This is a genomic window from Neolewinella persica DSM 23188 (assembly GCF_000373105.1).
GTDB classification, from domain to species: domain Bacteria; phylum Bacteroidota; class Bacteroidia; order Chitinophagales; family Saprospiraceae; genus Neolewinella; species Neolewinella persica.
Genome location: NZ_KB890437.1, coordinates 1 through 96641 on the forward strand (window position 1 = coordinate 1; position 96641 = coordinate 96641).

The following is a 96641-nucleotide window of genomic DNA, read 5'->3' on the forward strand; positions in this document are numbered from 1 at the left end:
AAAACCCAGTCGCTGAGCGTATCAACGGCATCTTGAAGACCGAGTTGTTACAGGACGGCTACCCTACTCATGAAGAAGCTCTCGAAGCCGTAGCGGAGGCTATCCGCATCTATAATGAAGAACGGCCGCATCGCTCCGTCGACATGATGACGCCGCTACAAGCTCACAAAATGATGGGGCCGATGCCGAAACGGTGGCGGAAAAATAGTCGGAGAGAAAAATCTTCTAAAAAGCGGCAGAAATCCCAACAGGATCTAAATGTTAAAAGTGTAGAGCTATTTTAGTGTATAACCCGGAATTTTGCCGTGAAATAGCTCTACACTATTGTCACGACAACGGGCTGTTTTAGCCTTGTTTCTCACTTAGAAAGGAGATGATAAGAGCGACTTTAAATCAAACAACCAATGTTATTTAAGGACGGAAAATCGTATCTTGTGCTAAATTGTTTTAGCATGGCTAAGAAAGAAGAAGAGCTGATCGTAGAAGGCCGTAAGATCAAATTTGACAATGGCTATATGTCCCTCACTGACATAGCGTTGCTAAAGGTATGCTGAAGGGTAAAACTTACCCACATCGACTGGCTGTCCTATTTTTGGCGCAAGACAAAAGTAACAGTAGCGCAGATCAACAAATTTTATCTTTAACTGGAGTACAGGGGGTGCACTTCAACCTGGCTGATCAGCGTACTGCGGGGGTGGAACATTTTAGTGACTACTGTAAACCAGGAATGCATGCTGGTATTTTGGTTTACTCAGCCCATAAAGATTTAGAGCCTATTGGCGTGTCTGCCTATCAGGAGATCCGACTCCTTAATGCACTTGATGAAAGTCTCCGCAAAGACAAAAGCTACTTGCCCCCCGAGTTACGTGGAAGGAACGATTAATGTCAATATTCATGAGGAGTACTTTGATGAAAAGTTGGCGATATTGGTTGTTGCCTTAGAAAGGTAACGCCGGGTTTTTCAAGGGGTTACCGGTAGCCGTAAGCAATTTAGCTGGGTCCTTTTAGCGGCGGACGAAGGCGAGCATACGGTTGGTAGCCAGGGGGTGATTGATCATTTTTTGGCCGGAAATAATCTGTTTAGTGCTCAGTAGCGATGAAGATTGAAGGATTTTCGTTGCCGAATCAGCGAGGGGTTCCTTCTACCCTGCTCCTTTTAACTTATCTCTGCATCCCGCGTCCGCGCCCAAACTACTCAAGTGCCAAGTGGCGATAGTGAGGATTCCCCTTACGGTTGGAAAAAGTGGACGAGATAGATGTACAATTACTAAGCCGTTAAGCTGCTCGATGGTAAGATACCGCCCTACCCTGCCGCTAATCTGCCAAGCAAACGATATCCGCCCCAAAGGCGACCTTTTGCTGCTGCTGGAAGGCGTTCAGGAAATGATAGATTCGCTGGCAAGCGATGGCAGCGGCCAGGGCGTTGTGGGTACTGGGGAGTGCTTCGCCAAAAAGCTGGGGATAGATGGTGGAGAGCTGGGTATTGGCGGACGTTGCTGGTTGGCCGAGGTAGCGGAAGTAATCGGCGGAGAGCTGCTGGGTGCAGATAGCGGCGCGGGTCCCCCCATCGAAGCCGAATTGTGGTGGGGAAAGCATGGTAACGATTTCCTGCCGGCCGGCACGCCGGGCTTCGGCGATGATGGTGGCAATGGCGAAAGCGGCGTGATGACTGACGATTAACTCTGCACGGGCCAACTGGGTGCTTAGTGTATCGAATGCCTGTCGGGTGTCAATTGCTTGGTGGGTGGCGGGAGGAAACAGGAGGTGGCAGTCTTGCCATTGGTCTGCAACGACCAGCCGCGAGCCGATCTGTACGAGGTGATCTTCTTCCGGGTTGCGACCAGTCGTCGCCACACCTAAAAATAGGAACGTACGCATATGGTGTGGATAGAGAAGGTGTGTAAATCGGTTGCTGCGTGATGGGTTTACGCAGTCAGAATACTTAAGGCGGGCAGGGCGGAGGTAGTCTTTACAGCGCGATAATAACGGATCACGTTATGGTGAAAGCCGACGATGATTACGGCAGGAATCGGTCGATTATCCAGGAGGGCGTCTTGCACAACGGAGCGAAATAGCTTAGCGGGAAGTTGGTCCAGTAGAAGTTGCCGTTCAGTGGTCATACCCGAAAGATAACGGATATGGATGACTTTTGTATATACAGAAGTAAAAAAATGGACGTTAGCAGCCCTGAAAGGGAGGAAATTCACAAAAATAGTGTCACAACAGCTAAATAACTCTTTTTGCGGCGCGAGCAGATTAGGTGATTAGCTAACACAGAAGCATCTCCTTGTTGAGGATCAGGAAGTTGGCCCATCTGGATTGTAGCGTTGCTGGAGGAGCTCAACAATGATGCTGGTGACGCTACGATCTTTTTCGGCGGCCTCTACGCGTAGTTTTTCTAGCAGCTTACTTGGTAAGCGCATGTTAACGGCGATACGATGGTCTTTGGTGGGCCGGCCAAGTTTCTTCTTGGAGCTAGTCTTATCTTCTTTAGACATTGGGTGCTGTTAGTTATAAATTGTAGTGGGGTGGCACAAAAAGGGGACTAGCCTAAAAGCAACTTATAGGCTATAGAGCTAAAAAAAGGGGTGACAAAGTGAAATTTCAGTTAGTGTTATTATACCTCAAAAGTAAGAAATTAAACGGGGGGAAGGGTGGGATTGGTGTTAAATATTCCTATACTTTGTGTAGACAAAGTATGCCATCAGTTACTCACCCTCCACGGTAAGGGTCACAAACATATCAAGACAGTCTTGTAGGTTATTCGTACAAAAAGTTGTATCTTCGGGACATCTATAAAGTTTTTCCCGCGCGGCGTTTCCTGATGGAGATGTCGCGCTTTTTGGTGGTGATAATGCTAAAATCAAAACCCGCGAATTAACTGCGCTGCTCCTTCGGGGTCGCGGGTTTTAAAACCCAGGCTCAGGGTCATCTAGCCCGCTATGGTCACGGCTTCTACCCGTGGTTTGAGCAGAAAATCTACCGCCCGCTGCGCCGACGTAGCCGCCTGAAACAGGAACTTCTTATCCTTGCGCAGGTGCCCGAGGTACCCCTCCAGATAGGCGGCGGAGTTCTCCTGCAGCGGCTGGCTGTTGATGCCGGCGATTTGGCAAAGATAGGCGGCACCGAGCTCGGCGATGAGTTCTTCCAGGGCGTGGGGAGCGGAGCCCGCTTTACGTTCCTTGCCGGGCAGGGTGATACCGGGGCGGTTGAGCCTTCCGGCGCTTCCGGTGGCGTGGATCATTTCGTGGAAGAGGGTCTTATAGTACGCTTCTGGCGAATGAAAGCGAGGAAGTGGGGGCATGTTGATGCGGTCCTTTTTGGGGACGTAGTGGGCGCTGTTAAGGTCTTCGTGTAGTACTTCGGGCATACCCTGGAAAGTGGCCACGAAGTCATCACACCGCTGAATTGGCCTGCTGGGTTTATCGCTGATCTCCGGAATTTTAAAATCGATGCCGTCAATGTCGGCGACGTTGAACAGGTAAAACGAGCGGGGCATGGGGATGGTGTGGACGTCGTCGCCGGCGGCCTGCCGATCGGCGACGCGCTCGGGCTTGATGCTCTTCCCGTCGGCGTCCTTATATAAGGTCTTGAAAAAGTAGACCGGTTCTGCCTTGGCACCTTTCCGGACCTGTCCGCCCATCGCCTGGGCTTGTTTGTAGGTCATGTATAGCGGAATGTCGAAAGCCGGCAGGAAATTGAGCAGGAAAGCGTTGATGCCGGTATAGGTGTGGCCATTGCTGTAATTGCTGGCCAGTCCGTACTGGTTCCAGGCACGTTGCCAGGGGGCGACGCCGGATTCGAGCAGGGCGATGAGTTTGTTGGTGACGACCTGATACAGGTCGGGCTTTACGCGGGTGGTACGTTGCATGATAAAGAAGTAAAGGGTGAAGGAATAAGGGGCGCGGACGCTGGTGCAGTAGGAGGATTAAGGAGCAAGTTTTTGGCTCCCCTACCCTGCTGGTCATATCAATAAAGCGGGGAAAAGGCGGGGACGGGTCATGACCTACCCGCCCCCGCGGAACACATTTGCGACCTTATGTAAAGGCAGCACGCAGAATCATTATAAGAAAATTCTGGATGAGTATTACAAGCAATCTCGCCGCTGTAAAACACCGGGTTCGCGAACGGCGGCGGAGCGGCTGAAAGTCGTGTTACGCATCAACTTTTCGGCTGTATAGGCATCTAGTTCGGTGAACCTGGTGCCGGTGATCAAGAGCGGGCCGGAAGGGCGAAGTTTCCAGCCGGGCAAGGTTGTACGGTGGGTGGCCTTCTCCCAATCCTGCGGTGTAGCGTAGACCCGGTACCCGTTGACCTCCTGGAAGGTGGTGCTTTGGATCGGGAAGACGGACTTAATGCCGGTGGCGGTGGCGCGGATGAACGCGCGCTTCATGGTACCGGCAGCGGGATCGATGACCAGGACGGCGATGGTGGGGAACGGGCGGCGGGGGTAGGCCCGGCGATTCCCCCCGGCGGCCGTCCGCCAGGGGGAAATCTCGCCAAATAGGCTTAGCTGATTGCTATGCTGCTTCACTCGTTTCTACTTGGGGCGCGTGATCGAATAAGGCGGGGTAACCATAGCCGGCCATCAGGCTGATGGTATCCGGATGGGTGATGGTATCCTCCCGGTAAATGGCGGGGAGCACGGCGCGGATTTCTTCGGACTTTTCCCGGGCGCCTTCAGGGAGTAGGTCGAAGAGGAAGTCGGCCACGTAATAGGGGCCGTGCTTGGGGTGGCTGCGGGGTAAGGGGCGGACGGTCAGTACGCAATCCCACAAACTCAGCCCCTCGTAAATGAGGTCGCGCATCATGGCCTTTTTGAGGCGGTCGACGCTGGACGAGTGGAAGGAAAGGACGCAAAGGTGGCCGGACTGGTTGAGGAAAAAGCATTCGAACCAGTCGCGGATTTCGGTGCCGAATAGCGCAGCCTTGAAGATGCGGAAGGCCAGCGGGATAAGGGAGAAGGTGCCGCCGTCTTTGGTGATGGCTTCCTGGTCTTCGTAGTTGAGGGTCCCGGATTTAGCGTTGAAACGGTAGTTGCGGGGAAGGCCCTTGTGGTAGGTGATGCGTTCAGGGAGGGCCTTAGCGAAGGATTCCGGATTGGCGAGTGGGGGAAATTTAGTTGTCATGGCAAGATTATTGTTTGGTGGATGTGCTCGCCCTATCCGCGCTGGGCAGAGGTTTAAGGGAAAGCGGTGAGGAAATGGTGAGGAGGAAGGCGGGCGAGGGCGAACCCCACCCGCTCAGTTATTGGTATTGCTTTGCGATGTCTTCGACCCACTGGATATCCTGGTCGGAAACTTCGGGCTCCCCTACGAGGTCGGAGCCATCCATGTCCTGGCGCCAGCCGTGGTACTGGGGCGGGGTGCGACCGTTGCCGTAGACAAAATCAAGGTCTTCCTTTATTTCCCGGGAGGTGGCGTGGCTTTGATCGTCGCCTCCATAAATTTCGGCCTCGAGCCATTCGGTCAGGCGCTGCTCGAAATTGGTATTACACTGCTCGTCGGGGCAGTCGAAAAAATTGGGCATGAGCTCCAGGGCCAGCACCTCGCGCAGTTGCTCGGCGGTCGTGCCTTCGGGCGTCATGATGGTGATGAAATACTCGTTGGTATGTGCAATGACCGCAAAGCCCTGGGGGAGTACTTCGGGAAAGCCCAGCGGGGACGTGGTAAGGGCGGCGAAGATGCCGTTGTCGGCATCGGCGGGTAGGACCTCGGTGGCTTTGATGAAATCCGCCAAAACGACCTCGATGAGGAAGCGGCGGGGGGCCAGGCCGCGCCAGATGTCGAACCCGGGCAGACGGGTGGCCGTCGCGAGTAGCGATGCTAAAGAAGACATGAGTAAGTTTTTGAACTTTCGACTAAAATCGGCGTGCGGTAAAACCAGATAAAAACGAAAGTTGATCTATAAAATTTAATCCAAAATAAGGAGCTAAACTATTGGCTTTCAGCCCCTTACCGCCTTACTAAGATACGCATTTTTGTATATGCACGCAAGATTTAAAACAAATAATTTAAACTATTTATTACTTTGTTTTTCAACACTCTACCGGCAAAAACCAGCTTTCGATACCGGCTTTACCTGGCGTTTACTTCGCACGGCATCGGCTTGCTAGCACCTAAGTTTTAAGCAGGGCCCAAAGCTTCGCAGCCCAGAAAGCAAATCTCCCTAGCCTCAACTTTATGGCACCTGGATTTTAAGCAACGCTCAAAGCCAAGTAAGCCGAAAGGCAAGGCCCCCGGATGCCGACGCCCTGAAGCACCCTAAAGCCCAGAACGCGGAGCCCCGGACCCCGAAGGCCCGGACGCAGGGCGCGCCGCTGCCGCCCGGGACCACGGGCAGCCGAGCAAAGAGAAAAATCCGCGCATAATAATGGTCGCCCCGTTGTTTGCGGAGGATAGACCATGTTTCAGTTCAAGACGAGGCTTTCCCGGAGTGGACTAACATAGCGCCCAAGACAAGGGGCTACGATGCCCGGGAAGGGACGGCGGCCGCGACCACGAGCCACCGGAGGGAGAAAAACCGCGCAAAAAAGCCAGCACACTTGACGGGCTTTTTTGCGCGGTTTTTTGACTGGAGGTGGTGAAGGGGGCGTGGCTGCCGGCGCGCCCGGGCCCTGCGCCCTGTGAAGGGTGCCTTCTTCGGTATCAGTAGAAGTCCTCCGCTCTGACGTTCCGAAGGAAACTTGGTTTGACCTCCCTTGCTCTTGCAACTTGGGTTGCACCTGCGGCCGCGCCCAAAAGGTACTCCTCCTTTCCCTTCTCCGACGATTGCGGAATGAAAACTTGATCTCCGTGTGTGGTGAAACAGTACCTGTCATTTAGAGTTTCAGATTTTGCAGGCAAAAGTTGACGATTAGGCCTAATAGTCGGGCTTTTTGAGGTAGATAGCCTGCCCTGGTGAAACACTTTAGCTAATAGTGTACACTCAACACTCATAGTAAGTAAGCTCTACGGGCAATCTTTTTGACTACTAAGTAAACAATCCATACCAATAATTATCAAGCTATCCCGCCACGGCTCAATCCCCTCTGTGAGATGAAGAGAATACGTTTTGCTAAGTTGTGAGACAGTGACAGTGGCGGCAGTAAGGTCCGCTCCCGAAAAATTAACTCCAGTAAGATCTGCTCCAGTGAAATCAGCAGCGGTAAGGTCTGCCCAAACAAATCTAGCACCATGAAGATTAGCCCCTCTAAAGTTCGCATAAATGAGATTCGCATGATTAAAATTAACTTCTCGAAGATCGGAATCGCGAAGATTGACAGCAACAAGGTCAGTTTTAACCAACTTAATACCTCCAAAAATACTGTCGCGTAAGCTAACACCCCCAAGTGCAGTAAAGCTAAAATTAGGGTTAGGCAATATAGGAAAGTCAACATTCATGGTAGTCAATGAAAGTAATAACTCTCCTCTTTCTCTACTAAAAAGTATTGAATCCGTAATGTAGCTCTCACCTTCCGTATAAGGTGTTAATGCATTAGAGACTGCTAGGATTCTAAAAATTAGTGGCTTTGGAATACTCCAAGTACTGTCAACATGTATACCATCTGCCTTTTTTGCTTCAAAGAGATCACCAATCAACGCGGAAACCATTTCTCCATTTGTTGCTATGATTTGTTGCTGATTTTGGTTACTAAGCAAGATGTTTTGCTTTAGCATTTCTTGGTTCTGATCGATAAACAAGTGATTTTGCTCCCTCAGCTCCAAAAGAGTTGCTATACCAATTATCACACCGATAGCCCCACCTATTGAAGCTACAATAATAGCTCCAGCACGTCTTCGCCACAATACCGTGGCCACAGCGTATAAAGCTGACAGTGTACGCTCTCGGGCGACGGGGCTTTTATCGTCATTCTTTACCGCCAGATATAAATTCCTAATTGCTGGGACAAAACGGTGCTCTTGCTGAATCAAGTCATTACGAATTTTTGCCAGCTTTTCTTCAAGCTCTTTTCTGGTAAAAGGTGCTTCTTCAGATATTTTTCTATCGACAGGCATGTTTTGTTTTAACTGTAAGATAATTACTTCTCAAAAACTCAATCCCTCGAAGGGTGGCCATCTGGCTGCCCCTTCGCTATTTCAGGAACATAATCACTCACTAAAAGTATTTTACAATTGAGGCTAGAACTACTATCTTTATGCAAAATCTGCACCCATGCCTATTACCTCTCACGCTAAACAATTCTTTCTAAGCACTTACGCAAGACGAGTCACACTTGGAAGAAAAGATTTCTATATCGAGTGGACGCTCGATCATGTCACAGGAAAAGACAAACAAGGAATTATTGCCTTCGAAGGTTTAGATGTAGTAGGTGGTCAAAAAATATCTTTCGAATCCCTCCAAGCTAGGAATAAGGATGAACTTTTTACAGACAACTTAGAACCTGATTCTGAGCTGCGAGTTAGGTTCTACTCCGTGAAGGAACAGTCGAATTTTTTCAAGTATTTAAAGACAGGATTTGTGGCTGCAATAGGTGTTGCTGCTGGTACCTACTTTACAGTTCAAACAGCCGGTGCGAGTTTGGCAATTGTTGCAGCAGGACTGAAAGAAATGATAAGTGACCTCTTGAAGAAAGAAAAATCAAAAGATGACAAAGAAGTCGAACTAGGCTATGGAGCTATATCAGGAGAAGAATTGAGCCAGCCAGGGCTTCATGTGATTAAGATTATAGCACACGAAAAGATTTTTATAAAGCAGACTCAAGAATATGATCCAGTATCGAATAAAATGAAAATCACGAATCACTACCTCAAAGGCGGAATGCCAATGGCTGCTTTACAGATCGAAACGCAATAGAAGAATCCACAGCTAAATTTGACTTTTCATAAATTGATCTATGTCAACCTACTAGAACACACTGATAGCATAGTGTTTCAACTTAAGACCGCGAAGGGGCAGCCATCTGGCCGCCCCTTCGTCATTTCCTTAATCTTGAGACGAAGACAGGTCACGCAGCCAGACTACCGCAGGCGGTCTTAGGGTGGTGGGTGGACATCGGCTTGTTTGGTCTGCCACTGTGAGTTCGCTACGCGGCTGCCTACGGCGGTGGCGGGGCGGCTTTGATTAAAGATAGCGCAAGAGCAGGAGGTTAAGACAGGCGGCAGCTGTTCGAAACAATGTCAGCGAAAAAGGAAGCCGCCCCGCCAAGTGTGGCATGCCGCTTTTTATCGAAGAACGATGTTTGAAGTTGTAGTCCAGGTAGCGCGGTTGACCGCCGCAGCTGGACGGACCAGCTGGAAGTATGGAAGCTGGGCCTGGCCAGCTGCGGTGAGCGACGGCGCGGGACATCCGGAGGAAACCGATTTCAGGGCTGAGTTCGGTAGCAACTTCGCCTTAATCGCCCGACATCGTTAGTGGGGAAATTACGTTCATTGATGGCGCCTTTATAATGGTCTGCCGCTCTTTGGCCGCCGGTTTTGCAACAGTTAGAGCCCCAGGTTTACAGTAACAAGCAATGTAAGCGGCGCGGTGGCCGGCAGGGGTGGCCGCGCTCGCGTTAGCGTAGTAGTGGTCGCGCCTGGCGTCCGCCGTGACGTGGAAGTTGGAGACTAGGTTTTCGGAAGATAAAAACCGGGGGGCAAAGTGGGGCAAGCCGCTTTGGTTCCGAAGAGCGACGATTGGGGTTGGGTCACCATGCAGCACGGTTCGACGCCGCCGGGTGGCCAGCCGGAGGGTTCCGGAGGCTGGACGGGCGGCGGTGGCGGATGGTGCGTGGGGTTCCGACTCAGAGGTTTGGGCTAGTCCCCTACCCTGCTTGTCTAACTTGCTCTGCATTACTTCGACAAGCTCAGCACATCGCCTGCGACCGCGCCTGATGTAGCTTTTGAAATAAATTGTGGTACAAATCACTTAGCGAAGTTGAATATTCCCCTCGTTTATGCTTAGTTTTGTTGCTTACTAGTGCAGGCTCCTCGCTCCGCGACCCATTCTAAACCTGCATCATGGACAAACAACTTACTTCCCAAATCACAAGCTTTCTTGAAGGCAGCAACTTTGATTTGGTCAAATTCCAAAGCCTTACCGACGTTCTCCATTCCGAGCACCTGCGTGAGCAGTTCCTCTACAAGATGTTCACCAGGCGAGAGCTAGTAGCCCCCTTACTACAGGAAGGTTTGCTGTATGCCCTTACCCGAGATACGCCAGATTGGCCAGCGGCGAGCTTCGTCAAGTTGGTGCGACGTACACAATCGTTCTTGCGAGAGGAGTTTGCAGAAGAGCTGTCGCGCCTTCCTTTGCCAGAAAAATGGCGGAATCACCAACTTGGCTGGCGGAAGATTAGACAGCATGAAAACAAGTTATGGAAGGTCGTTGAAGACGCACTGATCCCCGTTAAGCAACTTGCTACCGAGATAGTACTGGCACAATTCACTTGTTGGCTGGAGGAACAGCGTTGGGATAATCCTGAGGATAAAAATGTGCAGCACCTTGCCGGCGTGTACAGCTTTTTTGTTTCCTTGTATCTTGATCGAAAACTTAAACTAAATGCCCAAGTTTTAGAGGAGGAACTTCTGGCGGCGTTATCTAATAATTTATCTCAGGGCTGCAGCAACCTATTCGAAGCAATCTCGGCGCATCAGCGTTATTACGGAGGAAGGGCGACCATTTACGCTTACGATGATAATTTTAGTCCGAACGAAGATGGCATCGATTTTGGATACTCAGATGAAAAGGTTTTACAGAAATGGCGTGATCAGGGCTTCCGGTACGAAGCAGTAAAAAGCCTTTACCGTGATGCGGGAGAGCAGTTGGCTGTCGGCTTGCGTATTAAACACCCTGGTCCACATGTAATTAGTGCCGCTGAATGCCAAGGGAGATTGTTCCTGGAGGACTGTTGCTTGGACGATATACATTATCATGGTAAGCAGGTCCATAGTTTTGCAGCTTTTCGCGAACTTCGGGCATACGCAGAGAACGGAGAAAGTCGATACGAACTTCCTCTTGAAGAAGAGAGGAGCAAGTCAAAAACCTATAAGGAGGCGATCCTAAAGGTCGGGATGAAAGCAGCTGAACGCGGTATTTCTGTACTTCCTCTTACTTTCAGGACAAAAGACGAGCAAATTGAACTTTACTCTGGTGATGGGGGCCAGTTGTCTAAAGAAGAAGCAACCGTCATTACTGATATTTTCTCCTTTCGATCGCCCCAAAAGAAGGAATTTGATCGCTTTTTTACCAACTACGATGTCTGGTTAACGCCTTTCATAGAAATAGAGGGGGTTCAGTTGTGTCCGACTATGTTCCTCGCCAAAAACGATTGGTTCTACGCTACCGCTCAGGTAGCGATGAATGGCTACCACCAAAGAGGTAATCGCGAGGCACTAAGAAATACAGCATTGGCGATGGAGGGGGTACTGAAGAGCTGTTTTTTAGAGAACAGTTCTTTCACCGCAAGTATTCCAGATCAGCAGTGGCTAGGTAATGAAAACGGAGATGTAGACATTTTGGTAAGTGATGGGGAAACAGATTTGCTGATTCAATTAAAGCGAACAAAGTTCCGTCCTACGCTTAAAGAGGCCTACGATGAATCGATGCAATCAGACGCAAAAGCCAGCGATCAATTAACTAAGGCTCTGAGCTTCCTGCGGGAAGAAAACGAGGTCTACTCTCTTCGGGGTAATCATGCTGCGTGGGTCGTTTCTACATCCTTTGAAGGTTTAGGGCTCCTCCAAAGTGGTATTCGTAAGGTCAATTACTACGAGCTTTTATGGAGTTTGCGGGACAATCGTTTTGACACCCTTCGTGAATTAATTGCCTTCGTAGAAAATGACGGTCTATTTCAAAAATATAAGCCATAAAAATGCGATAATCTTACCGGTAAAACAGGTGGTTGGTAGCTCATGGATTGCTCCCCCTTTCTTTCACGAAAGGCTCATCAACAAGCAATCCAATGACAACGCCTTCTTTTATTCCGAGTGTAAATTTTCACCTCATCAAGCCCTGTAACATGGGCTGCAAATACTGTTTCGCACGTTTCAACGACGTAGCGAGTAAAAGCCTTACCCGTGGTGGCCTGCCGAAGGAGGATGCACTGGCCGTCGTATCCGCATTAGCTGATTTCGGTTTCGAAAAGATCACCTTTGCGGGTGGTGAGCCGACGCTGTATCCCTGGCTGACCGACGTCATCGAGTTGGCCAAAAACAAGGGTATGACCACCATGCTGGTGACCAATGGCAGTCGGCTCAATGAAGCTTTCTATCTTCGTCATGCCGGCCTCCTGGACTGGATAACGGTAAGTATCGATAGCTTATCCGTCGGGACGAACCTGGCCATAGGCCGGGCTAAGCACGGCAACCAGGTGTTTGCCAGGGAGGACTACGAAGTGATAGCGGCCATGATCCATGATTACAGCTACCGGCTGAAGATCAATACAGTGGTTAGTCGCTACAACCACGAGGAAGACATGAATGATTTCATCGCTCACGCCAAGCCAGAGCGCTGGAAAGTCTTTCAAGCACTGCCGATCGTTGGAGAGAACGATGAGTATCTGGAGGAGTTCGAGATTACGGCAGAAGAGTTTCAGCAATTCCTGGGCCGTCACGGTAGTCAGGCCAAGCTGGTCAAGGAGAACAATGATGAAATGAGAGGGTCTTACGCGATGGTGGACCCGAAGGGTTGCTTTTTCACGAACGTGAACGGCCAGCTGGAGGCGAGTAGTCCTATTCTGACCGTTGGGTGCGATGCTGCTCTGCGGGAGATGAATTATGACCTAACCAAGTTTCATGATCGTGGAGGGCGGTATGACTGGTGAGTATTTGCGGGGACACTCTCTTTGGGTGGTGGGTGGGCTTTGGTTGTACTTGGTCTGCCACTGTTAGCGGGTTGGCTTTGTTTGAGGGTGGAGGCGTTGTTTCCAGTTCGAAACGAAGTAAAGCAGCTCGGTTTTTTGTGCGTCCGCCGGGGAGTGCGCAGCCCCCGGTGGACGCGCGAAAAACTATGCTGCGGATAGTGGAGGCAAAAGCTAACGGTTAGGGAAGCCGCTCCGCCAAGTGTGGCTTGCCGCTTTTTCGAAGAACAGGGTTCAAAGTGGTAGCACGGTTGACCGCTGCGGGTGGACGGACCAACTAGAAGTATGGAAACTGGGCCTGGCCATGCTTAGCGGGCGACGGTGCGAGGCATTCGGAGAAGAGCATTGTTCAGGAGGTGCTACCTCAAGCCCCATCGCCAGACATTGCTTGAGGGGAAAGCAGATCTTTAATGGCGCTTTAATAATGGTCTGCCGCTCTTTGAACGCCGGTTTTGCTTGCAGCTCGAGACCAGGTTAATTGCAAGGAACAATGTGAGCGGCGCGGTGGACGGCAGGGGTGGCCACGCGAGCCTTAGCGAAGTGGTGGCCGCGCCTGGCGTCCGCCGTGACGCGGAAGATGGATATAAGGTTTTCGGAATAGGAGAACCGGTGGGCAAAGTGGGGCAAGCCGCTTTGGTTCCGAAGAGCGGTGTTTGGGGTGGGTCAACATGCAGCACGGTTCGCCGCCGCCGGGCGGCCAGCCGGAGGATTCCGGAGGCTGGACGGGCGGGGGCGGATGGTGGACGGGCGGGGGCGGATGGTGCGTGGGGTCTGGTCTTCAGGTTAAAGTAGTAGGACCCTACCCTGCTTTTTCAACATTCACTGCATACAGCGGCCGCGCCAAGAAAACAAGTTTACAGGTTATTCAGCTAAGAATATTTAACCTATTTTACCCTACCATTTACTCCAGATCCAGAAATTCTACATGCTTCGTATTCTATTATTCTTGCCAAGTCTGCTGATTAGTGTAGCGACTGCCGCGCAGATAACTATAACTTACCAATCTTCAGCTGAAGACTTCCCAAATCCGGAGCGCGGATTTTATCGTTATACTGAAACGCGATCAGGTAACTATAGCCCGTTAGTAGTAGGTGAACTACAAAGCTACCGAAACCCATACACCCCTGGAGGAGCGAGTTATTCGGTAGTCAGCACGTTGGCCTTTCGATACTTTTTCCTGGAAGACTTCAAGGCCGGACCGATTAGTCAAAACTATCTTAATGAGGTCGCAGCTGATTTTGCAGCAGCGCGTGCTGCCGGGGTAAAGCTGATCCCAAGATTCGCCTATACGGACGAAGTAAATGGTAGTGGATGCCTAAGCTTTATTTGCCCACCTTATGGAGATGCACCCAAGGCTATTATACTACAGCACATAAATCAGCTTGGGCCCATCCTAGCGGGTAACAAGGATGTTATCGCTGCTATCCAGATGGGATTTATAGGGGTATGGGGCGAGAATTACTATACGGACTATTTTGGCGATGCATCGCCAGAAGGAAATAGTCAACTATTTGACGCGGATTGGGAAGACAGGAACGATGTGCTGGAAGCTCTTCTTGCAGCAGTTCCCGCAGAGCGAATGGTTCAAGTGAGGTATCCTCAGTTAAAGCAACGCCTTGTCTATGGTATCAATGCCCCAACCAACTCCCTTCCCCTCACAGTAAGTGAAAGCTATTCGGGATCCGATAAGGCACGTTTGGGCTTCCATAATGACTGCTTGCTCGCTAGCGCTGATGACTTTGGCACTTATGCTAATTATGGAAACAGTAGTAGTGGCGCAAATTCCGATACCGCAAACTTAAAGCCCTATTTTGCTGAGGACAGTCGTTTCGTGGTAGTGGGTGGTGAAACGTGTTCGGATGGATACAACCCCCAGAATAACTGTAGCAGCACCAACAGCCAAGCATTTGGCGACTCCGAACTACGCAGACTTCATTACTCCTATCTAAACTCGGATTACAATCAAGCCGTCAACAACGACTGGCAATCCGGTGGCTGTATGGATGCCATAAAACGATCATTGGGCTATCGCTTTAACTTGACACAAGGAAACTATCCAGTCTCAGTTACTGCCGGATCAACGCTACCGGTCACCATAAGTTTGCAAAATGCAGGTTATGCCGCGCCCTTCAATGAACGTAAAGTGGAGTTAATTCTACGTGAAACGACAAGTGGCGAAATATGGCGAGCAGAGCTAGCAGAAGATCCTAGAAGGTGGCAACCTGAATCGGGAACGGTTGTAGTAAGCGCTAGCCCATGCCTACCGGCCTCCATACCTATTGGCAACTATGAATTGATGCTTCACCTACCTGACCCTATGCCTACACTGTACGGGCGAGCAGATTATAGCATCCGACTTGGTAGTTTACTGCCAGGAGGAATAGATGGCTGGGAACCCACGACAGGGTTTAACCGATTGGGTCAAGAAATTACCATTACAGGAGTAAGTGGCAACTGTGGGGGGGGTATTTCTTTCGTCCCCGACAATCAGTCCTTACCTTTAGAACTACTCACCTTTACGGGTCAGGCAAGAGATAAGGCTATACACCTTAAGTGGGTCACACAGTTAGAAACTGACTTAGAGTTTCACGAAATTCTTCGTAGTGAAGATGGAGTGAATTTCTCTTTACTGGCACGAAAAAACGCATCAAATTCAGGCAATAGCACGACAAGCTACAGTTTTACCGACCGCTCCGATCTAGCTAACGATTGGTACTATTACAGGCTCCGTTCAGTAGACTTCGACGGGTCTATTCATTATTCTTCCATTATTAGAGTGACGGTTGAAGATGGTGGAAAACAAGATTTGATTCTATCGCCGAATCCTTCTTCCGAGCGAATACGTTTAATGTGGGTAGGAGGAAAGCCTGAAGGCGCCTCTATCCAAGTTTTTGATATACTTGGCCAACTCTTGTTTTCAGGACCGCTCACTAACGAAATTGATCTACGCCCGACAATTCGAGGAAACTGTGTTTTAGTAGTGAATACTGCAAGTGCTCGATGGATCAAAAGGATAGTGATAAGATAGTACATGTGGTCGATTTCCGGTAGAAGGTCACACAATGTTTTTGCGTTATGAAATACATCAAAAGCATGGCGCGAACGCAGGATGCAAGGAAGGCTTAAAAAGTAATGTCTACACATTAAAATTACTCCTTCAATCTTCATTAAATTAGTTCTGCCTTACTCTTTCTTTGCTTTAGTTTCGAGAAAGTGAATTGCTATAACTGAAGTATTACACCCTCCGATTTTACACCCATGTTAAAAACACCCATACTTTTATCCTTTATATTACTCGCCTTGGTTTCTATAACTGGAATCGGCTGGACTACTAATTCGGTTACCCGTCTAAGTAAACAGCAAATGAGTTGTGATCCTATTAGAGATTCTCTGGCACTACTAGAGATTTATGACTCTACTGGAGGTAGCAACTGGGGCAGGTCTGATGGATGGCGGAATGACCCTACCATTCGTATGGAATCTTGGTTTGGGGTTAAAACCAATCCTGATGGATGTGTTTGTATACTTGACTTAGACAATGACAGTATACCGAATTTCGCTAATAATGAGTCGCCCGGTGGGAACAACCTAACGGGTTCACTCCCTAACGCTATAGGTAGATTACAGCAACTCGACTCACTTTTCCTAACGGACAACTATTATCTAAGAGGCACCTTACCTGACTCTTTTTATTTTCTCACGAACCTAAAGAGAGTATACATAGATGTGACAGCAATGGACGAGCCATTGAGCCCCGAGTTAGTCAACATGAACAATTTACGTGTGCTAATCGGCGACTTTAACGATTGGACCTTCAGCGATGTCATCCCTGCTGCGGCTGGTTTACAGGCTATTATTGATCGGGGAGGTCTTTATAATTTATGTCCCCAAGATTCTCCCATCGAGGAACAATTCGTTGAACTTACTGAAGGGGAAGATTTCTTACTTCGTCTGGGGGTAGATACATCTTCTGGAAACCGTTATGAATGGACAAAAGATAGCGTAACATGGAATACCTACTTTGACAACGACACCTTTAACTTGCCCCAGGTTACCTTTGAGGATGCCGGGGTTTACGAAGTCATAATATATAATGATGCAGTACCTGGCATGTGTATGAGGATTGCACCTATAACGGTTGAAGTTATCCTGGTTGACTGCCCCGGTGGGTCGACCACTTTTGTTACTTCTAACTCAGATTCAGGACCTGGGAGCTTACGGGAGGCAATTAATTGCGCTAATGAAGACACCTTGTTAGACACCATCATTATTTCCGTCCAAGGTACTCTTAGCGTTACTTCTGCTCTACCGCCAATTACAGACGACAACATAACTATTATTGGCTCTGATGAAGAAGGCTCGTCCTTCACAATTACGGGAGCACTACTCTCAGGAGAAGAAGATGGCATACAAATCATTGGTGCCGACGATGTTTATTTACAGAACTTACGGATTGAGAGGTTTGGCAATAGTGGTATTCTAGTTGAGAACAGTCAGCGTGTAAGCTTAACCGGAAATACGGTGACTCTTAATGGATTCACCAATAACTCCGGTGACGGTATTTTTTTAAAAAGCGGTAGTAATTCAGCCCGAATCACAAACAACATACTATCGTTCAATGCAGAAGATGGTCTTGACATAAACGATGGCTCCTCGTTTATCATCGAAGGAAATATATCATTCAACAATGGCCGTTCAGGGATCTGCCTATATAACACAACGGACGGGACCGTTGAGCAAAACACTTTGGGGAATCAATCCATGAGTAGTATGGTTCAGACTACTGGTTTACTTATCGATAGCTTTTGTACCCAACTCACGATCCGACGAAATCACATCGGGACAAATGATTTGGGAGAAGACCAGGGGAACTCAATGAACGGTATTCGCCTTCGGGGTTCCTCCAACCAACTGGAGATAAGTGAAAATGATATCGCCTTCAATCAATCCCGAGGTATTTCCATGGCCGCTACAATCAGCCGATGCTACATGTCCTCCAATAGTTTTTACTGCCAACCCGACGAGATCATTAGGCTGGCCACCGGGGCAAATGGAGGTATTCTTCCACCGATCATTGCAAGTTCCTCAACGACCACGCAAGTTGAAGGTACCGTGACCGCTGGTGCTACAGCAATAGAACTTTATGCCGTCGACCATTCCCGTTGCGGTGACGGAGGTCTTCCGTGCCAAGGAACAAATTTACTTGGAACTTCAGCAGTCCAAGCAGGAGAGACAGCCTGGAATTTTTCCGTTGCTCCGGAGTTGCCGGCGGGTACGCAGGTTATCGTACTTGCCCATATGGGTGATGCGACTAGTGCCTTTTCAAACTGTGTTCAAGTTGAGCCTCCTTGCGCAGAGGCCCGTGCTATGTCCCCTACCACACTTAGACAATGTGAAAATACTAGCACGACTATCAACCTCAGAGGTAAAGACAGTGAAGTAATAGGTAGCTTGTCAGGATACTCGGTCGTATGGTTACGGGATACAATTAATGATGTATCCATTAATAACCCCGAAACTTACGACTTCTCCGAAGGAGTCGAAGTATATGCAAGAGTGGTCAGCGATATTTGCACCTCTCAGGCAGTAGTTCTCTTAGTTCAGATATCTCCTCTTCCTACACTTAGCTGCATCTACAACGATAACCGAAGAGAACTGGATATAAGCTATTCAGGTACGCCTCCGTTGAGATTAGGCATCAACAGAGATGGTGTATCTATTACAACTATTACGAATATGGCTGGCAATCAAAGCCTGGGGGGAACTAACGTCAATGAGTTCATCATAAGCCTTGAAGATGGTAATGGATGCACGGTTATGTGCAATTTTGTTGTTCCACGTTGTGATGATCTGATCCAAAACGGAAACGAAACAGGCATAGATTGTGGAGGCTCATCTTGCAGTCCTTGTGCAGGAGATGATGAATGTGATCACCCTGATTACGCTGCCTTGATGGCTCTTTATCGGTCGACTAGAGGTTTAGGATGGAATTTTAACGGAACAAATGACATCCCCTCTTCTACGTCAGCCGGATGGGGTAAAGACTGCTTGCCTTGTGAATGGTACGGTATTACATGCGACTCTACTGAGCGTGTTACCAGATTAGACCTAGATGGTGTTGCAGATGGTAATTTTTCTTCTATGCCCGCTGATGGAAATAACCTAGTGGGGTTGATCCCCGACTCGATCGGTCTCCTTAGTGAGTTGGTTTTTCTTAATCTCAGCTACAACTTAGAACTTAGAGGGTCAGAGATCCCCCAAGGCATAGGTGATTTAGGTCAACTGACCCGGCTTTATTTAATTAACAACAACCTCACGGGTTCATTGCCACCATCTCTCGGGCAACTAAGTCGGATCGAGACCATATCGATAGTTAACAATTCATTACTTGACGGCCCGTTACCTGTCACATTGGGCAATTTGACCAGGCTACAAATCTTAAATTTAAGTAACAACAACCTTACCGATACTATACCGATTTCCTTTGGTTCACTACGCGCTCTCAGTTACCTGAACCTAAACGGCAATCAAATCGAGGGTAAAATACCCCGCCAATTGGGAGAACTTCCTTTATTAAGCATTCTGTTCATGTCGGATAATAAACTGAATGGAGAAATTCCTGAAACTCTGGCAAACCTTCCAATAGGTGAACTGAGTATGCACACTAATAACTTAAGTGGCTGTATTCCTGAATCTTTTCAAAACCGTTGTGGTGAAAACATTAGGATGTATAATAATCCTCTTTTACCGTACGAGGGGAACTTTGTTGCGTGGTGTAATAGCGGGGGAATATCTGTTGGTGCTAATTGTGATGATGGCGCTATTACAGCTGAGATGGACCGTATAAATGATGACTGTACCTGCGGTTGTTTTCGAAACTCACTGCCCGTAGAAGCATCTAGCGCCAACATCTGTAATCAGGATTCCATTCTTTTCGGCGAAGAATTCGTTTATGAAGCAGGAATATACAGTGACACCTTACAAGCCCTGGAAGGGTGTGACTCTCTGATTCGGCAATTGACGCTGTTTAATGAAGACAGGCCTGTAAGGGTTATAAACGCAGTCGTTTGTACGGGATCTTCTTATCTGTTTAACGGAGAGTTACTCACTCCACCAGACAGCTCTGAATGGATCCGGCCCGCCCCCTTTGGAGGTTGTGATAGTTTAATTATTTTACATCTTAGCGCCACGGAAGAAGGGGTCTTTTTGGTAGTAGACGACGAAAAGTCTCTTTTACGTACGGACGAAGAGGTACTAATAGATGTATTGGTTAATGACCTTTTTGATGGCCCTGTGGAGATCGAAGTAGACCAGCCGTCTTCTGGAGAAGTAGTCGTAATTGGGAACGAAATATTTTATTATCCTGACGGAAGAACGATAGGCGACTACGTATTCACCTATCGTTTATGCCCCACTGCCTGTAACGGACCTTGCCTTGAAGGGCGAGTTATTCTACAAATCACTGCTGATTGTTTCCTGGAACTTCAAGAGAATAGTGTAAACGTGTTTACGCCGAATGGAGATGGCCATAACGACTTTTTCGACCCTAAGGAGCGTTTATCGGTAGATTGTCGTAACGACATAGAGTTTAGTGAGATTCGCATTTACAACAGCTCGGGTCACCTGATTTTCAAGTCATCAACTTTTTCGAGATGGGACGGACGAAGGGGGAATGGGAATCTAGTATCTTCCGGCACCTATCAGTACCGAGTAACAACCAGCAACGGTAAGGTCCTTACCGGCGCGATAGAAGTTAGCCGCTGAGGGGTAGATCTTCTTCTGTACCAAATCACCCGTCTGGCCTTTTCTTACTAAGCCGATTTTTTCTTTTCTGATACTTTGGAGAATTATAACCACTGTCTCCTGGAATAGATTGCATTAAATTTGGGTTACCGTGACCATCATCAGAAAAGAACGGAATACCTAATGGACTAATAATAACTAGGTGATAAGTATCCCCAAACTGCAAACCGTTATCCAAATAATCTTTTTCATAAGCAAACCCGAATTGAGAAGGAGAGGAAACCGTAAAAGATTTTTTTTGATTGGCCTTAAGGAAGAATCCAGAAATTCTAAAACGAAAATACTCTTTGCCGTACCAGCCGCCGCTGATAGATGTCCCTACAGCCCCCGTATATTTCCTATCTGGCTTCAAGCTATGAACTACCCTTAAGGAAGAATTAAGCGATACTGGTACATTTGCAGAAGGAACAAAAATACCACGAGGTCTGGATACATGGGTGTAACGTGTCCAAATGCTTACGTCAATACTCAGAACATCCGAAAAGCGACGACCAATGCCTCCCAAGCCATAAAAATGGTAAGTCTCTTCACTATACCTAGTATCAGAATTAGCACTAGCTGAAGCGCCAAAATATCTGATAATATTATTTTCATTATGAAATCCAAACACCCCGGCAGACAATCCGAGGCTAGCGGAGCTACTTGATAGAAATTGATTCGGATCGTTTGGCTGTCCATATCTTAGATCACCAATCCGCGTATCGTTCCATCCTGCATGAAATGATCCACCGAAGCTTATGGCTTTGCGGTCATCCTTTTTATAGTCTTTTCCATCTACTTGTCCAATTGCAAGTGTAAGTTGGTGACGATCATGTACGTGTAATCTTTCACTTTCTAGGGTTAGAGCGTAGTGCCAAGTATCTGACCGATCCTGGTATCTGATGCCCGCGTGTCGACTGAACTGTTGACCACCTAAGTAACGTCCTTGCCAGTTAATATTCACCAGTTGGTAAAATTTGTACAATGGGAGGTCCATGTAAACCCCATTAAGACTAGCTGGATTAATAGTAACAAAATCCTCTCTAGCTAACACGTACTCGTGAGATAGTTGTCCCTGCAACATCGAAGATGCTAAAAAACCAATAATAACAGCAGTGACATATCGCATAAATATATGATTAATTTTTATTACGAGCAATTCGAAAACCGATTCTTCCTGACCTATACAAGGGGTGATTTGCTTTTTCAGCCTCTTTCTGATATAAGTGTAAATCTTGTTCGGACCAATCGCCTCCCAGATGAACACGACAATAGCCTGATTGACCAGTAACTCGTGCCCCGTAAAAATTCGGCTCTTCTTTCGAGTCGCATAAATCCGTGTCGACAACCTGATCCCAGCACCACTCACTTACATTACCTAACATATCCGCCATACCATAGCCATTAGCAAAAAAACTGCCAACCGGCGCGAGCGCAGGAAAAGTATCTTGATCAGACATTTGATTAATAAACTTATTACGACTAGTTCTATCATTCGCCCCCCCCCACATACCATTTTTTTCAGGCCCGTCCGCTAGCAGTTTCCATTCGTCTATGGTAGGTAAACGGTATCCATTAGCCTTCCGGCTCCAAATAATTTTTTTGTCGGTAATGGTGTATACAGGAGTAAGTGAATCTAATTCACTACGCCAATTACAGTAGGCAATCGCATCATACCAAGATATGTGCACAACAGGATAATCATACTGTAAAGGCTGTAGTAATTTTCCATAGGAATCATGCCGCCAATTTACATTTTCAGTCCAGACAAGTTCATCATCACCTTCACAATAGCATTGGCTACCAGAGGAACCTTCCTCCCCTGCATAAGTCTGATAACCTGATGAATCGATGAACAACTTAAACTCTTTGACAGTAACCTCAGTACTGGACATATAAAATATATTTGATTGGTTTGGCTTATCTCCTTTGCGCTCACAAGACACCATTTGCCCCGAAATGGCATATCTTCCAGTATCATCTCCGTTAAGAATCGTCAAAGCGTACTCGTAATGCAAACATTTTCCATAAAGCTCGATGTGTTCATTGGCCTTTAAGGCCGTCCTTTCCAGCTGCACTCCAGCCCAATGGGTACTATCGGCGACCTGCGAAGGGGTAGTTATTAGCTCACATGCATTTTTGTGTATAAATACGAATTTCCCTGAACTCGTATGCCCCGTAAAATCGCCGTCTATAGGGCTAGAAGACGTAACAGAATTTATATATTCCCGCAAGTCATCGTCAGTAACAACAAACTTCTTTTCCTTAGGATAGTCTTTTAAGCATTGTAACCATCGCTTGAGAAATTCGGACTGAATAGGAACCCGTTCAGTTTTGTTACCCGACGAGAAGAATAGCCTACTCACATGTCGTAGAGAGCTTCGCTTAATGTCATTACAGTCTGCGTCCTTTTCCCAAGGCGTAGCACTAGGCTTCCCCATGGTACGTTTGCCAAAGGATCCGGAGTGACAAGCATCAAAAGCAACCAGCAAGTGCCCGGCCTTGTTATCGCTAAGGTATTCTCTCAATTTAGCATAACTAAGCCAGCCGTCACCGTAGTCCCATTTGGATTGGCCGTCGGAAGGAATCAAGTACCCGTTATCACTTTCAGGTTTGTAATACCCATGACCGGTAAAGAAAAACAGCACTTGGTCTTTATCGCTAAAATTCCGGCTATTAATTTCGGCAAGATTATTTTTTAATTCCGCAAGCTTAAGGTCGTTAAAGACTTCTACTTGGAAGTTATAGTTATCGCTTAATTCAGACTTTAGATCGATGATCGCAGTTTTAGTTTCATTCAAGTCCGTCCAACCATTGCTATAATCAGCGGTACAGAATATGAAGGCGTAATCCTTACCAGATTTCGAGGTATTCATGTTCCCAGGTACTTGACTTACTCCCAGCGTAAAAACACACAAGAGCAAAAGAGTGGAGAGTACTGAGAGTCGTAGAAGCATTATATCAAAATTGGAGGAGAAAAAGAAAAAAACCTACAGCCGGAACAGGTTAACCCCCTGCGGGGCCTTAACTTATATCCGTTCTTAGTGGAACCGTTAAATACAACCTAATTATTCGAGAGGAGAGCGCGCAAGGCGAAAACTAACGGCCCTGCTGCGGTACCCTGGCCTGTTCTTACCGCGATAACCTGTGCGGCATATTACCGGAGCGTCAATCCAAGAACCGCCGCGCAAAAGGCGTTCCGATCCGCTGGAAGGACCCGTTGGGTTACTACTCCCAATTGATTCATCATAATAGTTTTCGCCGTACCAATCAAGGCACCATTCCCAAACATTACCGGAGAGCTCATGGATGCCCAGTAAATTAGGGTTATTCAAACTACCCACTTCTACTGTTTTCTCCCGATAGAGCCCGGTTTCGGAGTACCTCTTTTTATAGTTTGTGCTGGCGTTGTAGTTAAATTGCGTAGGTCGGATGGTTGAGTTACCATTACCAAAGCGGGCTTTACTATGACCATTGGTATAAGAAGCAGCAAATTCCCACTCTGCTTCTGTTGGTAAGCGAAATCCATTGGCGCTTAGGTTAACAGAAATACCTTCATTTTCCTTCAGTTCCATACCGTATTTTGACGCTACCCAAGCATTATGTCTTTGCGCATCTACCAAACGGTATACAGGGGTGAAGCCCTGTTGACTACTTAACCAGTTGCAGTAACTGATCGCATCGAACCAAGAAACAGCTACGACCGGTTGCTGGCCTCTCCCCCAACTATCATTAACTCTTTTCTTTCCAGTAGCGTTTGTGAAACGATCATACTCTGCAAATGTCACTTCATAGCGCCCCATTTGGAAAGGTGAGACCGTAACGGCGTGGACGGGTTTTTCATCATCTTTCCCTTCATCGAAAGTATCACCCATTTTGAAGGCTCCGCCGGGAACGGATACCATGCCTCGCGGTACGACTATATCAGAAGCTGGAGGCCTTGTCACCCAGCCACCCAACATTTTCAACGCGTCCTGATAATGTAGACAATTCTTATAAATCGTGATGTGCTCATTCGCTAAATTAGCTGTCATTTCCCTCTTCACCCTTGCCCAGTGGGCATTATCGGCAACCTGTGACTCGTCTACTATTGATACGCAAGCATCCTTATGAATGAATACAAAGTCCCCTCTATTCTCATGCCCAATGAACGTTCCGTCCTCCGGCGTAGAGTAAACAACTTTTTTATCAACGTATTCTTTTAAAATATCTTTATTCACCACAAAATCTCCTTTTAATGGGCTCTCCTGAAGGCACTCTAGCCACCTGCCCAAAAATTCTGATTGTGCTGCCGTTCGTTCTTCTTTGTTTCCAGAGGAAAAATACAGTCTGCTTTTATACTTTAAGGAACGCCGGCTAATGGTTTCACAGTCGGCGGTCTTTTCCCAAGGAAGCGATTCCGGCCCACCCCTGGTGCTTTTACCGAAGGAGCCGGAGTAGCATGCATCCAAGCCAACCAAGATATGTTTTGCCTTGTTTGCACTAAGATAGTCCCGTAGATCATCGTAACTGAGCCAACCCGTAGTGAAGTTCCATTTAGCGGGGCCGTCGGTCGGGATTAGATATCCTCGGTCACTACCTGCCCGGTAATTGCCATGGCTAGAAAAATAAAATAATACTTGGTCATTTGGCCCAAAAGGGCGACTATTAATTTCTTTCAGCTGAGCCTCTAGTTGAGCCAAGTCCAAGTTCCCATAGCGTTTTACCATGAAGTTATAATTATCTTCAAGCTCCTTAGCCAACGCTTTGGTTTCTGCATCAGTATCAGGAAGAGGGCTCAACCCCTCAGAGAATTTAGTATTGTAAAATATGAAAGCATAGTCCTGACTAGCTTTTTGGGCGCTAACGCAGGTGCTAAAAAAGGTTAGAAGTAGCAAAGTACGGACGCAAATTCGCATAGTGTTCATAATTTATAGCCTTCGTTAAATGGAATAGCCACAACATAGTTTCTAAAACACAATATATAACTTACATTTATCCCCATATAACCTAAACAAGCTATGCATCGCTACACCTTGCTTTTTGTGTTCCTATTATTATCTGGACTAATGATCAACGCACAGGGCACTTTGAAAAAGGACCTGCCCTTTCTCCAAAAAAAAGCACATCTTTATCAGCGTTGGCTCGACAGTAAAAATTTAGGATCACTACTCCAAGTAGATAGTATCCATCTTGCCAAAAACGACTTACAGTTAGAACTCTTTCTTAAATTAACCGAACCTGACCCCGACCGGGCTGCGGGAACCTGGAGGAGTTTACAAAATAGTTTTCAGCCTAGTCCAGGTGCTGAAACACTAGAAGCCAGTCTTTTCAACACATTTGTTCGTTTTACAGAGGTATCCCCAGACTCCGCCAACATACAAGTGTACATTCCGAAAGGCCACACTTACAACTCCTGCTTTTACGTGTGGATTTGGGAGGAAAATGGTTTGCTAAAATTGATAGATAAAATCGATAACTGTAAATCACAGACTATTAACGTCGAAGTTCCCATTCAAAACTTTAGCACCTCTTCTACGCTGACCAATACCCGGATCAATGGTAAGGCTGTTGCCACAGATATATTCCGAGCAGTGCAAGACTTCGCTCGCGAAAAATACGAAGTCAAAAAAGAAAATTGCGAGGGCCGCCACCCAAAGGTACTTGCTCCTGAAGAACAAACAGATTACTATCTAGAATTCTATGTCGAAGACCTTTGCCGAGAAGTACTCATCGATGAAAAACAATCATTATGGTGCGATATCGTCGAAAGTTGGTGGGGGCCATGCAACGATATGCGCCGTGAGCGCCTCGAGTTTAAGATCAATCTTAACCAGGGTGCGCAGAGCTTTAACCTCAATATTGTGATCACCGGAAAATTTGGCTCTGGTAACTACCGCCCACGCACCGGCTGGATGGATATGGATCCAGATTTCGAAGAAGCCTTTCTGAAGCCTTATGCTAAAGAGTTTCAGAAGCAGCTAAAACAATACTTTCTATCGATAAAACCTTAGGAGGTCCTCTTCTTTTTATAATCTTCGACTCTTCACCAGCAATCAGGATACAAAAAGCTCTTTCGGTATGAACCACACTAAAGCTGACATCCGGAAAAACCTACAAGAAGGCCGAATGCGTACCGCACTTAATCAAGCCCTCGCTTACGCCGAGTACTGTAACCTTTCAGATGTCGTCAACGGTCTTACTACCCAAGCTGCCAAATTAGCCCTGCACGAAGATAATGCTATCAGTGGTTTGTTAGATTACACCACGGTCTCTCATTCTCAAGCACAATTAACTCATAACCTACTTGCCTGGACTGACCGACTCCCCGATGTCCCTAAACGGGCAAAAGGCAAACGTAAACCGCTGCAGCTGCGCACTTTTAAAAATTTAATACTCTACCTCATTTGCTTTGCTAAAATAATTGTATTGGTCTGTCTTACCTACCTTCATTCATCTGGAAACTTCAATCAGTCAGAGTTGAAAGCAACGATTTCAGTTCTCCTACCAACTTTAGCCGTTTATGTATCCGTCATACTTTCTGACTCTCTGCGTAAGGAAAAATCGACGAGCCTTGACGCAAGTTATGTGAATGGTCCCCTTATCACTCTTTCCTTCGGGTTATTTCCCGTTTATATGCTATTTCTGATATTCTTGCTCAACGGAAAAGGACAAGAACGGTGGAACTTCAATGAAATGATAGTCTACCTAGCGTTAGTCGAAAGTGTTATTGGAGTTTACATTGCTTGGATAATTAAGGCTCATTTCAAGAATAATCAATGATTAATTTTATAGAAAGGCAGCAAGAAATAATATGGCGACAACTTTTTAATTTTTAAAGTTAAGTACTCCTTTCTTGTCTGAAAAAAATCTGTTCATCTATGACCTTATTCGCCTTCCTTGTCTCCGTATCTGACTATCCTCCAGGAATAAGCTCTTTACCTGGTTGTAGGCATGACCTTAAAAACATGCAAGACTTTCTTGGAGAATACTCTCGGATAAACAGTGTAAAAATGGCCCCTTTCGTGCTGAAGGATGAAAACGCGACCCGAAAGAAAGTCATTGAAGGGTTTAAACATTTCAAGAAAGCCAAAGCCGACGACATCTGCCTGTTTTACTACACCGGCCACGGTGCCCAAATGGTAGCTCCGCCGGAATTTTGGCGGGATGAGCCCAGCCGAATGTGCCAGACGTTGGTATTGCACGATAGTCGGTTGCCGGGAGGCAGGGACTTAGTAGATAAAGAAATCAGCTATCTGCTGGCTACCCACGCCAAGGATGCGGGGCAACTATTGATGATTGCCGACAGCTGCCATTCAGGTACTATTTCGCGGTTGGCAACGGCGACACCTAGGACGACCGCCGCAGCGGTAGGCATGCGATATGATGAACTGGAAGGATCGGAACATTACCTCAAAGATGGAGCATATCGTATTCCACTACACCGCGACCATATTACCTTATCGGCGTGCCTAGCACAGCAGGTGGCGATAGAGATGCCCATCGGCGGCGTACCTCGCGGCTTGTTTACCTATTACCTGATCGAGACGATGAATGGCAGCCGGCTATCGGAGTTGAGTTATGCGGAACTGATGGACCGAGTACGGGTACGGGTAAAAAATCACTACCAAAATCAGGATGTCCATGCGATGGCAACAGGTGATAGTGACCTTGACCAACTATTCTTGGGTGGGAAGCTAAAGCGGGACCGCGCTTATTTACTACACCGTGGTAAAGATGACAAGTGGTTTTTCAACCAAGGTGCTGTGCAAGGGATTACAGTTGGTATGAGCGGGAAAGTACTTGTTGGCAAAGAAGAAAAGGTATTTACCGTTGACCAAGTACTTGCTGGCCGGGCTACGATTAAAAAAGTCGACTGGATGTTGCCAGGCGCAACGGATTACCCGGTCGTGGAGATGGATAAAGAAGAACCTCAACTAGCGGTTTTCTTCTCACCATCCCTTGACGATTATACCCTAGGTAATTTGCTTGAAGAAATCAAAGAAGTCGGGTTTCAGTTAGAGGTCGTGACAAACAAACAGCAGGCAAAGTACCATGTCACCGTACTTAAAAATTATGGCCTCAGCCTAGTGCTCCCCGAAGAAGAACGACCGCTCTTTAGTAGCGAAACGGCTGACACCGTTGGCTGGGAGGAACGTTTTATCAATCGCCTTGCAAAGGTTGCTCGTTACGAGGCAACGCTGAGCCTGGCTCCTACGGAGCAGGTCCTCCCATTGGCTCAGGCCGTGGACGTAAGCTTTGAACAGGTTTATTTCAATAGTTCCGGAGAGGAAGTTAAGGCCGTTACGATGCAGACAGATGGATCGGCAGTCTTTGAGTACACAGAAATCATCCACGGCGAACAGCTCCCGCCTCGATTGCGGCTACGGGTAGCAATAAAAAGCGGTTACAGAGGATCGCTGTACGTTGGTGCACTCTTAATGGATGAGTCATTTGGCGTTTCAGCTAACTACATGGCTGTTAAAGAGATCACTTTTAGTGATCCATCTCATACAATTTCCTTGAGTGGTGAAAAAACCGACGGCACCAAGTACTACTATGACTACCTCCCCATTGCCATCGACCAGACCCTGCGGGAATGGGGCTTGACGGAGATTCAGAATTATTTTAAAGTAATTGTGTCGGAGACCACTTTTGATATGGCTGGACACGTACAGGAGCCATTGGATGCCCAACGCAAATTTGACCCGATGCAAGGCCGAAAGGTGGTTATGCCCGGGCCAACAGCGCAGCGACGGGACCGCTGGGCAAGCCTCAACATTCCCTTTCGTGTACGTCAGACGGTAGTAATACCTAGTCTTGGCGCTGCGGGGGATTCAGTAACCATCGTTTCCGCACCTTCAGGTTTCAGCTGTGAAATGATGCGATTACATTCCTCGCTCTCCATAACCCGAACATTGCATCCTGCGGCCGCGCCCACTTGCCCTACTGAGGGTTATGGACTCGAACCTGCCAGCATTTACCAGAGTCGGGGCACTGCGCCTCCCGTAGATGTGCTGGAGTTGGAAAACGTGACACATGCTTCCGCCGTTAGTGACATGCACCCACTAGAGATTAAGGCAGAAAAACTAGCTAATGACGGGTGCCTTGCACTGGCCTACGACAAAGCAGCTGGTCGCTACTATCCCGTTGGGTACCCCGACGCTGAACGCGGTATGATCATCATCCGGCAACTGCCCGAGCCCGAAGTTTCTCCAAGGAGTGACTCCATGATCAACGAAAAGAGTTTATCCGGGTCCGTGAAACTCTTCTTCCGTAAAGTAGTTGGAGATTACCTCCCGGGAGTCACAGCAACGGTCAACCAGCTACGCACGGTTCAGATAACGGAAGATTTGAGGGTTGTGTACGAAGACAAGGCACCCTCTGAAATAGTCGAAGATGTCACCAATTGCACAAAACCTATCGCCCTGTTCATCCACGGAATTATTGGCGACACCAGTCTTGCCCCTTCCATATTGGGTAGGGCCAAGCAGGCTAGTGACCAGCCAATACAAAATCTTTACGGCCTAGTACTGACCTATGACTACGAGAACCTGAATACAGAATTAACTAAAACCGCAGAAGACCTTCAGGAGCAACTGCAAAAGGTCGGATTAAAACCTGGTCACGGAAAAACGCTGCACGTCTATGCACATAGCATGGGCGGGTTGGTGAGTCGTTATTTCATTGAGATGCTACGCGGCCATGAGGTAGTCAGTCACCTTGTACAATTTGGTACGCCAAACGGTGGTAGTCCTTATGGCAACGTTGCCCAATGGATCACCCCATTGTTAACTTATGGTCTTGGCGCTGGTGCGGCCTACCATCCGTTGTTTAAACCGTTGCTAGGTCTACGTTGGCTAGCCCCAAAACTATTGATCACGCTCCAGCAGATGAAAACCGGCTCAATTTTTCTGAAAGATTTAACGGAAAAGGGCGATCGCAGAGACGTCCGGTACATTGTTATTAACGGTGACATCCGGTTGATCCCGGAAACGGGGGAATCAGACGCGGCATTCCTGGCCCGCGTTTTCGGAAATTTTGGCTGGCGAGAGGCGGTTGACCTGGTGTTTTTTCGGGAGCCGACCGACATAGCCGTTTCAGTGAACAGCCAACGGGAGATTCCTCTTCTAACCAGTGTAGCGCCGCCTGTAGGTTGTGATCACTTGAGCTACTTTACCAACCCCGCCTCCATTGCTGGGTTGGAAGGATATTTATCCGATATTTTTCCTGAGTAATCGACCATTCGACGGCATAGTTAATGATGAGTATTACCCTTCTTTAATTTGAGAGCAAGTGTTTTTTTAATGACGTAGTAAAAAAGTCTGCGTAGATTTCAAGGTATTCATCAAAGTCAACTTCCATATCGTGGTATCCTCCACGTTTTACTTCTTCGAAAAGACCAGAGCCATACTTTCCTTCAATCTCACAATACAAGCGAAACCCATCCTCTGTTTTCTGTTCTATGATGGTAAACGTCAGCATTTCTCGTTTGATCCAATTGCAATCATATCCAAGCCTTTTCAAGACTTTACAGGCTAATGGGTTGGCTTCATCCGTTAGCACCTCTTTGCATAGATTTTGCACCTCAAACCTGAGGACATGATCTTTTTGTAACACCTTGAATCTAGCTTCTCTTGATCCGCAGTTGCTACTACCATATTTTTGTTCTGCATATTTAATGATGTTTTCGTAAGTGGTCCCCCTAGATTTTTCCAGATTTATTTCAGCTACAGCGTTACCCCTAAGCTTGCCTAACTCTGCATTTGATACTACTACATTTCTAATTTTAGTTCTGCAGTTTATTTCTTTGGCCACGACGTCTCCTCCTTCAAAATAGACTTTCCTGACGAAACAAGGCTCCATTCCCCATTCGTAAGTATCATTCACCCACACCTTCATGTCCTCCTGTGGGATACTAAACAAATGGCAAGCACGATAAAACAGCTTCTCCTCCAAAGAGAGGGCTGATTTACTATCAAAAGCAACTTTAAGCTGTTTCCAGTTAGCAACTACTTTATCATAATTTTCCTCTCGAAAACCTAATTTTAGGTATAGCCTTTCACCATTTACCTTTATCTCTTTAACAATTAAAACCCTCCCTAACCCTACATGGTCCAGCCAGCGTTGATAAATTTCTCCTTGCGTCTCAAAGTACTCTTGATCTTCAGTTAGTTGAGCGTTCCCAATATTGAGACAAAAGAAAATAATGGCGAGCAAAAGCGGATAGGGCCTACTTCCAGGGCTCATAATTATTGATTTATTGTAGTAATTGAAATGCCGACCAGTGATAAGGGGAACTATACTCTTCACTATCCATGAGTTCTAATTGAGTGTCGCGAAAAGCGATCTCAATTGAAACACCTTTAAGCCAGCGCTTATAAAACGTAGTCATAAAGTACTTTGCGGCATCATCCCTGACCGGCCATAAGGCGACAATCAAATTTTTAACTCCTGCAAGCTTTAGTCCCCTTTGAATACCAAAGATGCCTTCCCTAAGCGCAGATGCTCCCTTACCTGAGTTACAAGCTGATAAAACAACTAACTTAGTTTCAGTTAGGTCTTGTTGTGCAATCTCAACAGACGTCCATTGACCATCATGATCCATTCTATTTCGAAAGTACATATATCCATACCCAGACAGGATTACGCCAGAATTCTTCAAGGTAATATCTGGCAAGTCCTGCCCTTGCTCATCCTTAATTATTTCACTATATCCATGGGTAGCTACGTGGATAACAGGAGGCGAGGCCTCCGTATGGCCAAGTAAACGAAAGTAATCTTCCGATGCCTCGTCCTCAGTGATTGAAGCATGTGAAATATTAAGTACTTCGAGCAGGCCTGCAACAGCATTTATCTCATTAAGTGTTTCTGGTAATGAAGCATAGCTTTCTACCTCTTCTCTTACTGTTGTTTTTGGTGTATCCATGACTAAGTCGCAGGGCGAAGCGAGGGGATCTTCAGGAACCTTTGCTGGCAACTCATAATCAATACCACCCGCCAACAGCCAGCATCCCTCTTGAGGCGCCATTGTTGGGAGGTACTTTTCGGGAACATCTCTGGTAGAACCAACCTGCACGATATTATATTTCTTCACCAACGGGGTGTTGTTCTCGTCTACCAATGCGGCAAAAGCAACACGCCCCATTACACCGGTAGGCGAAAGGTATAGCTTGTTATGACTACTTCCCAATACCTGACTAACTGGTGCCCAACAGAAGTCATACAATCTAGCAGCCCAGGATTGGTCTCCCAATGGGCCACCTCGTAGGTAAAATTTTGCTGCATTTTGATCATCAAGTTTGCGGACTAATGACTCCAGCTCAAGAGCTTTTCCTAAGTAAATCTTTTTAGGCTCACTAGCTTCTCTTGTTAGCAGTACCGCGTAGTAGTGATAAACGCTATCCCATACACCATCCTTCAACCGCACTTTAAGGTATTCAATAGCGGCTTCCCTCGGGCCTAGTCTTCCTTGCACATCCTCCCATGATATGTTTTTTACAGCTGCCTGCTTTTGGATACTACTACCTATCATAAATTGAAAGTGCTCAACTGCTTCATTCGCTGTATTTTGAAAAGCCTCAATCTGATCTAAAGCATCACCTGTAGGAATTTCTACTGGTGATTTTTCCGGCGTTCCATCGAACGAGTTCAGTTCAACATTATATATAGAGAGGTCTTCCATCCGGGCCAAACGCCGTTTTCTTACATCCATCTCATCTGTAGTTACACGATCAATTTCCAACTCACTCAATTTCTCACGTAGCGCATAGTTATAAAAACTACTAGCACTAGATTTAAGGTTAGTGGAAGTTGCGGTTAGAATACTTGTAGCCCCAGACAAGAAGCTATTTCCTACTGGCCTCAGTTCCTTTTCATCGCGTAGAACCTCTCTTTCTGCCTTTTCATGAGCTCTCACGCGCATTACACTATCGGCAACTTCCTGTCCGTATGCCTCAGCAAGCGTTTGCGGATACATTCTAGTCGCTATGACCTTTATTCCACCCATAGTTTCCATAATTGACGTCCCCTTATTTTCGGACAACTTAACCTTAGTTCCCACTTTAAAAAACTCCATTTTCTTTGTTACTTTCCACATTTCGTTACTTTCCAGCATGATCATGCCTGCGGAAGCTGGCCCTACAAACATCTTTACACTGGTTTCATAAGGTAAATCTCTCGGCGCTTGAGCTAGTAGCGAAGTATTTAGGCCACTAACGATGAACAGCATGAAAATTGTTACGTAGTGAAAATTATGCATCGATAGAAGTTTTAGTTACTGAGGCTAAAGCTAATCAATTCATGAAAATTTTCATGCATACTTGACAAAAACAGCATGAGACTTTCAACACTAAATTAAAATAGTTTTCTTGCAAAACATCTTACTTGTCATATGACTAGCTTCCACTCTGATTCATCAATTGAACATGCTCCCTAATTATAGATCTCTTACGGATCTCCTGGCAGAAGGACATCCAAACGTAATCGTACACGCACTAGGTCTTCATTCTACAGCTCAAACTGACGATCGTTTCCAGCGGCTATTGGCCGCGCTAAAGATCAGTACTGCTGAACACGTGAAGCGGCTGAATCGGCCTCACCAAAACAGCCAGGAACTGGAACGCGAGCGCTACGCGTTACTGGACCGCTTAAAGATGTTCGTAGAATTGTTCAACCTGGATGGCTTTGCGGTGGAGGAAAAAGCACTCCCCCACCCCACTGTGCAGATGAAGGAAAAGCCTGTGAGGGTACCATTGGTTCTTTTCCTTGGTTCTAACCCCGAAGCAATGGGCCGTTTACAACTTGATTCAGAATACGTGAAGGTAACCCAACAACTACAAAACAAACAGGAGGTGTTTCAGCTGCGAATAAGTCCGGCGGTTACCAGAGAGACTTTTGAAGGTAGCTTGGCTGAGCAACAGCCAGCCATCATTCATTTTTCCGGACATGGGCTTGGTGAAGCAACAGGCTTTCGTAAAGCAGGTCTCGTTTTTGAGCATCCGGTTAATCGAAACAAAGGAGACATTATTTCTGCCAAAGCCCTCGCCAAAATAATCAAGACGTATAAAGAAGCTTTTACCATCCGACTAGTAGTGCTAAATGCCTGTGAGAGTACAGACCACGCGCGAGAAATCTCCTGTTCTGGACTTTATGCTATCGGCATGACCCAGGAAGTACTAGATCGGCGAGCCATCGTTTTTGCGGCGGGGTTTTATCGGGGGCTGTCGGTCATGCCGGATAATATCCCCTTTGCTTTTCGGGCCGCGTTGGATTCCTTTGGTATTGCGGATGTACAGGGTGGAGAAGCTGTTCCTAAGTTATTCTTGAATGGGGCCGAGGTGACCGTTTAATTAGCCCAACCCTTTCAGTTGTTCTTTTAGGTCACCAATTTCCTTGTCCAGGCTGAATTGTACGTTTGGATCGACAGCCTTTACTCGGGCTTCTTGTAGAAAGCTTAATTTTTCTCTGATTATTTGCCGAAGAGGGTCGTCCATATCCGCCTTTTCAGAAATTGACGGCGAATCCTGTGTTGGTGGTGCGGCGACCTCCAAGTCGGCGGGGGTGATCTGGTCCACCAGGGCGAACGCCCGGTCGACGACTTCCTTACTACGGGCAGAATTTGTATTTCCCTGAATATAGGCTTCGGCATAACGATTCCAGTCTGCCTGAAGCGTACGGAAGGAACGGTTGAGCGAGGATGTGGGGTGCACTGTTTCTGACCACTCCGTGAAGAAAGCAGGGAGACGGTTTTGTGTAAGAAGATCGGAAAGTTTCTTGAGGGGCACCGTAGATGATTTTTATTACAAAAAAACTGGAGGTAAGTAGACTGATAAGATATTTGTATCTAATTCGGCACAATGTTAGTTCATTTTAGACAAGTGGACGTAAGTGCAACGTAAAGTTGACGAAGTCAAAATATATTACTTATTAAAGGATATTTGACTCCACATCGGAGGTGATTTTTACTCTGGTTAATAATTTCACCCACCTTATCTATATCGAACGACAGATTAGGTAAAAGCCAAAGTCATTTTGTCTTAACAAAAACAAACTGATTACCAGTTTCATGCCGCCCAAAATACTCCTTGACAGGTTGTGGTCTGACCGATGAAAAATCAGAAAACAGCTGGTTTACTGTTAAAAACCGATTTTCAAGTGTTGTACTTTTTAGTGATTCCATAATCCTCACTAGCATAGGAGACTTATCTGGAACGGGCTCATTACTTGAAGCAGCAATGTACACCCGCGTAAGGTTTTCATCATTATTAACCTCATCAATTGATAAATCACTTCGCTTATCTCCTAGATTCAATCCTGCATAATCAGCATCTATAATCAGTAGTATTTTGTTGCAGGATATTTGATCAACTATCTTCACTAAGTCTAGAATATTAATTCCCGTAAGGGTACCTACCCCTTTAAAATCAGCGAGTGCGATGCCCGCAGAATTCTTGTTCCTATTTCGATAGCCATGACCACTAAAATAGATCAGAAGTTGATCGTTCTTTTTAAAGTTACGCCGCTTAAATTCCTCGAGTTGCGCTAACAACTCGGTTCTAGTTGGATTCTCTACACTATTAACATAGAAAGAGTAAGAATTTTCTAGTTCCTGAGCTAGATTTCTTGTATCCTTTACAGGATTTGCTAAATTTGGCATCGTCGTGTATTCACTTACACCGACGAGCAACGCGTAGTTATTCCCTACAGTAATTTCTTCTGCGACGTCTCCGGGGCGATTAGAACGCTTAATTTCAATCGACTTCTGGAAGACATTTCGTAATGAATCTAGTACTTCTGCCTTGACTTGGATAGGCGATATAGGATTTGATTCTTGAATTTTTACTTCTGAATTTTCGTAGTAGATAGTTCGAGAGAATAGCGGCTGCTTTCTAAGATCGTAGGTATTGTATAGTTGTACATTAAGTAGATCTTTCCTGACTCTCATGTATCTGCTGGTTTGCTCTAATAAGGTATTTTCAACATCCTCCTTGAGTTTTGTTTCGTAGTATTCATTTAAGATACGCCAACTAGCTACTTGCAAAGCTAAATCGTTTGTAATAAACTCCAAGTAAACTGATAACCCCTTCTCCTCTACATCTAACTCTCTTACTCGTAATATTTTGCCGATTCCTGTTGTGCTCAACCATTGTTGCAACGCTAGAGTCTGCATCTCGAAAGTATCTTTATACACTCTTAGATCACTTACTTCAGGCAGATATAGTATCTCTCTCGTAGCCAGGGGGGGGACTTCAGTCGCTACTCTTTCGTTGTCCTCTGTTCTGGAAGGAAGGAAGGATTCTGCTTGGTCAGTTCTAATTACCCTTTCATCAACTACACTGTCTACATCTATAGTGCTGTTTTCTTCATTGGTAATCTGCTCTGAATCCTCTGCTAACGTGCTATCAATTTCACTTCCTGATTGTTCTTCAGAACGTATAGCCCCAATTGGCGTACAGGTTTCAAGAATTAGTGCTTTTTTTCCTGAAACTATCATAAGTTCCGAAGCAGTTTGGAAAAAGTTACAGACCCCTTGGCTTTCTCTTTTTAACTGAAGACCTCGATTCCAAAGGAGAGCGCCTATATTTTTTCGGTGCGTGACATCAAGACTATCCTGAGCTTCCCAGTCAAGAAACTCTTGTAGTTTAATTGCTCCTTGGTTAAGTGCAGCGTTTCCATCGCTCGTTTTTGGAACGGGAGACAGATCCAAAATGGTCAAGGTATCAAGATCCTCAATTCTAGTTGCGCGACCGATCCGATCTTGCCAGCGGTATTCCGCTAAAGTCAGACTGTCCGTTTTACTACATATTTGGATATTTAGGATTGTATCGGGACGGCCTAAACCCTCATAGACTACTGGCCATATAGTACTATCACATCGCTCATTACTTTGCTTATCTGGTTGCCACCACCACCCCACCAACATCACTAGTATGAACAATGGTAAAGCCCAAAGCAGCTGCCAAGTTTCGGGTTTTAAGCCTAACGCCCGATAGCCTTCGGGATAAAGGCGCTTATTCCAGCTTTGCGGCAGGGACAGGGGCAGGGTCCCGGCAGGTGGTTCATGGTTGAGGAAGCGAGCGACCGTAATATCAGGATCATTCCCCGTAGCAATGTCGCGAGCTAATTTTTTAGATAAGTTCTTCCGCTTGTCGGGATCATCGAAGGCTAGCAGCCATTCATTCTGCAAGTGGAAGAAGTCTAGCTCGCGCTTGGCAACGGAGCCCTCGGGAGGTGGAGCGTTTTGCTCCAATGCCGCGAGGAGAGCAAGGCGCAATTTACGGTGGAGACCAGGGGCGGTTTGCTCCAACCAGCGAATGAGTTCATCCCGGGCGGTGACAGGAATTGTTCCTCCGGTGAACCACGGCAAACGGGAAAGGGACAAAATATTACGGCTGGAGAGGAGGTTTTCGTTAGTGAATTCGCCGACTTTATGGCCAAAGAAGAGCGAAAGATCCCAATGTAGCGTTGGGTAGAGGGCGCAGGCGGCGATCCACTGAGTTTGCGCTAGTGAGAAGTGATCCAGCAGGGAGCCGATGAGCGAGTTAGAAAAGAGGATCGGTTCCCGCTCGGCATCGTCAATTAATGCGCGGTAATCGACGGGGTCTTCGGGAGAGTGACCGTCGTTGGTTCGTTCAGCGAGAAGACGTAGACCCTGCATACTAGCAGGAAGGACAGCAAAGAACTGGGAGAGTCGGCGCTCTTCGATACCCCATTCGTTGGGTGGACGGGTAGTAAGAAGGCTGCGGTTGGCCCAGAGAGAGAACTGGTCGTTGGCCCATTTGGTGAGTTTACCAGAGGCCGGATTAAGGAGGCGATCTCCTGATCCAACGAGGAGGAGACGACTGTTGGGAAAGCGGCGCTGAAGGTTTATCAGCGAGGTGGATCGACCGCGATTATCCTGAAAAAGAAGGCGAGGGTCACCGTCAAAGAAGTACCGTTCTATATAGACCTCCTCTGCGGCTAACTGCCGGTAAAGCTGGTCGAAGAGTCGGGCATGGTGATTGTTGTTGGCGCCACGGTCGATGAGCAGCAAATATTCGGCAGGGCGAGTGGCCAATCGGTAATGAAAGGACGGTAGTCCGCCCTGGTTGATGGTTTGTTTGATGGTCTTACCAAGGTCGAGTTCCCGGTGATCGTCTTCGCGGCGGCGGCGAAGTTGGCGAAGAAGGGCGGGGTAATTTTCACCCCAATCGATGCCAGCACGGAATTCGGGGAGTTCGATGGGCCAAAAGTGGGGAGCTCCGTCAAACTGTTCACGCTGGGCGACTAGACGAATATTCTTACGCCGTTGGTTGCGCAGGTAGAAGTAAAATACGCCTAGCAAAATTAGATAGCCGAATAATATGAGTGGCCACCAGGCGAAATAAAGGAAATCGGCATATCCTAAGCTTTGAGATTCGGGGACCGCCAGATCTAGCAAGGTACGAGGATGGGGTAAAGGGTCGAAGGAAGTATAGTCTGGGGTATCCTTACGTTGAACTACAGGTAGCACTGGTGCCCGAGCCGTATCTTGCTTTTGCTCTACTACTACCCGGAAGTTAATGTGTGTAAAACGCTTATTTGTGCCTTCAAGACGAACGATAAAAGCATCTTCTTGCTTAATGGTATCGAAGTTAGCTTCATAGTAGAGTCTAAGACCAGCCGTATCAACCCTACCTATTTTTGGGGCATCAACGGTACCGTAGGCAGGCAGGCCAAAAGTCAGTACTCTACCAATAGTAGCTAAAGAATCGACATTAGAAATAAAATTACGCTTGCCAGCCGTGACAATAATGGTTCTTTCCGTTGTCGGAAACTCCTGAGCGGGCCAAATAAAATAGGCGACTAGAGGTAAGAATAAGACTAACAACAGGCCAGCAAAGCGTTGGAGTAGTTTATGGCGATCGCGTCGGTTCGCCCTCGTGAACTCGTCTTCCTTTTTTTCGACAGGCTTCTCGGTTGCATCTGCTTGTTCACAAGCGTTATGAAATATTCTCCTGAAGCGTTCCTGTCCGTTGGCGTCCATAGCGAAGAGAGCAACAAGGCTATCCCCGAGTACGGATTCAGACGTAGTGGAAGGAAGGCGATCGAGGAGTTCCTGCACAGCCTGGTACTGCTCAACGCCGATGGGATACCCTTCGGCCCGAAGAGCCGTGAGGAAAGCCGCCGTGATCTGGCGGCTACGGGTATGCCCAGAGAGTGAGGTCACATGCTAGTTGTTGAGGAGGAGTTGTCCGTCATTGAGTAGCCGTTGGAGAAGGTCAAGATCTTCTCGATTTTTGGCGAGTACAGAGAAAGAAGTTGCTAATTTTCTGGCTTCATCCTCCTGCAACTCACGACTAAGTGCCGCAGCGGGAAAATCCATACGGTTCAGAAGATCAACCCAGTGGATAAGCTCGGCAGTAGCGGGTTTTTTACGAAGTTGTTTGGTTTTTCGACCGGTACGAAGTTCTGTGAAAAATCGGGTAAAAAAGCCGAGGTCAGCCGTGGAATAGCCGTCGGTTTTAGATTGCAGTATTCGCAATAAGGTCTCCTCATTTGGGAAATCGATATGGAAGAAAGTAACGCGCCGCAAAAAAGGTTCAGGAAGATTTTTCTCCGAATTAGATGTCATGATAACAAATGGCCGCGTAGCCGATCCTGCTTTGAAGGTAGCACCGGTTTCGGGCACCTCGAAGCGGAGATTTTCGAGTGCATATAGAACGTCGTTGGGTAAGTCACGCGGGGCTTTATCAATTTCATCGATAAGGACGACGTAGCGTTGTTTGCTATCCTGGATGGCCTTACCAAGAGCTTCGTACTTTATGAAGCGCTTGGCGATGTCGGCAGCGCTTAGGGTTTCCTTACTCGTTTGGCTATGCTGAAAGTGGCCAAGGGCATCGTAGCGGTAGAAGAGGTCACGAGCAGAGCTGGTTGTCTGCGCTGTGAAGACGAGGGGTACGGGGAGGCCGAAGGCGTGAGCAACGTGGAACGCGAGCTGAGTTTTACCCGTACCCGGCTCCCCGGTGAGCAGCAATGGCTGACCGAGATTGATCGCAACGTTAACTGCATTGACGAGACCGGGATCCGGAAGATAGAAAGCGGGGTTGTTGAGCTTCGGATTAAGGTTGATAGAGGGAAATTCCTGGGGTTCACCCTCACGCTCGTAGAAAGAAAATTTTTCGGCCATTGTGATAGTAGTATAAAATGTTTAGCGGGTGAGGTACCGGTAAATTTCGTGTTGGGCTAAGTCGATGTGGGTCATGTCAATAGTTCCATCCCGGTTGTAGCGGGCGTGATGCTCCGGTGAAAGGCCCTCAATTACAATTTCGGTTAATTTCTGACGATTGAGGAGATTTTCTACACCAACACGTTTAAACCATTTTTCCAGATCGGTAGCAGGTACCGGCTTCAAGCGATTGATGTGTTTAACGATTTCGAACTCTTCTTCTAAAGCATCGAATATATTAAGGCGCTCCTTTACCTCAGAGGAGACGCCCGAGTCGTGATGTACGTTCTCGGCGTAGTGAATAAAGTTCAGCAGAAACTTAGGTCCTCCGGTAGCTAATTGCTGGAACTGTTGGATGATCCAGCGGTAATACTTAGGGATAAAATCCTTCCAGTCCTCCTCCATGGTTTCAAAGGCTAGAAAGACAAAGTCAAACTCATAATTACTTTCCTCTCCAGCAAGAAAAGAACGAATATCTTGGTCACCTTTGAGCTCAAATTCTTCCGCGATATACGACTCAAAAGCTTTTTGTGATTTACGAAAGGTCTTTCTAATTGGTAGGGGTCTTCGTGCCAACCATTTATCTTGCAGAAAGCATTTTATTACACCTAGGTCTTCATCACTAATACATTCTCTTAGAAGTCGGTCAGTAAAGCGATGAGGCATTTGCGTATCACAGGCCGTGATGAGATAAACCTGGTATTGATGTTCTGATTCTTCTTCGTCCAAAAGAAAACTACTCCAAAAAGTATCAACTGGTTTTTTTCGGTCACAATTTACACGATGTAATCGACCAATCTCGGTAGTCGGGTTAACCTCAAGTTCACTAAAATAGTCCCGTAGTTTACCTGCAGTCGGAAACGACTCGAGACCTGAGGCACGGGCTGATGTGAAGCGTAAATCAGGGTGCTCTTTCAGCAGCGCGTCCATCTCTTCCTTTAACTCGCTCAAATCTTTATCAAGCTTGAATTGCATCAACGGATCACTTGCCTTAATACGGCTGGTTCGAAGAAAGGCGTGCTTCTCCTGCATAAGTTTGAGCAGACTGGTGGGTGTATGGGTGGCCATTTAGTCCGTGGGTGAATTGTAAATATAAGGAACGTAGCCTTTCAGGCTAGATAGATTAGGACTAGCAACCCCAAAAACATTATCATCAGAAGCAAGTGCTCCTTCTAAAGAGCTACTAATATTTTCCAGGTTAGAGCGTGTCTAATTTTAACTTTTGAGCCGATTGCTGACGAATTTTGTTCTGGGCAAGGAACAAAGAGGGAAGCTAGCCGTAGCTAGCTGACCGATGAAGTGACGAAGCACAGGACGAAATTTGGCGCAAGTAGGCCAAAGTGTTAAATTTAGACACGCTCTTAGCTGCACAAGTGATTAACAAGAGTAGATAGTTAAATATCGCGCACTTCCCCTTACTCCGTAGGGATTATGCGTTACTCGAAGCCTTCCCGAGCGCTTGTTGCAGCTTAATGCATAGCTTAAAGTGTTTCTCATCAATAATGATGTTACAGGGATTAGTAAATACTGCTCTGTATTGGCCATCTTCCAAGAGAAGCATGAGCCTACTACAGATTTAATAGTTGTTCTATTGGTTATATACACTCATGAGGGCCCCTGTAAATATTTATAAGGAGTCTTTATCATAGGGTGTGTAATCTGATATGAGATCTGTCCGCCTTTTTCTACACCTTAAAAAGCGTGCCCACCCTTCGTAGTTTTGAGGTGTGAAACAAAAAAGCTCTTCCGCGGGGAGTGTTCAATAACCTGTGTCTAGGTTAGATAATAGTAAAGCGAAGCTTTACAGCCCGCAGGGCGCGCAGCGTCCCCGGCTCCTTCCGGCCTACGGCCTCCAGGAGCCGGGGACGCTGCGCGCCGCCCACCTAGCGTCTTAGGTACTTGGTATATTCTTCTCCGTATTCCTCCATCAGCTCCCGTTGGACGGCTGCGAAGTTACGGACCGTCTTTGCCCAAGCTGTCTTAGTCGCTTGGAGCGTCAGGTAGACTTGGATCATTAATGACTTAGTCGACGGCCAACTGCCTTTGGTCTTAGTCGCTTTGCGTAAATGACGGTTTACATTTTCTAGCGCGTTGGTGGTGTAAATTAGCCGGCGCATTTCTGGTCCGAAGTTCATGAAAACCATCAACTCTGTCCAGTCTTTTCGCCACAAGCGAACTACATGAGGGTACTTCTGCCATTTCTCTTCAAAGGCCTTAAGGGCTTCTACCGCCCCGTCCTCATCAATAGCCGTGTATACCGTCCGTAGGTCTTTACAGACTTTACGACGATCCTTAAAATCTACGCCGACTACGGAGTTACGCACCTTGTGGACAATGCAGCGCTGGAAGCGACTAGCTGGAAAATAGGTGCCTACTGCGTCGACTAAGCCTGGCAGGCCGTCAGCAACAAAGACTTTAATATCCTCCGCTCCGCGCTCCTTAAGATCGGCCAGGAGCACTGACCACTGGGAGGTGCTCTCTGCGCCACGTCCAGTATGCATGCTCAAAATGTCTCGATGACCATCAACATCCACACCATAGAAAAGGTAGGTCGCTACGCTGGTAGACTTACCTTCAAGTCGAATGTTAAAGTGAATGGCGTCCATGAAAACGGCCACATAACAAGGTTGAAGAGCGCGTTTCTGCCAAGCCTGAACATCGTCCCAAACCTCGTTGACAATGCCCGTAATCGAAGCAGGGCTGATAACATGGCCAAACATTTCATGTAGGTGGTTCGAGATGTCTTGGTACGAGTTGCCGCGAGCATATAAGGATAGGATCTGCTGGCTCATATTCGGTGCCAAATCGTGCTGCCACTTGCCGACGATTGCTGAGTCATAGGTGCCTGTTCGATCTCGAGAGGGCTCAATTTTAGTCGGGCCGAAGTCGGTATTAATTGATTTGTTCGCCTTACCCTTACGCTTGTTCGGCCGAGCATCCAAGCGTTCTGCTTCTAACTTTAGGTGCTCCCCAAGTTCAGCGGACATCGATTTCTCGATCACATGCTTTATCAACTCGGTGAGTACGCCCTCAGTGCCACTAAGGGGTTTGCCTGACATGAGCCCAGCGATAATGTCGGACTCGAAGTCCGCGAATACTTTGTCTTTTTTACTTGCCATGATTCAATATCTGTGTTTTATGGCAGACACACATTTTTGAACACCCTCCTTCCGCGTGGGCACAACTCAAAGCTACAACACGTCGACTACATGACACGTCAAAAAAACGTACTCGTCGTCGGCGTAAGCTCCAAGACCAGCTTCGTTACCGTGACCAACTCATTACTCGGCTCCGGGCGGAGAACACCGAATTACGGGCACGCCTTGATCCAACCCCAGTGTTTAATTGCACTTACCCAGCCCAGATGATGACCTTAGCGGTTTTCATTGTAATCAACGGCGGATCACTACGGTGTGCTGCGGCTACGGCTGGCTTTTTTGCAGAACTAATGGGATGGCCCTTCAAAGCACCTGCTTTCAAAACCGTCAGCAACTGGGTAGAACGTTGCGGACTTCACGCTTTACAACTCACCAAATCGCTCCAGGGAGAATACGTTGCCATTATTGATGCCAGCATCCAGAACGGCAAGGAACAGCTAATGCTTTTGCTAGGCGTTGAAGCCGAGCGCGCCGCCCGCCTGGATCGCCCGCTGCGCGTGGCCGACATGAAGGTGCTCGGCATGGAAGTCCAGTCATCATGGAATGGTGATGAGGTGGCTGCATTTATCAGCCGCTCGATGGCCGAGCGTCCCGGTATCAGTTTACGATATGTCATCTGTGATCGGGGCTCCAATTTATTGGCTGCGCTAAGTAAGCTGGCTCTACCAGTAGTCAGTGACTGTAGCCATGTGATGATGAACATGGTCAAGAAACTGTTCAAGGATGATGCGGCGCTAAGCAAGCTTAAGGCTAGCGTCGGCTTGCTACGCCAACAATTAACAATGACGGACAATGCCTTCGCTTTACCGGCTACGCTGCGGGACAAGGACCGCTTCGGACGGATCTTCTTCTTGGTGAAATGGATGGAGCGAATTGATGACTACGGTACGGCACTCAACTCTGAACTGCGCGCTCGCTTGAATGCCGGACGCAACCGTTGGTTAGATTTACGGCTACGTCAGGTACAGCGACTCATGGTAATTACAGCCACTCGACTTAAATGCGAAGGGCTTAGTCAAGCCAGCCGTGATGGATGGATAAACGATGTGCTTGCCTACCTTCAAACGCAGCCACGACTAACCCAGCAAGCAAGAAGCTTTATCACCGGCATAATGAATTATTTTAACGACCATGCCGACTTTTACGCTAACTGGGTCCGGATACAGTGCTGTTCGGATATCATTGAGAGCATCTTCGGACGTTACAAGAACAAGGGCGGCATGAAAGCCATCTCCGCTGACGTGTTATCCATTGCCATGTACAACCGCAAGATATCCGTCGACTTCGTATAGCAAGCCATAGGCCAAGTCACCGGGCCGCAACTCGACGAGTGGCGGTGTCAAAACGTGTGCCACAACCGTTATGGAATCCGAAAACGCATGGAACGAGAGCTTAGAGAAAGCGCCGGAGGCTAATGAAATCAGATTAGACACCCTAGTCTTTATCACCCCCGAAACAAGCCATAAACAACCTTTCCCAAATAAGCCCCGAGCCCACTTTCCACCAGCGCTAAAGATGCCGTGAATTGAGTAAAGGTAATGTTGCCAGGACCCCGGATATTAAGTAAAAGTAGTAGTGCTAGAGTATAGAGCATACAAAGCAAGTAAGTCAATCGAGCAAAGCTCTTATTTACTCGGGCATCACCTGGCAGTAGGATGCTCCTATGATGGGTAGCATCCTGAATCATCAACGTGAGGTGAGCAGAAAAAAGTGGAACCAAGATACCCAGGCTGGCGATGAATTGATCATTACTAAAGCTTCCTGTACTCCATAGGATCGCGGCGAAGGTGATCACTGTACCCTTTCCGATTAATAGGAACCAGAACAACCGTTTTTTCAGCGTGTCTTCAGCTACACCCTCAGGTTTGGCCTCGGCGGCAGACAGTGCCGCAGCATCGGGTAGTTGATCGATGAGCGTGAGCAGGTTCAAGCTGAGCTCGTTACGCTTGCGGGCCAGGGCTGCCGGGTCGGTTGCTCCCGCAATCTGTTGTTCCTGGTAGCTGGTGAGTTGGCCAGAGTGGTTCAACACCAAGGTACGATAGTCGCCGTAGGCGTCACTAGCGGTAGCGCTCCGGAGTTTTTTACTGGAGGCTTCTAGGCGGTTGGCAGCGACCAGGCGTCGGAGTTCATTTTTGAAATCTTCCTGTTCCATTATTTACAGTTTCGAAGGATTCTCGTAAGTTCAACTGTGAAAGTTTCGATGTACTTTTTGATTGTATAATCGTAATCCAGTTCCATGCTGAGATAACCTCCTCGTTGGACGTTGGCATAAAGGCCAGAGCCTACCTTCCCGTCAATATCCCCAGTGATAATTATTCGGCGGTGTATCAAAAGTAAAGTTAGATGATGTTTAGTCACGAAAAGCAGTCGGGCAGAATTGCTGTTTTCGAAGTGACTAAACAAAAAAAACATGCTCATCTGCCCGCGCTGCCAGAGTGGCAATGTAATCCTAAATGGGAGGATTCACAATGGCAAACAGAATCATAAGTGTAAAGACTGCAGCCGGCAGTTTGTATTGAACAACAAGCACATCATTCGTGAAGAGATCAGGATGCTAATTGGCAATGCTTTGCTGGAGAGAAACAGCCTTAGAGCAATCTGTCGCATTTTCGGCGTCAATCTCACCTGGTTGCAGGGATTTACTCATTCGCTTTGGGAACAGCTTCCGGATGATCTCGGCTTGAGTAAAAAGATGATCAAGAAAATCAAGAAGATGCAAGTCTTTGGTTTACAAGCAGATGAGATGTGGTCATTTGTGGGCAGAAAGGCTTACAAAAGATAGATTTGGATTGTCTTCAACCCCATCTATAGAGTGGTAGTAGCCTATCACATTGGGGATCGATCAGATAAATCGGCCCGAGCACTGTACGAGAAGATTCTTGCCCTGTTAAGTCTTGCCGCTTCGAGACCGACGATTGGGACAGCTACAAGAAAATATTTGATGAAGACAAGCATCGTATTGGTAAAGCTTATACGTACTTCATCGACGTGCTTAATGCAACCATCAGGGCTCGGTGTAGCCGATTGGTACGAAAGGCGCTTTCATTCTCCAAAGAAGAGAAGTGGCACAACCTGGCAATTGGATATCTCTTGTGGCAATTGAATCTCACCCGCCAACCTTACTTTTGATACACCGCCCAATATCGAATCTCTAATTTAGAATCGATTTAACCGGTGCTTCGGCTCGTCGCTAACTACCTATTACTGCGAGCAACACGGAAGCCAACATTAACTAAGTCCATCGTTGGCTCTAGTGTGGAACGTTGAGCTGTACGGCATATATTCCAAGGATAGTCCCAATTTATGCCACGAATTATCCGACTAGTTCCAGTATCGGGACCTGTAGGGTTATTGGTAGCTGATTCTAGATAATAATCCTTTGAATACCAATCCCAACACCATTCTCCTAAGTTACCAGCCATACCAGAAAGACCAAAAAGACCTTGCGGAAATTTCCCTTCTGGTGAAGCTCTGCCATAAATGTCGATATACTTGATCATAAAAACTTCCCCGTATTCGTATTTTCCAGTTTTGTAATCGTATAAATATTTATATTCATTTCCCCATGCGTACAAGTAGTCCTTCCCACCGCTACGTGCCGCGTACTCCCACTCGGCCTCCGTTGGTAAGCGATATCCATTAGCCAGCCAATCGGCCACAACCTGATTATCTACTAACTTATAAACTTTTTCCAAACCCGACACTTGACTTAACCAATTACAGTACTGTATAGCATCGTTCCAGCTAATGTTTATTACAGGGTAAACTATTTCGCTTTCTTTTAATACCTCGAGAGTTTTGTAGCCTAATAGTTTATGCGGGTAAATTCTCCTCCGCTTATTCTTTACATTTTTTCGCCCTCTCTTAATTCGCTCCTCATCAATAACGTATTGTGTAGCCTCAATAAATTCTCCAAATTGCGTTACAGAGACTTCTGTACGGGCCAAGTAGAAATCCGAAAGTGTAACCATATGCACCGGTTTTTCGTCATCTTTCTCAATATCATCTTCTATCGTATCCCCCATCTGGAAAGTACCACCAGGAATGAATACCATAAATTCTGGTACCTTCATGGTACCTGTGGGTAGATTCGGTTCGGAACCTAGTTTTTGCAATGCAGCTTGGGCCTGCTTAAGATAGTACCCATTAGGGAAATTGGCAATGTAATGCTGATAAGCAGCTAAGTTGTTTTGCCGCTCGGCAGATTCCCAAGTTTTTTCTTCTATCGAGCGAGACGGCGTGACCAGCGTTTTTCGAAAAAAGAGGAAACTGGAAGCTGGCTGATCGCTCCCAAACGCTCCACCCCTAGGTGTCGGGGTTGCTAGATTAAGGTAATTCCCTAACAAGTCATCGTAGGTGAGGTAGCCTATTTGAGATCGGTGGCTTCGCAGGGCCAGGAGAAATTTTCGGGACAAATTAGAGTTATCTGGTGTTACGTCACCCTGGGTACTTGAAGTAATAAATAGGCGCGCACGGTAGGCTTCGTGGTTTAGGAGTAGTTCCCCGTCTGTCATATCTGTTCCTGGTCGCATAAATAAGCGATCGTCCTTATCGAATTCAGGGTCAAAATTTCCAGCGTGGCAGGCGTCAACGGTTACCAAAATATGCTGGCAGTTGAATTTGTCGATAATATAGCGGAGATAGTTATAGTCCAAGCCGGTGCGGTGCAACATATTAGGGTTTACGTCACTGGGCATAAAGTAGCCCTGCCTCCCTTGCTTAGCACCGTGTCCAGTAAAGAAGATGAGGAGTTGGCCTTTTGGGTCGAAGGATCCGTTGGCAAAATTTGCTCTGTATTCGGTTAGTTTTTGCTCGATGGCGTTCAAACTAGGGTTTTCGATGACTTCAGTTTTAAAGTCGTATTGCTCGCTTAATTCTTGCGCTATATTCTTAGCATTCTGGATCGGATTGCGCAAATCTGTCAGACTTTGGTAGGTGTTGACGGCAAAGAATAGTGCGTAGTCTTTAGCAGAGAGGGTAGAGACTGCGAGAACAGTAATACATAGTAGAAGTAAGCGGAATATCGTCATTGGTGGAGTATTCTAAAGGCTAAAATAAGGATAAATATAGAATGAGTTGGTCTTTATCTAACACCTTGAGCTACTCACAAAAATGGATATTATCTTCTGATTAGGCTACTTAATTAGTTTTCATCACAGGCCATAAGTTTTACGAACAGTGAGCCCTTCAAAGTTTTATATAACCGTCTAGTGCTGTTTAAGCACCAGAGCGGAGGAGGTATTCCTCTAGTTCTCGATAAATCTCATCTTTGGAAGGGGTGCGAATAATCACCGCCTGGAAGCCGCAAACCTCGTGAAGTTCACGGGCCTTTTTTTTGGTGCTAGTGATCGGGTTGGAAAGGATTCTGAAACGAGTGTGGTTGAAGTAGTCATCTACTGCGAAATAGGGTATAGTCTTTGCCTACTCCCTCCGTTATTGACTGGATGCTTTCCGATAAAGGCTAATCCCAACAGGCTTAAACGGTAATCATCAGATAGGCTGTACGTATTGTGCAGATTATTGATCCAGAGGTGAAAAATAATGGGTGTACCGTTAAGTTACATTTGTGGTAGCAAGCCCTTACTGCTTAAAAGTGCTTGGGGACTGGTGCAAGCCTTCTCATTAAATCTTTCTTACACAAATGGTGCGTCTTCTCATTCATATCTTCTATTTCACATTCTGAACAAGTTAATAATTTCTATCCACCCGAAAGCCTAAATCATTACTCCTTTCGTTTGGCGATCGAATCCCGCGATAAGTGGTACGGCAGTACATCGGAAGATTTGGCCGCCCTCCTCCGCGAATTAATCGACCAGTACCAGTTGATGCACCTTTTGGGCTGATAACTCTACCCGGCTTATAGGGCTCAAAAAGATCCCAGCACCATTCATTCACATTACCCGTCATATCAGATAAGCCGTAGCCACCCTGCTGAAACCTTCCAACCGGAGCAGTATAAATAGCTATAAGAATTTCATTCGTTTAATTTGTTAAAGTTTTTCGTTCACTCGAAAAAAGGTAATTGATTGGCTTGCGTTTATCCTTATTTGATTAGTCAAAGTGTTCTTGAGAACCAGGCTGGCTCATTTTTTTGCTTTCCTACCCCATCTCTGCACCTGCGGCCGCTCCGACTTAAACTCCGCCTAGTGATCGGGGAAAACTTAAAAGCTTAATTAAAACCACTCCCCTACCCCACTACTTCAACCGGCTAATAGCACTCCGCACCTTAGACACCTCCTTCTTCAAATCCGCCACCCCGGCAAACTGCTCCGGAAAGCGTTCCTGGACGATCAGCTTGAAGATGGCGCGGAAAGCGGGATTGGCCATGTTCTCGGCGTTGGTGAGGTCTGCCTTGTAACTGGAGCCCCGGCGCTTCTTGGCGGTCTCGAAGGCGTTCTCCTTGGCATCGGGGTGTTTTTCGAAAACGGCGCGGCAGGCCTCGTCGGTTTTTTCGCGGAGGGTTTCGTTGAGGCGGGTTTCCAAAGCTCTCATTTCTTCCCGCTTGGCGGCACGTTCCTCGGCTTTCTTTTTGGCGGCCTTTTCTTCCTGGAGTTTCTTACCCGCAGTATCGACCAGGTCGGAGGTAGAAACCATCTTCTGGAGGTAGCCGCCCACGTTCTTGATCTTATCGCCGGCCTTTAGCTTGTTGAGGGTATAGGTGATGCCCTGTTGGATTTGAGCTGGCGGATACTGCTGCACCCACTTACGGACGGTGGAAGCCACCACCCACTCCCCTACTTGCTGCAGGAAGCTGTTGACAAGCCGGTCCTCGTCGTTGGGATCAATGAAGGGAAGTTCGGGGGTGACGTCTTCCAGCTCGATGACTTCGTTCTTGTTCACCATAAAGGTGATGGCGGTGATCTTACGGCCCGACTTTACCGGCTCAAAGTCGAAGCGGATATCGGTATTATTGTTGATGTGCTTCTGGGCCTTGTTGAGGATCTTCTGCTTGAAGCTGCCAAATAAGGGATAGAGATCTTTTATCTCCTTAACACCGCTTTCGTCAAAGGTAATTTCAGCGGCGCCGATCATTTCCTTCAATTCCTGGAAATCGATGGTTTTCTTCTTCCTGAACTCGAAGCTTTTCAGAATTTCATACATCCGGAAAGCGTAGGAGTTGGGAAGGCGGAGGATGTACTTAAGGTCGTAGGAGGTGTACTCCTTCAACTCCAAGAGGTAGGGTTTAAGTTCTGCGGCGAACTTGACCTTGATGAAAGCGTCAGGCTTACCTTTGATCTTCTTCTTGGTAACCGTCAGGATGCTGGTGTTTACTTCGTAGACGTCTCCGTTCTCGGTCGTTTCCGGAAAGGTGATGGAGCGGGTACGAAGGGAATCAGCGGCTTCGCGGATGTAGCGGTAAGCAGACTTATCGGTGTAGAGCTGAAAATCGTCAATAATGTCGCGGGGGTAGATGTGGTATTCCTTATTGTCCTCATCGCTGTGATCGATCATCATGATCATCTTGATGAAGATGCGCGTCTCCCACATCGTGAGTTTGTACCTGGCATCGACCAGCAGGTTAGACTTTTGAATTCGACTGTTTGAGGCTCTCTTGAGATGTTCCGGCATAACGGTTATGTTTACAGGGCGGTGAATGAAAAGCTTCCGAAGTTACACCGCTCCTAACTATACCCAAAGTTAAAGGTAGGTATAGTAAGGGCGACTTATCCTGATTTTAGAGAGTAATTTGCCTTCAAGGGTGAACTATATCCGATTCCTACCTTACTATACCCAAATCCTACCGTTTTAGGGTAAAAGTGATGTGTCCTCCAATTCTAGCGCGGCTATAATGGGTTCTGAGGCGGCTCAAACCCGCCTAATGGTACAGTTGACCCGCACGATGGTATAAGACACCCGCTTAATGGTATAGCAAACCCGCACGATGGTATAGAATACCCGCCTATCGGTATAGTTAGGCTTTTATTGTATTGATAATCAGATAGTTGTAAGGCCTTAACCATAACCTTGTAAACTTTGAAAAATAAACAACAGTCGGGCTATCACCCGCCTAATGGTATAGTTTGCTGTTTTTCTTAAACGACTCTATCGTTAAGAAGAGGATGTCTATTTCGGGCGACCCGGTAGATGGTATACTTGAATTTGAATTAGGGGCTTCTTGGCGTTTTTGACCCGGTAGATGGTATAATTTAGCGGTTTGAGGTCGCTTCCTCTCCTACACTACCCGGCAAATGGTATAGCTGAGCCAGCGGACTGAACTCCGTACCCGGTCAATGGTATAGTTGTGGTTATCCCCCTGATTCACCCGCTTAATGGTATAGTTCTCTCGCCGAGGTAGTTTTGCCCATCAATTGAGTACTTCTGGCTACTTATTACCCGGTAGATGGTATACTTTGGCATTGGCCTCTCTCCTACCCTACCCGGTAAATGGTATAACTCTACACCTAGGCTTGCTTTTAGGGCTAAGTCAGTGCTTCCTCTCTCGTGACCCGGTAGATGGTATAGTTTGTGAGGTTTAACATAGCTGATCAGCTAGTGTTTCAGGCGGAGAATAATCCGTTGTACCGCTACCCGGTAGATGGTATACTTTGGCATTGGCCTCTCTCCTACCCTACCCGGTAAATGGTATAACTCTACACCTAGGCTTGCTTTTAGGGCTAAGTCAGTGCTTCCTCTCTCGTGACCCGGTAGATGGTATAGTTTGTGAGGTTTAACATAGCTGATCAGCTAGTGTTTCAGGCGGAGAATAATCCGTTGTACCGCTACCCGGTAAATGGTATAGTTAGGCGTATTGCCAAAAGAAAAGGGTGGAGCGAATTACTCGCCCCTACCCTATTCAACTGATTTGTACTGGACCCGTATTCGGGTATAGTTTCATTCTTTGATGGACTCTTCGATGATCCGCAGCATGTGGGCTTTGATGGTGTCTCCGTTTTTGAGGGTGTGCATCTTTAGTTGCAGGTGGAGGGACTTTGGCACGTCGAAGGTCATGCGCATGAACGGCTCTTTCTCTTCAGGAGCGGCTTGCTTTGGTTCTGCTTTCTTGGTCTTGGTGGCTGGCTGCTTAGCTGCTTTGGACTTGGCTGCTGGTTTAGGGCTACTTCGCTTCCTGGAAGGCTTTGTAGTGGGCGCGGCCGCAGGTGCAGAGGCGGTTGGAGGGGGCGGTGGATTATCGGAGACCTTGCGTACGACGGCCGCTTCTTGTTCTTCGTTGGTGACCACTTCTCTTCGCAGGGACGGGCGACCTACTTTCTGGCGGTTGGCGAGGAGATCTTTCTTTGATTTTGCCATGATGTTTTTCTTTCTCCCCGGATTTCTCTTCCTGCTCCGCAGTTCGCTGCATCCGGGGTTAAAACGGTTTGACTCCTCCAGAGTCAAATGTTGGGTTAAGTTAATAAGTTTTTAAGCTTGCTTTAGGGCAATCGCGAGAATCTCATCGATCAGGGCTTCGATTTCAGCTTTGGCCTTCTGGTCTCCCAGCTCTATGACTCCGTAGCCGACGGAGTTGGCTTCACCGTAGGCTACCCGGTTGTGCATGATGGTCTTGAACATGCCCACTTCGTAGTGTTTGCTGAGCTCCTTGATGTCCTTGATGCCTTCGGAGTGGAGGGTGATGCCATTGCGGAATCCGTTGGCGAGGAGGTGAGCTTCAATCTTTCCGCCGCCTTCCTCCTTGGCTTCTTTGATCTCCTGGAAGCGGGCTAGTAGCTTCTCGGTCACCTTGATGTCGGAGCCGCCGGTGGTGTTGAGCGGGATGAAGAGATAGTGGCTGATGTACATGGCTTTGACGGCCACGGGAGACAAGGTCGGGGGGCAGTCTATAATAAGGACGTCGTACTGGCCATCAGCGTACTGCTTTTTGACCTGGGAACTGAAGGACTTAGGGTTGGTCAGCTGGATGCAGGTAATTTGTGGCTCGATTTCGTTCTCGTGCCGCATCTCCGCCCAGTCCATGGTGGCGGCGGTTACGTCGGCGTCAACGATGCAGACTTTGTAGTCGCGGTGCGCCAGCGCGACCGCCAGGTTTTGGGTGAGGGTGCTTTTGCCGACACCGCCTTTATAGTTTACGGAAGAAATAATCATGCTTGGGTGATTTGTGGGAAGACCACGTTTGAGAATAACTTAATTAAGATTAGACTTAAAAACTTATTACTGCTAAAACTTAATTACGCTTTTGCTTAAAAACTTACTCTAAGTGGTTCTCTCTGGAAGCAAAAGTAAGTCTTTAAGTTTAACCGGCAAAACTTAGATAAGATAAATCTTACTTAAGTTTATTCTTAAGTAAGAATAAACTTAAAGACTTATAAACTTAAATTTGTTTACTGGCGGCGTGTGACTTAAATAAGTTTTTAAGACTTAGTGGGTGTTGCCGCCGTTACAAACTTAAACAAGTTTAATCTTACGCTTTGTGAGGATCTGTGAATTTTTAGGAGGGAACCCCTCTATGCGATTCTGATTATTGTGGCTTAAAAGCCAATTACCTTTTAGACGGCCTCTGGTTTGCGCAGAAGGGATTAAGCAAGGTGATTTGCCATGGAGAGGGGAGAAAGTCCTTCAGGGGGCTCCTGTGAGGCTTAAAAAGGGCTGGAAAGATGAATTTAATTACGGGTATGAGAGTTGCAGCCTGCGTATAGACTTAAAAACTTATTTAAGTTTTGTCACTGTGATTACTTTGTTGGTTGATTATTTAGTTAATGGTGCTTAAATGAGCATAGTCACATGAAGTTCGCTAAGGAGGCTATGCAGGCAATCCATGCTCACCCAGATACTGTTCAAGTTTTGCTTCTGGTTCGTTGGTTGCAGTTAGTTTGAAGGTTGTAATCGTGATTTCGTTGGCTAGTTTTGTAGTTGTTTGTACGGGATAGAGGTCACTGAATACGGCAACAATTGCGGAGAGTCGGGAGCTATTGCTCAGTAGTTGGAATTGGCCGTAGGTGAAAAGTAGCGTGACGTGATGACCTATGGGGTGGGGTGGGGTGAAGGAAAACTCTTCGGTGGTACGCTTCCGGAGCGTCCATTCGTAGCCGAGTTCGCGGCGGACAGCATCGATGATATGAAGCCGGAGCAGGTGTTGGTACCGTTCGTTGGCGACGATGGCCAGGCGAGCCCAGTTGGGTACTCCCTTGGATATATTAGAGCCGGTATCACTGCGGCCGGTGATGTTGTCTATGTCTTTCCAAGACCAGGCCATAGTCTTGCGAAGCACGTTGAAACGTTGACGGATGGTAAGAGCGGGCACGGTTTTTTACATTCTAAGTGGCTAGGAAAAGGAAACTACTATAATGACTACTACTGAAAGTCAAACCGGCCCCAACCTCTTTTGTGTTGGGAGAGGGTTAGGAGATCTTGTTTGTCCGGGGTTTTGCAATAGTGGTTGATGAGGTCTTGGGCGCGGTTGGTTAGTCGGTCGAGGCGTTCTTCGGAGTTATAGCCCTGTTGCTGGAGCTCCTGGCTGAGAACCAGGAGGCTGGAGACGGTTTTCAACTCTTCCGGGGTGGCGAAATCGCGCATAGAGACTTTTGGGTCCGGCTGGCTGAAGCGGGTGCGCCATTCGCGGGCGGTCATGCCCCACATAGCTAGGTTAACGATATCCGCTTCTACTGAGGCGATATGCCGTTCAACGAGAACGTCGGCTTCAGGAGGGAGGGCGGAGACGGCACCGGAGGTTGGAAGGATGTGGTTTTCGGCTGCTAGTTCGCGGGCGAAGCGCTTATGGGTAGCGTGTAGACCGTACAAACTCTTTTGCATGGCGAGGTAGCCGCGAAGGGTTTGCAGGTAGAAACGCGGATCGAGCCAGTTGGCGAAATGGATGGCCCACTCGATGGCGGCGTAGGTTCCGCCGGTACGTCCTTTTTTAGAGTAGATGCCGATGCATCCCAAATCGGAAAGTTGCGCGACGGATACGCGGAAAGCCCCAGTACCGGCGCGACCCTTGAAGAGGGTGAATTGATGGGCGTCAAAGTTGGGGTTGGTGGATCGCTCCCATTCTTCGATGAACGCCAAGGTGGTGATGTTGCGAAGCCAGTTTGGGATGTGAGTGCGGGGATCACCTTGTAATGCGGCAATGTCGTTTAGGCAAACGAAATCGGTGGTGCGGTCGTATTTGATGTTTGTATCCGCTACGCGTAAGACTTCCTTTTTAGACATCTGTGTTTATTTCTAGTAAATATACGGCTTTTTAGCTTAAATGATGTCAAATTTGACATCATTTAAGCTTTGATTTTCCGAAGCGCGCATTGTCCAAAAAGGGTTATTCGACCTCAAAAGCTACAAATGTTGCAATGCCGGTTAGTTCAAGGGTAGGGGAGCGGCTTGCCTGGTATTTCAACTGTGCGGCGGCTACCTTCTCCTCATACTTGATCCGGTCAGCAGCCTGAAGCTCCGCGATCTGGGTCTCAAGTTCGCTAATCTTAGCCGCTACCTCATTTACTACCGCTGGCTTTTTGTAGAGTTTGGCTAGCTGGTCAACGGCGCGTTGTTCTTCGTAGAGGTCGGTGGTTTCGTCGCGGATGGTTTCGAGGGTTCGGATGCGGAGGGCCAGGTTGCGGGCCTCGGCTTCCTCGTTCTGGTGTTGGGTGTGTAATTGCTTGATCCGGGCTTCGAGGGACCGGATGCGGGGGTTGGTGTGGTATTTGACGGTGGCGGTGATGACTTCATCGGGTAATTCGAAGACAGATAGATGCTCGACTAGTTCCAAGTCAAGTGCTCTGCTGTTAATTTTCTCTTGGCTTGTGGCTGTTTCATAGTTGGCCGTGAACGGTTCGTTGGCGGATAATTGAATGTGGTAGAGGATGTCTGAATTGACGATCCGGTCGAGACTGTCAGCAGAGATGGCGACGAAGCTTCTCCGCACGAGCTCGAATTTTCGTCCGGTGTGAACGGGGATAACTTCGAGAATGGTGCGGGTACTATTTGGGCTTGCGTCAAGGAACTCCCAGCCAGTGCCGGGGTTCCAAAGATCGGCTGAGGTGCCGGTACATTCGATGACAAGACCTGAGCCGGTTAACTCGGTAGTTGCTTCCCGATAGCGGTAATTGACCTGGAGGACATCATCGGCCTTTTCAAACTCTGACTGAAGGTGGGTCATGGTACCAAAGAGTCTGTTATAGGAGGTCCAGAAGCCGTCGGCCATGAGTGGTTGCAGAAAGATACCGGAGATGATGAAGAACCCGAAAACGGCGATTTCGGAGCGGGGGTTGTTGGACCTCAACCTCAGCTTAGGATCGGAGGGAATTACACAGGGTGCTTTGTTGTAAGGGTAAAAGAGCGGGACTCCCTGAACGGTCATCATATCAAAGATGATGTGTGAGCTGTACGCGAGGAGAAAGACGGTAGGGTAGGGGGCCTCGCTTCCAAGAACATTGCATGCACCTGCGACCGCGCCATATCCTAATAGCATGAATAGTAAGCTGTGGGAGATGGTCCGGTGGCCGAAACGTCGATTGATGGCTTTCGAGATTGGTTTGAAGGTTCGGCCCCAAATGGAGGAGGGAACGTCAATATCGGCGAAGGTTGCGGCCAGGACTGTCATGATGATGAGTCCGGGATGGTTGAGGATGTTGACGCCTGCGAAGGCACCGAAGACTCCGGTGAAGACTATGCCGCCGGCTATGTGGTTTGGTAGGGTCATGGGATAGACGCGCTGCGCGCTTTTAGAAGTTAGACGGCCTGCGGCCTTTTAGGAAATAGACGGGCTTCGCCCTTGTAGAAGGTAGACGCTCACTGCATTCGCTGGTAGAGCTGCCGCGCGGGGGTGCTCACTTCGTTCGTGGCTGCCGCGTGTTGGAGGGGTTGTTGGGGGCGGGGACGCGGGATGCAGGGGGGAGTTGGAAGGGCAGTGAATCCCCACCCCCGGCCCCTGCCCCAAAGGGGAGGGGTGACCTTCTGATTATGTTTTTGGGCAATGTCATTGATCCTGGCAGGTAATAATGGCTTAATGTTGGAGGTGTTGTACTGCTGCCGCATGTTAGAAGTATTGTAGGGTTGGGGAGAAGATTGAACCCGGCAAATGGTATAGTTTCTGAGGCAAGTAGAATCACTTGCATTTTCAGCCTGAAGGCAGAAGAATACTTAGACGTATTTGCGAGTGCCGAAGCGAAGGATGGAGCGGGCGAAGAGGGCGAAGACCAGGAAGGCGCCACCGATTAGTCGGAAGGCACCGGCATCGGTGCCCATTTCGCCGCCTACGTAGCGAAGGATCATCAATGAACTGAGGGCGATGATGATGGGGAGGCTCATGTCGACTTCCTTCAGGGCAGTGGTGTGCGTGACCTTTTGAATCATTTCGGTAGAGACGTAAGGCTCCCGGCGGAAACGCTCGATCAGCTCCAGGATGAACTTTGGGTTGCCATTGGTGGCGCGCCAGACATGGCCCTTGTACATTTCCCAGTCTTCGATGCGATCGGTGAAGTCCTGACTGCCGCGGGTGATGAGTTCTACCGCTTCGTTTCGGGAAAGGCCTTGAATTTCGATTTTGTCGAAATTGGAGAGGAATGACATCTGGTTCATCTTGATCTTACGGGCGGCGATGATCATGTGAAAGTGACCGTTGAGCTTCTCCAGGGTAGAGATTCCCATTGGGGTGATGCGGGTGGCATCATCAATCAGGATAGTATACTCGTGCTTGGTAGTGGTTCTGATCAGAAGCTCACAAAGTTGCTTGATGGATTCCTTAGTGATGATCTTTTCTACGTCGGTATCGGTGCCGTACAGGAGGTCTTTGATTTTGTCCTTATCGCCTTCAAACAGGGTCAATACCATTCCAGCCAGGGTTCCTTTGATGGCGGTCATATCATCAATGCGGAGAACTTTACCGAGGCGGCCGTTATCGGTCAGGTTGGTAGTTAGGTGGGTTTTGCCCATGCCTTGTTCACCAGTGATTAGGAGGTTGACCTTCTTTCCTGCCAGGTCTACAATCTTTGCGATCTCGTCCTTCCTGCCGATGTGAACTTGCAAGCCGCCAACCATAACGGGCATAATGTCTACCCGGCGGCGGGGTGTGAGTTTCCGGTACATCTTTGCCCACCATCCCTTTTGATCGATGGAAGAGATGGCAGCTTCTTTCGAGTTCCTGGAGGCGTGGATGTAGATTTCGGTAGTGGCGGTCTTGTCGTGGCCAGCCAGCTCCTTGATGGTGAAAGCGTCGTTGCCTTGCTGCGCGAGTTTGGTGCAAAAAGTGTGGCGGAGAACGTGAGGGTGGGTATTGCCGGTCAGGTTTTTCAGTACGCGCCAGATTACTTTCCTCCCGGCGTGGCCAGCCGGGGAAATCTTTGAGGGGAATAGGTACGCTTCTGGATCGCGGGATTTGACGTAGGCCCAATAATCGGCCAGGGCATCGAGGAGCCGCTGGGTCATGGGTATCTCGCGGTAGACATTCTTGCCCCGTTTCTTCAGGGATTTAACGTTGATGATCTTTTTGGCCGGCTGAATCTGGTAAAGCTTCATGGAGCAGGCCTCGGTAACCCGGCATCCGGCATCGAGCATTAGGAGAATAAGGAGCCGGTACTTGGCGAGGTACTTGCCGGACATCTTGGTTTCGAGACTCTGGAGCAGGGCCTTTTCTTCCTTGGGGCTAAGGAACTTCATCTTGCCCACTGACTGGAGCTGTAACATGGAAAACTGGGTTACGCGTGCGCCCCGTGCATCGAGCGGCAAACTAAATTCGAAATACATGTTTAAACAAATGGGCTGCTGAGCAACTTTTTTTGAAAAAACTTTTCAAAGCATCGGGGGGTGTGGGGGGAGACATTATAGGCTTAATGTCCCCTCACCGAAATGGCGTAAAGGGGACACTAATATACGAGCAAAATTTTGATAATTTGAAATTTTGCAACAAAGGCACGTAATTGCTGGTGTAATTGCAACGTAGATACTTTGTGTTGACGTTATAGAATCCCCTCCCCAACCGTGCACTGCGCGGCTGCCGGCGACGGTCCCACGGGGGAGGGAGTCATTGAAAACGCTCAGCGTTTTTGGAAAAAAGAAGGCCAGCTACTACGCTGGCGATATGGCTTAGGTGTAAATCGGACCGGGTGGTAGTCGTGCATGGCTGCTGCCCGGATTTGCATCGAAGCAAATGACCAAAAGAAGAGTAAGTTTCCAGCTTCAAGAGACGGGGAGCTACACATTCTTAAAGCCCTCAGGGCTTTCTCGGGCTACAAGCCCTCGCCCATTGCACCTACACATCTCGATTTACACCGGCGAGTCATCAAAAACTCATCGAGATGAGACTATTAACACTGCTGGCCACTACGGTGCTGCTGGCCGCTTGCGTTCACGATACGGACGACTACAACCTATTCGTGGCCGAGAGCGGTGCCAGCCTGACCTATTATTTAGGAGGCGAAAAGAGTGAAGGAAAAGATGACCCTTGGAACACAATCAACAAGGGGTTCGGACAAGAAGCCACCTACACCGGCAAAACCATCCACGACGATCCCTGGAACACCATCAGCGAAAAATTCGGTGCTGAATCCGTTCACACCGGTAAGAACGGCCATGACGATCCTTGGACTCAAATTTGTACTCTATTCGCAAAGAGTGGCGGCGAGTCGGAGGATCCTTGGGAGAGGATTCAAGAAAATTTTGCCACCGAATCCATTCACGTCAGTAAGTCGGAGGAGGATCCTTGGAATCGGATACAGCAATTGTTTCCCCCGGAATCGGTGCATACGGGTAAGAACAACGCTCGTTACTTCCTGGGCTTTGAGAAGTCTGTGGCGGTATTCGTGTCCTTTAATTACGAGGTGTCACAAGCGGACCGGGCGCGGGTGGTTGAGATTCGGGGGAATGCTCTCAAGCTGGAGTTTGCCGACGGAGCCGAGCAGTACGTGATCGACGCGCCGGTCGGCTGGACTGAGGGCGTGCAGTTGGAGACAGACTTCCTGGAGGCAACCAGTAAAAAAGACCGGCCGTTTCTTGGCGTTCGGGTTTGGCGAACGGTGGAAGGGGGGAGCTGGGCGCCGGTTGCCGGGAACTTGGCTTCTGAGACACCCGCTACCTGGCCACGGGAGCATTTCGCCTCGGGGGCAAGTCTACTGGTTGAACTTGGAGCCGGCCAGAAATCGGAGGACGATCCCTGGAACAGAATTAGCGAGCTTCTCGCTAAGAAAGATGGTGAGCACGATGATCCCTGGGACAGGATTAATGATAATTTTTCGATAGAGAGGGTACACACGAAGAATAACGACGACCCGTGGGACACCATTACCGATAAATTTGGATTAGACACAGTTCACCAGGGAGCTGGGAAAGCGCATGATGACCCGTGGGATACGATTGGTAAGAGTTTTTCCCTTGAGTCAGTCCATACCGGGAAGGGGAAGGTTGCAAGCTTCATGGGGAAGTCGGTAGTTGAGATGTTGTTCGTCAGTATCGGGGGTGAGAAAGGGGGAGAAGATGATCCTTGGAATCGTATTCATGATCTCTTTCTGGATGAGAGAAGCGGGGGAGTGCTGCTCAAGCTGGCTGAGGTCCGGGGTAAGGTTGGCCGATTTTACTTCGTGTCAACCTCCGACGGTGAATCTCTGGATGGACAGTCGGTTTTTGCGGTGGGAGTGCCGTCGGATTGGGAGCCAGGTTTAGTGCTGCGGGGAGAGGCTTATTTGCTCGAATCGAAAAAGGTGTTGCCACTCATGGGGGCGGTAGTTTGGGAGGTAGACCGTAACTTGTCTGTACCTAAAGCAAATTAACATGACTAAGAAAACATACCGTAGGCTGGTGGTTGGCTACCTCCAGTGGTCGATTATCGGTTTGATCATCGCGTTGTTCGTTGCCTTCATTTCCTCGGATCCTCGGTCCGTGGTCTACGGGGTGCCAGCGGCTGGATCCGCAGCATCCGGGGACCTTGCTCTTCCAACCTCCACTGCACCTGCGTCCGCGCCCATCAAGCCCCCTGAAGCCGTGGCTCCGGATACAATCAACGGAGAGCTGGTGTGGCCCGATCCTTGGGACAAAATCACTGATACTAACCGGCCGTTTTACTAGGTCAAGCGAACGATTTTACGTACATTATGGACGTTATCAGTAAGTTAGAGATGAGGGGTCAGGGCCGATGGGTTTTGACCCCTTCTCTGTGTCTTGGAAACAGCAAAATCTAGATCACTTTCGAAATTTTGTAGTAAGTACAGGATTTAATTTTTTAGCCAATAGGGGTAGGTGTAAGTTTCTTGTAATTTAGGAAAGAGGTGATGCCAAGAAGTCCTGCAAGACCAATGCTTGCTGTGCCTGCCGTAAGTCCAAGAGATTTGTCAATAGAACCTAGCTGAGTCAGTATGAACGTGAGTACTCCTACAGCTCCAGTCACAAAAGAGATGCCTTTATTCAGTATCGGACGTGAGACGACACCCATAAAGAGATCGACAACTTCTATTTCAATGCTTTCAGAGAAGGCTTCAACATCCTTATTTCCATCGGCTATAGACACAGTAATGTTTATCCTCTGCATACCTTCCTTGGCTGACGCCTCAGGAGTGAGAAGGAATTTAGTGGTTAGTAAGTCTTTGTCTAGTAGTAAATATGCACCCTTGGCTTTATCGACTTTTATATTTGTACCAGAAATTTGCACGAGCACTTTGGAGCCCCAAGTTATCTGAGCAGAGAAGCTAAAATTAGTTGTAGTGTTTACTTTCTCCTCTATAGACTTTAGGTAAAGTTCCTTAAAGCGCTTACGATAAAAAGTAAGTTCTATAAGGCTAGAGACTCCTTTACTGAATTTTCTTGGGGTGAGAATTGATAGAGTGGTGTTCTCCTTTAGAGAATCAGGACTAGTGAAATTAGCCAACCCGGGCTCTTGCCTCTTCTTCCCTCTCTTATCCTTAGGTTCCCATTCTATAGGGTGCTTCTCGTTCTTAAACTGAATTTCACTTGCTCCTACACTGGAAATTATGCTACCTAAGATTGAATTTTCATTCTTAACTTGTGTTTCTTCTATGTTGTCAGGTTCATCAAGATAAGTGTCATCTGGATGCTCACTATACCCGATTTTACTAGATATTTTGTGAAGTGAAAGTTCATCAAAGCGGTTAGTCTTTTCGGTTAAAGTTTCTTGTATCAGTGAAGAGAGGTAAGATTCAATGTCTTCGATCAAACTAGCATAAGAGTTGACACCATCTTTGTTGATCTCAATACCGTGAAAGCGTATGTAGTCAGCAGAAGGAACTCCGGCTTCTAATATCGCATGGCGAATATCCTTTTGGGTAGGTTTCTTCTTTGTGTATAAGTAAAGTACTGTGTGAGCGTCTGAAGAAATGTTCTCATTAATAAAGGACTGTTGTATTAGACCAATTGAGGTAAGAAGTTCTCGAACATGGACTATCCAATCTTCATAGTTCTTTGCGTCGTCTTCGGGCAGACTAATAGTGCCACCAGTAACAGGATGTCTATATTCTGATGATCTAATCCAATGAAGGTTGACCCATACTTTAGACTTTTCAATTAGAGAGAGGGTCTCTCTGTACTCCGATAAATCATTAATTTCAAATAGGGTATCGTCCTGCGCTCCTAAGCGAGAACCGCTGTCGTCTATCAATATGCTAACAAATCTGAACATTGTAAAAAAATTTAATAAGAGACGCGAAAGTAGTTGGTCACCAAAGATATGCATGAAATATTAAGATTGATTCCTACCACCCCCTAAGAGCGTAGCTAATCATTGACTTTCTCCGGTAATTGGTAAACTTAGTTCTTACCGGTTGCTAGTACCGGCTTTTTTGGGTCCATGTTTTCTTTGCATCTCTCGTTATAGTCGTATTAACAAAAGGTATGGATAAGTTTAGACAACAGGATCCTAAAACTAATTTTCGCTCACCTAAGGAGAGGTTAACCCTAGATAAAAGAGAGGTGACTAAAAAGAGAAGGACCGCACCCAATCGGATTGGGGCGGCCCTTCGAAATGCTCCGTTGTTCCCAACACCCTTGGGCGGAGCTAAGCGGCTTAGCCGCTTTTAGACGGCCTTCGGCCTTTTTAGAAGTTAGACGGTCGCTGCGCTCCCTTTTAGAGCTGCCGCACACCGGAGGCAATACATTCTCGGGGCACAGCCCGCTCGCCCCTAGTTTTTGTAGGCGGGAATGATAGATTCGGTAAGGGCGCAACAGCGGCGGAATTCGGCTGCGAGGGTGACGGAGTTGACGATGAGAACGGAGGGTTTGACCTGATCGCGGATGACGACGTAGTAAGTGCCTTCGTAGCGCATCGGGAGGGTGATGTGGAGCATGGCGCTTCCGGTGTTGATGTGATAAAGTTCTTCGAGGGGTTCGCCCTTGGGTTGGAAATAGACATCAAGCGGAAGGCGCTGGTATTCGGGGTAGTACTGGTGGGCGTCTTTGTAGCGGAATAGCCCCCTGGTGGCGGTGAGTTTTGTGACTTCTACGCAGCGGGCGCCGAGGAATTGGAGGATGGGGTAGGACTCTACTTGGCGGGACCGGTAGCGGCTGGTGTCGAAGCAGACGGGGTCTTCGTTGCCGGTGTAGATTTGGGCAGCCCCCCGGCCCCCAGAGGGGGAGTTCTGCTGGGCGATTAGGGGGGCGGGGCCGCAGGCGCAGAGGAAGAATAGCAGGAGCAGGGTGGGAGAAGAGCCTCCTCGGTGAGAGGAGGGCACTCGCAAGGGGAGCCCGTACGGAAGGAGGGAAAAATTGCTGGACATGAGCAAGGAGTTAAAAGGGTTATCCGGCGGGGTGCCGGGGTTTAGATTCAGGTACGTGATGTCTTAAATAGTCGTACGTGAATTGATAATTGCAGCCCCCCGGCCCCCAAAGGGGGAGAAGAGCCATTGACATTAAGCACTAAGTATCTGGAGCACCTTGACGGGGTTCTGTAATAGGTTACAGGCTGTAGTGGCCAGGGTAGGGGGGCTGGCGGAGGTGAAAGGATCTCCTACGGTAATCGTACGATAGCGACCCTCTCCGTTGACGGTGGTGTGCATGATGCGGCGGAGGAGGTTGATGGCTTTTGCGGGGGTGAGACCGAGTATGTCGAAAGCTCCCTGGGTTCCAGAGGAGGAGTTTGGCTTCGGGTGCTGGTACCGAGGCACTGGTGGTGGCGGGAGATTTCTTGGTCTGGGGACTGATAGTAGGGGCTGGAGTTTTTTGACCAGGTCTTCGCCGGTTAGGGTCGGTCCCCGGGTTATGCTTGTGCCTGCGGCACTCGCTTCACCCGGGGTTAAAAATGTTCGACCCCGCTGGGGTCGGGAGGGAGGAGAAGTGAGGGAGGCGACGATCTTCTGTTTGATACGGACTTCTTCCTTGTGAGCCGGGAGCATCTGTTTTCGGAGTTCCGGATCGTCGGCTACGAGCTGCTCGAAATGGAAGAGGGCGGCCTGGTATTCGTGGTTGAAGTCTGCGATGGACATTGAGAGGAATGGGCCTTTGTCCTGAACACCGAGGGCGTGTAGTTTTGCTAACCGGAGGATGCGGCGTTTGGCGTAGTCGTCCAGGTGTTGCCGGTGCCGGCCGAGGTACTGGGCACCGGTTGCGCCGTCGCAGTCGTCGAGTAAATCGGGCACCAGGGTCCGGAGACTGTGTAGTCCGTGGCGGTTGTCTTTCTCCTGGTACAGGAGGTACAGTGCGTTGATGGGTTCGTCCGGATAGGTGGTAAGGTCCTCCAGTAGCTTTTTTCGGAATTCCTTCCTGATGGCTTTGGCGGTCTCGTGCTGGACGTTGATGGTTTCCTCGACGAGTTCGTTGGTTGGCGTACGTTTTACCCGAAATACACTGAAGTTATTGGCGCGCAAGCGGGTGTAGAAGTAACAGTTGTTGCTGGTGGCCAGCTTGCGGCCGTGGATAGCGGCCAGTACGTGAAGGGGATCGGCGTGCCAGTCGCCATCCCGATAAACGAGGTTCAGGAGTTCGGGGCGATAGGCCAGCTGGAGGGGGTAAGCCCCTCCCGTACGGTAGTTGTTGGAGATGTTCTGATAAATTTGATCGAGGAAGGGGAGCTCTGCTTCATCGTAGTCGCACAGGTAGGCTTCTTTGCGGCGGCGAAGGTGGTCGGCCTGTAGTTCGGCGCGTTCGAGGTTTTCCAGTAATTCCATCTTTGCGGACTGAAAGAACTCAGGGCGGAGGTCCCGTTCCGCTTCGAGGATGGAAAAGACGTTAACGGTCTTCAGCTTTCGGAAGCGGGCGATGAACTGGCGGAAGGTGTCTTCGCAGCGCAGACCTACGGTGTAGATACGCCCGACGTTGGTGTTCTTGATGTTGACTCCCTCGCTGATCAGGCAGGTGCAGAGGAGGAGTTTAATCCGGGGATTGATTTTCTGATCCCGTATGATATCGTCGAGGTCCGGGGAGTCTCCGGCATCGTAGTGGGTGCGGGAGATGATGGCGACCTCGTATTCAGCTAAGTACTTCAGTTCGACGAGGGATTTGGCCAGTCTGGCGATCTGGTCGGTATTATTCCAGAAGATTACGTGCAGCTTCCCCCGGGTTCCGCCAACGGCTTCGCCGGTGCCTCCACCCGGGGTTAAAGCGGTTTGACCCCGCTGGGGTCCTGTGGGAGTGGTGAATACTTCGGCTAAGCGAGTGATGAGACATTTGGAGAGTGCTTGATTGTCGGAGCCATCGGCTTCGACGTCGAAAACGCGGACGGTGGGGTTTTCGAGCCGGCGGAAGGTTACGAGATGGAAATTGAAGGCGTGGCAGAGTAGGGGCGGCATGGTGCCGGAAAGGAGAATGGTTTTCTTTGCGTCGGGAAAGCAGCGGACGCAATTACGGAGGGTTTCCGCGCGAAAGGGGTTAAAGCCGTTGTAGACTTGTCCGTACTGGTTTATCAGGTTGTGTGCTTCATCGATGACGAGGATCCTGCGCCAGAGGTCGGGGACCTGGTGGAGGGTGTCGTAGGTGCAGATGATGAGGTTCTTTTCATTGGCCGCTCTGATCTTGGCGGTGTCGCGCTCACCGGTGAGGACGAAACCACGGGTGCCGCGGGCGGTTTGCTCGGCGAGGTTGATGGTGGGCATGGCGATGACCATGCGTGTTTTCTCCCGCTTGGCGAAATTGATGAGGGCGGTTGTTTTCCCGGAGCCGGTAGGCGCCAGGATGGCCAGGCGGTTTTTGCCTTTGATGAGCCGGTGCAATGCTTGGCTTTGGTCCGTGATATAGTTTTTGATGACCAGGTGATCGGTTGGTACGTCGACGGCGAAAGGATCGGTGTTGAGCTGGTAGGTGATGGTTTCGTCGTAGAGGTTGCCGGTGGAGATGGGTTGGTAGGTGGCTCCACGGTAAGTGAATGAGGATCCCTCTCCCCCGGCCCCTCTCCAAACCGCTGCGCTGGAGAGGGGAGACGTGGCAGCTCGCTTCGCTCGTGAGCTGCCGGGTGCTTGAAGGCGTTCGATCCAGTGGCGGTAATTATCGCCCATGATGAGGCGGTTAATTTTACGGTTGGTAGTGGATTTGGCGAGGGTGAAACCGGCGAAGAAATCAGATTCGCGGAAAGTGGGGGTGAAGTTGAATTCGAGGAGATCTTTGGTGACGGGGCCAGCGCCGTGGACTTCGATCAGGTCATCGATGCCTTTGGGTTGCTTGCCCGTTGAAGAACCTTCCTTTGCACCCGCGTCCGCGCCCAAAGGCCCCCCAGCCCCCAAAGGGGGAGTAGGACGGCCCATTACAAAGATGATTTTGCAGGTGTGATCGATGGAGGAGAAGAGGGAGAATAGGGCGGTTGCGAATTTGCGGGCGGAGCTGGCGAAGTCTTCGTTGCGGCGGGAAGAAAGTAGTGTAGTCTTGTAGTTAGCTACGCTGCTGCCTGAGGCGGTCGGTAGTAATGTAGTGCTACCGCATTTTGGAGGCGTGGCAGACGTGGCATTGCTGCCGCAGGCTACAAGCGTTTCATCTGGCGAGGCCGCAGGTGCATTGGAAGTTGGAGGAGCAGGGGAGGAACTGGATACATCGAGTGCATCATTATCGTACATGATGAAAATGCGATCGGGACGGCGGCGGATGAGGTATTCCCGGAGTGTGGGATCGATGCGGTAGACGGTGATGCCAGTGAAGGCGACAGACTCGATGCCGGCGAGATCGAGCGTGATGGCTTTGAAGTAGCCTTCGATGAAGGTGATGAGTCCGCCGGTGGTGCCGTTGTTGTAGGCATTGATGGCCAGCGGTGCTGGGAGGGGGCGGACTTTTTCACCGAACTGATTGCCGTATTTGGAACGTTTGGGGTTGGCCTTCAGGTAGTCGGGATGGTAGCGGATAACGGAGAGCAGCCGGTAGTACATTTCCAAGTGGGGCTGGTAGGAGGAGCGGTGGCTGAGGATGCGGTCGACCTTCTTGCGGAACTGTTGCGGGATGAACTCGATGAAGGAGCCATCGAAGCGGCGGACCAGCTGGAGGATGTTGCCCTGCGCGTCGACATCGAGGCCGTAGTCCATGGCGTTGTCTTTGGTGAGGCCGAGGGCTTTGAGGCGGTTGTGGAAGTAATCGAGGCCGTAGAAGTGAGGAAGACTGTCGGCCCCCAAAGCGGGAGAGGAGGGGACAAGCTCTTTCTGGACGACAGGATTAGGGATAGGAAGGGTAGGGACACTAGGCGGGAGGGCCTGGCGTCCGCTGTTTAAGGCGGTTGGCATGGAATAGTGGATTGGTGTGTCCCCCGGGGGGGTAAAATCGGATTGCTTTACGCTCCAAGCGGGGTGCAAGAAAAGCGTAAAAGCTTATTTATGTATACTAAATGTAGATACAAAAAGACAAAAACAAGAATTTTATTTTGCTTGTAGGCAATGTTTTAGTTTTTGAAAGGGTGTTTTAGTCTTGAATTTTACTCTGTTTTTGGCGATGGTTTACGTCTTATTTTCGAGTTGGAACCATAAGTTCCGACGTCATTGTAGTAAGGCACCCAGCGAGGTCTTCTATCTCATATTGAAGGGCTTCAATTCGGGTAATCTGGTCTTTATTTCGGAGTTCCTGGAGGAGGAAAGCTTTGCGCTTGAGGAGGTACTCTTCGGGGGAGATATCGTGATTATCGTACTGCTTTTGGTAGAGGGTGAAGAGCTGGCGGTCGATGTCGGCTACTCCGTCGTGGAGGTTGAGTTTGTTGGTTTCGATTTGGAGGCGGCGTTGGAGGCGATGGAGCTTAGCGATTTCCTGATCTTCCTGGAGTTGGGAGCGTTTTATGATGGACTCGCGGGTTGCGGCGCGTTGTTGTTTGTCGCGGTGGGCCTGGTAGATCAGGGAGGAGTTTAGGCCGACGGAGAGGGTAGGGGAGAGCCGAGATTGAGCTTCTCCATTTGGGTTGAAGCCCAGGGCGGGGGCAAGCCCCGCCCGTACAGTAGGGAGGTATTTAAGCCAGGCTCCTTTTTTGGATTCTTGTAGGGTGGCTAGGTCGGCTTCGCGGAGGCGGGTGTGGCGAGTTTGGATGCAGGATTCGTAGTCTGGGTAGCTGGTGGTATCGAGGGTGGGGGCTACAAGGGAGGGGGCAAGCCCCTCCCGTACCGGAGGAACGAAGATCCTGGCTTCGGGGTAGGGTAGTTTGGTTACTGTGATAACGGTATCGGGTGTTTGGGCCTGGCAGTTGGAGGCGGGGCCCCAGGTGCAGAGTAGGAGGATGAAGAGTAGGGGGAGGTTACGCATGACTTTTGGTTTTGATTAGTCTGCGGCGTAGGGATCGGGGGGGGGGAGTGTATCAGAGGTGGAGGGTGTACTCACCCCGGGTTACACTCGCGCTGCGCGCTTGCTCCACCCGGGGTTAAAGAGGTTTGACCCCGCTGGGGTCTAAGTTGTCAGAGGTAAGTGAACTGGAGGTTGATGGTTGTGGCCCCGTTTTCGATGTCGACGTAATTGGCCGGGTTCAGGGTTAGCTGGTAGGTGGGTTCGTGGGCGCCGGCTACTGGGGTCCAGGATTCAATGGGTAGGGGAGTGCCGTCGCCGGTTTGGGCGGTGATGGATTCGAGGTTAAGCTGGTCGGGGCAGTGAGCTAGCCAGACGGTTAGGGAGGTATCGTCCCAGGCGGCGAAGAAGTCGGGGCCGTCTTCGCAGGACCAGGCTTCCCAAGCGTGGTAAGTGGCTAGGAATGATTCGCTTTCGTAGAGGTAGCGGAAACCACCGGTACCGCCTGGGCGGGTATTGGGGTCGGAGAAGTCGAGGAGGATGTCGGTGGCAATGGGTAGTTCTTCGACGACTGGGTCGGCGGGTTCGCAGCTCGGGTAGAGGAGGGCGACTATGGCGGCGAGGAAGACTATGAAGGGGTACGACGTTAGTAGGGTTCGCATGACTGGATGGGTTTAGTCTGCGGTGTGCGTCGGAGGTATAAAGATAAAAAATCTTACTCATTCATAAAAATCTTATTTTAAATAAGAAGTAGCTAGCTAAATTGACCATATGCCGTCTCAACTAAGGTCTGGCGGTCTAGCTAGATTATCTGATTCAGGTGGAGAACCTGACATTTGTACTTGACTCGAGAGATTTGCATTTGGTCTTTTGAATCGGTTTTCCGTTAGGTTGTATGTGATGCTGCAGTGATTGCAGTGATACCGATCGTTAGCGTATTTGTCCATCAGTATTCCGCATGAATAGCAGAAGTGCTCCCCCCTTTCTTGATGTCCTTCTTTAGCCTCAACGTTTTGGACTAAGCCTTGAGGGATGTACCCCCCTACAGACTGCAAGTTTGAAAGGCGGTCGGAGAACATTTTATGCGAACAGCAGGTGCCACACTCTTCGTTGGCACAGATGTAGAGCCCGTGAGAACATTTCTTAGAATCTCTGCTGTCGATGATGGAGTTACATTTTCCATTGAGGCAATGATGTAAGTAAATCTCTTTACGGTGAGCGGCGCAAGTGGATTTAGTACACTGAAACCTTGAGATTCTGCGGGCACCGAAATGGGTTTCGGTAGTAGGGGATAAAATCTCGTTGCAGTCACGGCAATAGAGGTGTTCAATTAGCCGATTGAAGCGGTTAATGGTGGCGACGAATTTGTAGTACTGGCTCTTTGATACTACCCGGCCAGCGACATCCTGGTCATCAATTTTTAGATTGAGGATGCGGCAAAAATCTAAGAGGGTATATTTTCTCCAGTCTTCGGGATGATGAGCGGTTTCACAGTTTTGGAAGCAAGGGGCATTGGCACACCACCAAAAATCTTTTTGATGGGTACGATCAAGCACATTAGCTTTTCGGCCTTCACAGTAGGTAATACCCCGTGGTTGTTCTGTTCGTTTGGCATTAGCCAGATGGGTATTATTCGTGTAATTACTGCCTTCGATGTCAATGAAAAACCTATTGGCCCGGGCTAATGAGAGAACTAATGCTTCATGTTTCTTGAGCACCCCCCAGTGTTTTTTATCCGGGTTCCACTTTCGGCCGGGAAGGTTTTTGACGTCATCGATTACAACATCACCGTAGGGAACTTGTAGGGCCCAATAGTAGGAATGGCCAAAATGGACTTTAAAGAGCTTACGATTATATGTTTCCCAGTTGTAGACCATCTCCATGCGACCGGCGCAGGACTCGAAGAGTTCCGTTATTTTGAATTTCTGGGTGCGATTGGAAGTGATGTTTTCGAGCATGATGCCGATAAGGTCTCCGGCGACAAGCAGCCTGGCATCTTTTGCGAGAGATTGAAGGGTGTGGATGACCGTAGCTACGCTGAGGTCAAGGTTGAGCTCAGGGGCAACTTCTGCAGCTGTTTGGTACAGGCTTAGGTCAATATGGCGGAGCTTTTGTAGGTCGTCGATACTGAGGTGAGTAACGCCGGTTTCGTGCAGGTGGAAGCGCTTTTTGAGCATCAGTATCTGGTGCCCAGGATTTAGGAAAACCAACTTCTGGTTAAGTTCCTCTTTGAGCGGATGAGTGTCTGGATCAGTGAGCCAAGAGGACAGCTCGAAGAACACCTGATTTTCTGGTTGGAATGAAGTAGTCTGGTGTTTGACTCTGGTAAGCAACTCATGGAAGCCATAAAACTGGGGCCTGCTATTAATGATAGGGTAGGCCTTAAGGGCAAACTGGATGAGGTTCTGAAATTCCTGGTGATCAATGAGTGTGGCGTCCTTCCAGGTGTCGAGGGTGGCTAACTCAAAGGCATCATCCGTTAACCACTTTTCTTTTTCAGCGCTTGTAGTGATAGTTATAAGCTCTGCTTCCCACAGTTGGCGGCGGAGATGCGCAGGTGCTTCAATTGCTAGTGTATTGCTAGGGAGCTTGGCTAACTCTTCATCGCCTATTTTAGTAGCGGCATCAATACTGGTAAGTTGGTGAATGATGTCTTGAGTATGCTCTGGCTTTCGCTTGAGGTGGATTTTGATCAGGTCAACAAAGAAAGTTTTCAAAGCTAAAGCGTCGGCGTTTGCCCGATTTACTACGCTGAACAGCCGAATAGAATCAAGCTGTTGGTGGTTGAGGAGCAGGTAATTCAGGTCAACCTGGTCCCACTGGCCGGCAAAGAAGTGATTAGCCTCTTCGGCAAAAGTAAGATTGGCCTTTATAAAGTGATCAAGGCTGCTTTTAAGCGGCGGTGGTATGCTTTCTTTCCGTAAGGCAAGGAAAGCATCTATGTCAGCGGACGACAGGAGGTGTTCGAAGAGGAGTGGATGTTTATCTACTGGCGTTCGGTTAAAGATTTGAACTTGAAGTGTTGGTTCCCCCTGGACTAAGTTTGATAGAATAAGCTCCCAAGGAATTGTGGAGTTGCCGAGACCAGTTAGCCACCAGGAGAACCGTAAGTTAGGTGCGTTTGTCTGGCTAATGTACTCGTCAGTACTACTGAGCAACTGTTCTTCCACACTGCTTAGCTTAGCTGGAGGAAAGAACTTTTTAATGAGTTGCAGGAGGGAGGTTTTTATCTGTTGAACCGGCTTTTCAATGATATCATCAACTTCCTTCTTAAGTACACTGGCTTTAGCCTCGAGGGGCATTTTTGAAAATAGCTTCTGCCGGATTTGAGGGTCTTGATAGTAGTTGTACCAAGCTAATAGCTGTTCGGGAGTGAGAATGGATTTTGAGAAAGATTGGAGCGAGAGAGCTTCAAGTTTTCCAGCATGTTTTTTTGACTTTCCTACGGAGAACACCAGTAGTTCTCCAGCAGGAACCACTTCGCCGTCAAAGCGGGAAAGGTGGAACCATACATCTGTTTTGCCACCGATTTTTCTGATGAACCCGAAACCCTTGTCGAAGCATTCTTTATGAAGGAGGCCTAAGTATTTGACATTTTCGTCTTCAAGATCGAAGTCAGAAGTAGTATTGTCAGTGGCGTAGCGGTCTGCCTGACTTGAGCGGTTAGTTTTTCTGTTTCTAGACTTGTTGATGTTAATTGGGCCCATGTCTTTAAGGCCCCGTAGCGAGGGACGAGATTGTGCTGGAGGAGGTGGAGGCGGGGCAGGATTTTTGGGAGCTGGACGGATACCCTTAATAAAGGTTACTCCGCGGGCGCGGGCAAACTCATCGGGGAAGCCTACTTTAAGGAGTGCGTATTGTTCTTCCGTGATCTTTGTTACCGGGTTATGTCTTACCTCATGACCCTGGGTTGCGAGATAGTCTACAATCTTAGCTGTCGGGAGAGATAGCAGGTTTGCAACCTTAATTAGTCTTATCGTGGGCATGGAAAAAATTTGCCCCAAATTAACTAAAGTTGAGATTTCTGGCGGTTAACTCCAGCAGTGCTTTCCATCAACATCCTTTGCACCTGCGGCCGCGCCCTTGTATTGGTCACGATTAGATAGGTTCAAGAAATAATGTTCCAACTTTCGGCAGGATAAAGTAATTAGTGCCGATAATTTGATTTGTCAATTTTAATTCTATCTTCGTGTAGTTACTGAGCCAAGCACCCGACAATTGCCCGAAGAAAACATACTACAACAACTCACTACGCACTTTGCGGACCGGCAGTCGGTTCAGCGAGATGAGGTGGTTGATTTTCTGCATGAGGTAGCGCCTGAACTGACGGACAAGACGATTTCCTGGCGCATCCATCAGTTGAAAGAGAAAGAACTTATTACTTACGTGAGTAGAGGGGTTTACTCCTTTGTAGTGAAGGAGGTGTGGACCCCTGAACTAACCCGATGGTCTACCAGGCTACGGAACCTAGTGAGGGAAGCTAGCCCGGAGGCGGGACTTTGTATTTGGCACAGCGGCTTCTTAAATGAATGGGCTAGCTGTCCAGGTAGTCATCAATACACTTTTATAGAAGTAGAACGTAGCGCGATGGAAAGTGCGTTTGATGCCCTGACAGCATTGAGTAAGAAAGTTTTTTTGAATCCTGATGCTGCTTTTGTGGAGCGCTATATTCTTCCGCTGGAGGAAAGTATTGTGGTGCGGCCATTGGTATCGGAAGCTCCATTGCTGGAATTGAAAGGGGTTACTACTTCCTCATTAGAGAAGGTGATGGTTGATCTGATGGTGGATGAGCTTTTTTTTCGCCCGGTACTATTTGAGGAAAAAACGGCTTTGATTTTGAAACAAGCGGTTAGCCGGTTTCAAGTGAGCCAAAGCAGGATCCTTCGCTACGCGGGGCGGCGAAACCAACGTGCTAAAGTTTATAATCGATTACAGGAGCTTAAGCTTCTAATTGACATCTGATATGAAAAAAAGACAAGACACAGAAGCGAACCAAGAAGGGTTTGTGCTTGAGGATAATCAACTCATCTGCCTACTGACGGGGGAGGTAAAGAAGATTCGCTCAAAGGAAGAGAATATGCAATCGGTTATCCGGATGCTGAACGAGGAGTACGGGTTTGACCTGGAAGACATGGCGCGTGACTATAAGATTGAGTTCATAGACCCCGATACGGACAAGAAGAAGAAGCAGAAGGTAGAGCTGGTGGTCTTTGAGGCCGGGGCCGCGGACGATCAGGATAATATTATCCGGGTGTGTGCGATACAAGACGGTAAGACAAAAGAGAGCCACGCGAAGAAGGGATTAGTGGCCACGCTGGAGAACGCAATGGGGGCTTTAGAAAAAGGAGAATTTGGGTTGTGGACTAACGGAAGTGATTATCACTTTTTGCAGCGAGAAACAGATGAATTTGAGAATGACAAATTTGTTGACCTTTCAGATTTTCCAGGCGAAGGACAGTCAATAGATGACTTGGATCGGGACGACCGGTCGATGACGAGAAACCCGGCGAATGATTCCTTGATAAAAGTCTTCAAGAGTAGCCACGACTATATATACGGCAACGAAGGACGAAAGAAAGATGCTTTTTGGCAGCTACTTAACCTGATTTTTTGCAAACTGTATGATGAGAAGCGCCGATTCATTGACGCACAGGCGGGTAAGAGTTATAGGCGTAAGTTTTGGGTAGGGGTGAAGGAGCAAAATACTGCAGAAGGCAGGGCTGCGGTAGCTGAACGAATTAAGAGTTTATTTGCAGAACTTAAGGACTCGAAGATTTATGAAGATGTATTTGAGGGTAATGAGTCAATCAGTTTGACGGATAAAGGGGTCGCTTTTATCGCTGGCCAGTTGGCTAAATATTCTTTTTTAGATGCCTCTGTAGACGTAAAAGGAACAGCTTACGAAACCATTGTTTCTAATACCCTGAAGCAAGAATCGGGGCAGTTCTTCACCCCCCGGAACATCGTTAAGGCGATGGTAGAGATGATAGACCCGGAGGAGCATCACCGTATTTTAGATCCAGCATGTGGATCGGGAGGCTTCTTGGTGATGGCACTAGAGCACGTGCGGAAGAAGATTGCCCAAAATTTGTTTCCTGATTTGGAAGGACCACTGTTGGAAGAGAAGTACAACTCGCTGGAGGTGAATGACCGGATCAGCGAGTACGCGGAGGATAGTATCTTCGGGTTTGACTTTGACCCGGACTTGAAGAAAGCTGCGCGGATGAATATGGTGATGGCGGGAGACGGGCACGCCAATATTTTTCACGTGAACTCGCTAGCTTATCCTAACTGGGAACATCCAGAAGAGATTAAAAGGATTCAGGAGAAGATAGATGCCAGCATAGCGAACGCAGGAGATAGCGGATATGAAGTTGAAGACGCTAGGGGGAAGTTTGATCTGGTCTTTGCTAATCCTCCCTTCGGCACTAAAGTAAAAGTGGAGGCAGACATAGCTGCGGCTTACGAACTCGCCGCCGTAAGCGTAGCGCCTGAGGTACTGTTCATCGAGGCCTGTTACAATTTTCTGAAACCAGGAGGGAGAATGGCCATTGTGCTGCCGGACGGTATTTTGGGAAACCCTAATACGCTACGGGTACGAGAGTGGATTCTAGATAAGTTCAGGCTACTAGCGTCGGTAGACTTAGCAGTAGAAGCCTTTTTACCGCAAGTAGGGGTGCAAGCATCGCTACTTTTTTTGCAAAAGAAAACAGAAGAAGAACAGCAATTGGCTGCTGCGGGAGAGGAGAGTTACCAAGTTTTTATGGCGATTGCAGAGAAATTAGGAAAAGACCGACGGGCAAATCCGATTTATTTGCGCGATGAAGATGGTGCTGAATTGCTGTTTGAAGAGGAGAAAAAATATCTAGTGTATGATAAGAGCGGTAAGTCATCGGTAAAGAGTCGGAAGGAAAAATTGAAGCGCTTGAACGATGATCTGCCTCATATAACCGAAGCGTTCCACAGTTTCATCCACTCTAAATAAGGCGATCAATGAAGTTATTACACATAGACTCTTCGGTGATCAGCGATAGCGATTTGAGAATTGATGCTGCTTTCCATCTTAGCGATGGGCCAGAGACCCTACGGAAGTTCGAATCTTCTCCTTATAAAATATCAACGTTGGAAGAGGAAACTACGGAAATTTTCTCTGGAAATATTTTCAAGAGAACCTATGTTTCTAATGATCAGCACGGTCACCAATTTCTAACAGCCTCAGACATGATGAAAACTAATCCGAGAGGCACAAAATTCATTTCTAAAAAGTATACTAAAGACGTTAATCGCCTCCGTATTCTCAAGGGCAGTATTTTAGTTTCTCGGTCTGGAACACTGGGGAATACTATTTTCACAAATGGTATATTTGATGATCTCGTTGGCACCGATGACCTTATAAGGATAATCCCAAACGAAGCAAATACTCTTAGGGGATACCTATACGCTTTTCTTGCTTCAAAGTACGGATACGCTTTATTAACGCAAGCAAGCTACGGTGGGGTAGTGAAGCATATTGAGCCTCATCATTTAACGGTCCTTCCTGTTCCACTCTTTCCAGATGTACTGCAAGAGCAGATTCATAATTTAATTACTGAAGCGGCTGGACTTCGGGAGGAGGCGGATCGTATGATGCGAGAGGCAATCTCAATATTTGATCAAAATGTGGGAGAGTTAGAAGGCAAACATGTATATCTCTCTGATCGATCACAATTTGAGAAGAGAAGACTAAGATTTGATGCACATGCAAATCTTTCTGCATTTGAAGAGTATTATCAAGAGCTTGCGGCTAAATATGATTTAGCTGAGGTCGCAGAGAAGTCGGGAGATGTGTTTACTCCAGGCATATTTAAGCGTATGCGAGTTGACAACCCTCTGTTTGGAGTACCTTTCCTAAGCGGGACAAATTTACTTGAAGTATTTCCTAATGTTAATTCTTTTTTGTCTAAAAAGATGCCAAATATTGATAACTATGTTTTAAGGAAGGGGTGGATTGCTATTCAGGATTCAGGAAGTCCTGTCACTATGGGGAACTGTTCAATTGTACCTGAATATTTTGATGGCTTTGCAGCGACTAACAACTTGGTTAGAATTATTCCAAAAAAAGGGTCTGACTTTAACTATTACCTTTTTCCTTTTTTACAATCCAAAGCTGGACAAGTAATACTGAAGAGTTTCTCATATGGTACTGGGCAGCGACACCTTGATACATACCAAATAAAAAGCCTTAGGGTTCCACTATTGTCGGACTCATACGACGAAATTGTTTCAAAATCTAGACTATACTTAGAGAGTCAAGAAAGAGCTTTCAGCTGTGAGAAACAAGCGAGAAACTTAGTAGAAAAAGAGATTGAATCATGGCAGTAATCATCCATCCGCCTCATTCGGAAGGGCCGGTAAATAAGGGGGAAGATCGGCTGCTTAAGTTTCTTGAAGGGCAGTTGCCGGATAGCTATGTACTGATCCCAAACATTGAGATCGCGTCGACTAACCCAAGAAACAACCGAACGCAATTTTGGGAGTACGATGTGGTGCTGGTGGCTCCACACGCAGTGTACAATATCGAGAACAAAGACTGGAAAGGGCGGATAGAAGGGGATGATAACTACTGGTATCATAATGATCGGGAGCGGCCTAACCCGCATAAGACGTTACGTAAGAAAACGAGTATCCTGGCGTCGAAGTTGAAAGAACAGGAATACCGATGGGGTAAGGCGTGGATACAATCTACGGTGACGCTGTCCTACCCAAATAGTGTACGACCATCATTGTGGGAAGAGTCAGGAAAGCTGACGTTTGAGCTGAACGAGCAGTTGATTGATTTTCTAACTGACCCAGGAAGGGTGGGTAAGCGGCGCGATGATATTCGGGATATAAAAAAGGGGATCGTAGACTATCTGACCGGAGTACAGAGCCAGCGGAAGCCGGAAGAGAAGCGGGAGGTGCAGGGGTATGAGATACTTGAGATATTGGAGCAGGATGTCAACTTTGTGGAGTATCTGGTGAAACCGAAAGGGGTTACTTCTTCGATACGCAAGCGGATTCGGGAGTATAGTCTTCAAGTCAACGGTCTGAGCCCGATAGAACTGGAGCGGCGGGAGGAGATGATAAAGAATCAATACACTGCCCTACATAAGATCAAAGCGCATCCTTTTATTCTTAACGTCGCTTTCAAGATTGACGAAGAGAACCACCTGTTTTATGAGATTTCAGACTATCTCGATGGGAATTCGCTACGCGCTGAGGCCTACCATCAGACCTTTACTTTTTCGGAGAAACTCCGGATAGTACGGAATCTGATTGATGCGCTAAAGGAAGCACATAAAGAGAATATTTTTCACCGTGATATTAACCCGGATAACGTTTTTTTGAGCGGTGGTTATGCGCGACTAGGCAACTTTGGTAAGTCCTATTTCTCAGACCACCAGGCGAAGGGGTACACGGTGATGGCGACCCTGACGGAGTCTAATACTACTGCTTATCATCCACTAGAACTGACGGTGGGGGAGGCTTCCAGGCGATCAGATATCTACTCTTTAGGGGTGCTGGTGTACTGGCTGTTTACAGGGGAGGAGCCGGTAAAGACTCCCTATGCCCTGAATAAAATGGGCGGACGGTTGTCGGCGGATCGGTTACCTACGGCTATTAATCCGGCCCTGCCCAAATGGTTAGACGAACTTTGCGGGCATACTATCTTGACGGACGATGAGGCACGCTGGGGCACGCTTGATGAGTTTGAGGCCTTTATAGTAACGGCTATGGAGGAAGATTCTTCTTTGGCCCCTGCTGTGCCAACACCCGAGCAGGGAGTAATTGATTCTTATGATCTGGAAGAAGGGGATCGGATTGGGAATGATTACATCATTCATGAGATTCTGGGAGCAGGCGGCTATTCGCGTGTTTTCAAAGTGAAACACAACATCCAGGGTAATTACTTTGCCCTGAAGCTTTTCAACGAAAGTGTTTCGCTTAACTCGGCGCTGGATGAATATGGTGCCTTGATCCAACTGACACATCCCAATATTGTGAAGTTCATCTGGAACGGGTCTTCTAACAACGGGCAGTTTTTCACGTTGATGGAGTTTTTGGAAGGGGAAAGTTTGAACACCTATACCCGGACAGATGCGAAGCTTCCTATATCTACCGTATATAAGGTTGGGGTAGATATTTTATCGGCACTGGTGGCGATGCAGGGAATGGAGCAGCCGATATTTCACCGTGATATCAAGCCGCAGAACATCGTCTGGGATAAGAAGGAACGGTTTGTCTTGATCGACTTTAACGTTGCGTCTTTCGCAGAAGACAATAAAGACTTTGTTGGGACCAACCCCTACCTAGCACCTGATTTGATCAATAACCATCAGGTAGCGTGGGACAGCTCCGCAGATACCTTTGCTTTGGGGATTACACTATATGAGCTGGTGTGTAAGCAGTACCCTTGGAAAAAGCGGTTTCCGTTGATGGGGAAGCCACCTATTTCGCCAAAAGGCCATCAGCCGTTACTTTCTCAGCCATTTGCTGATTTTCTTTTGAAGGCCATTGCTACCGATAAATCATCACGATTTACATCCGCGCAGGAGATGCTTGATGCATTAAGGGCAATCGGGCCGGAAAACGTACTGGCTGAAAAGGTCGCTAAAGGGAAGTCTGCTGATCCTGTTTTGGAGACTGAACATCCTGGATATATCGACTACGTAAATTCTCTTTACAGTCAGTCACGACACGGGAACGCAGGGACTCGTGCTAGTGTCTACTCCAGTGTGTACGATGATTTGACCTATACCGAGACGAAACTGGATAAGAAACTGGTTCCAGCTATTCTTGATGGTAAGTTTAAGTTGGTTATTATCACTGGTAACGCTGGTGATGGTAAGACCGCTTTCATCCAACGGATAGAGCGGGATGATCAAGTTCGATCCTTAGAGCGATTTGGGAATAAGAACGGTGCTCGGTTTTCAATTGGGGGGACGGCGTACGAGAGTAACTACGATGGATCTCAGGACGAGGAAGAGCGATTGAATGATCAAGTACTGGAAGACTTTTTTGCCCCATTTGCTGGGCTGGATAAGTATAGCGAAGCTAGTGAAGGGAGGATAATTGCTATCAATGAAGGGCGGCTGGTTGAGTTCTTGCAGACTTCGGGGGGGCATCAGGATTTAGCGCAGGTTATTGAAGACTATTTTTATGAGGAAGGGCATCACGAACTTCCTGAAGGGCTTATGATTATTAACCTGAACTTGCGTTCGGTTGTCGCTAGTGATGCAGATACCCCTTCCTTGTTCCGGCAGCAGATGCGCGCGCTCACTCAGAAGTCGTTGTGGAAGAAATGTGAAGGTTGTGCTCTCGCGGATCGTTGTTTCATAAAGTATAACGTTGATAGTTTTAACGACGAAGCCTCGGGGGAATCCGTTACAACTCGCATGGAATGGGTGCTGAAAGCGGCTAGTCTGAAGCGAGAGTTGCACGTAACGATGCGTGATCTACGGTCATTCATTGCCTTTACGTTAACGCGTGACTACCGGTGTAATGAAGTGGAGTCGCTCATAGAGACACATCGCCTAGATCCCGAAAAGTACTGGCAGTATTACTATTTCAATATTACGAACCCTAGGTTGAAGGATGGAGGAGAGCAAGATCGGTTGATTCACTTGCTGCGGGAGACCGATATCGGAGAGGTGTCGATCCCTGATCTTGACCGGGACCTTTATTTTGGGCATCACCAGGCTAAAGATTTTCTTCCCTTTTCGGACAGAGATACTGATCTGCTAGCCAAGTTCAATGCACAAAAAATTCTTGTGCCGGCGCACGATCAGTCCGTCGAGGTTTTACAACAGATAAAGGATCTTCAGAAGGTATTTATCCGACATCAGTACTTTGAAGGAGCCTCGCGGTCGATTCTTGTGGAAAGTGATGCAGAAGGAGAGGGCAGCCAGATGCCGTTCTACCTGGACCGTTTGCCTTACCATTCCGTTTTTCAGTTTCTAGAAGTGCTGAAAAACGGGGATAAAACGGGCAAAACTAAGTATGGCATATCGCGGGCTATCTCACTCAACGAAGGCTGTGATAACGAGGGTATTGATCGTGATTTTCTAGTGCTGGCTTCTACAGAAGTGAAGGATCCTTTTGCAAAATCGTTCCGGCTGTTCCCACTAGAGGATTTTGAGCTGTTTGTGAATGAAACCCGGCATCTGGTAACCTACCTGGAATATGAACCAGACAGTTTGGTTTTCAGGCACAAAGCGGAGCCGCATATTCGGTTGACTATTTCCCTTGACCTTTACGAAATGCTGTACTTTATCCAGCAAGGGTTTAGTCCTTCGTTGAATGATCTAAGGGGAAAGTTCATTGAGTTGTTAATCTTCAAGAACCTTTTAGAAAATCTGAAGTACGATCGAGTGCTACTGACGGAAGATAATAATGCCTTCTTTCAGGTTGTACGGACAGCTGAGAACCATCTTGTTTTTAAGCCCTTTGAAATCAACTAAGTTATGGCTATCAAGCTTGGAAATAAAGACTCGATCTTCAGAAACGACCTAGTTTTTAGCATTGATGCTAAAGCTGTAAATCTGGACAATACGCTGATAAACCTTTACATGCTGCTACAGTGGGAGGGGCAACGTCCGCAACAGCGAGCACGGCGAGGGACGAGTGTAGATATTGATCTGGATAAATTTACGCAGGTATTTTCCGGCCTAGAAAAAGCGGGAGAGATTGAAGGCTTTTTAGACTACCCCAAAGCCAGTACCCTGTGGTTAAGAACCAATCTTCTAAATCTAGTAAACCGGGGTCAAGTTGACAATGAATCGATCTCTTCTTTACGGCCAATCCATATTGAAAGCTACCGGGTACGTAATGCGAAAAGGGTCAGAGACTACTATTCCGCGGATCAGGTTTACACTATGCTGGGGGCAGATACTCAGGTGAGAGATGCGCTCCGCAAGTTTTTAACGGAGGGTTGGGACCCGACCACGAATACGATTAAGTCGGTGGATATGGACGTAGACAGTCTAGGAGTTCTCAAGCTGGTAAAAAGTATTGCCCCTGGATTCATCAAGAGTCAATCATCAATAACCAATATACAGCCAATACTGCCTGAGGATGCGGCATTATACTGTGATGATGTTCGTCGCTTACTAGTTTATAAGGGGGTGATTCCCAGAAGTGTGCTTATTAATTACTTCAAGATTATTACTGCCTTTCATCTTTCTTGCTACCTGCAAAAGTTAATTCATTTGCTTCCTAAGATGGTTGAGGAAGGTACTACAGAGGTTCAGCCCGATTGGAGCGTTGTTGTTGATTGTACGGACAACTTTGATAGTAGGATATCAGTAGATGCGATTGAAGATGCCACAAAATTGTATAACTCGATATATCCTTACCTAGAGGCTTCCTTCAAGATAAACATTGCGCTAGGCTACCTTGATGTAGACCGTACTGACAGCGACGATCTTCCGCGAGCATTGTCCGTATTGAAAGACCGGCCGGATGATTTTGAGCCTTATATGAAAGCGGTTTGGAACCAAGCGGTGGGCAATTTGGACGAGGAAGATAGTCGCTTAGTAGAAGAAATTGTACAGTATGAGGACAGCTACTTTGACAAGTATCTGGCGCTGCTGATGAATCAAAAGAGTAAGCGTCAGTTTGTAGAGTACCGGCGACTACTAGCTAATCTCTCTTTCAATAATTCGGAGAACGGATTCCTGGCTCAAGGCAGGAGTAAAAAGCATCCTCGACGGTTTGTGATGGGAACGCGTCTCCTTGAAACCCTGGTCCAGATTCTGGTGCTGGATGTTAAAGATGGTGCGTTCACGACTAAGAGTTTATCAATAGAGGAGTTGATTGCCAACTTACGTGACCGCTACGGGCTTATTATAAACGGATTGGAAGAGCCAAGATATGAAGGAGCCGTACTTAACACCCATCTGGCATTTAAGGAGAATGTAGAGTTTTTCAAGAATAAGCTACGCCAAATTGGATTTTATAATGACCTGAGTGATGCCTACATTCTGCAGAAAATAAGACCCCGCTATAACTTATGACACAAGCAGCAACATCTTTGAGTTCTTACTATCAGCGGATTATCCGCTTGATGTTGGAAACCTATGCGCAGGAATTTGCGTCAAAAACGCCGGGTCACTGTATGAAAATTACAGGGTTCGGAGCGAATGAGTTAGAATATCTGTGGGATTTACTTCGAGATCAGTATCCTGGACTTAGTACTTACATCATTGCTGATGAAAAAGCGGGTGAGCGTTATATATCGGCAACTAAGCTGATTGAACGGAGGAATCAGCAAGCTGATCCATTGCTTGTACTCATTCCCGCCAATAGTAGGACTGCCGCAGAAGATTCCTACGGGAACGCAACATTCAAAGAGATTCGTGTAAGTGGATTAGAAGGTGAACTTAAGGTACAGCTTCTGGCAGAAGTACCTAAAGCCTATAAGCCGGCGATACACGAAATTTTAGCTTCACTTAAGCCGGGAAGTGTTACCACCGCTGATATCATTGCCTATTTAATCGCTTTAAGTGACGATGGCTACTCCGACGAGAACGTTGGTAATTCCGTCTATCTACTTAATATGATCCCTGATTCTATTTTGCTTTCAGCATCAGAAAAGATAAAATACCGTCTTAACTCTAATCAGGACAGTATTGGTGTTCTTAGCTCTTTTGATCGTCCACTTAACGATCGAATAGGGGAGTTACCCCTTAAGCCGAAGACGATTCAAAAAGGTATCGTTGGGTTCTTAAAAAAGGAAAGAGAAGCGAGAACAGCTTCCAGTATTTGCCGGATCATCCATCAGAACTATAGTGATCTCAACTTTGCCAACTGGACTATTCCAGATCTTGACTTTCAGCATATCAAGCTCACGGTAGAGCATCTGAAGAGTTCTGATCTAAAAGAAGAAGGTGGTGACATATATCTGGTCGGAAAGAGTTCAAAGGTTACAAAGTTGAGGGTGCGTATATGGACGAATCCAAAACCGAAAGATGTAGTCAATCTAAGGTATTTCGTAGTTAAACTGATGGCTGTCAACGGAGGGGCAGGGGAGGAGATGATGACTTTGAGAAAAGCCAAGAACTCTGCTTCACCTAGGGGGCATCGTGACATAACGGTGGAGTTGAACCCAAACATAATAGAGGAGGGGTCTTATTTTCTAAAAGTGCTGGCGGAAGATGAGTTTGGTACGGTTCTGAATTTCGATGATCGATTTAAAGAGCCTGCTGTTCAGGCGATCTGGGAAGAAACTAAGCTGCAAGACGAGGAGGCGAATAAGGTCATGCTTAACCGAAAACTAACCTGTGACTCTGAAGACTTTTACTATTCAATAGACAATGCGTCACAAGATGAATCGGAAAGTGAGAAGAAGGTTAAGCTGAAAAACGTACTACAGGCATATTTCAGGTTTAGGATCGACCGTTTAAAAAATGGAGAAGAAGCTGTTGTTCCGGTTTCATCGGAAGATTCCGACACCTGGATAAATGACAGTACGCGAAAGCTTGTTTCTACCTATCACATACACTACGCAACGAATCAAAATTTTCAGATTAGTTTATCTACCAAGCTTAGGGAAATAGAGGAAGTGTTCCTTAAGAATGCGAACAATTTTGGGTTTGTAGAGGCTACGCTGGATAAAAACTCTTCAGTAGCCGGGTTCAGTTCAATTGAATTTAGGGGTAGCCAGTTGAACAGCATGATTCCTCAGCCAATTTTGAAGCTGCGGAACTCTATTTTCTCGAGAATAAGAGCTTCTAATAAGGAGGGGAACGGGGTCTTTGAGACCGCGAATATTTTCTCCTTTGATGATGAGATAAAGGAATACATACGTCGGTTTACCCAGTGGACCACTGCGCTTCAAAATCAGATGGCAAGTGATGAGCTAGCAACGGAAGAGCGGCAAAAGCTTCAGCAGTTTTTGACGGAGCTACAGCTTTTGGATATGGCCAAGGTACGGTCCTATCTTCCCAATGGGAATAAGGTTGAAGCGTTACTCATGTCGCCATTACACCCTTTGCGCCTTGCCTGGACCAGTCAATTGATTGAAGTGTTTCACGATTGGGAAGAAAAGACACAGGCATATCCAGGTTATCAAAAAGACTGGCCGAAGAAATTAGAAAGGTTTTTTACCGGAGCGCTTATACCTGAGAACAGCCCGTTGGTTTTAGTTAAGCCAGGCACTTTTAAAAGTTACCACTACGGAGGTGAACTCTGTTTTGGGTGGGGCTTGTATTTGAGCCCGAACGAAAAAGCAGAACGGGGCAGTTTTACTTCGATAAAGCGACAACTTACTCATTTTCTTCGAGTGTCTCTAAACGTAACGAAAGATAACTTTGTCGAGTCTGATGTCAGCCAACGATTGGTCGTTCGTCACTTCAAGAACTATTTGTTGCAGCATCCATATACTGATAAGCTGATTGTTAATCTCTTCAATGCAGGGGAGGCAGGTGTCTTTGCGGATGCTCTGGTTGCCTTAGAAGCGGATGATCAGTTTAGGAACATAAAGTATGAGGTAAGGGTATTTAAGGGGGAGGATCGAATCATTGAGCACGGAGAAGGCCTCCGGAACTTGATTAATCCTGAGTATAATATTTCGGAAGAGGCAGAGGCCTTTTCGCAACCATCTCAGAACAGGCTGTTCCCTAAGCTACGCTTCTCGGTTAATCAGATTCGAGACTACTTGAAAAGCCCTAATGACTATTCGGCGCATCTTAGCTTTCTAATTAGCCCTTTTCCGGTAACCGATGAGCTTATTAAGCTCAGAGAGGATAAGAATAGGAATAACTTTTACCTCAATGGACTAATCACAGATCCGACGGTAGCCGTGGAGGTGTCAGGAAAAGAAGTAAAGTGGAACAAATTCATTGTACCAAATTCATTGATGAGGCCTTACGGTGGAGCTGGAGCGACGGGTATAAAACTGTTTGCTAGTATTCAATCCTTTATTGCGGGAGCCTTAGCCTCTAAAGTTACGCAATCGATACCATCAACAAAGCTGGTGCTTCAGGATCGGGACAAGGTATTGCTCTCTCATCTTCATGATTATTCAGACTGGGTAGTCACCTTTGATAAGAATATTGGACCGCAGGTGTTTGACCAGCCCGCAAAAAGTGGAGACATACCTTTCTTACTGGATTATGTACCTGGAGAGGAAGTATCGGGTATCTCCAGTTACCTCACCACAAGGCCTACTTCAGAGGTGCTGGGTCTTCTGGGGCCTCACTTTGAGGAGTTTGGCCTTGACATACACAAGCCTGACGACGAGGTTAAGGTGAAGGGGTTGCTGGAAGACCTGAGAGCTGTAAGTAGTTCTTTGGTGCTACAGTTGAATTCAACTAAGAATAAGGCATTTGAAGTTATAGGCTCAGCTTTTGCTAAGAGAGTACTAGAAAAGAAGGGCTACTTAGCGGAGGCTTTTCTAATTCCGGTGGATTTGCATCAGCATCTCTTTGAGGATTTGAATACAGAGAGTAGGAAAAGAGCTGATACGCTACTTGTTTCGATTGATCCGGACAAGCGTGAAATCTTGATCAACGTAATCGAATTAAAATGCAGGACTTCTCTTGCGGTAGCTCAAAAGGAAGAGCTAAGGATAGGGATGAAGGAGCAAATTTTGAATACGATTGAAGCCCTTCGCTTCAATTTTGATCCGGAGTATCATCTTTCCCACGACCGGTTAGACCGGGAGATTAAGAATAAGGAGTTGCGATCATTACTTACCTTTTACGTTGAACGAGCTTACCGCTACGAGTATCTCTCGTCGAATGCTTACAATACCTATATTGACTTTATTCAACAGCTAGATGGAGGATTCTCCTTCAAGTTTCAGCAACTGGGACTGATTTTTGATTTCTCCGCCCAGAAGCGTCACGAAAAAGAAGTTGTGGATAGCGAGTTAACCTTCTTTACGTTTGGGAGAAAGCTGATTCAGGAAATACTTGATCCTGATTCAGATCTTAATACCAGAAGACTAGAACACGAAGGGTTTGATAATGACTTTGCCGCGTCACTGGGGTTTGGCGATGAGCTGAAGCCTTTTGTCCAGAAGTACGGAGTTGACATAGTAGCAGAGCCCGTTGCAGCGACAGTAGCGGAGGAACAGAAAATTCTACTATCTCATTTGGAGGTTGAGGACACTGAGGTTGCCCCAAAAGAAGTAGTAGAACCTCCTCAACCTGTTGAGCCGCTAAATTCTTCAGACCAAATTCTGGATGATCTGCCGGCTGTGTCTGAACCGCCGAAGAAACACATTGCTCCTTCTTTTGATATTTTGGTTGGTAAGAATTCTCCAGGTGCTCAGTTCGGGATGCTGGGGAAAAGTATACACGGCAAGCGCATTGCGATTGACCTTAGTGAAACGAATACTATCAGCTTATTCGGCGTGCAAGGAGGCGGTAAAAGCTACACTATTGGTACGGTAAGTGAGATGGTACTTAAACAGTTCGACCAGGTAAACAAGCTACCATCGCCACTAGCAGGGGTGATCTTTCACTACAGTGAAAGTATGGATTATGAACCTGAGTTTACGTCCATGATCTATCCGAACGATAACGAACGAGAACTACAGAAGCTACGTTCAGAATACGGAGCTGAGCCTGATAGGGTAGAGGATGTAATTTTGCTGACCCCTCGGGATAAAGTAGAAGAGCGGAGGGCAGAATACCCTTCCATTGAAGTGCATCCGATCTCTTTCCACCCGAGGGAGTTGAATGTACAAGATTGGATGTTCTTGTTGGGAGCTATTGGTAATGACTCGACTTACATCAAGCAGTTGAAAGCGATCATGAAGGAACATCGCAGAAACCTGTCAATCGAGGCGATAAGTGATAGCGTAGAAGCTTCTGAGTTGCTTTCCAATTCGCAAAAATCACTGGCCCGGCAACGATTGAGTTTTGCGAGTGACTATGTGAATAGTGGGTTCGTGCTTAGAGATCTTTTACGGCCAGGAAGATTGGTAATTGTTGACCTTAGGGATGAATTTATTGAGAAGGACGAGGCACTTGGTCTTTTCGTGATCATGCTAAACATCTTCTCGAGTGTTAAGAACTACCAGGATCAGCACTTCAATAAGTTTATCGTTTTCGATGAGGCGCATAAGTATATGGGGAATAGAGACCTTACAGGAAATATTGTAACCGCTATTCGTGAGATGCGACACAAAGGAGTGAGCATAATGATTGCGAGCCAAGACCCTCCAAGTCTCCCTAACGAAATTATTGAACTGAGTAGCATCGTGTTGATGCATAAGTTTAATAGTCCGCAGTGGCTTAAGCATATCCAGCGGTCGATTACACAGACCAGTATTCTCTCTCCACTAGAGATGAGCAATCTGACCCCCGGAGAAGGATTTCTTTGGGCTACGAAAGCAACTGATAAAAGCGTCTCTAACAAGCCAATCAAAATATCTACCCGACCCCGCGTAACGAAACACGGGGGTGGGACTATTCAAGCAACCGGAGATTCATGAAGTCGATAACTTTTTCACATCGAGGGGAACGTATTACTAATGAGGACTATGTCTTGTGCAAGAGTATTGGTCCAGGAAGCTATCTGATCTTAATTGCAGATGGAATGGGCGGGTATGCTAACGGGAGCCTGGCCGCTAAGATTGTTGCTGAAAGCATTGTGGAGCAAGTTACTGGAGCCGAATCTGATGGTCTTGACCTACAAGTAGCTATTGATAATGCGGGGGCCGAGTTGATGGCTGTTGCTAACCTAACGGGGAAAAAGATCGGAGCTACGGTAGGTGGAGTTCTCCTTCAAGGCGACTCGGCTGTTTGCTTTTGGGTTGGCGATGTGAAGGTGCTGCATTTCCGGCAGGGCAAGTTAACTTTTGAATCCAGGTCACATTCATTGATGAATGAGCTGCTTGACAGCGGCTCTATTCGTGATGCTTCCAGAACAGAGAAATACCGGCATGTTGTAACTCGTGCTGTTCAAGGGGTCGCCACTAAAGTGGCCATCGATACTCATATCGTTAACAGCGTTTCCGAGATTGATACTTTTGTGGTTTACTCGGATGGGGTAGAGGAGACTTTGAATAGTACTGAGATCGAAGGGCTTTACCGGAATGGCGCTGAGCTGGCTGAATTGGTGCGGTTGATAGAAACGCGCACTTTGGAGGTAGGGGAGGATAATTGTTCGTTGGTGGGGCTGAGAGTGATCGGATAGATGAGTGGAACTTAGGGTTCAGTTTTTGATGAAGTTGGAATTAGCCATGATCCAGTAGCTGCATTCCCCGCTAATTCAACATTGTTACTGTCTAGCCATATTCTTCCCAGAAGCCAAGCTACGAATGCGTCAAACTCATCATCAGTTATTTTTCGATCCTGTATTGATTTCTTATCTTTTCGCCATTCTGATAAGCAAAGAGGAAGTTGGATGTTTGTTTTCTCCTTCAGCTCCTTTCGGAGTAAGCTGTAAAAGCCTGAAGGTGTCAGGTTTCTTATCTGATCATCTTGTACCTTTTTATTAGTCTTGTATCTCCAACTTTTGACTTTCTTTCCATCTTCAGAGTCTTTAACCCACAAGTAGGCGCTAAGGGCAGGATGGACTTCTACTACTGAATCCTGAAGCAACTGATTATTGTGAGGCTGTTCGCTGATAAGCTTGTAATCGTTTCTAGATACTCCCATCTTACCACCTACATTTGGATAGCCTAGCATGTACTGAGAGATTGCCCAATGGGGGACTCCTGTATAATGACCGACAAATATACCGGAGGGAAGTATTTGTCTGCCTTTCTCATCCTTTGTTCCGGCAATTAGTGGCGGGGATCTAGTACCGTCTTTTTTCTTAGCTCCTTCGCCCCTCTCCATGAGGTAACTGGCTTCTATTTTTCTTGTCGAAAAACAACCCGGTACTAGATCGTTATGGTCTTTTACAGTGGTACTTGGCACAGTGAGAGGAGAGTCCCAACATAGCAGATAACGATCTGCTGAATCGTGCCATTGCTTCAGTAACATGGCCAGCTCACTGGAACTTGCTTTCCATATTTTTTTACCGTCGCATAAGTAGCTGCCTTTGCTGGAAGCTGCGGGGTCGATTCCTATTACTCTTACGCTCATTCTTCTTCATTTTCATGCGTTTCAAGAAGCACTATCGTAGTAGCTCCTGTTTTGGCAATCATGTCTGTAGTTCCTGCGAAGCGGTTCATGTTGGCCAGATGCCAAATTTCTCTTGTATTCTTGTAAGGGCCAAACTTAGGAGTGCTGATGGCTTCTTCCCACATGATTAGTACGTGGTTCTTAAAGAAAGTATTTCGATCAAGGACCCATAAGTCAATCTTACTTAGGAAATCATCACTGACCCAGCAGCGGTTGAAATTCATCTTAGTCCCAACGGCTCCATCAAAAGATACGTTTCTTAAATCAGCGCCTTCAAAGTTTATTTCTCGCGAGAAAGTTACATTTTTAAAGCTTGCTCCATTTAAATACGCCCCTGCGAATGTTCCGTCCTGCAAACTTGAGCCATCAAATTTTGTGTTGAGCATGAACATACTGCGATTAGTGTGTATGACTGGTGCATTAGTAAAACTAAAGCCCGAAGCCCGGCAGTTAATAAATTCTGAGCGACTCAAGTTTAACCCATCAAAAGACGCATCCGAAAAGCTTGTATTTTCAAGCATAATAGTTCTTATCACGTTATCTTCTTTAGAAGCCTCGATGACGGAGAGGTCTGCATGGGTTAGGTTAATGTCCTTGACCCCAAGATCGTTAAGGCGTTTGATCGACTGCCACATCACTATTTTACCCTGATCCGTTTTTAATGGGATATAGCTTTGGATTTGGTTTCGCTCGACTCTTATTTCTCGCTTAACTTCTTTTTCCAGTTGCTCTTTTCTGGCTTTAATAGCATCTTTCCTTTCCTTCCGTCTTTCGTACCATGCGAATGCTAAACCCACAATAAACAACTCGTAAGCTATTCCTCCTAACTCTACAGCGATGTTTGATAGGTAATCGTCTCGACCTTCTTTTCCTGGTTTGTATAAGTTGAGAAAAAGAATTCCCGCAATACTTGCGGTAGCCACGCTCAAGATTACAATCATTGGAAATACTTCATCAAGGGTATTTAGCCAATGTTTAGCCTTGCTTGCCATCGCTCCTTCTCTGTCCTCACTTACGCTGACAAGAATTAGGAGTGTTATTAGGAGTAGGGTGGCGATGACGGTGAATGCTAGAATGGCTAAGAGCATCGTTTTTGTTTTGTTGGCAACACGTTGTTTTAAAGCCCAAGGAGATCAACCAATTTATACTGTATAGTAGGTTACTTGTGGTCTCTCTCTGACCTGAAAATTAAACCATTCGAGAATTGCTAGTAGCTGATATACAGCCCCTTGGGTCCAGTACTGAGTGCCCATATCTTGGATATGTCCGTCCAACCATTTAGCATGAGAGCCGACCTGGATCGTTGAGACTAGTGAGTTGAACAATTTCCCTACTTCGGCCGGAATATCACCTTTTTTGAGCTGGAAACTACCGTTACCATCATCCGATCGAGCTTTTAGTCCCAAGAGATAATATGCGGCACCATTCATTGTGCTAATTTGATGAGGTACGATATCACGAGATATCATGTTTTCAATGAGTAGCTCCACGATTTTACGAATCGCATTTAGGTGCTCGCTATTTAAAGTATTGTTATCTAATGCTTTTAAGAGATGGAAGACCTTCAGGTCTGCTTGTGGTCCGATGATATTGCATGCAGCCAGAGCACTTTGATATTTGTAGCGTAATTGCGCCGAAGGTTGCCTTGCTACAGCTGCCTTTAACTTTCGCCACAGATTGTCTTCATCCTCCATATTCCCCTTGCGGTAGACTTGCCCGCCAAAAACCTTCACGAAGCTATTGTCGATATCATGCCCTTTTCCCACTTTTCCAGTTAGCACAAAAATTTCTAACAGCTTGTTTTCTGCTAACCGGTCTATTTCCTGCTTTGCTTTAAGCGCGTACAGGGTATCCTCAGTAGTTGCAACGTCATCCTTTTTTTCAAAGAACATTGCATCTAGTAGTACTGCTTCATAGTGGTCGAGATTAGCCTTTAGTTCTTCTAATCCTTCTTCCAGCGATTTGAAGGGGACTAGTTCTATTCCCTCTTGTTCCGCTAGTGATATAGTCTGTTGCATTCCTTCGTCTTCGTACTCATCATCGAGCCAGAGCACCTTGGGTAAGTAATTATTCATGGCTTAAAAGGTTTTAGTTAGAGCTTTTGCCCTTCGTTAAGTAAAATTGGTAGTCTGAACACAAACTGTACCGGGAAGCTGCCATGCTCGTCTAAAATTAACTCCCAGTCAGGGTTTTCGAAGTATCGTGCGATGAGGTTTATGTGATGTCCTCCAAAACCTTGGCCAATGCTGTCATCACTAGTTCTAAACTCTTGAATGTACGCATCACGATTAATCTTGCTTGGGAAAGGCGCACCATTATTACGTATATCAAGAGTGAGGAAACCATCTACTGCGCCTATATTGACTTGCATCAAGTTTCCGGGCTGTTTACTAGTGAATCCGTGCTTATTAGCGTTCGTGATTAGGTTTTCTAGTAAGATCCGTAGTAGTTCAGGTGATATTTTAACTGAAGCTGCCTTCCAGCTGGCGTCCGATTCTACGTTGATCTGCAAATCAAACCGTAGCCCAGAAATGCCTAATCCTTTTACTATTGAGGGGATATCTGATAACAGTACTTCAGTTTTTGAGTACGCTTCTACCGCAAATCCGTTATCACCACGATCAATTGTTCGTTTAATAAAGTCGATGTCCTTCCTGAAAGATTGCAGTGTAGCGGAAAGGTTCCTTCCTCTACCTGGGCCGACAGCATATCGCTGGTTTAATGATTCCCCTTCTTCTCCAAGAGAAGTGATGAAATTCATAATCACTTTTGCACCGGTTAAGATACTATGTGCGGGGCGCCCTAATGTATGAGTAAGGGCTGCATAACGTTTATCATCTTGTACCTGCTGGCCGTGAGCTAATGCATCACGTTCCTTCCGCAGTTGCTCCATATCCTTTTCGATGCGAGACAACTCGTTCATTATAGCTTTCTGCTCATCTACTGATGGAAGAGATATGCGAACGCGTAAAAAATCATTAACCCGCAACTGAGGTATAGTACTGCCGAACCGGTATGCTTCTAACTGCTGTTGCGTAACAGAATTCCGCAATTGATAGACCAAGTAAGCAGGATAGACCTTATTATAGTCTACTTTGAATGCTTTTACCTTCCTTGATAAATAAAATGGCCTTGAATCTTTTTCTGACTTGACGAAGAAGGTAGGTCGTAGATTCCTCCCTTTTATTGCAATCAAAAGAGCATTTTGATTAATCCTTATACTTCCTTTTGGTATTTCACTATACAGTACACTTTCAATGGATCCTCGCTCCCTAACAATTTGACCAATACCCGTAACTCCAGCATTCTTCTCAGGCAGTAAATTTTTAATCGAAAGTAAATCACCGTGGATTGTTTCTCGAACTCGTTCTCCCTTTATTTCTAGCAGAATTTCATTCAGGAGTATTCCCTCCACTTCCTGCATAAGATAGCGCTCGGGGAGTAGGTTGTAACCGGCAGCTATCACATCCTCATTAGATATGAGCTTCATTTGTGAACTAGGTCTTACCGCTCCGGAGGATTCTCCTAACAGTCTGAATTGCTGTTCGAATCCAATTTGGAAAATGGATTCAAAGTCATCTAAGTTCATTACAGAAGCCTTAGCTGTCGGATCACCTACCCTAATCTTTTGCTTTAATGATTTTTGTTTGCTCAAAACCAACACAGCTGTAGGTATTGATGCAAAAGGTGAGTTAGCTGGTACCTTAATGATCCGGTCTATTAAGTCTTCTTTTATCAATCTTTTACGAATCTTCTCATCGGCCCCTCCGCGAAACAGGAAACCCATTGTAACTAGTACAACCAATTGACCGTCCTCCTTCAGTAGATCTACCCCGTGTTCTATTACCCAATTTTCTGCTAATCGACTCTCCGTGATGAACTTACTGTAATTCTTTAGTCTCAATCCTAAAGGTGGATTAGAAATAACTAAATCAAAGCGCTCTCGATTAGGAGTATTCAAAATGCTGTCCGAGCATTCAACAATAAAACCAGCATCGGCCTCTTTCCCGTGAATGGCGAGACGTAATCGGGCTAAATTGCACTTCGCCTGGTCAATTTCCTGGCCTAAATAGGTTGAATCTTCTGGAAGGTTCAGAGCTAAGGAACCAAACCCAGCAAATGGATTATAGATTCTTGCTCTCTTAGGCAAGTCAACATACTTCAATAGTTCTCGACTTACATGATTCGAAGCTAATCTACCATTACTACTTTTACCCCACTTTCCAGATAAGTGTTTCAAGGTGGCTTCAAAGAATGCTCCAAAATTTGCTCTAAAGCTCTCTCCTTTGCGAATTTCATGTAACACACCTAACAACTTCCGGTCGAGCTGAACCGGAGAACAGCCTTCCGCAAGTTTAAGAAGAATCTCTTCGAAATGAAGTTGATGATTTTCCCCTTTTCTAATTGTATCGACTAAGTAAGCTCCAGCCTCTACCTTTTCTAGATACTTATACCTAGCCGTGGACAACAGAAGTAGAACAAAAGTAATCCAGTCACTATTCCCGGGTGGGACCACACCTTCAATCATCGACAAAGCTCGCTTGACCTCTTCTTGAAAGGCCGCCTCGATGGCAAATGCTTCAGCTTCATCAGCGGATGACAAAATATCGTAGTGCTGTATTTCCATGGCACAAAGTACACACCCATGTGTGCAATACACGTGCACAGGTTAAATATATCGCTTCAAGGCAACTTCCAGATCCATTTTTATTGCCTCCCGTAACCACGTCGGTTTTGCCACCTCAATTCCCCGTAAGTAAGACAACAGTACACTCCGCAACTCATAATTCACTATCAGTTGTAACTCAACAACTACTGCTGTCTCTCTTCTCTCTATAACCTTTTGCGATCCATGCAGTGGTTTACTTTCAATGTACGGCCAAAGCCTCCGGTCAATTGAAATGACGATTCGCTCCACCGCTCTTTCTTCCGGAATACTGACTCCTACTACATCTTCAAAATATTCTGATAGGTCTATTACTGCATTCTCCCGGTAAGTACCTTCGGATGCTTCGATGCTCCCTATGCGATCAAGAGCTAAAGTGGACACTCCTCCGAATACAGCATTGTATCCTAGTACAAACCATCGGTCATTGTACTGCTTCAGAAGCCAGGGATGAAACTCAAGTGCTGAGGCTACGTTCTGGGTGAAGCCCTGATACGTTATGGACAAAACCTGTTTTTGTGTAATCGCTGTAAATAGTTCTGAGAAGTACCGCAGCCCTATCAAATAAGGATTTTCCTGAAAACTTACCACTGCTGTCGAGTCATTCGCCACTTGAAACGTTGAAGCTAATCTTACTTGAATCTCCTCCAACCACTCAAACTGTGGACGTCCACTAAATCGCGACAGAATAGCTAACGTCTCTGATATCTGTTCCACTTCAGCTACGTTTACACTCTCTCCACGAATTGAAAACGACGGACTAGTATAGCGAAAAGACACCCGACGTCCTTCCCGACGTCTTTCTAACGGGATTGACCATCCTGCTTCACTTTCCATGAATTTAATGTCGTTCAAGACTTGCCGGCGTTTCACTCCATTATCCACTCCAGTTGCTTCAAACAGGGCATCATTACAAGCAGCGATTAGATTCTCAATGAAGAACTTTCTTCCTGGGTTTCCAAAGCACCTGTCGAGCGCATGATAACGGATTATTGCGTGCTTGTTGGTGGCCATAAATTAATAGCATATTGTTAAGAAGTCCCAAAATTACGCTGTCAAGTTAAAGTATGGCAAAGTATCATTATTTCTGAGTACTTAGACTTTGGCTAAGTTAGGTTGCTGCAAGTCCTATATCGCTTATAACTGTGGTGATATATAAGTGAATAAGCGAGGTGAGTATGCGGACATGCAATAAAGAATTTTACTTAACATAAGATTAATTATGGGCGACGGGGTTATACCCTAAAATAGCTCCACATAGTCATTGTAAATAATTGATTATGAATGAGTTATTATTTTCAACAGCAAATCGCTACTTCAGCGTCCCAGAAAAACTCCACATTCTCGGGGAGCTGGCTGAGGACCTATTGACCGACGTTCAGGCTATCGACATATACCAGCTTAGCCCTAAATTGCTACGAGCCTGGCGTAAGTGGCGCCACCAGCACATCCTTAAAAAACACAATCCTCGTACCGTGAGTAAACCGAAAAAATC

The 96641-nt window shown here is 47.3% G+C and carries 65 protein-coding genes; 26 read left to right on the forward strand and 39 right to left on the reverse strand.

Annotated features, from left to right (window positions below; all coding sequences use genetic code 11):
- Positions 1-284: integrase core domain-containing protein (locus B036_RS29645; protein WP_020568268.1), on the forward strand; the 284-nt coding region annotated here is incomplete at its 5' end.
- Positions 285-1314: 1030 nt separating this feature from the next.
- Here the strand turns inward: B036_RS29645 and B036_RS0115935 are convergent.
- The 8 genes from B036_RS0115935 to B036_RS32230 form a co-directional block, all read right to left on the reverse strand.
- Positions 1315-1878, reverse strand: coding sequence for a hypothetical protein (locus tag B036_RS0115935; protein ID WP_020569727.1), 564 nt, complete (start codon positions 1876-1878; stop codon positions 1315-1317).
- Positions 1879-1925: 47 nt separating this feature from the next.
- Positions 1926-2120 (reverse strand): hypothetical protein, encoded by a 195-nt coding sequence (locus B036_RS0115940; RefSeq protein ID WP_020569728.1) that lies wholly within the window; start codon positions 2118-2120, stop codon positions 1926-1928.
- A 177-nt stretch (positions 2121-2297) separates the two neighbouring features.
- Complete coding sequence (locus B036_RS0115945; RefSeq protein WP_020569729.1) at positions 2298-2498, reverse strand: Arc family DNA-binding protein; 201 nt, start codon at positions 2496-2498, stop codon at positions 2298-2300.
- A gap of 434 nt (positions 2499-2932) precedes the next feature.
- Positions 2933-3871, reverse strand: coding sequence for an ArdC family protein (locus B036_RS29650; RefSeq protein WP_020569730.1), 939 nt, complete (start codon positions 3869-3871; stop codon positions 2933-2935).
- Positions 3872-4087: 216 nt separating this feature from the next.
- A complete protein-coding gene (locus tag B036_RS0115955; protein WP_020569731.1) occupies positions 4088-4534 on the reverse strand; it encodes a hypothetical protein in 447 nt (148 codons plus the stop codon).
- Positions 4521-5129: a hypothetical protein gene (locus B036_RS0115960; protein WP_020569732.1), complete on the reverse strand. Its 609-nt coding sequence runs from the start codon at positions 5127-5129 to the stop codon at positions 4521-4523. Before B036_RS0115960 ends, B036_RS0115955 begins: the two co-directional genes overlap by 14 nt.
- 118 nt (positions 5130-5247) lie before the next feature.
- Complete coding sequence (locus B036_RS0115965) at positions 5248-5838, reverse strand: hypothetical protein (RefSeq protein ID WP_020569733.1); 591 nt, start codon at positions 5836-5838, stop codon at positions 5248-5250.
- Positions 5839-6950: 1112 nt separating this feature from the next.
- Complete coding sequence (locus B036_RS32230; RefSeq protein WP_020569735.1) at positions 6951-7997, reverse strand: pentapeptide repeat-containing protein; 1047 nt, start codon at positions 7995-7997, stop codon at positions 6951-6953.
- A 157-nt stretch (positions 7998-8154) separates the two neighbouring features.
- On the opposite strand from B036_RS32230, the gene B036_RS0115980 reads away from it, so the two are divergent.
- The 7 genes from B036_RS0115980 to B036_RS32235 all read left to right on the forward strand — a co-directional run bounded on the left by B036_RS0115980 (position 8155) and on the right by B036_RS32235 (position 20545).
- Entirely contained in the window at positions 8155-8796 is a 642-nt protein-coding gene (locus B036_RS0115980; RefSeq protein WP_020569736.1) for a hypothetical protein, read from the forward strand.
- A 381-nt stretch (positions 8797-9177) separates the two neighbouring features.
- Positions 9178-9354, forward strand: coding sequence for a hypothetical protein (locus B036_RS33605; protein ID WP_020569737.1), 177 nt, complete (start codon positions 9178-9180; stop codon positions 9352-9354).
- A gap of 587 nt (positions 9355-9941) precedes the next feature.
- A complete protein-coding gene (locus tag B036_RS0115990) occupies positions 9942-11792 on the forward strand; it encodes a hypothetical protein (protein WP_020569739.1) in 1851 nt (616 codons plus the stop codon).
- A gap of 92 nt (positions 11793-11884) precedes the next feature.
- Positions 11885-12745 carry a viperin family antiviral radical SAM protein gene (locus tag B036_RS29660; protein ID WP_020569740.1) on the forward strand — a complete coding sequence of 287 codons (861 nt, stop codon included), beginning with the start codon at positions 11885-11887 and terminating at the stop codon, positions 12743-12745.
- Positions 12746-13237: 492 nt separating this feature from the next.
- Positions 13238-13573: a hypothetical protein gene (locus B036_RS0116000; protein WP_020569741.1), complete on the forward strand. Its 336-nt coding sequence runs from the start codon at positions 13238-13240 to the stop codon at positions 13571-13573.
- A 133-nt stretch (positions 13574-13706) separates the two neighbouring features.
- On the forward strand, positions 13707-15809 hold the full coding sequence (locus B036_RS29665; protein ID WP_020569742.1) for a DUF4832 domain-containing protein: 2103 nt from the start codon (positions 13707-13709) through the stop codon (positions 15807-15809).
- Between the two features lie 740 nt (positions 15810-16549).
- A complete protein-coding gene (locus B036_RS32235; RefSeq protein WP_169435072.1) occupies positions 16550-20545 on the forward strand; it encodes a right-handed parallel beta-helix repeat-containing protein in 3996 nt (1331 codons plus the stop codon).
- Between the two features lie 25 nt (positions 20546-20570).
- Here the strand turns inward: B036_RS32235 and B036_RS33610 are convergent, their stop codons facing one another.
- The 3 genes from B036_RS33610 to B036_RS32245 all read right to left on the reverse strand — a co-directional run bounded on the left by B036_RS33610 (position 20571) and on the right by B036_RS32245 (position 25461).
- Entirely contained in the window at positions 20571-21692 is a 1122-nt protein-coding gene (locus tag B036_RS33610; RefSeq protein WP_020569744.1) for a hypothetical protein, read from the reverse strand.
- A 10-nt stretch (positions 21693-21702) separates the two neighbouring features.
- Positions 21703-23439: an SUMF1/EgtB/PvdO family nonheme iron enzyme gene (locus tag B036_RS32240; RefSeq protein ID WP_020569745.1), complete on the reverse strand. Its 1737-nt coding sequence runs from the start codon at positions 23437-23439 to the stop codon at positions 21703-21705.
- A gap of 192 nt (positions 23440-23631) precedes the next feature.
- Positions 23632-25461: an SUMF1/EgtB/PvdO family nonheme iron enzyme gene (locus B036_RS32245; RefSeq protein WP_020569746.1), complete on the reverse strand. Its 1830-nt coding sequence runs from the start codon at positions 25459-25461 to the stop codon at positions 23632-23634.
- Between the two features lie 102 nt (positions 25462-25563).
- Between B036_RS32245 and B036_RS0116030 the strand changes: the two genes are divergently transcribed.
- The 3 genes from B036_RS0116030 (at position 25564) to B036_RS0116040 (ending at position 30780) form a co-directional block, all read left to right on the forward strand.
- A complete protein-coding gene (locus B036_RS0116030) occupies positions 25564-26556 on the forward strand; it encodes a hypothetical protein (RefSeq protein WP_026232041.1) in 993 nt (330 codons plus the stop codon).
- 67 nt (positions 26557-26623) lie between these two features.
- A complete protein-coding gene (locus tag B036_RS0116035; RefSeq protein WP_020569748.1) occupies positions 26624-27325 on the forward strand; it encodes a hypothetical protein in 702 nt (233 codons plus the stop codon).
- Positions 27326-27423: 98 nt separating this feature from the next.
- A complete protein-coding gene (locus tag B036_RS0116040) occupies positions 27424-30780 on the forward strand; it encodes a caspase family protein (protein ID WP_071596787.1) in 3357 nt (1118 codons plus the stop codon).
- Between the two features lie 43 nt (positions 30781-30823).
- On the opposite strand, the gene B036_RS0116045 is transcribed toward B036_RS0116040, so the two are convergent.
- Both B036_RS0116045 and B036_RS0116050 read right to left on the reverse strand, forming a co-directional pair.
- Positions 30824-31792: a hypothetical protein gene (locus tag B036_RS0116045; RefSeq protein WP_020569750.1), complete on the reverse strand. Its 969-nt coding sequence runs from the start codon at positions 31790-31792 to the stop codon at positions 30824-30826.
- Between the two features lie 10 nt (positions 31793-31802).
- Positions 31803-33803, reverse strand: coding sequence for a CHAT domain-containing protein (locus B036_RS0116050; RefSeq protein WP_020569751.1), 2001 nt, complete (start codon positions 33801-33803; stop codon positions 31803-31805).
- A gap of 166 nt (positions 33804-33969) precedes the next feature.
- Between B036_RS0116050 and B036_RS0116055 the strand changes: the two genes are divergently transcribed.
- Positions 33970-34893 (forward strand): CHAT domain-containing protein, encoded by a 924-nt coding sequence (locus tag B036_RS0116055; protein WP_083926231.1) that lies wholly within the window; start codon positions 33970-33972, stop codon positions 34891-34893.
- On the opposite strand, the gene B036_RS0116060 is transcribed toward B036_RS0116055, so the two are convergent.
- The 5 genes from B036_RS0116060 to B036_RS29695 form a co-directional block, all read right to left on the reverse strand.
- Positions 34894-35328: a hypothetical protein gene (locus B036_RS0116060; RefSeq protein WP_020569753.1), complete on the reverse strand. Its 435-nt coding sequence runs from the start codon at positions 35326-35328 to the stop codon at positions 34894-34896.
- Between the two features lie 242 nt (positions 35329-35570).
- Positions 35571-39731: a caspase family protein gene (locus B036_RS0116065; protein ID WP_020569754.1), complete on the reverse strand. Its 4161-nt coding sequence runs from the start codon at positions 39729-39731 to the stop codon at positions 35571-35573.
- Positions 39732-39734: 3 nt separating this feature from the next.
- Positions 39735-40691, reverse strand: a complete 957-nt coding sequence (locus B036_RS0116070; RefSeq protein ID WP_020569755.1) for an AAA family ATPase — start codon at positions 40689-40691, stop codon at positions 39735-39737.
- A 21-nt stretch (positions 40692-40712) separates the two neighbouring features.
- On the reverse strand, positions 40713-41798 hold the full coding sequence (locus B036_RS0116075; protein WP_020569756.1) for a hypothetical protein: 1086 nt from the start codon (positions 41796-41798) through the stop codon (positions 40713-40715).
- Positions 41799-42613: 815 nt separating this feature from the next.
- On the reverse strand, positions 42614-43849 hold the full coding sequence (locus B036_RS29695; RefSeq protein ID WP_020569757.1) for an IS256 family transposase: 1236 nt from the start codon (positions 43847-43849) through the stop codon (positions 42614-42616).
- A gap of 90 nt (positions 43850-43939) precedes the next feature.
- On the opposite strand from B036_RS29695, the gene B036_RS34140 reads away from it, so the two are divergent.
- Positions 43940-44098 (forward strand): hypothetical protein, encoded by a 159-nt coding sequence (locus B036_RS34140; RefSeq protein WP_211217406.1) that lies wholly within the window; start codon positions 43940-43942, stop codon positions 44096-44098.
- The gene (locus B036_RS0116090) at positions 44095-45180 is read left to right on the forward strand and encodes a hypothetical protein (protein ID WP_020569758.1); all 1086 of its coding nucleotides are present in this window, start codon (positions 44095-44097) and stop codon (positions 45178-45180) included. The genes B036_RS34140 and B036_RS0116090 overlap by 4 nt, the downstream gene beginning before the upstream one ends.
- Before the next feature lie 152 nt (positions 45181-45332).
- Here B036_RS0116090 and B036_RS0116095 read toward each other — a convergent pair whose 3' ends face one another.
- Positions 45333-46040: a hypothetical protein gene (locus B036_RS0116095; protein ID WP_020569759.1), complete on the reverse strand. Its 708-nt coding sequence runs from the start codon at positions 46038-46040 to the stop codon at positions 45333-45335.
- A 258-nt stretch (positions 46041-46298) separates the two neighbouring features.
- Here B036_RS0116095 and B036_RS29700 point away from each other — a divergent pair, with 258 nt between their 5' ends.
- Together B036_RS29700 and B036_RS34580 are read left to right on the forward strand one after the other, a co-directional pair.
- Entirely contained in the window at positions 46299-46670 is a 372-nt protein-coding gene (locus B036_RS29700) for an IS1/IS1595 family N-terminal zinc-binding domain-containing protein (protein WP_020569761.1), read from the forward strand.
- A 152-nt stretch (positions 46671-46822) separates the two neighbouring features.
- Positions 46823-47017: an IS1 family transposase gene (locus tag B036_RS34580; protein WP_455014820.1), complete on the forward strand. Its 195-nt coding sequence runs from the start codon at positions 46823-46825 to the stop codon at positions 47015-47017.
- Between the two features lie 65 nt (positions 47018-47082).
- Here the strand turns inward: B036_RS34580 and B036_RS0116110 are convergent, their stop codons facing one another.
- The 9 genes from B036_RS0116110 to B036_RS0116150 all read right to left on the reverse strand — a co-directional run bounded on the left by B036_RS0116110 (position 47083) and on the right by B036_RS0116150 (position 59458).
- Positions 47083-48918 (reverse strand): SUMF1/EgtB/PvdO family nonheme iron enzyme, encoded by a 1836-nt coding sequence (locus tag B036_RS0116110; RefSeq protein WP_020569762.1) that lies wholly within the window; start codon positions 48916-48918, stop codon positions 47083-47085.
- A gap of 658 nt (positions 48919-49576) precedes the next feature.
- On the reverse strand, positions 49577-49861 hold the full coding sequence (locus B036_RS34585; protein ID WP_083926233.1) for a formylglycine-generating enzyme family protein: 285 nt from the start codon (positions 49859-49861) through the stop codon (positions 49577-49579).
- Positions 49862-50083: 222 nt separating this feature from the next.
- Complete coding sequence (locus B036_RS0116120; RefSeq protein WP_020569763.1) at positions 50084-51457, reverse strand: replication initiation protein; 1374 nt, start codon at positions 51455-51457, stop codon at positions 50084-50086.
- Positions 51458-52720: 1263 nt separating this feature from the next.
- Complete coding sequence (locus B036_RS0116125) at positions 52721-53137, reverse strand: hypothetical protein (RefSeq protein ID WP_026232042.1); 417 nt, start codon at positions 53135-53137, stop codon at positions 52721-52723.
- A 111-nt stretch (positions 53138-53248) separates the two neighbouring features.
- A complete protein-coding gene (locus tag B036_RS0116130) occupies positions 53249-53929 on the reverse strand; it encodes a ParA family protein (RefSeq protein ID WP_020569764.1) in 681 nt (226 codons plus the stop codon).
- Positions 53930-54584: 655 nt separating this feature from the next.
- Positions 54585-55085, reverse strand: a complete 501-nt coding sequence (locus B036_RS0116135; RefSeq protein WP_026232043.1) for a hypothetical protein — start codon at positions 55083-55085, stop codon at positions 54585-54587.
- Positions 55086-55135: 50 nt separating this feature from the next.
- A complete protein-coding gene (locus tag B036_RS0116140; protein ID WP_020569766.1) occupies positions 55136-55993 on the reverse strand; it encodes a KilA-N domain-containing protein in 858 nt (285 codons plus the stop codon).
- Between the two features lie 103 nt (positions 55994-56096).
- Positions 56097-57476, reverse strand: a complete 1380-nt coding sequence (locus tag B036_RS32250) for a metal-dependent hydrolase (RefSeq protein WP_020569767.1) — start codon at positions 57474-57476, stop codon at positions 56097-56099.
- Between the two features lie 440 nt (positions 57477-57916).
- On the reverse strand, positions 57917-59458 hold the full coding sequence (locus B036_RS0116150; protein ID WP_076638755.1) for a tyrosine-type recombinase/integrase: 1542 nt from the start codon (positions 59456-59458) through the stop codon (positions 57917-57919).
- A gap of 611 nt (positions 59459-60069) precedes the next feature.
- Between B036_RS0116150 and B036_RS0116155 the strand changes: the two genes are divergently transcribed.
- Positions 60070-61536 carry a hypothetical protein gene (locus tag B036_RS0116155; protein WP_020569769.1) on the forward strand — a complete coding sequence of 489 codons (1467 nt, stop codon included), beginning with the start codon at positions 60070-60072 and terminating at the stop codon, positions 61534-61536.
- 1 nt (position 61537) lies between these two features.
- Positions 61538-61831 carry a hypothetical protein gene (locus tag B036_RS0116160; protein ID WP_020569770.1) on the forward strand — a complete coding sequence of 98 codons (294 nt, stop codon included), beginning with the start codon at positions 61538-61540 and terminating at the stop codon, positions 61829-61831.
- Between the two features lie 154 nt (positions 61832-61985).
- Here the strand turns inward: B036_RS0116160 and B036_RS0116165 are convergent, their stop codons facing one another.
- From B036_RS0116165 to B036_RS0116190, 6 genes are all read right to left on the reverse strand, one after another.
- Positions 61986-63395 carry a hypothetical protein gene (locus B036_RS0116165; RefSeq protein WP_020569771.1) on the reverse strand — a complete coding sequence of 470 codons (1410 nt, stop codon included), beginning with the start codon at positions 63393-63395 and terminating at the stop codon, positions 61986-61988.
- Positions 63396-63894: 499 nt separating this feature from the next.
- Positions 63895-64488 (reverse strand): hypothetical protein, encoded by a 594-nt coding sequence (locus B036_RS0116170; RefSeq protein ID WP_020569772.1) that lies wholly within the window; start codon positions 64486-64488, stop codon positions 63895-63897.
- Between the two features lie 132 nt (positions 64489-64620).
- Entirely contained in the window at positions 64621-68403 is a 3783-nt protein-coding gene (locus B036_RS0116175) for a DEAD/DEAH box helicase (protein ID WP_020569773.1), read from the reverse strand.
- 217 nt (positions 68404-68620) lie between these two features.
- Positions 68621-69403 carry a hypothetical protein gene (locus tag B036_RS0116180; protein ID WP_020569774.1) on the reverse strand — a complete coding sequence of 261 codons (783 nt, stop codon included), beginning with the start codon at positions 69401-69403 and terminating at the stop codon, positions 68621-68623.
- Between the two features lie 149 nt (positions 69404-69552).
- On the reverse strand, positions 69553-70041 hold the full coding sequence (locus B036_RS0116185) for a hypothetical protein (protein WP_020569775.1): 489 nt from the start codon (positions 70039-70041) through the stop codon (positions 69553-69555).
- Positions 70042-70158: 117 nt separating this feature from the next.
- Positions 70159-73365, reverse strand: a complete 3207-nt coding sequence (locus B036_RS0116190) for a S1 domain-containing protein (protein ID WP_157472187.1) — start codon at positions 73363-73365, stop codon at positions 70159-70161.
- A 232-nt stretch (positions 73366-73597) separates the two neighbouring features.
- On the opposite strand from B036_RS0116190, the gene B036_RS0116195 reads away from it, so the two are divergent.
- Genes B036_RS0116195 through B036_RS0116225 form a run of 7 tightly spaced genes read left to right on the forward strand, consistent with a single transcriptional unit; the run spans position 73598 to position 89545 of the window.
- Positions 73598-74341: a DUF6577 family protein gene (locus B036_RS0116195; protein ID WP_020569777.1), complete on the forward strand. Its 744-nt coding sequence runs from the start codon at positions 73598-73600 to the stop codon at positions 74339-74341.
- Position 74342: 1 nt separating this feature from the next.
- Positions 74343-76364 carry a methylation-associated defense system DNA methyltransferase MAD2 gene (gene mads2 / locus B036_RS0116200; protein ID WP_020569778.1) on the forward strand — a complete coding sequence of 674 codons (2022 nt, stop codon included), beginning with the start codon at positions 74343-74345 and terminating at the stop codon, positions 76362-76364.
- An 8-nt stretch (positions 76365-76372) separates the two neighbouring features.
- On the forward strand, positions 76373-77740 hold the full coding sequence (gene mads5 / locus B036_RS32255; RefSeq protein WP_020569779.1) for a methylation-associated defense system restriction endonuclease subunit S MAD5: 1368 nt from the start codon (positions 76373-76375) through the stop codon (positions 77738-77740).
- Positions 77731-81858: a methylation-associated defense system protein kinase MAD6 gene (gene mads6 / locus B036_RS0116210; RefSeq protein ID WP_020569780.1), complete on the forward strand. Its 4128-nt coding sequence runs from the start codon at positions 77731-77733 to the stop codon at positions 81856-81858. Before mads5 ends, mads6 begins: the two co-directional genes overlap by 10 nt.
- Before the next feature lie 3 nt (positions 81859-81861).
- Positions 81862-83412, forward strand: a complete 1551-nt coding sequence (gene mads7, locus B036_RS0116215) for a methylation-associated defense system protein MAD7 (protein ID WP_020569781.1) — start codon at positions 81862-81864, stop codon at positions 83410-83412.
- On the forward strand, positions 83409-88841 hold the full coding sequence (gene mads8 / locus B036_RS0116220; RefSeq protein WP_026232044.1) for a methylation-associated defense system ATP-binding protein MAD8: 5433 nt from the start codon (positions 83409-83411) through the stop codon (positions 88839-88841). The genes mads7 and mads8 overlap by 4 nt, the downstream gene beginning before the upstream one ends.
- Complete coding sequence (locus tag B036_RS0116225) at positions 88838-89545, forward strand: PP2C family protein-serine/threonine phosphatase (RefSeq protein WP_020569783.1); 708 nt, start codon at positions 88838-88840, stop codon at positions 89543-89545. The genes mads8 and B036_RS0116225 overlap by 4 nt, the downstream gene beginning before the upstream one ends.
- Before the next feature lie 11 nt (positions 89546-89556).
- Here the strand turns inward: B036_RS0116225 and B036_RS0116230 are convergent, their stop codons facing one another.
- Genes B036_RS0116230 through B036_RS0116250 form a run of 5 tightly spaced genes read right to left on the reverse strand, consistent with a single transcriptional unit; the run spans position 89557 to position 96160 of the window.
- Positions 89557-90441: a hypothetical protein gene (locus B036_RS0116230; RefSeq protein WP_026232045.1), complete on the reverse strand. Its 885-nt coding sequence runs from the start codon at positions 90439-90441 to the stop codon at positions 89557-89559.
- Complete coding sequence (locus B036_RS0116235) at positions 90438-91568, reverse strand: pentapeptide repeat-containing protein (protein ID WP_020569785.1); 1131 nt, start codon at positions 91566-91568, stop codon at positions 90438-90440. The genes B036_RS0116230 and B036_RS0116235 overlap by 4 nt, the downstream gene beginning before the upstream one ends.
- Before the next feature lie 54 nt (positions 91569-91622).
- Positions 91623-92555 carry a hypothetical protein gene (locus tag B036_RS0116240; RefSeq protein ID WP_020569786.1) on the reverse strand — a complete coding sequence of 311 codons (933 nt, stop codon included), beginning with the start codon at positions 92553-92555 and terminating at the stop codon, positions 91623-91625.
- A 17-nt stretch (positions 92556-92572) separates the two neighbouring features.
- Positions 92573-95107 (reverse strand): N-6 DNA methylase, encoded by a 2535-nt coding sequence (locus B036_RS0116245; RefSeq protein WP_020569787.1) that lies wholly within the window; start codon positions 95105-95107, stop codon positions 92573-92575.
- Positions 95108-95149: 42 nt separating this feature from the next.
- Positions 95150-96160 (reverse strand): helix-turn-helix transcriptional regulator, encoded by a 1011-nt coding sequence (locus B036_RS0116250; protein ID WP_020569788.1) that lies wholly within the window; start codon positions 96158-96160, stop codon positions 95150-95152.
- A 266-nt stretch (positions 96161-96426) separates the two neighbouring features.
- Between B036_RS0116250 and B036_RS34145 the strand changes: the two genes are divergently transcribed.
- The coding region (locus B036_RS34145) for a hypothetical protein (protein WP_026232046.1) at positions 96427-96641 on the forward strand (215 nt) is incomplete at its 3' end.

Bases quoted from the DNA above. Each gene is read 5' to 3' on its own strand.
- B036_RS32230 (WP_020569735.1), bottom strand. From the start codon at position 7,997: ATGCCTGTCGATAGAAAAATATCTGAAGAAGCACCTTTTACCAGAAAA.
- B036_RS0116245 (WP_020569787.1), bottom strand. From the start codon at position 95,107: ATGGAAATACAGCACTACGATATTTTGTCATCCGCTGATGAAGCTGAA.
- B036_RS33605 (WP_020569737.1), top strand. From the start codon at position 9,178: ATGTTTGAAGTTGTAGTCCAGGTAGCGCGGTTGACCGCCGCAGCTGGA.
- B036_RS0116250 (WP_020569788.1), bottom strand. From the start codon at position 96,160: ATGGCCACCAACAAGCACGCAATAATCCGTTATCATGCGCTCGACAGG.
- mads6 (WP_020569780.1), top strand. From the start codon at position 77,731: ATGGCAGTAATCATCCATCCGCCTCATTCGGAAGGGCCGGTAAATAAG.
- B036_RS0116165 (WP_020569771.1), bottom strand. From the start codon at position 63,395: ATGTTCAGATTTGTTAGCATATTGATAGACGACAGCGGTTCTCGCTTA.
- B036_RS0116230 (WP_026232045.1), bottom strand. From the start codon at position 90,441: ATGAGCGTAAGAGTAATAGGAATCGACCCCGCAGCTTCCAGCAAAGGC.
- B036_RS0116130 (WP_020569764.1), bottom strand. From the start codon at position 53,929: ATGATTATTTCTTCCGTAAACTATAAAGGCGGTGTCGGCAAAAGCACC.
- B036_RS32240 (WP_020569745.1), bottom strand. From the start codon at position 23,439: ATGAATACCTCGAAATCTGGTAAGGATTACGCCTTCATATTCTGTACC.
- mads2 (WP_020569778.1), top strand. From the start codon at position 74,343: ATGAAAAAAAGACAAGACACAGAAGCGAACCAAGAAGGGTTTGTGCTT.
- B036_RS0115935 (WP_020569727.1), bottom strand. From the start codon at position 1,878: ATGCGTACGTTCCTATTTTTAGGTGTGGCGACGACTGGTCGCAACCCG.
- B036_RS0116030 (WP_026232041.1), top strand. From the start codon at position 25,564: ATGCATCGCTACACCTTGCTTTTTGTGTTCCTATTATTATCTGGACTA.
- B036_RS0116110 (WP_020569762.1), bottom strand. From the start codon at position 48,918: ATGACGATATTCCGCTTACTTCTACTATGTATTACTGTTCTCGCAGTC.
- B036_RS0116075 (WP_020569756.1), bottom strand. From the start codon at position 41,798: ATGGCCACCCATACACCCACCAGTCTGCTCAAACTTATGCAGGAGAAG.
- B036_RS0116175 (WP_020569773.1), bottom strand. From the start codon at position 68,403: ATGCCAACCGCCTTAAACAGCGGACGCCAGGCCCTCCCGCCTAGTGTC.
- B036_RS0116045 (WP_020569750.1), bottom strand. From the start codon at position 31,792: ATGAGCCCTGGAAGTAGGCCCTATCCGCTTTTGCTCGCCATTATTTTC.
- B036_RS0115990 (WP_020569739.1), top strand. From the start codon at position 9,942: ATGGACAAACAACTTACTTCCCAAATCACAAGCTTTCTTGAAGGCAGC.
- B036_RS0116185 (WP_020569775.1), bottom strand. From the start codon at position 70,041: ATGCGAACCCTACTAACGTCGTACCCCTTCATAGTCTTCCTCGCCGCC.
- B036_RS32250 (WP_020569767.1), bottom strand. From the start codon at position 57,476: ATGACCCTACCAAACCACATAGCCGGCGGCATAGTCTTCACCGGAGTC.
- B036_RS29650 (WP_020569730.1), bottom strand. From the start codon at position 3,871: ATGCAACGTACCACCCGCGTAAAGCCCGACCTGTATCAGGTCGTCACC.
- B036_RS29700 (WP_020569761.1), top strand. From the start codon at position 46,299: ATGCTCATCTGCCCGCGCTGCCAGAGTGGCAATGTAATCCTAAATGGG.
- B036_RS0115960 (WP_020569732.1), bottom strand. From the start codon at position 5,129: ATGACAACTAAATTTCCCCCACTCGCCAATCCGGAATCCTTCGCTAAG.
- B036_RS0115965 (WP_020569733.1), bottom strand. From the start codon at position 5,838: ATGTCTTCTTTAGCATCGCTACTCGCGACGGCCACCCGTCTGCCCGGG.
- B036_RS0116190 (WP_157472187.1), bottom strand. From the start codon at position 73,365: ATGCCCACGATAAGACTAATTAAGGTTGCAAACCTGCTATCTCTCCCG.
- B036_RS0116240 (WP_020569786.1), bottom strand. From the start codon at position 92,555: ATGAATAATTACTTACCCAAGGTGCTCTGGCTCGATGATGAGTACGAA.
- B036_RS0116180 (WP_020569774.1), bottom strand. From the start codon at position 69,403: ATGCGTAACCTCCCCCTACTCTTCATCCTCCTACTCTGCACCTGGGGC.
- B036_RS0115980 (WP_020569736.1), top strand. From the start codon at position 8,155: ATGCCTATTACCTCTCACGCTAAACAATTCTTTCTAAGCACTTACGCA.
- B036_RS0116170 (WP_020569772.1), bottom strand. From the start codon at position 64,488: ATGTCCAGCAATTTTTCCCTCCTTCCGTACGGGCTCCCCTTGCGAGTG.
- B036_RS0116050 (WP_020569751.1), bottom strand. From the start codon at position 33,803: ATGCATAATTTTCACTACGTAACAATTTTCATGCTGTTCATCGTTAGT.
- B036_RS0116040 (WP_071596787.1), top strand. From the start codon at position 27,424: ATGACCTTATTCGCCTTCCTTGTCTCCGTATCTGACTATCCTCCAGGA.
- B036_RS29660 (WP_020569740.1), top strand. From the start codon at position 11,885: ATGACAACGCCTTCTTTTATTCCGAGTGTAAATTTTCACCTCATCAAG.
- B036_RS33610 (WP_020569744.1), bottom strand. From the start codon at position 21,692: ATGCGATATGTCACTGCTGTTATTATTGGTTTTTTAGCATCTTCGATG.
- mads8 (WP_026232044.1), top strand. From the start codon at position 83,409: ATGACACAAGCAGCAACATCTTTGAGTTCTTACTATCAGCGGATTATC.
- B036_RS0116070 (WP_020569755.1), bottom strand. From the start codon at position 40,691: ATGGCCGAAAAATTTTCTTTCTACGAGCGTGAGGGTGAACCCCAGGAA.
- B036_RS34140 (WP_211217406.1), top strand. From the start codon at position 43,940: ATGACACGTCAAAAAAACGTACTCGTCGTCGGCGTAAGCTCCAAGACC.
- B036_RS0116155 (WP_020569769.1), top strand. From the start codon at position 60,070: ATGAGACTATTAACACTGCTGGCCACTACGGTGCTGCTGGCCGCTTGC.
- mads7 (WP_020569781.1), top strand. From the start codon at position 81,862: ATGGCTATCAAGCTTGGAAATAAAGACTCGATCTTCAGAAACGACCTA.
- B036_RS0116235 (WP_020569785.1), bottom strand. From the start codon at position 91,568: ATGCTCTTAGCCATTCTAGCATTCACCGTCATCGCCACCCTACTCCTA.
- B036_RS32235 (WP_169435072.1), top strand. From the start codon at position 16,550: ATGAACAATTTACGTGTGCTAATCGGCGACTTTAACGATTGGACCTTC.
- B036_RS0115945 (WP_020569729.1), bottom strand. From the start codon at position 2,498: ATGTCTAAAGAAGATAAGACTAGCTCCAAGAAGAAACTTGGCCGGCCC.
- B036_RS0116140 (WP_020569766.1), bottom strand. From the start codon at position 55,993: ATGTCTAAAAAGGAAGTCTTACGCGTAGCGGATACAAACATCAAATAC.
- B036_RS0116150 (WP_076638755.1), bottom strand. From the start codon at position 59,458: ATGTTACAGCTCCAGTCAGTGGGCAAGATGAAGTTCCTTAGCCCCAAG.
- B036_RS0115940 (WP_020569728.1), bottom strand. From the start codon at position 2,120: ATGACCACTGAACGGCAACTTCTACTGGACCAACTTCCCGCTAAGCTA.
- B036_RS0116090 (WP_020569758.1), top strand. From the start codon at position 44,095: ATGATGACCTTAGCGGTTTTCATTGTAATCAACGGCGGATCACTACGG.
- B036_RS0116225 (WP_020569783.1), top strand. From the start codon at position 88,838: ATGAAGTCGATAACTTTTTCACATCGAGGGGAACGTATTACTAATGAG.
- B036_RS32245 (WP_020569746.1), bottom strand. From the start codon at position 25,461: ATGCGAATTTGCGTCCGTACTTTGCTACTTCTAACCTTTTTTAGCACC.
- B036_RS0116160 (WP_020569770.1), top strand. From the start codon at position 61,538: ATGACTAAGAAAACATACCGTAGGCTGGTGGTTGGCTACCTCCAGTGG.
- B036_RS0116035 (WP_020569748.1), top strand. From the start codon at position 26,624: ATGAACCACACTAAAGCTGACATCCGGAAAAACCTACAAGAAGGCCGA.
- B036_RS29665 (WP_020569742.1), top strand. From the start codon at position 13,707: ATGCTTCGTATTCTATTATTCTTGCCAAGTCTGCTGATTAGTGTAGCG.
- B036_RS29695 (WP_020569757.1), bottom strand. From the start codon at position 43,849: ATGGCAAGTAAAAAAGACAAAGTATTCGCGGACTTCGAGTCCGACATT.
- B036_RS0116120 (WP_020569763.1), bottom strand. From the start codon at position 51,457: ATGCCGGAACATCTCAAGAGAGCCTCAAACAGTCGAATTCAAAAGTCT.
- B036_RS0116125 (WP_026232042.1), bottom strand. From the start codon at position 53,137: ATGGCAAAATCAAAGAAAGATCTCCTCGCCAACCGCCAGAAAGTAGGT.
- B036_RS0116095 (WP_020569759.1), bottom strand. From the start codon at position 46,040: ATGGAACAGGAAGATTTCAAAAATGAACTCCGACGCCTGGTCGCTGCC.
- B036_RS0116055 (WP_083926231.1), top strand. From the start codon at position 33,970: ATGCTCCCTAATTATAGATCTCTTACGGATCTCCTGGCAGAAGGACAT.
- mads5 (WP_020569779.1), top strand. From the start codon at position 76,373: ATGAAGTTATTACACATAGACTCTTCGGTGATCAGCGATAGCGATTTG.